110 protein-coding genes, 1 tRNA gene and 1 pseudogene (2 of these 112 running past the window's edge) are annotated in these 112,065 nt (G+C 64.2%); 29 read left to right on the forward strand and 83 right to left on the reverse strand.

Annotated elements, in window-relative coordinates; all coding sequences use genetic code 11:
* A protein-coding gene (locus tag A9J21_RS07690) for a hypothetical protein (protein ID WP_066733513.1) crosses the window boundary here: on the forward strand, positions 1 to 488 show its 3' portion. The gene continues 46 nt to the left of window position 1, outside the view; only the last 488 of its 534 coding nucleotides appear in the window; the start codon falls outside the window, past its left edge; it ends in the stop codon at positions 486 to 488.
* Here the strand turns inward: A9J21_RS07690 and A9J21_RS07695 are convergent.
* The 30 genes from A9J21_RS07695 to A9J21_RS07830 form a co-directional block, all read right to left on the reverse strand.
* Positions 466 to 840: a DUF2514 family protein gene (locus A9J21_RS07695; RefSeq protein WP_231906849.1), complete on the reverse strand. Its 375-nt coding sequence runs from the start codon at positions 838 to 840 to the stop codon at positions 466 to 468. The two genes, A9J21_RS07690 and A9J21_RS07695, sit on opposite strands and share 23 nt — an antisense overlap.
* A complete protein-coding gene (locus A9J21_RS32255) occupies positions 837 to 1,256 on the reverse strand; it encodes a hypothetical protein (protein ID WP_231906850.1) in 420 nt (139 codons plus the stop codon). The genes A9J21_RS07695 and A9J21_RS32255 overlap by 4 nt, the downstream gene beginning before the upstream one ends.
* Before the next feature lies 1 nt (position 1,257).
* Positions 1,258 to 1,614, reverse strand: coding sequence for a phage holin family protein (locus A9J21_RS07700; RefSeq protein WP_066733514.1), 357 nt, complete (start codon positions 1,612 to 1,614; stop codon positions 1,258 to 1,260).
* Positions 1,607 to 2,002 carry a putative holin gene (locus A9J21_RS07705; protein ID WP_082926293.1) on the reverse strand — a complete coding sequence of 132 codons (396 nt, stop codon included), beginning with the start codon at positions 2,000 to 2,002 and terminating at the stop codon, positions 1,607 to 1,609. Before A9J21_RS07705 ends, A9J21_RS07700 begins: the two co-directional genes overlap by 8 nt.
* Positions 2,003 to 2,064: 62 nt before the next feature.
* Positions 2,065 to 2,922 (reverse strand): phage tail assembly chaperone, encoded by an 858-nt coding sequence (locus tag A9J21_RS07710; protein WP_066733516.1) that lies wholly within the window; start codon positions 2,920 to 2,922, stop codon positions 2,065 to 2,067.
* Positions 2,923 to 2,934: 12 nt separating this feature from the next.
* Positions 2,935 to 3,762, reverse strand: coding sequence for a phage tail protein (locus A9J21_RS07715; RefSeq protein WP_066733518.1), 828 nt, complete (start codon positions 3,760 to 3,762; stop codon positions 2,935 to 2,937).
* A gap of 2 nt (positions 3,763 to 3,764) precedes the next feature.
* Positions 3,765 to 4,355, reverse strand: coding sequence for a DUF2612 domain-containing protein (locus tag A9J21_RS07720; RefSeq protein WP_066733520.1), 591 nt, complete (start codon positions 4,353 to 4,355; stop codon positions 3,765 to 3,767).
* Complete coding sequence (locus tag A9J21_RS07725; protein ID WP_066733522.1) at positions 4,346 to 5,809, reverse strand: hypothetical protein; 1,464 nt, start codon at positions 5,807 to 5,809, stop codon at positions 4,346 to 4,348. Before A9J21_RS07725 ends, A9J21_RS07720 begins: the two co-directional genes overlap by 10 nt.
* Before the next feature lie 8 nt (positions 5,810 to 5,817).
* Positions 5,818 to 6,183 carry a hypothetical protein gene (locus A9J21_RS07730; RefSeq protein WP_066733528.1) on the reverse strand — a complete coding sequence of 122 codons (366 nt, stop codon included), beginning with the start codon at positions 6,181 to 6,183 and terminating at the stop codon, positions 5,818 to 5,820.
* Entirely contained in the window at positions 6,180 to 6,866 is a 687-nt protein-coding gene (locus A9J21_RS07735; RefSeq protein ID WP_066733530.1) for a Gp138 family membrane-puncturing spike protein, read from the reverse strand. Before A9J21_RS07735 ends, A9J21_RS07730 begins: the two co-directional genes overlap by 4 nt.
* 1 nt (position 6,867) lies before the next feature.
* Positions 6,868 to 7,779, reverse strand: coding sequence for a phage protein (locus A9J21_RS07740; RefSeq protein WP_066733532.1), 912 nt, complete (start codon positions 7,777 to 7,779; stop codon positions 6,868 to 6,870).
* Positions 7,766 to 8,098: a phage baseplate plug protein gene (locus A9J21_RS07745; protein WP_066733534.1), complete on the reverse strand. Its 333-nt coding sequence runs from the start codon at positions 8,096 to 8,098 to the stop codon at positions 7,766 to 7,768. The genes A9J21_RS07740 and A9J21_RS07745 overlap by 14 nt, the downstream gene beginning before the upstream one ends.
* A gap of 3 nt (positions 8,099 to 8,101) precedes the next feature.
* Complete coding sequence (locus tag A9J21_RS07750; RefSeq protein WP_066733536.1) at positions 8,102 to 8,677, reverse strand: phage baseplate protein; 576 nt, start codon at positions 8,675 to 8,677, stop codon at positions 8,102 to 8,104.
* A gap of 19 nt (positions 8,678 to 8,696) precedes the next feature.
* The gene (locus A9J21_RS07755; protein ID WP_066733538.1) at positions 8,697 to 10,598 is read right to left on the reverse strand and encodes a tape measure protein; all 1,902 of its coding nucleotides are present in this window, start codon (positions 10,596 to 10,598) and stop codon (positions 8,697 to 8,699) included.
* The gene (locus tag A9J21_RS31905) at positions 10,595 to 10,747 is read right to left on the reverse strand and encodes a hypothetical protein (RefSeq protein ID WP_197497473.1); all 153 of its coding nucleotides are present in this window, start codon (positions 10,745 to 10,747) and stop codon (positions 10,595 to 10,597) included. The genes A9J21_RS07755 and A9J21_RS31905 overlap by 4 nt, the downstream gene beginning before the upstream one ends.
* Positions 10,747 to 11,223 (reverse strand): phage tail assembly chaperone, encoded by a 477-nt coding sequence (locus A9J21_RS07760; RefSeq protein ID WP_082926294.1) that lies wholly within the window; start codon positions 11,221 to 11,223, stop codon positions 10,747 to 10,749. Before A9J21_RS07760 ends, A9J21_RS31905 begins: the two co-directional genes overlap by 1 nt.
* Positions 11,224 to 11,234: 11 nt before the next feature.
* The gene (locus tag A9J21_RS07765) at positions 11,235 to 11,663 is read right to left on the reverse strand and encodes a phage structural protein (RefSeq protein ID WP_066733542.1); all 429 of its coding nucleotides are present in this window, start codon (positions 11,661 to 11,663) and stop codon (positions 11,235 to 11,237) included.
* A 12-nt stretch (positions 11,664 to 11,675) separates the two neighbouring features.
* Entirely contained in the window at positions 11,676 to 13,040 is a 1,365-nt protein-coding gene (locus A9J21_RS07770) for a DUF3383 family protein (RefSeq protein WP_066733544.1), read from the reverse strand.
* A gap of 60 nt (positions 13,041 to 13,100) precedes the next feature.
* Entirely contained in the window at positions 13,101 to 13,610 is a 510-nt protein-coding gene (locus tag A9J21_RS07775; RefSeq protein WP_066733546.1) for an LIC_12616 family protein, read from the reverse strand.
* Positions 13,607 to 13,969, reverse strand: a complete 363-nt coding sequence (locus A9J21_RS07780) for a hypothetical protein (protein ID WP_066733548.1) — start codon at positions 13,967 to 13,969, stop codon at positions 13,607 to 13,609. Before A9J21_RS07780 ends, A9J21_RS07775 begins: the two co-directional genes overlap by 4 nt.
* Positions 13,969 to 14,424, reverse strand: a complete 456-nt coding sequence (locus A9J21_RS07785) for a hypothetical protein (protein WP_066733549.1) — start codon at positions 14,422 to 14,424, stop codon at positions 13,969 to 13,971. Before A9J21_RS07785 ends, A9J21_RS07780 begins: the two co-directional genes overlap by 1 nt.
* The gene (locus A9J21_RS07790; protein WP_066733551.1) at positions 14,399 to 14,800 is read right to left on the reverse strand and encodes a DUF4054 domain-containing protein; all 402 of its coding nucleotides are present in this window, start codon (positions 14,798 to 14,800) and stop codon (positions 14,399 to 14,401) included. The genes A9J21_RS07785 and A9J21_RS07790 overlap by 26 nt, the downstream gene beginning before the upstream one ends.
* 2 nt (positions 14,801 to 14,802) lie before the next feature.
* Entirely contained in the window at positions 14,803 to 15,087 is a 285-nt protein-coding gene (locus tag A9J21_RS07795) for a HeH/LEM domain-containing protein (protein WP_066733553.1), read from the reverse strand.
* 1 nt (position 15,088) lies between these two features.
* Positions 15,089 to 15,979, reverse strand: a complete 891-nt coding sequence (locus A9J21_RS07800) for a DUF2184 domain-containing protein (protein WP_231906851.1) — start codon at positions 15,977 to 15,979, stop codon at positions 15,089 to 15,091.
* Positions 15,980 to 16,123: 144 nt separating this feature from the next.
* The gene (locus A9J21_RS07805) at positions 16,124 to 16,564 is read right to left on the reverse strand and encodes a hypothetical protein (RefSeq protein WP_231906852.1); all 441 of its coding nucleotides are present in this window, start codon (positions 16,562 to 16,564) and stop codon (positions 16,124 to 16,126) included.
* A 2-nt stretch (positions 16,565 to 16,566) separates the two neighbouring features.
* Entirely contained in the window at positions 16,567 to 17,637 is a 1,071-nt protein-coding gene (locus A9J21_RS07810) for a DUF2213 domain-containing protein (protein WP_066733557.1), read from the reverse strand.
* A gap of 19 nt (positions 17,638 to 17,656) precedes the next feature.
* On the reverse strand, positions 17,657 to 18,454 hold the full coding sequence (locus tag A9J21_RS07815; RefSeq protein WP_231906853.1) for a phage minor head protein: 798 nt from the start codon (positions 18,452 to 18,454) through the stop codon (positions 17,657 to 17,659).
* Positions 18,438 to 19,715 carry a DUF1073 domain-containing protein gene (locus A9J21_RS07820; protein WP_066733561.1) on the reverse strand — a complete coding sequence of 426 codons (1,278 nt, stop codon included), beginning with the start codon at positions 19,713 to 19,715 and terminating at the stop codon, positions 18,438 to 18,440. Before A9J21_RS07820 ends, A9J21_RS07815 begins: the two co-directional genes overlap by 17 nt.
* A gap of 9 nt (positions 19,716 to 19,724) precedes the next feature.
* A complete protein-coding gene (gene terL, locus A9J21_RS07825; RefSeq protein WP_066733563.1) occupies positions 19,725 to 21,116 on the reverse strand; it encodes a phage terminase large subunit in 1,392 nt (463 codons plus the stop codon).
* Positions 21,117 to 21,119: 3 nt separating this feature from the next.
* Positions 21,120 to 21,449 carry a hypothetical protein gene (locus A9J21_RS07830; RefSeq protein WP_156545735.1) on the reverse strand — a complete coding sequence of 110 codons (330 nt, stop codon included), beginning with the start codon at positions 21,447 to 21,449 and terminating at the stop codon, positions 21,120 to 21,122.
* Positions 21,450 to 21,617: 168 nt separating this feature from the next.
* On the opposite strand from A9J21_RS07830, the gene A9J21_RS07835 reads away from it, so the two are divergent.
* Entirely contained in the window at positions 21,618 to 22,118 is a 501-nt protein-coding gene (locus tag A9J21_RS07835; RefSeq protein ID WP_066733565.1) for a hypothetical protein, read from the forward strand.
* Here the strand turns inward: A9J21_RS07835 and A9J21_RS07840 are convergent.
* Entirely contained in the window at positions 22,099 to 23,439 is a 1,341-nt protein-coding gene (locus A9J21_RS07840) for a site-specific DNA-methyltransferase (protein ID WP_066733566.1), read from the reverse strand. The two genes, A9J21_RS07835 and A9J21_RS07840, sit on opposite strands and share 20 nt — an antisense overlap.
* Before the next feature lie 342 nt (positions 23,440 to 23,781).
* Between A9J21_RS07840 and A9J21_RS07845 the strand changes: the two genes are divergently transcribed.
* A complete protein-coding gene (locus tag A9J21_RS07845) occupies positions 23,782 to 24,099 on the forward strand; it encodes a hypothetical protein (RefSeq protein WP_066733567.1) in 318 nt (105 codons plus the stop codon).
* A gap of 41 nt (positions 24,100 to 24,140) precedes the next feature.
* On the opposite strand, the gene A9J21_RS07850 is transcribed toward A9J21_RS07845, so the two are convergent.
* Entirely contained in the window at positions 24,141 to 24,884 is a 744-nt protein-coding gene (locus tag A9J21_RS07850) for a hypothetical protein (protein ID WP_156545737.1), read from the reverse strand.
* Positions 24,885 to 24,888: 4 nt separating this feature from the next.
* Entirely contained in the window at positions 24,889 to 25,962 is a 1,074-nt protein-coding gene (locus A9J21_RS07855) for a DUF1376 domain-containing protein (RefSeq protein ID WP_082926295.1), read from the reverse strand.
* Positions 25,963 to 26,035: 73 nt separating this feature from the next.
* On the opposite strand from A9J21_RS07855, the gene A9J21_RS07860 reads away from it, so the two are divergent.
* Positions 26,036 to 26,680, forward strand: a complete 645-nt coding sequence (locus A9J21_RS07860) for a hypothetical protein (RefSeq protein ID WP_156545739.1) — start codon at positions 26,036 to 26,038, stop codon at positions 26,678 to 26,680.
* A 44-nt stretch (positions 26,681 to 26,724) separates the two neighbouring features.
* Here the strand turns inward: A9J21_RS07860 and A9J21_RS07865 are convergent, their stop codons facing one another.
* Together A9J21_RS07865 and A9J21_RS07870 are read right to left on the reverse strand one after the other, a co-directional pair.
* Positions 26,725 to 27,078, reverse strand: a complete 354-nt coding sequence (locus A9J21_RS07865; protein ID WP_066733575.1) for a hypothetical protein — start codon at positions 27,076 to 27,078, stop codon at positions 26,725 to 26,727.
* Positions 27,079 to 27,280: 202 nt separating this feature from the next.
* Positions 27,281 to 27,586: a helix-turn-helix transcriptional regulator gene (locus A9J21_RS07870; RefSeq protein WP_066733577.1), complete on the reverse strand. Its 306-nt coding sequence runs from the start codon at positions 27,584 to 27,586 to the stop codon at positions 27,281 to 27,283.
* Positions 27,587 to 27,835: 249 nt separating this feature from the next.
* Here A9J21_RS07870 and A9J21_RS07875 point away from each other — a divergent pair, with 249 nt between their 5' ends.
* Positions 27,836 to 28,288 (forward strand): hypothetical protein, encoded by a 453-nt coding sequence (locus tag A9J21_RS07875; protein WP_156545741.1) that lies wholly within the window; start codon positions 27,836 to 27,838, stop codon positions 28,286 to 28,288.
* Positions 28,289 to 28,304: 16 nt separating this feature from the next.
* On the opposite strand, the gene A9J21_RS07880 is transcribed toward A9J21_RS07875, so the two are convergent.
* Complete coding sequence (locus tag A9J21_RS07880; protein ID WP_066733584.1) at positions 28,305 to 28,586, reverse strand: YdaS family helix-turn-helix protein; 282 nt, start codon at positions 28,584 to 28,586, stop codon at positions 28,305 to 28,307.
* A gap of 85 nt (positions 28,587 to 28,671) precedes the next feature.
* Between A9J21_RS07880 and A9J21_RS07885 the strand changes: the two genes are divergently transcribed.
* The 6 genes and pseudogenes from A9J21_RS07885 to A9J21_RS32570 all read left to right on the forward strand — a co-directional run.
* Positions 28,672 to 29,151, forward strand: coding sequence for a helix-turn-helix domain-containing protein (locus tag A9J21_RS07885; RefSeq protein ID WP_066733586.1), 480 nt, complete (start codon positions 28,672 to 28,674; stop codon positions 29,149 to 29,151).
* A 222-nt stretch (positions 29,152 to 29,373) separates the two neighbouring features.
* On the forward strand, positions 29,374 to 29,652 hold the full coding sequence (locus A9J21_RS31435) for a hypothetical protein (protein ID WP_156545743.1): 279 nt from the start codon (positions 29,374 to 29,376) through the stop codon (positions 29,650 to 29,652).
* Between the two features lie 70 nt (positions 29,653 to 29,722).
* Positions 29,723 to 30,037, forward strand: a complete 315-nt coding sequence (locus A9J21_RS07890; protein WP_066733589.1) for a hypothetical protein — start codon at positions 29,723 to 29,725, stop codon at positions 30,035 to 30,037.
* 23 nt (positions 30,038 to 30,060) lie between these two features.
* A complete protein-coding gene (locus tag A9J21_RS31440; protein ID WP_156545745.1) occupies positions 30,061 to 30,216 on the forward strand; it encodes a hypothetical protein in 156 nt (51 codons plus the stop codon).
* Between the two features lie 121 nt (positions 30,217 to 30,337).
* Entirely contained in the window at positions 30,338 to 31,261 is a 924-nt protein-coding gene (locus A9J21_RS07895) for a YqaJ viral recombinase family protein (protein ID WP_066733590.1), read from the forward strand.
* A 101-nt stretch (positions 31,262 to 31,362) separates the two neighbouring features.
* Positions 31,363 to 32,445, forward strand: a pseudogene (locus A9J21_RS32570) (RecT family recombinase); the annotation flags it as partial.
* Positions 32,446 to 32,459: 14 nt separating this feature from the next.
* Here the strand turns inward: A9J21_RS32570 and A9J21_RS07905 are convergent.
* Complete coding sequence (locus tag A9J21_RS07905; RefSeq protein ID WP_066733592.1) at positions 32,460 to 33,074, reverse strand: hypothetical protein; 615 nt, start codon at positions 33,072 to 33,074, stop codon at positions 32,460 to 32,462.
* A gap of 32 nt (positions 33,075 to 33,106) precedes the next feature.
* Here A9J21_RS07905 and A9J21_RS07910 point away from each other — a divergent pair, with 32 nt between their 5' ends.
* Positions 33,107 to 34,891: a DNA cytosine methyltransferase gene (locus A9J21_RS07910; protein ID WP_066733599.1), complete on the forward strand. Its 1,785-nt coding sequence runs from the start codon at positions 33,107 to 33,109 to the stop codon at positions 34,889 to 34,891.
* A gap of 11 nt (positions 34,892 to 34,902) precedes the next feature.
* Here A9J21_RS07910 and A9J21_RS32655 read toward each other — a convergent pair whose 3' ends face one another.
* Together A9J21_RS32655 and A9J21_RS31445 are read right to left on the reverse strand one after the other, a co-directional pair.
* Positions 34,903 to 35,109 carry a DUF6680 family protein gene (locus A9J21_RS32655; protein ID WP_404851354.1) on the reverse strand — a complete coding sequence of 69 codons (207 nt, stop codon included), beginning with the start codon at positions 35,107 to 35,109 and terminating at the stop codon, positions 34,903 to 34,905.
* Between the two features lie 308 nt (positions 35,110 to 35,417).
* Complete coding sequence (locus A9J21_RS31445; protein ID WP_156545749.1) at positions 35,418 to 35,606, reverse strand: hypothetical protein; 189 nt, start codon at positions 35,604 to 35,606, stop codon at positions 35,418 to 35,420.
* A 124-nt stretch (positions 35,607 to 35,730) separates the two neighbouring features.
* On the opposite strand from A9J21_RS31445, the gene A9J21_RS07920 reads away from it, so the two are divergent.
* Entirely contained in the window at positions 35,731 to 35,943 is a 213-nt protein-coding gene (locus A9J21_RS07920; protein ID WP_066733604.1) for a DUF4224 domain-containing protein, read from the forward strand.
* Positions 35,940 to 36,989, forward strand: coding sequence for a tyrosine-type recombinase/integrase (locus A9J21_RS30810; RefSeq protein ID WP_082926298.1), 1,050 nt, complete (start codon positions 35,940 to 35,942; stop codon positions 36,987 to 36,989). The genes A9J21_RS07920 and A9J21_RS30810 overlap by 4 nt, the downstream gene beginning before the upstream one ends.
* A 22-nt stretch (positions 36,990 to 37,011) precedes the next feature.
* Here the strand turns inward: A9J21_RS30810 and A9J21_RS07930 are convergent, their stop codons facing one another.
* The 7 genes from A9J21_RS07930 to A9J21_RS07965 all read right to left on the reverse strand — a co-directional run bounded on the left by A9J21_RS07930 (position 37,012) and on the right by A9J21_RS07965 (position 44,230).
* Entirely contained in the window at positions 37,012 to 37,881 is an 870-nt protein-coding gene (locus tag A9J21_RS07930; RefSeq protein ID WP_082926299.1) for a TIR domain-containing protein, read from the reverse strand.
* Positions 37,882 to 38,031: 150 nt separating this feature from the next.
* Positions 38,032 to 38,107, reverse strand: a tRNA-His gene (locus A9J21_RS07935).
* A 124-nt stretch (positions 38,108 to 38,231) separates the two neighbouring features.
* Complete coding sequence (locus A9J21_RS07940; protein WP_066733608.1) at positions 38,232 to 38,492, reverse strand: hypothetical protein; 261 nt, start codon at positions 38,490 to 38,492, stop codon at positions 38,232 to 38,234.
* Between the two features lie 820 nt (positions 38,493 to 39,312).
* A complete protein-coding gene (gene dusA / locus A9J21_RS07945) occupies positions 39,313 to 40,317 on the reverse strand; it encodes a tRNA dihydrouridine(20/20a) synthase DusA (RefSeq protein WP_066733610.1) in 1,005 nt (334 codons plus the stop codon).
* 400 nt (positions 40,318 to 40,717) lie between these two features.
* Complete coding sequence (locus tag A9J21_RS07955; protein WP_066733616.1) at positions 40,718 to 41,281, reverse strand: NADPH-dependent FMN reductase; 564 nt, start codon at positions 41,279 to 41,281, stop codon at positions 40,718 to 40,720.
* 184 nt (positions 41,282 to 41,465) lie between these two features.
* A complete protein-coding gene (locus tag A9J21_RS07960; protein ID WP_066733619.1) occupies positions 41,466 to 42,545 on the reverse strand; it encodes an enoyl-CoA hydratase/isomerase family protein in 1,080 nt (359 codons plus the stop codon).
* A gap of 116 nt (positions 42,546 to 42,661) precedes the next feature.
* Positions 42,662 to 44,230 (reverse strand): methyl-accepting chemotaxis protein, encoded by a 1,569-nt coding sequence (locus A9J21_RS07965; protein ID WP_066733622.1) that lies wholly within the window; start codon positions 44,228 to 44,230, stop codon positions 42,662 to 42,664.
* A 221-nt stretch (positions 44,231 to 44,451) separates the two neighbouring features.
* On the opposite strand from A9J21_RS07965, the gene A9J21_RS07970 reads away from it, so the two are divergent.
* Complete coding sequence (locus A9J21_RS07970) at positions 44,452 to 45,381, forward strand: sterol desaturase family protein (RefSeq protein ID WP_066733890.1); 930 nt, start codon at positions 44,452 to 44,454, stop codon at positions 45,379 to 45,381.
* A gap of 63 nt (positions 45,382 to 45,444) precedes the next feature.
* On the opposite strand, the gene typA is transcribed toward A9J21_RS07970, so the two are convergent.
* Positions 45,445 to 47,265, reverse strand: a complete 1,821-nt coding sequence (typA, locus tag A9J21_RS07975) for a translational GTPase TypA (RefSeq protein WP_066733625.1) — start codon at positions 47,263 to 47,265, stop codon at positions 45,445 to 45,447.
* A gap of 195 nt (positions 47,266 to 47,460) precedes the next feature.
* On the opposite strand from typA, the gene A9J21_RS07980 reads away from it, so the two are divergent.
* The 4 genes from A9J21_RS07980 to A9J21_RS07995 all read left to right on the forward strand — a co-directional run bounded on the left by A9J21_RS07980 (position 47,461) and on the right by A9J21_RS07995 (position 52,587).
* Complete coding sequence (locus A9J21_RS07980) at positions 47,461 to 47,976, forward strand: MarR family winged helix-turn-helix transcriptional regulator (RefSeq protein ID WP_066733627.1); 516 nt, start codon at positions 47,461 to 47,463, stop codon at positions 47,974 to 47,976.
* 84 nt (positions 47,977 to 48,060) lie between these two features.
* Positions 48,061 to 49,593 carry an AdeC/AdeK/OprM family multidrug efflux complex outer membrane factor gene (locus A9J21_RS07985; protein WP_066733628.1) on the forward strand — a complete coding sequence of 511 codons (1,533 nt, stop codon included), beginning with the start codon at positions 48,061 to 48,063 and terminating at the stop codon, positions 49,591 to 49,593.
* Positions 49,594 to 49,676: 83 nt separating this feature from the next.
* Entirely contained in the window at positions 49,677 to 50,942 is a 1,266-nt protein-coding gene (locus A9J21_RS07990; protein ID WP_066733631.1) for an HlyD family efflux transporter periplasmic adaptor subunit, read from the forward strand.
* 37 nt (positions 50,943 to 50,979) lie between these two features.
* The gene (locus A9J21_RS07995) at positions 50,980 to 52,587 is read left to right on the forward strand and encodes a DHA2 family efflux MFS transporter permease subunit (RefSeq protein ID WP_066733632.1); all 1,608 of its coding nucleotides are present in this window, start codon (positions 50,980 to 50,982) and stop codon (positions 52,585 to 52,587) included.
* Positions 52,588 to 52,684: 97 nt separating this feature from the next.
* Here A9J21_RS07995 and truB read toward each other — a convergent pair whose 3' ends face one another.
* The 8 genes from truB to A9J21_RS08035 all read right to left on the reverse strand — a co-directional run bounded on the left by truB (position 52,685) and on the right by A9J21_RS08035 (position 63,726).
* A complete protein-coding gene (gene truB / locus A9J21_RS08000) occupies positions 52,685 to 53,626 on the reverse strand; it encodes a tRNA pseudouridine(55) synthase TruB (RefSeq protein WP_066733633.1) in 942 nt (313 codons plus the stop codon).
* A gap of 72 nt (positions 53,627 to 53,698) precedes the next feature.
* Entirely contained in the window at positions 53,699 to 54,070 is a 372-nt protein-coding gene (rbfA, locus tag A9J21_RS08005; protein ID WP_066733635.1) for a 30S ribosome-binding factor RbfA, read from the reverse strand.
* A gap of 68 nt (positions 54,071 to 54,138) precedes the next feature.
* Entirely contained in the window at positions 54,139 to 57,069 is a 2,931-nt protein-coding gene (infB, locus tag A9J21_RS08010) for a translation initiation factor IF-2 (RefSeq protein ID WP_066733636.1), read from the reverse strand.
* Between the two features lie 83 nt (positions 57,070 to 57,152).
* Positions 57,153 to 58,628 (reverse strand): transcription termination factor NusA, encoded by a 1,476-nt coding sequence (gene nusA, locus A9J21_RS08015; protein WP_066733638.1) that lies wholly within the window; start codon positions 58,626 to 58,628, stop codon positions 57,153 to 57,155.
* Positions 58,625 to 59,113: a ribosome maturation factor RimP gene (gene rimP / locus A9J21_RS08020; RefSeq protein WP_066733641.1), complete on the reverse strand. Its 489-nt coding sequence runs from the start codon at positions 59,111 to 59,113 to the stop codon at positions 58,625 to 58,627. Before rimP ends, nusA begins: the two co-directional genes overlap by 4 nt.
* A 331-nt stretch (positions 59,114 to 59,444) precedes the next feature.
* Positions 59,445 to 61,394, reverse strand: a complete 1,950-nt coding sequence (gene rluB, locus A9J21_RS08025) for a 23S rRNA pseudouridine(2605) synthase RluB (protein ID WP_066733643.1) — start codon at positions 61,392 to 61,394, stop codon at positions 59,445 to 59,447.
* A gap of 28 nt (positions 61,395 to 61,422) precedes the next feature.
* Entirely contained in the window at positions 61,423 to 62,406 is a 984-nt protein-coding gene (gene scpB, locus A9J21_RS08030) for an SMC-Scp complex subunit ScpB (protein ID WP_066733646.1), read from the reverse strand.
* A 552-nt stretch (positions 62,407 to 62,958) separates the two neighbouring features.
* On the reverse strand, positions 62,959 to 63,726 hold the full coding sequence (locus A9J21_RS08035; RefSeq protein WP_066733649.1) for a sulfite exporter TauE/SafE family protein: 768 nt from the start codon (positions 63,724 to 63,726) through the stop codon (positions 62,959 to 62,961).
* Positions 63,727 to 63,811: 85 nt separating this feature from the next.
* Here A9J21_RS08035 and fnr point away from each other — a divergent pair, with 85 nt between their 5' ends.
* Entirely contained in the window at positions 63,812 to 64,537 is a 726-nt protein-coding gene (fnr, locus tag A9J21_RS08040) for a fumarate/nitrate reduction transcriptional regulator Fnr (protein WP_066733651.1), read from the forward strand.
* 94 nt (positions 64,538 to 64,631) lie between these two features.
* Here the strand turns inward: fnr and A9J21_RS08045 are convergent, their stop codons facing one another.
* The 18 genes from A9J21_RS08045 to ugpB all read right to left on the reverse strand — a co-directional run bounded on the left by A9J21_RS08045 (position 64,632) and on the right by ugpB (position 85,344).
* Positions 64,632 to 64,877, reverse strand: a complete 246-nt coding sequence (locus tag A9J21_RS08045; protein ID WP_066733653.1) for a hypothetical protein — start codon at positions 64,875 to 64,877, stop codon at positions 64,632 to 64,634.
* The gene (locus tag A9J21_RS08050; protein ID WP_066733656.1) at positions 64,874 to 65,083 is read right to left on the reverse strand and encodes a hypothetical protein; all 210 of its coding nucleotides are present in this window, start codon (positions 65,081 to 65,083) and stop codon (positions 64,874 to 64,876) included. Before A9J21_RS08050 ends, A9J21_RS08045 begins: the two co-directional genes overlap by 4 nt.
* A 47-nt stretch (positions 65,084 to 65,130) precedes the next feature.
* Positions 65,131 to 66,621, reverse strand: coding sequence for a cytochrome c oxidase accessory protein CcoG (gene ccoG, locus A9J21_RS08055; protein WP_066733659.1), 1,491 nt, complete (start codon positions 66,619 to 66,621; stop codon positions 65,131 to 65,133).
* Between the two features lie 58 nt (positions 66,622 to 66,679).
* Positions 66,680 to 67,606 (reverse strand): cytochrome-c oxidase, cbb3-type subunit III, encoded by a 927-nt coding sequence (ccoP, locus tag A9J21_RS08060; protein WP_066733662.1) that lies wholly within the window; start codon positions 67,604 to 67,606, stop codon positions 66,680 to 66,682.
* Positions 67,607 to 67,611: 5 nt separating this feature from the next.
* The gene (locus A9J21_RS08065) at positions 67,612 to 67,770 is read right to left on the reverse strand and encodes a cytochrome oxidase (protein WP_066733664.1); all 159 of its coding nucleotides are present in this window, start codon (positions 67,768 to 67,770) and stop codon (positions 67,612 to 67,614) included.
* A 4-nt stretch (positions 67,771 to 67,774) separates the two neighbouring features.
* Positions 67,775 to 68,470, reverse strand: coding sequence for a cytochrome-c oxidase, cbb3-type subunit II (ccoO, locus tag A9J21_RS08070; RefSeq protein WP_066733666.1), 696 nt, complete (start codon positions 68,468 to 68,470; stop codon positions 67,775 to 67,777).
* Between the two features lie 19 nt (positions 68,471 to 68,489).
* On the reverse strand, positions 68,490 to 69,938 hold the full coding sequence (ccoN, locus tag A9J21_RS08075) for a cytochrome-c oxidase, cbb3-type subunit I (RefSeq protein WP_066733671.1): 1,449 nt from the start codon (positions 69,936 to 69,938) through the stop codon (positions 68,490 to 68,492).
* A gap of 169 nt (positions 69,939 to 70,107) precedes the next feature.
* Positions 70,108 to 70,275 (reverse strand): cbb3-type cytochrome oxidase assembly protein CcoS, encoded by a 168-nt coding sequence (gene ccoS, locus A9J21_RS08080; RefSeq protein WP_066733674.1) that lies wholly within the window; start codon positions 70,273 to 70,275, stop codon positions 70,108 to 70,110.
* Positions 70,275 to 72,902, reverse strand: a complete 2,628-nt coding sequence (locus A9J21_RS08085) for a heavy metal translocating P-type ATPase (protein WP_082926302.1) — start codon at positions 72,900 to 72,902, stop codon at positions 70,275 to 70,277. The genes ccoS and A9J21_RS08085 overlap by 1 nt, the downstream gene beginning before the upstream one ends.
* Positions 72,903 to 73,051: 149 nt before the next feature.
* Positions 73,052 to 74,149: a cell division protein ZapE gene (zapE, locus tag A9J21_RS08090; RefSeq protein WP_066733675.1), complete on the reverse strand. Its 1,098-nt coding sequence runs from the start codon at positions 74,147 to 74,149 to the stop codon at positions 73,052 to 73,054.
* A gap of 93 nt (positions 74,150 to 74,242) precedes the next feature.
* Entirely contained in the window at positions 74,243 to 75,667 is a 1,425-nt protein-coding gene (lpdA, locus tag A9J21_RS08095) for a dihydrolipoyl dehydrogenase (RefSeq protein ID WP_066733677.1), read from the reverse strand.
* 149 nt (positions 75,668 to 75,816) lie between these two features.
* Complete coding sequence (gene odhB, locus A9J21_RS08100) at positions 75,817 to 77,070, reverse strand: 2-oxoglutarate dehydrogenase complex dihydrolipoyllysine-residue succinyltransferase (protein ID WP_066733679.1); 1,254 nt, start codon at positions 77,068 to 77,070, stop codon at positions 75,817 to 75,819.
* A gap of 95 nt (positions 77,071 to 77,165) precedes the next feature.
* On the reverse strand, positions 77,166 to 80,018 hold the full coding sequence (locus A9J21_RS08105; protein WP_066733682.1) for a 2-oxoglutarate dehydrogenase E1 component: 2,853 nt from the start codon (positions 80,016 to 80,018) through the stop codon (positions 77,166 to 77,168).
* 295 nt (positions 80,019 to 80,313) lie between these two features.
* Positions 80,314 to 81,063: a glycerophosphodiester phosphodiesterase gene (ugpQ, locus tag A9J21_RS08110; protein ID WP_066733685.1), complete on the reverse strand. Its 750-nt coding sequence runs from the start codon at positions 81,061 to 81,063 to the stop codon at positions 80,314 to 80,316.
* Entirely contained in the window at positions 81,060 to 82,178 is a 1,119-nt protein-coding gene (locus A9J21_RS08115) for a sn-glycerol-3-phosphate import ATP-binding protein UgpC (protein WP_066733693.1), read from the reverse strand. The genes ugpQ and A9J21_RS08115 overlap by 4 nt, the downstream gene beginning before the upstream one ends.
* 9 nt (positions 82,179 to 82,187) lie before the next feature.
* Complete coding sequence (ugpE, locus tag A9J21_RS08120) at positions 82,188 to 83,036, reverse strand: sn-glycerol-3-phosphate ABC transporter permease UgpE (protein ID WP_066733700.1); 849 nt, start codon at positions 83,034 to 83,036, stop codon at positions 82,188 to 82,190.
* Between the two features lie 14 nt (positions 83,037 to 83,050).
* The gene (ugpA, locus tag A9J21_RS08125) at positions 83,051 to 83,932 is read right to left on the reverse strand and encodes a sn-glycerol-3-phosphate ABC transporter permease UgpA (RefSeq protein WP_066733703.1); all 882 of its coding nucleotides are present in this window, start codon (positions 83,930 to 83,932) and stop codon (positions 83,051 to 83,053) included.
* Between the two features lie 101 nt (positions 83,933 to 84,033).
* The gene (ugpB, locus tag A9J21_RS08130; RefSeq protein ID WP_066733706.1) at positions 84,034 to 85,344 is read right to left on the reverse strand and encodes a sn-glycerol-3-phosphate ABC transporter substrate-binding protein UgpB; all 1,311 of its coding nucleotides are present in this window, start codon (positions 85,342 to 85,344) and stop codon (positions 84,034 to 84,036) included.
* A gap of 205 nt (positions 85,345 to 85,549) precedes the next feature.
* Here ugpB and A9J21_RS08135 point away from each other — a divergent pair, with 205 nt between their 5' ends.
* On the forward strand, positions 85,550 to 86,356 hold the full coding sequence (locus A9J21_RS08135) for an HAD-IIB family hydrolase (RefSeq protein ID WP_066733707.1): 807 nt from the start codon (positions 85,550 to 85,552) through the stop codon (positions 86,354 to 86,356).
* 74 nt (positions 86,357 to 86,430) lie between these two features.
* Positions 86,431 to 86,751, forward strand: a complete 321-nt coding sequence (locus A9J21_RS08140) for a hypothetical protein (protein ID WP_066733901.1) — start codon at positions 86,431 to 86,433, stop codon at positions 86,749 to 86,751.
* 73 nt (positions 86,752 to 86,824) lie between these two features.
* Here A9J21_RS08140 and ntrC read toward each other — a convergent pair whose 3' ends face one another.
* The 4 genes from ntrC to A9J21_RS08160 all read right to left on the reverse strand — a co-directional run bounded on the left by ntrC (position 86,825) and on the right by A9J21_RS08160 (position 91,776).
* A complete protein-coding gene (ntrC, locus tag A9J21_RS08145; RefSeq protein WP_066733708.1) occupies positions 86,825 to 88,387 on the reverse strand; it encodes a nitrogen regulation protein NR(I) in 1,563 nt (520 codons plus the stop codon).
* Between the two features lie 88 nt (positions 88,388 to 88,475).
* Entirely contained in the window at positions 88,476 to 89,648 is a 1,173-nt protein-coding gene (glnL, locus tag A9J21_RS08150; RefSeq protein ID WP_066733715.1) for a nitrogen regulation protein NR(II), read from the reverse strand.
* 5 nt (positions 89,649 to 89,653) lie between these two features.
* Positions 89,654 to 90,223: a DUF4124 domain-containing protein gene (locus A9J21_RS08155; RefSeq protein WP_404851353.1), complete on the reverse strand. Its 570-nt coding sequence runs from the start codon at positions 90,221 to 90,223 to the stop codon at positions 89,654 to 89,656.
* 137 nt (positions 90,224 to 90,360) lie between these two features.
* On the reverse strand, positions 90,361 to 91,776 hold the full coding sequence (locus tag A9J21_RS08160; protein ID WP_066733717.1) for a 3-hydroxylaminophenol mutase: 1,416 nt from the start codon (positions 91,774 to 91,776) through the stop codon (positions 90,361 to 90,363).
* Positions 91,777 to 92,307: 531 nt separating this feature from the next.
* Here A9J21_RS08160 and A9J21_RS08165 point away from each other — a divergent pair.
* Positions 92,308 to 92,772 (forward strand): rhodanese-like domain-containing protein, encoded by a 465-nt coding sequence (locus tag A9J21_RS08165; protein ID WP_066733719.1) that lies wholly within the window; start codon positions 92,308 to 92,310, stop codon positions 92,770 to 92,772.
* A gap of 88 nt (positions 92,773 to 92,860) precedes the next feature.
* Here A9J21_RS08165 and A9J21_RS08170 read toward each other — a convergent pair whose 3' ends face one another.
* From A9J21_RS08170 to hrpA, 6 genes are all read right to left on the reverse strand, one after another.
* Entirely contained in the window at positions 92,861 to 93,661 is an 801-nt protein-coding gene (locus A9J21_RS08170; RefSeq protein WP_066733721.1) for a molybdopterin-binding protein, read from the reverse strand.
* 36 nt (positions 93,662 to 93,697) lie between these two features.
* The gene (locus tag A9J21_RS08175) at positions 93,698 to 94,579 is read right to left on the reverse strand and encodes an EI24 domain-containing protein (protein ID WP_066733725.1); all 882 of its coding nucleotides are present in this window, start codon (positions 94,577 to 94,579) and stop codon (positions 93,698 to 93,700) included.
* 69 nt (positions 94,580 to 94,648) lie between these two features.
* The gene (locus tag A9J21_RS08180) at positions 94,649 to 95,644 is read right to left on the reverse strand and encodes a sterol desaturase family protein (RefSeq protein WP_066733728.1); all 996 of its coding nucleotides are present in this window, start codon (positions 95,642 to 95,644) and stop codon (positions 94,649 to 94,651) included.
* Positions 95,644 to 96,501: a polysaccharide deacetylase family protein gene (locus A9J21_RS08185; protein WP_066733731.1), complete on the reverse strand. Its 858-nt coding sequence runs from the start codon at positions 96,499 to 96,501 to the stop codon at positions 95,644 to 95,646. The genes A9J21_RS08180 and A9J21_RS08185 overlap by 1 nt, the downstream gene beginning before the upstream one ends.
* A gap of 28 nt (positions 96,502 to 96,529) precedes the next feature.
* A complete protein-coding gene (locus A9J21_RS08190; RefSeq protein WP_066733734.1) occupies positions 96,530 to 97,516 on the reverse strand; it encodes a cytochrome D1 domain-containing protein in 987 nt (328 codons plus the stop codon).
* 151 nt (positions 97,517 to 97,667) lie between these two features.
* A complete protein-coding gene (gene hrpA / locus A9J21_RS08195; protein ID WP_082926304.1) occupies positions 97,668 to 101,900 on the reverse strand; it encodes an ATP-dependent RNA helicase HrpA in 4,233 nt (1,410 codons plus the stop codon).
* 104 nt (positions 101,901 to 102,004) lie between these two features.
* Here hrpA and argA point away from each other — a divergent pair, with 104 nt between their 5' ends.
* The 6 genes from argA to narH form a co-directional block, all read left to right on the forward strand.
* Positions 102,005 to 103,384 (forward strand): amino-acid N-acetyltransferase, encoded by a 1,380-nt coding sequence (gene argA / locus A9J21_RS08200; protein WP_404851355.1) that lies wholly within the window; start codon positions 102,005 to 102,007, stop codon positions 103,382 to 103,384.
* Between the two features lie 122 nt (positions 103,385 to 103,506).
* Entirely contained in the window at positions 103,507 to 103,782 is a 276-nt protein-coding gene (locus tag A9J21_RS08205; protein ID WP_066733742.1) for an oxidative damage protection protein, read from the forward strand.
* A gap of 295 nt (positions 103,783 to 104,077) precedes the next feature.
* Entirely contained in the window at positions 104,078 to 105,388 is a 1,311-nt protein-coding gene (locus tag A9J21_RS08210) for a nitrate/nitrite transporter (RefSeq protein ID WP_066733744.1), read from the forward strand.
* Between the two features lie 37 nt (positions 105,389 to 105,425).
* Entirely contained in the window at positions 105,426 to 106,811 is a 1,386-nt protein-coding gene (locus A9J21_RS08215; protein WP_066733745.1) for a NarK family nitrate/nitrite MFS transporter, read from the forward strand.
* A gap of 40 nt (positions 106,812 to 106,851) precedes the next feature.
* Positions 106,852 to 110,613 carry a nitrate reductase subunit alpha gene (locus A9J21_RS08220; RefSeq protein WP_066733747.1) on the forward strand — a complete coding sequence of 1,254 codons (3,762 nt, stop codon included), beginning with the start codon at positions 106,852 to 106,854 and terminating at the stop codon, positions 110,611 to 110,613.
* Positions 110,610 to 112,065, forward strand: the 5' portion of a protein-coding gene (gene narH, locus A9J21_RS08225) for a nitrate reductase subunit beta (RefSeq protein WP_066733750.1). The gene runs 95 nt beyond the window's last position; the window shows 1,456 of its 1,551 coding nt (coding positions 1-1,456); the start codon lies at positions 110,610 to 110,612; its stop codon lies beyond the right edge, outside the window. Before A9J21_RS08220 ends, narH begins: the two co-directional genes overlap by 4 nt.

The raw sequence follows: 112,065 nt of genomic DNA on the forward strand, positions 1-112,065 counted from the left end.
ACTTCTATGTGGCACTGGCCACCTCATTGACGATCCCTGACATCTGCGGATGGCTGTCTTCTCCGAACCTGCGAAGCGGTGAGAGATACAGGGCATGGTGCGAGACATACCTTACGCCCAAATACACCCACGATCTTCCAAATGGCCGAGAGGTGTTTTTATCCCCCGGAGATGCGTACGCGCTGCGGTGCGCTTATCTACACGAAGGCGCCGACGACGTATCGAGGCAGCGGGCAAGAGAGGCGCTGAATCGCTTTGCCTTCGTCGCAAGGGGTGCGCATTGTAATCTGTTCGAGATTAATGGTGAGGCAATCTTGAACTTGAACGTTCCGTTGTTCTGCACAGACATGGTCGAGAGCGCAGAACAGTGGCTCGAAGACGTGCGAGACAACCAGGCAGTCCAGGAACGCCTACGGGAATTTCTCAAGATCAGATCGGAGGAATTTGAGCTTGCGCCGGGAGTTTTCATGGACTTCCGTCCCGACTAGGCGTCAACTTGTCGTAGGTCCTTTCGCATGCCAACCCTGCTACCTTGAGCTGGTCGGCGTAGCCAGCCAGGATTCCCGAAGCGCGGTCAGACCTGCCGAGCACGTCGACGAGCACATCGAGGGGGTCGCCACCCGGCTTGTCCTGGCCGCCGCCGGCAGTGACGGAATCGTTGGCGGCTCGGGCGGCGGCAAGTAGCTGGTCGACACGCTTCCGCAGCCGGTCAGCAGCATCGCCAGCAGCCCGGGCATCAGCGCGAGCCGCGTCAGCATCTTTCTTGGAAACATTGGCAATCTCCATTTGCGCCGCCGTGCGGCGTTGTTCCTCGGCGCGCGCACGATCGACGGCTTTCACCTGGTCGACAGCGGCGGACAGCGCCGCCTTCGTGCGCTCAGCGGTGAAGGCGGCCTCGTCATGAATGGATTGCTGCCAGCGCCCCCCGCCGCCAGCACATCGTCTGTTTCCAGCGCGCGCCAGATGTTGTCTGGCGCGAACCCGACATTCCGCGCGGCGCACAGTCGTCCCAGCCACGGCCGGCTGGCCGGGTGCAGACAGACTCCCGTCACGCCGCCGCGCGACGCCCGGGTGCCGCGCTCGAACTGCCAGAAGCCGCGAGCCGGCCCGTTGCCCATCTGGCGGCGATGCATGAATTCCGATTCCTGCAGGCCGGTCGCCAGCAGCAGCACCCGGGCCTCGGGGGTGTCCATCGTCGACGGCAGCATGGCAAGCGCCGGATCGATGGCCAGCTTTACGATTACGTTCAGCTCCATCTCAGCCTCCCAGTCGCCGTGTCTGGCTGCGCTCCCGCGCGATACGCAGGGCCGCCAGGAACAGCGACACGTCGCCACGCGACGCCATCACGAGCCATAACAGCACCGCATTCGCCACCACCTCGGTGGGTTCGACCGGGGTCCAGTACCAGCCACCCCAGACGCGTAGCGCGATGGTCGCGTAGACGACCACCAGGACGTATCGCGCCAGGCGGGCGTGCCATGCCAGCGGCCCGCAGTCCGGACTGCGCGCGAGCACCAGGATCAGTCCGATCATCGTGGCCAGCGTCCCGTTGAGCACCAGCAGTGCCAAGTCGAGCGCACCGTGCGCATGGAAATATCCGAATACCTCAGTCATGACGGCCACCTCCAAAGATTCGATCGATCAACCGCTCGGCTGCGCCGCGCAGCAGCTTCGTCAGCGCGGCCTCCACCCAGTCCAGCAGCGCGCCCGCAATCACCAGCACTGACGCCGCGCAGATGAAGGCCACAAACCACGCCGGCGCCCACTCCACCGCTGAGCGCGCCGCCGGCGTGACGGCGTATCCGCCGATCAGCGAGATCAGGAAATAGGCGAGCTTCTTGAACCGGGATGGCTCTTTGCTTCGCAACAGGAACACCAGCGCACCGCAGACGACCCCGGACAACATGCCCAGATCGGGCTCGCCCCCCATCATCTGAAGTGCCGCAGTGCCGACGGCCCCAGTCAGGGCTGGGCTGCCTGCCGAGGAAACAAGCTCGGGCATGTACGTCCCCCAAAAAAGAACACGGCCACCAGAACGGCGGCCGTGTGTGCACGGTGTTGCTCCTAACCGATTGGCGGTTCGGGCCAATTGATGGCTGAGGGCCAGCCCGCGCAGGCCGGCAAGTCCCGCAGAGCTTTTCGATAGGCGGACCAGGCTGCCGGCACGGACTCACCCAACTCCAGTGCGCGGATCACGACGCCATCAGACCGGCGCAACAGCGCATCGCGCTTCCAGCGCGCACCGGTCGCCAGTGCTTCATTCGTGGGCGGCGGCTCCTCCACCACGGCGTCCTTCGGCGGTTCCTCGCCAATGCCTTCGATCACATGCTCGCTGCCGTCCGCGAGCCAGTAGCGTTGGCCGCGCAGATCGCGCACGCGCTGCCAGCCGTCGGTGTTGTCGCACCACCTTGGCGCCGCCCCTTCGCCGCACGCGGGCGGAGGGCACAGCGTCAGATGCTCGGGCAGTTCGGCCCCAATGATCGGTGGATGGGCCCGAATTCCGGTGCCCTTCTCATAGACAGTGGAACTACTGAAATCGGGAACGAGCATCCAGCCTTCGCCACCCCACTGCACCGCTTCAAACTCGCCGATCTCTGGCAGCGGTTGCGTGGTTGCGGAGGCGGGAATCGGTTCGCCGAACGCCAAGGGCGCTATTGGAAGCGCCGTCGCCTTGTCCAGCACGACGACAGTGCGGTTGTCCGGCACCAGTTCCCAGGCAGACTTGTCACCGCAGACGCGCCAGGCAAACTTTTGCGGCGCGTCATGCTCGGGAAAACTGTCGATGGTATTGGCAGGCATCGGATACATGCCGTCGCGGGGGCTACGGTATGCCTTGACAGGGCCCGCGTACTCGCCGGTCTGCGGATCAAACGCCGCCACCAGCTTGAAAGGGGCAGGCACCTCGCGGAATTCATCGCTCATATGACAAGCGTCCTAGTAGGCAATGCAGAACAGGAATTTCACACCCGCCGCCAGGTTGGCCTGGCCGCCGACACTGGCCACCCTCACGACGTGGGCATGGCCGCCGCCGCTTCGAACAATGGCAGCATGCCGATGGGCGCCGGCCGGGCTGGTCAAGCTTCGCGCATGCTGGGTCAGATCCAGAAAGGACGGGCCGTCCGACGCGCCCTGCCGGTCCTGGTGCGTCGCCGCGGGCGAATAGACATACTCGTGCTGATGCGGGTCGCATGCGTACACTTCGGCCGCATGATCGTGGACGCCTGCGCTATCGGTTGTCGCCGGGTGAAAATGGCTGATGACGGCCCCTGCCGACCGGTCACCGACCGTCGTCGCTGCGCCCGAGAGCACTGCATACCCATCCGGCACGTCGGGAACGTGGAACGTGGCAACGCCGTCGCCACCGTATGTCGTGCCGATGGCATTGAACAGTTCCGGGTACACCGCCGGGGAATAGGCCGCCCCGTTCATCGCAAGCGTCCCGTCGGGCGGGGCATCACCAGCCACAATGACGAGCTGACCGGGCCCATATCGCCTGACCCTGGAGAATGCCTGCGTCAGCGCATCGATCCGTTCGGCCCCAAGACCGAAGTCGTAGACGCGCGCCAACTCCTTCACCTGCCTGAACAGCCAGGCCGTGCGCTGGTCGATCAACTGCTGGACCCGATTGAACTGCTCCAGCAGCGGCGGCACTTCGCCGATATAGGCCCACCCTTCCCGATAGTCCTTGCGTGCGATCTGCTCTATCTCGCCGCCCGTGGCCCAGATCATTTCGAAGTCGTCGAAAAAATCCACTGCATCCATGCTCACAAGTTCCTCGAAAGAAAGCCGACGCCAAACCCGTAACAACGTTGATGTCTGAAGCCAAACGGCTTGCTACCACCGCCAGCCATCGACCGAATGCCGACCCCGGCCGCCTTCGGCACCAGGAGACGAACAGTGCCCGGCGCGAATGGACTCTGGCTTGGCAGGATATCCAGCCAGATCCGCAACTTCGCGTTGCCGGCGTTCTGCACGACGGCGCGCGTGGCACCGAGCACCGCCTTGAGCGCCGCCGAGATCTCAGGGATCGTCCCGTGGCCGTTATTGATGGCGATCTTCCAGCGCAGTTGGCTGCGGTAGCTGTCGTCGTTCATCCGCGCCGGATCGCTTGCGGCCCAGCGCTGTGGCAGCAGGGACCCGGATCGGTCCAGCACCACGACCGTACCGATCATGTCGAGTTGCGTTCCCACCGCCACATCCAGCCACCGCTCGGTGTGGAGTTGAAGCAGCGCAGCCTGCAGCAGGTTCGCCGGCGCCAGGAGACCGCATACCAGCGCCTCCAGCTTCGGCTTGCCGTGGAACTGGCCGAGCCAGTTGTCCCACGCGACCTCGTCATGCCGCTGCCTCAGGTCCATGCCAGCACCTCCACGCGCGACACGTCGAACCGCGCGCGCTCGAACGGGCTCACGATGATGTTGGCGTCCTGGTAGTCGCCTTCGGCCGGCACATACGCCGGATCGGCCGAATACGCGAGCCGGATCTCCGCGCGCGCGATGCCGGCTGTCTGGAACACGCCGGCGTAGAGGCGCTGCAGCACCACGTCCTCGCCGATGCCGAGTTGATTCCCGATGGCCACGATCCCCTTCTTGACCGTGTTGTAGCCATCGCCGGGAAACCTCTCCTCCTCCGGGTCCTGCGTCCTGACTTTGACCCGCACCCATGTGTAGAGGCGGTGCGAGCGATCGAAACGGATTTGCTGGGGCACGCCGTCGTCGTCCGTCACGACCACCGACCTGTCGCCATGGGTATCGACGCCGCCCGCCACCGTGCGGAAGATCTGCTCGCCGATGTCGTCTTCCACACCGCCATCGATCACGACGTGGATGCTGTGTGGCGGCCGGTCAAACGCGTCGGGCAAGTCATCGTCGTTCTGGTAGACGCGGATCGCCAGCGCCCCGGCAATGCGTTCCTTCAGATTGCTCTGCAGCGCCGGCAGCGTGGCCGCGCCCAGTCGGTAGATGCCCCGCTGGTAGCTGGACCGCACTTCTGCGTCGTTTTCGGCCAAGTGTCCGACAGCGCCCGGCTGCAGGTTCGCGACAGCCGTCCAGCCGGGCACCTGCGTAACCATCTCGGTGAGGTCGCCGATGCGCGTAAGCTGCGTCTCACAGTCCACGCTTTCCGCCAGGACGGGGCTGCCCACACGCGCGTAGTCCAGATTGGCGCTCACGGCAACGGCGAAAGCCTGCCGTCCATCCGACACCACGCGCACGGTCTGCTCGTCCGATTCGACGTTGAAGCCGCATGGCAGCAGCGCATGCGCCAGGCCGCTGACCACCCTGGCGGCGTTGTCCCCCGTCCGGGCGTGGTAGCTGTAGGGCGCGCCGTCGAGCGTGACGGTATAGTCCACGCCCGTCTGCATCAGCCCAACGGCCAACGCGACATCGGCGACGGCGTCCACGGAGATCGTGACGTCCCGGTTGGTCTGCCAGATCCTCTGCGTGATCCGATGCCTGATCTGGGCGCCGGCTCGAACGGCAGTGCCCGGCACACCGTACGCCACAACGTGGCAGCGGTTTGGCACGTCCGGGAGTCGCCGCGCGCCGGAAAAGGCAATGGCATGATCGAGCGACAGGCCCGAGGCCGTGGGCGGATACATCGCGTAATAGACGCCTTCGGCCAGCTCCCACAACGCCGCCTCGCGATCCGCGAACGTATCGACCAGCAGCCCGGTCAGCGAGTCGGGCCGCGTTTCGATGTTTCCAGCAAAACCCGCTTTGCGCAGACGACCGACGAAGCTTTCCACGATGGCCTGCCGGATTTCGGGCAGGCGCATGCGAACGAAGCCGTCCTTCGTTACCCCGTATTCCATAGATTTCCTCAAGCGCGCAAGAATTCCCGGCGCGCCACGAGCCCGTGATCGGTATCGGCGGCAAAGTCCACCTCCAGCGAACGTCGCTCCCGGTCGATCCGGAAATCGATTCGACGCACCGTACGCACGCCAGGCACATCGGCGATGCGCGCACGGAAAATCGCCTCCAGTGCGGCCCGATTCGGGTTCTTGACCAGGACAGCCTCGAAGTACGGCACACCGAACGTCGTGTCGAGAAACCACTCGCCCAGCAGCGCGCGCAGTGTCACCCGGATCTGCTGGCCGATTCGCCCGGCGCCGTCCACGAGCCAGCAATCGCCGTTGTGCGACAGATCCAGGTCGTGCCCATCGTCCAGCGCGAGATCAAGCGTCATGGCAGGGGTCCCGAGGTGTCGCCGCCACGGCTGTCGTGGTGCCGGTGGCCGTCGTCGACAACGTTGTCGGAGTGAATGGTCCCGCCACCGTGGTGGATGTCGCCTGCGATCCGCGTGCCGGCGCTGCCGCCCTTGCCCGCCATGCCAGCGCCGTAAGTAAACAGCCCCTCAACCGACACATCCTTCTCGAAGACGGCCGGCATGGTCACCCGAAACTCGCCGGGGCCACCGAGGATGGCGTCGCCTGCCGGTGTCAGCTTCAACGCGCACCGGCCGTACTGGACGCTGACGTTCTCCGTATCGGCTCTGCCGGCGCCCGGACGCACCACCGGCGTGGCAAACGCGTCCGACAGGTCGAACTGCCGGGGGTCATCCGGGGCGCTGTCGGCGCCGGCCAGCCAATTTTCCAGCGCGCGCTCGGAGAACGACAGCTTCACCGGATCGCCTTGCCGCAGCGGCACCGAGATCAGCGCCTGCCGCCCGGCCACGTCGCCCGCTGGCCAGCACACCGGCACCTGTACGATCTGCGGCGGCGCGAGCGCCGTGCCATTTGCCAACTGCTTGGGCAACGCAGGCCGCACCACCGCGCACGCACCGTCGTACGACACGATCACGCCGGGCAGGCACGTGTGTACCTCTGCCAACTCGGTGGCGATCAGCTGGCGCAACTCTGTCACATTCATGTCAGCGATTCCCTGTCGGTGGCGCGGCGCGGTCTACCAGTTGCAGTTCTGTCATCCAGTCGCCGTCGTCCGAGTCGCCCGTGTGCTTCACCGCATCGGCCCGGAACAAGCCTTCCGCCGTACGGCTTTCCAGCTTCACCAGATCCCCGGGGTTGATCTGCGGGAGCAGCAATGAACGCACCCGCCAGCCGTCGCGCTGCTGGGCCGCGCTGACCAGTTGCTGGCGCTTTCCGGTTTGTTCGTCCCGAACGCGCGCTTTCTCGCGCGCGCCGTGCCGGGTGCGCTCCGGCGCGCCAATCAGCCCGGTGTCCGCCGCCAGCACCACAGCCTGGCGCCTCGATGTGCCACGCCTTGGCACGATCTGCAGCGTCTGGTTCTGGATCGACCACTCCAGCCCCGCCCCCTGCACCACCTTGTGCAGCGCCTGCCGCGCCGGCCCGTAGTAGGCAAAGCCGTTCTGCCACATCCGGTCTGGTACACCGTCGGCCATCACCAGCGGCAGGCCCATCTGCTGTGCTATGTCGCGGACGATGCGATGCGCGGACGCGCCCGCGCCATACCCGATCGACACGGCCGTATCACGGACCTCGACATAGCCATCGCGCAGCTCCAGTTCGGTGACGACGTCGGGCCCGTCACGGAACGTCCACGCGTCAGTGACCGCGCCAGCGGCCAGCAAGAGCGGCCCACCCTCTTCGACGTAGCCGGCATGGAGCGTGCAATGCACGTCGGGCACTTCGATGCCGCGCCGGGTGTCCGGCCGGAGGTTGTAAATGCGGAGCCGATGCTGGTTGGTCTGCTCGCTGGCGTCCTTGTCGATATCGAAGGTCAAGCGCAGCGGCGGGAGGATCTCGATGCCGCGCTGGCCCGGCTTCCCGATCAATAGGCGATACGTTCGGTCAAAGCGCGCCATTCGCCAGCTCCGAAGCCTCCACGTAGATCAGCGCCACGTCGCCGGCCGGCAGCGCCTCCCTCCCGACAGCATCGCGCCGGTCGGGCACCAGCGCCACCAGCTCCCCGGGCGGCACGGACAGGTGCCGGAAGCGGGCCAGCAGCGGCGTGTCGGGTACAACGGCCACGCCAGCGACGATCAGCTCGTTGTAGGCGTTCTCGATCGCCAGCGACCACAGTTCAGCCTCGCTGTTCCAGGACAGTCGGAGGAAACACGTCATGCCGTCCAGCTCGACTTCGATCAGGCTGTCGTTGGCGTCGCTCACGGGAAGGGTCAGCATAGATTACGACCTGCCCAGCAGGCGTCTCAGGTCGCTCGCTTGTTTCTCGGTCGGCACGGCAGGAGCGACCTTGCCCGCATTCGTTTTCGTGCCCCCTGCCTTGCCGCGCGCCTTGCTGTTCGCCGCTGCCACCTTCTCCGGCGGAATGTCCACGGACCTCAGCTTGACCTTGCGGATCTTGCGCAACTCGCAGGCGATATCGAAGAAGTCCCCTTGCGTATCGCGGCTGATCTTGCAGGACTCCATCACCATGTCGGTGTAGGTGTCCAGGCCCGTAACCACGACCACGGGCAGGCGGTCCCGGTGGATCGCGCGCAGCGCATCCTTCGCCGCAACCAGCTTGCTGCGGCCCGAGGCGCCGCTATAGAGCGTGGTGGTGGATGCCGTCACCCAGCCCGACAGCGAAAGTCTCTCGTTCTCCGGCCGAATGTGATCCGAGACCGGCGCGCCCTCTTCCACCGCATAAGCTGTCGTCTGGCTGGACAACTCGGTGGTCTCGGACAACAGGGCATCGAGCGTAATGGCGCCCACCGTCGAGCGCCCACCCATGCCTGATACAACTAGCGAAACATCGCTCATGATTCACTCCGTTTGTTGGTCAGGCCGCCGCTTCCACGCCAGGTGGCAACGGCGCTCGACCACCTCGGCTCGCCCGGTCCATGCCACGCTGAGTCGCCGCGGCTACTGCGGCCGGCTCCGCGTTGGCGGCGTTGACCGTCACGTGGTTCGTCTGGTTGACCGTGGTGCCGCCGGCAGCGCCATGCGACTGGCGCTGGATCGTGCCCGGCGACGTAATGGGTGTGCCGCCTGCAACCCAGCTCGCTGCGCGCCGCATCCAGTTCGGTATCCGGACGCCGGCGATTCGCTCGCCAATCCAATCCGAAATAGCCTTGCCAATGCCCTTGATCCAGTTCAGCGCCTGGTCGTAGAAGCTTTTCATCGACGCTTTGGCCGAATCCCACACTTCGCCAGCCCACGCCTTGATATCTTCCCAATGCTTGTAGATGTAGACACCGAGTGCGATCACCGCCGCTATGGCGGCGGCGATCAGCACTGCCGGCCAGCCGACGATGGCAGCCAGCCCCGCGACGAGCATGGCGGCGCCACGCACGAGCCAGAAAATGCCTTTCCCAATACCGAAGATCAGGCGAAACACGGCGAACAGCGGTTTCGCCAAGCCGACAACCAGGGTGGCTACGGTGCCCCATTTCGCCAGCCACGGCGCAAGCTGTTCCCCCGCTCCGCCGAGCGCATCCTTGATCGCGTCGACCGCCTGCCGGATCCGTTCAAACGTGTCGTGCCACTGTTCGGCCGGCCCCAGCAGGTCGCCTATGACCGAATCCCCGCCCTGCAGCCAGACCCAGATGTCCTGACCGATCAGGTAAATGCTGGCAAGCAGCGCCGCCATGCGGAGGAAGGGCCAGAGCGCAGCCATCGAAATCGTGCGCAACCGGATCATGGCGGCCTGCAGCAGCCTGGTCGCCGTCGTCGCAGCGAGGATGCGCCGGCGCATCACCACCAGGCCGGTGGACGCGCCGATTAGCACGACCAGCTTCAGCACCTCGGCGAGGTTACGGGCAAGCCACTCCACGGCCGTCGAGAAGCGGCGCGCGGCGCCGGTGGCGCGGTTCAGCGCGGCGATCTGCCGGCCGACGGCATTCTTGAGCACGACCATGGCGCCGCCAAACGTCTTCGGCATCCTTTCGAACTCGGCGTTGATCTTGTTTGCCTGGCGCAGTAAGCCTGCGGCCAATTCCCGGCTCGTCAACCTGCCCGCCTTGCCGAGGTCGCGCAGTTCGCCGACGGTCACGCCGAAGGCATCCGCAATTGCCAGCGCGAGGCGCGGCGCCTGCTCGATGATCGAATTCAGCTCATCGCCGCGTAGGGAGCCGGCCCCAAGCGCCTGCCCCAGCTGCAGCAGCGCGGCCTGCTGAGATCCGGCGTCGCCGCCGCCAATGGTCATCGCCTTGCCGATGATCTCGGTCAGGCCCAGGGAATCTGTCAGCTGCAGGCCGAGCGGGCCGGCGTTGCGTTGCACCTTCTGGAACAGATCGCCGGTGGCCGCGTAAGCCTGACGCGTGCGCTGGGCGATGGCGTAGATCTCCTTCAACGCAGCCTTCCGCTCCGCCACGCTGTCGGTGCTCAGTGCGACGCGCCCTTCGACGCCCGCCCATTCGTCGGCAATTCTGGTCGCAGACATGACCGACATGCCGGCAACTATCGTGCGCACGAGCCCGGCGATCTGCGTGTAGCCCTGCCGCATCTCGCGCGCCGTCTCTACACCACGCCGCTGCGCCCGGTTGAGCGCTTGCTGACCTGACAGCACGTCCCGCAACCCCTGCCTGGCACCCTGCGCGAATCCTGCCCCAAACTCCGTGACGGTGCGCGCAGCAGCGCGGGCCCTTGCTGCAACCTGCCGGGCCGCTGCCTGGTACTTGCGAAGATCCGAGTTGTCGACCTTGTACCGAAGGACGGTGACCAGTTCGCGAATGGCATTCATCTCGACTGTGCCTTCTTGTATGCCGCCGCCTCTGCCGCTTCCTCGGCATCGAGCAACGCATTGAGTTTCAACAGGTCCACCAGATCAGCCACGCCGCCCTTCACCTCGGTCAGCGATACCTTGCCGCGGTGAATCGGCCGCCAGATCATCAGTTCGGTTTCGAAGTCATCCCGGAACCTGCCGACAGCCTGGCCCTCAGTTTTTGGGCCCCGCCAAAACGGTCGGCCCAGCGCAGCAAAAAATCCGCGAAGTTGATCCTGATGACGTGGTACATCAGTTCAAGAATGTCGCCAGGGTCGCGGAAAGCGACCAGACGCGTCGCCGCGTCAAGCGCCGTGTCACGCCCATTGATCGTCACGGAGATGTGCTTCTCATCCAGCAGGCGCTCGGCCCACTGCATGATCGTCTTGCCATCCAGCTTCTCCGACAGCGCGCGAAATGCCTGGACCAATCCATCGTCACCGGTGATGCCCGCCTCCACCGCGCCGGCAGTGACAGGATCGTCGGTCGCCTGCAGAAGATGGCCGGCCGCTGGCAGAATCTCGCGCTGCAGATCGAAGAACATTGGCAGCGCCCGAAACGGATCGAACTTCTGGACGTGAAACTCGACGTCGCCGATCCTCATGCTTTGTCGCATTACGTGTTTCCTCCCACAAAATACGTGCCGCCGCCTGTCTCGATGATCCATTCGCGCTCGCCCACTTCCTTGCCGAACTCCGAGGTGGGCAACTTGACGACCCACGCCTCGGAGGCGTGGAGCACAGATCGGCCCCGAAGGTCCGCTACAGCCACGGGGAAGAGGCCGTTGCCGCCGCTCAGGCGGTCTGCCTGAAGCAGCGAAGACAGCAGGTCGTTGCTGCGGCTCGTCTGCAGCAGCTTGATCGTGACACGGCAACGGCGGTCGCTCGACATGGCGCGCGCGACCTCCCCGTCGGCTCCCGCCTTCGATGTCACGCCGTCGCCCAGTTCCTCGATGCCGATGAAACTGTCTTCCGCAAAGCCTGACAGCGTGGCCGCCCCGACCGTGACATTGATGCGGGCGGGATCATAGGTGTGTGTGGTCATGCCTGGTTCCGGTTACAGGGAATAGGTCAGGTTGCCCTTGATGTTGACGGCGTGGATGGCCCCGGCCAGGCGTGCCGTGAAACCAACGTCGTACAACATCCGGCTGGCCTTGTCGTTGAACGGCACGCTTGCCGCGCGCGGGGCCACAATCGTGTACGAGGGAATGGTCCGCCCATCCTCGTCGACCTCTGCAGGCGCGATGCCTCCACGCGTGACGCCAAGGTCCAGCGCCTGCCGCATTGCAGTGGTGATGACCTCGATGCCGGAGTCCGTGAAGGGCACCTTGCCCTGACGGTTGCGCAGGTTCACCAGCGCCGACATGACATTGACCTTGATCGCTTCGGCCAGCCAGTCGCGGAAGCGAATCACGTCGATCCATTCGCCAGATGCGACTTTTCCGCCCTGTGTGATAGCGAAGTTGCGGAACGGCTCGAACGTGTTGACGTTTTTGAACTGTGCCCCACTGGATTCACCCTCCGTGAGGTTGTCTGTCGTGATGCCAGCGAGCTTGACGTCTGCCCATGTCTCCGACCCCGGGTAGAACGTGAACCGGTTTGCCGAGACGGCGGCCTCCAGCCATTCTTCCGCCGCCCGAGCGTGGTACCAGATATGCGTCCGGAAGTACTGCTTCGCTGCAAGCCGGGAAGCGAGATCCTCATACGTACTGGCGTCGAGGGTGCCCCGCGACGCCAGGGCAGCGCCGAAGAGCTTCCCGTTGGACTCGGCCCATTCCGCCGCAGCAAGGATGTCGGCTTCCGCACGGCTCGCGATACAGATGCCATACCATGAGTCGGCTTCGCGTTTGCACTCGGAAAGCGCCCATGTCACCAGTTCTCGGCTGGCCGGCTCGGCAATGGTCATGTTCCGACTGACCTGCACCACGAACGGCGTACCTTCGACCTTTGCGACGATGCTCAGCTCCGGCCCCACCGTCACTGCGGTGAGCGGCGCCTTCGTTGCCGTGACAGCAGCTGCCAGCGCCTGCGCGATGGCTTCCGGCGTATCGCCTGCCTTGCCCTCGACCGCCACGGTTTCGATCCACTGTTCCTCGCGCGCAACAAACCAATGTAGCGTGATGCTGTAGGACGCTTCCCTCGCTTCGCGAATGGTCACAGAAACCTCGTCGACATGCTGACGACCGATGAAACACCGGGATAGTGTCGGAATCTGCTTGAACACGTCCCGGACTGCTTTGTACACCGGGCTCCTCTCGGAAATGCCCAGATCCAGCAGTTGGTCGGCTTCAGTCACCGCCATCACGCGCGGCAACGCCGCCGCATGCGGGCCCAGCACCAGCAGATCCGAAAAAGACTGCTCCTTGATTGCCGTCGTGTTCAGACTGATCTGAACGTTGACGATTCGATCGATGTTCGCCATGCATGGCTCCGAGAATGACAAAGGCCGCTCAGAGGCGGCCTTCTCATGAATTGTGTTTGACTATCCGCCGTTGACCGCAATCTCCGGAGCGCCGGCGCGGCCTCCCCTCATCTCGCCCCTCGCCCCAATCCGCTCGATCACGCCGACTTCATCGGTCAGGGCAACGGCGTACCGGATACCCAGTTCGACTATGGCGCGGGGCTCATAGGTCGTCCCGCCGCGCAAGACAGGTATCGACCTGATTTCCCCCACATCGAACACGGCGAGACGCAGCGCTTCCGACTTTGCCATCCCGTCGGCCATACCGAGACGAAGCACCAGGCAATCCAGCGCATGGAAGCTGCCCTTGCCGAAGCACTGCAGTTCCACTCCGGCGTCACGATGCGCCGACACGACCTGCAAACCAGCTTCGTCCACGTCGCCGCGGCACACGGGAAACGGACGCGCATTCCCGATCCGAAGCTGTATGTAGGGCTTATCCGGGCGAGGTCCGCTCTCGTCTGCGAAGATGACCGGAACGTTGCCTGCCACGGCCAGCAACAGCTCGCGTATTGCGTTGTCCGGCGTCACGCCTCGACCTCCAGCACCGCCAGGTATCGGTAGTGCGGGATGACCCCGGACTGCCACGGGTTCATCGCCACAACCAGGTAATCGCCCGGGCGGGGCCCACCCCGCCAGACAATCAAGTCACCGTTCAGGCGATCCGCACCTGCCACATTCAGCATCGCGTCCGTGTAGATGCGCACCATGGCGTCGATGCGCCGACCTTCGGACAGGGCCTGCATCCCGTCATAGTCAGCGCGATGGGCTGGCTGCACAGACGCCAGTACGGTGACCAGCGGTGCTTCGGCGCCATCGAGCCAGCGCCCCGCTTGCCACCGGCCCGCGGCGCGGCGTCGGATCTGCACTGGTTTCCGGAAGCTGCTCATCAGATCCTCTCGTACCGGATCGCGCGGACGAAGTTGGCATGATCGATCAGCGGCGTATCGCTGCCCTTCCTCTCGATCGTTCCCGGTTTGTTCGGGACTGCCCATGCCTTGGACTGCTGGACATGAGCCCTCTGGTTCTTCTCGACGAACTGGCCCAGCTGCTCCAGCGCAGTCGCCGGATTTGCGCCGTCGGACACCGCGCCCGCTTGACGCTCCATCGCCATGCCAATCACCTTCACGTTCTTCTCGAAGAAATCGCGGAAGGCAGGCCTTGCCGGAGCATGTTCGGTACCGAACTCGTTGAAGATGGCTGCGTCGAGGATGTCGACGCCGCTGGCCGGATCTTTGCCAGCGTTTGACTGGATGCCGACCTTCACGCCGCGCCGTGCCAACGCCGACTGCCTTTTGACGAACTTCGCCAGGCCACGGTCAACGATCTTGACATCGGCACCCATGGGACACCTTCGCTGCGACAATCGCGCCAAAGCCGCACAGCGCCGCAAGCTGCTCATACCGGGCGCGGAAGCCCATCGGATCAGCGATGCTGCCGTTTCCTCCGCCGTCATGTGTGTACGAACGCGCCAGATCGCCCTCCTTCTCGCTGGCAATGCCGGCCGGCACCACGCCGATGGCTTGCACGGTAGCCGTCTGCTGCTGCCGGCCGTAGAGCAGCCACGCCGCGTACCAGACCTGGGCTTCGTCCTGTTTAACCTCAGGCAGGCACCACGGTCGATAGCTGGCAGCAAGGGCCAGCGCGGCTTCCTGGTCAGCGTCCGGCGCGCCGGCTACGGCCGGCGCCAGAAAGCCCAACAGTTTCAGGGTCGCGGCCATTGCTACTGCGCCTTCGTCTGGTCGTACAGCGCCTGCAGTTCAGACTTGCGAGCGTTTTCGGGGAAGTCGATCCCGCGCGCCATCAGGGCTTCTTTCAGCTCGACGACGGTTTCGGGCACAACGCCGTCGGGATCATCCCCCGTTGGCGCTCCGAGCAGAACGCCGCGCGCCAACAGCCGCTGCACGCCGCTGTGTTCTGGATCTACCTCGCCGACGCCGAGAGGCGGGATGATGACAGCGCCACCGATGGAAACGACGCACGCCGCCGTGTTCTTCACTTTAATCATTTCAGAACTCTGCTTTGGAAAGGGCCAACGGGTAATACACGGTCACGCCGGCGGTACGTGCCAGGCACGGCACAACCAACTCGAGATTTCGGGCCTGCGCGGGAAGCTGGTTGAATGGCATGGGGTTCTCCATGCTCAGGTTGTCCTCGCTGTACTCGTACATCAGCGTCAGCGGAGCGCCGCTTACATTCTGCAGTTCCGGTGCTTCTTCGATCTTCAGGCCCGGATGCTTTTTCTGGAAGAATTCCCCCACCGTCTTGCCTTGGGAGTCGGAAACCCGCCGCGAGAACAGCAGCGAGTGCTCGATGCTCGGCAATGCCCAGAGCGTGGGTGTATGCACGCCACGGGACTGCAGCCGGACGGTGTTGTAGAGCGCGTCGGCGTCTTCCAGCATCTCGTCGCCGGTGCGATTGTGATTCGCCCAGTCGCCGTGAGGCAGCACCGTGAAGCCGATGTTGGGATGCGTGATCAGCCCGTAAAGTCCGAAAGCCGGGTCGCCGATCATCGCAATCTGGTTTTGCTTTACCTCGATGGCACGGCGCGCCGCATTGGCCTTCCGGGTCGGCAGATTGGCGCCCAGTTGCAGACTTGAGCGCAGCTCGGCGATGTTGTAGCCGTAGCTGTCGCCGATATCCTTGATGCGGACGGTCTTCTCCTCGCCCTTCACATCGGCGCGCGGCAGATCGTCGGCATAGTTGGCGACAATCTTGGCCATACCGACCTGGTCATAGATGCGATAGGTAAAGGTCTCCGCCCATTCGGGCACCTCGGAGGATTGGGGAACGAGCCGCAGGCCGTTCATAGGCGGCAGCTTGCGGTCATAGGTGCGGGACTTCACGTAGTCCAGCTGGCGAGCCGCGAAGATCGATTCGTCCTGGCGCAGTCCGCCCATCTGCGGAGCGAATTCCCGCACCGCAGCCAGATCGGCTTCGTCGTAGTGAACGTGTGGCATGGTTTCCTCTTGGAAATGAAATCGGCCCGCACAAGGCGGGCCGTGATTCCGGATTGCTTCGGGTAGCGTCGGGCGCCGCAGGCGTCAGGCCGCAAATGGGTGATGCAACTCGATCAGCGCGATTTCGACGCCGGTGGCGAGCGTCACCCTGCCGCTACGAAAAACCGCGTTCGGCAGGGCCAGCTCGCCATCGTCGGACACCATGCCGGTTGTCGAGAAGCGCACCGGTCGCCCCGGTGTGACGCCACCGCCCGCCGCCACGACGGCCCAGCCAGCGCCACGGCGCAGCACCGACGCACAGTCGGTCTTCCTGTACCGATTGACGTCGAAGGGGATAGTGTGGGTATGGAGGCTGAGCCCCGTGATCCGGGTGCCTGCGCCCGGCACTACCGCGCCTTCCGCGCTTTCGCCACAAATCAGCCCGAAACCGAGGTCCGCTCCAACGGGAAACGACTCCACCAGGTCATCGCGAGAATCCCCCTTCATGCCCGGGTAGGCTCGGTCCATCAGGTCCGAATACATCATGGTTACTGGCCTCCGTTGATGTTACCGATCATGCGTGCCCGCGCTGCAGCTGCCGATGCGCCGCCTCGGTCGTTGCCCTTGTCGGCGCCGTTCTCGCGAGGCTGTTCCCGCATGTCCAGACGCTGCTGGCCGATCGAATCGGTGCGTGCGACAGCTTCCTGACGGGCCAGGTCGTACGCTACCTCGACGTAGGCATCGGACTTGCCCGCGACGTCGAACCCGTCGCCGCGCACCGCGCGGATCACGGCTACCCGGATATCCTTGTCGGCCATATCCTGCTTGACCTCGACACCGCTGGCCTTGGCATCGGCTTCCAGCTTTAGGCGCGATGCCGCGGCGGCCTGCCCGTCCTTGCGAGCCTGCTCGACTTTGCCCGTCGCCTCGTCGGCGCGCGCCTTCTCGCTATCGGCCCGCGCTTCGGCGGCGTCAGCCCGCTTCATCTGCTCGCCTACCTGGCCGCGCAACTTTTCCAGTTCCTGGGCAACCTCGGGCGCGGCGTCGTAGGACAGGCCCGAGTCAAGCCGTACTTTGACAGTTGTCATCGTGCTTTCCTCTTCATCGATCAAATCGGCATCCGCCGCATCCAGATTCAGCCGCGCATTGCCCGCACGGCCGGCGCGCACCAGCGCCAGGTGGTTGTAGCGAATCCGGCGCTGCACCGCGTCATAGCGCCGTCCGTTCCATTCGCCAGGTGTCTCGTCCAGTTCCAGCGTATAGCCGGTAGAAAGCTCCTTCTTGCCGGCCGCGATGGGGGCCGTGTCATGCACCACGATATCGCCACGCGTGTCGTCGCCGTCCTGACGTCCCTCGGACAGCACCACTCCGACCGTGTGATGCTTGGCATTGCGGGCATTCACCAGGCCGGGGTGCCCATCGGTGATCGGCTTTGCCTTCAGGCTGGCCAACGTCTCCGGATGGAACACCTCTTCGGGCGGTCGCAGCTCGTATCGCGTTGTACCGTCGGTCTGGCGGTACGGGAACACGCCCACACGCGTCAGAATCGGCGAGTCGAGCAGGAAGCCCTCCGCCGTCGACGTCGCCTTCAGCGGCGTCGTGTCAAATCGCATTTCCATGGCTTGCCCTGGTGGAACATCAGTGGACAATCAACGCGTCGAGATCATCGAGCGACGGCAATACTGGCTCCGCCCAGCATCGGCAGCGGATCGGGTGACCGGGGTGGCCGTCCCCGGGAGGCTTGTCCCAGTCGAACGTCCGGCCTTCCCGCTCTACATGCGCGTCGCGCTCTCTCTGGTCCATGGCGCCACGCCAGCGATACTGACCGATGCCGACGTTCTGCTGTCGGTATCGGGTCAACTGGCCGTTCAGCTTCCCGATCTGGTCCTGCGCGATCAGCTCGGCGCGCTTTCTCGGAAGCCCGTAGGTGTCGCGAATCTCCCGGGTGACGGTGCGCAACGTCCTGCCCTGCTGCACGGCGGCCACCACCCTGCCTTCCAGCAGCTCAAGGTAGTGGGGTGCGATGGATTGAATCAGCCGAAGATTCTCGGCTTCCCAAACACGGCACAGCGCATCCAGCCCCGGCTCCGCCCGGAAGATATCGACGCCGTACGCCGCCCGCAGCACCGCGTGAAATTGCTGCCCGTTGAACGCGCGGACCTGCTCGCCGAAGATGCCGATGACCCGACGCAAGCGCGCCGCGTCCACCGTGGCAGCAGCGACGGCGGCGATCACGGCTTCATGCAGTGCGGTGTGCCAGGCGCCAGCGGCCGGACCATCTTCCGCATCGGCACGGATACCGGCCAAGGTCGGCATGACGATCCGCTCGATGGCCTCGGCGCTGCGCCGCGCGCAAGCGTCGACAAACCGCGCGTACTCCCGTGCAATGCCATTCGGGAACAGCCATTTGCGTGGACGTCTAGGTTTCCGCGGCATACTGCGCCGCCGCCCTGGCGTCTGCAGCGTTCGTATCGAGCCCATACATGCCTTTGGCCTTCAGGTGATCGGTGGCCTCCTGTTCGCTCAGAATGCCGCGATCGACCAGGCTGCCCAGCGCGTCGGCCTCGGAGGCCTCGGCGTCGGCCTGAGTCTTGCGCACGTCCGCCGCTTCCCTATCGGTCGGCGTTTCGAGCGCGGGCCAGACAATCGACCACTGGTCCGGCGCCTTGCCCGCAAGCTTCTTCTGGGCAGCTATCAAGGCGACAAGTCGCTCCAGGGCTGGCGCCGCCTTGTTCTGCCGCAGCCCTTCCACCAGGTCGTGAAGCGTCTCGAAATCCGCCTCGCCGGTCGCGTTCTGTCCAGCAGGCGAACGCCCGAAGAGCAGCGTCACCGGGATTCCCGTCTCTGCCGACAGCGCGATCTGGAACTCGTTGACGATCTCGCGAACACCGGCGACGTTGGTGTCTTCGATGCGGTACTCGTCCTCCGCATCGACGGCGACGGTGTTGCGTATGCCACGCACCGCATCCACCAGTCCAACCCGCTTCTGAACGACATCCTCCATCCTTGCCTGGATCAGCGCGGCCAGTCCTTTCATGCCATACACGGCCTGCTGTTTTCGCTCGAGTATGCCCAGCGCCAGCCGCAGAGACCGCTGGTAGTCCAGAATGGTCTGGTAAGGCCTGGCCGCCATGCTGCGCCCCGCCCATGGCACGCCCTTCAGCGCGGCAACGCGCCGTGGCAGCGGATCACCAGGTACCGGGATCAGCCGCGTTTCGTGAACGTAGAACTCTGCACTGGCGGCACCAGTGGCCTGCGTGCGCACCCGATACAACTCCGGCAGCCCAAAGTTCGCCTTGGTCGGGTCGCCATAACGCTGCTCCGTGGCCGAAATATCGTCCAGATCGAAAACCCTCAGTTCCTCGATCTGATCCAATGCCAAAGTGTTCAATGGCGATCGCAGCAGTCCGCCATCGTTGGCAACCACCACAATTCCCGCCCCGCCGGTCAGGCGCGCCCAGCGCAGCGCGTCTCCGATGGCAGGCAATACTCCGAGCCGGTCGAACTCGTTAGCCATGACCTGATCATTGTCGCCGTCAATCCGTATGCCGCGGGACACCGCCTTGTCCGCAGGCAGATCTACCACGCGCGCGAACAGCCCTCCGCTGGCATACAGTTCGGCATTGGCCTGCGGAAAATGCACCAGACCTGGCCGAATGCCGCCCAGCATCGCGGATTCATAGCCGTCGATTCTCATGTCTTTCCATCAGCTTGCCAGCGCCCTCGCACGCGCGATGTCATCGCCCATCGCGTTGAAGGCGCGGGACAGGCCATCGATTTGGTCATCGAAGGCGCCATGCGGAAACATGCGCATTTCGCCGATCAGCGCGTCGTTCCACGCCGCCTTGAGCATCCTTACATTGCCAACATTGACCTGCGCGGCAAAAGGTGCCGCGCGGGTTGCCTTGTCGCCGCTCTCGGTGGTGAAGGTGAACGGCACGCCGAATAGCTTCTTGGCCAGGTAAGCCGCCTGAGCCTTCCCGGCCTGCCCAGGATCCTGCGGGATCGACTGCATGACGCGCGCGCCATCCCGCCTGGCTGTCCCGACAAGCAGCCGTTCCACGTCCTCGGGGCCACCGCGCTCCCGCTGCATGTCTGCTATCCACAATGCTCCGTCCGGACTCCGTCCGAGCAGTGGGCCGGCGGTCCAGTCGCCAGCATCCTTGGTGGCGGCCAGATCCCAGCCCCGGATCAGTTCGAGCCCAGCCGGCAGCGCATCGACAATCTCGATGCGACTCGGCTTGAAGATCCCGCCGTCGCGCGGCGCCGGACTTTGCATGTACTGGCCGGCGAACACGTAGGCATTGGTCGCTTCCATCCGTGCCAGTTCGGTCGCGCTATGCTTTTCCAGCCAGAGCGGGCTGCCATCCGGGTTGCGCGCCGGGATACAGACGTGCTCCCAGCTTTCGCCGTTCCCGCCGCCCAGCAGCCACCCGGCAAGATCCCGCTCGTGCAGGCGCTGCATGATCAGGATGATCGGCGTGTCTGGAGTGTTCGTCCGGGATTCGAGCGTGTTCTGGAACCAGTCGATCACGCCTTCCCGCACCGTCTCGCTTTCTGCCTCGTCGGGCTTGTGCGGGTCATCGATGATGATGGCGCCTCCAAAGCCCTCGCGGTGCTTGCCAGCCCCGAACCCGGTAATGGACCCGCCAGAGCCAGTGGCATACATCACACCACCGGCGGTGGTCTTCCAGTCGTCCTTCGCCGATGACGAGGCATCCAGTTCCACATTGGGAAAAATCTCCCGGTAGGCAGGCACGTTCAGCATCTCGCGCGTGCCGGCGGAATTCTTCGCCGCCAGCTTCGCGCTGTATGACGTGTGGATGAACTCGGCGTCGGGATACTGGCCCAGCGTCCACGAAACGAAGTTCGGAACCGCCAGCTCGGTTTTGGAGTATCGCGGCGCCACGTTGATGATCAGCCGGCGACATTCACCGCGGAACACCCGCGTCAAGGCATCGCAAATCGTCTTATGCTGCGGCCCGCGCTTCCATTGGAAGCGACGCCGCTGGTAGAACATCCATCGGGTGTAGAAATAGAGGTCCTGGCGCGCCAGCTGCGCAGCGGCGAAACGCTCTTGCGCCGTGAACTCCCGCATCCATCAGACCTCATCGAGCAACTGCCGCGCGATATCGCGAAACTCGTCGGCAGACATGGCAACGCTCTGGATGGGCGCGCCATCCTTGCCCGTCACCTCGATCTTCTGCGCTTCCTTCCACCCGGCCTGACACTTCATCCAGAACATGCTGGCGATGACCGCGTCGCGGCCCTTCCCCATGGCGTGCTGGAACAGGTTCTGCGCCACCATGGCGTTGGCGAGCGCCTTGGCTTCCCTCAGCTCCGCCCGGAACGCCGCGCGCAGTGTCTTCGGATCCAGCGGCCGCCCGGTCTGCGGATTCTTGATCTTGGCCGCGATCATGTCCTGCGGCATGCCGCAGGCAGACATGGCGGCGACGGTGATGCGCTGCTTGTCGGTGGGGATGAAGGGTTTTCGGCCTGGCGTCCTTTCCGCGTCCTCCCTGTGTATCCCTCTTTCAGAAGGGTCCAGATTTGCCCATGCTCACCGATATGAAGGTGAGCATTGCAACCGTTACGGAAAATGAGCGCACACGAAACAGACATCCAGATTATTGCACCGGACTCTTCTCAGGAGCTTGCCAGGGCCGAGGCGTTTCAGATCTACTCCGCGTTAGCTCTCCAGCATTGGACATGGGTGCTGGAGGCATTGCGACAACTCGTGCTACTCGGTGGAGGCGGGCTGACCGGCACAGTCGCCCTCGCCGCAGGCGGAATGTTCGGTACGCACGGGTACTTTGCTGGTCTCGCCGTGGTGTTTTATGCTAGCAGCACGGTCCTTGCCTATACCGCTATCACCACAGGCTCGGATCGACTCCGGAACCTCCTAGATGAGCAGGGAGCTCTCCTCGACCGGAACACCGATCGCGCGCACAACATCGGAAAGGCACCCAAGTTGGTCGTCGTCGAACGCGTGCGCCTCGTTGCCACACTGCTATTCCTTGGCGCCTTCGTCGCTATGACGCTGGGTACGATGGGCTCATTGATGGGCTACGACATCATCGTCAAGCTGTTCCCTGCCTGAGCCAGGCCTTCACGGCCGCTAAAGAACGAGCGAGCACGCCGTTGGCGATCTCGTCCGTCACTCGAGGGACACCGGCGGCAGGTAAGGTAGTCACAATTCTTGCCGAGTCGCCAGCGAATTCCTCCCACCGCCGGATCACCACATCGCAATAGCGAGGGTCCAACTCCACCGCAACACACCGCCGGCCACGCTGCTCGCACGCTATCAGCGTTGAGCCGGATCCGGCAAACGGATCCAGCACCAGATCGCCAGCCTTCGAACTGTTGGTCAGCAGGTACTCCAGCATCTCCACCGGCTTCATGGTCGGATGGTCGTCATTCTTGGTCGGCCGATCGAAATTCCACACCGTCGACTGACTCCTGTCGCCGTGCCACACATGCGCCGCTCCCGGCTTCCAGCCGTACAACACCGGCTCATGCTGCCAGTGATAGTCCTGGCGCCCCAGCACAAACGACTGCTTCACCCAGACACAGCACTGGGCGAGCTTCAGTCCTGCCGCCTCGAAGGCCTGACGGAACGCGACGCCTTCCGTGTCGGCATGGAAAACATACACGCCGGCGCCCGGCCTGCATGCCGCAGCGATGTTCCTGAAGGCCGCTCCTAGAAATCCAGCGAACTCCCCGCTCGCCAGCGCATCATTGGCGATGCGCAGCCGCTTGGCTGTCCTGCCCTCATAGGCGACGTTGTATGGCGGGTCCGTGATGACCAGGTCGGCATGCGCGCCGGCCAGCAACCGGCTGAATGCGGATGGGTCCGTCGAATCTCCGCAGAGCAACCGGTGCTCTCCCAGTTGCCAGATGTCGCCGGGCTTGCAGGTCGGTTCCGCTGGTGGCTCAGGAACGGCGTCGGGGTCGGTCAAGCCAGCGTCCAGGCGGCCGGGTCTCAGTCCGGCCAGCTCGTCGGCATCAAACCCTAGGAGGTTGATGTCGAAGCCGAGGTCGGCCAGTGCGTCGATTTCCTGTGAAAGAAGGTCCTCGTCCCAGTTTGCTGACTCCGCCAAGCGGTTGTCCGCGATGATGTAAGCGCGACGCTGGGCGACAGTCCAACCCGTGCAATCGAGCACGGGCACGGTGCCAGGCGGGATGATTTCGCCGTCAGGCAGGCGTATCGACTCGCCGCCCTCATAGATGCGTTTCGCCGCTTCAACACGAGCGTGGCCAGCGACGATGCCGCGGGCATCAGCCAGTACGGGCAGCGTCCAACCGAATTGCCTGAGGCTCTCCGCAATCTCGGCGATCTGGTCGGCCGTGTGTCGGCGAGCGTTTCGCTCGTAGGGCACCAGCGCGTGCACCAGACGAAATGTCGCCGCAAGTTGCGTCATAGGTTATCGGGGATAGCGAGGATCGGCCGGTGGTTGTGCCCTGGTAGCAACTGATCAGCTTCCATCTTTCTGCGCTCCCAACGTCTGTGGGGTTCAAGGCCCAGGCAAATGACCGATAAAACGCCGTGCAGCAAAAAGCCAGCGCCTGCGCACCATGATGCACTGACAGGACCCTGCGCTCGCCCACCCTTCGCAGCAGTCGGCGAGCGCGCCGTTCTAGAGGCGGAAACGCAAAAAGCCCGCTTGCGCGGGCTTCTTCAGGTGCAATTACTGCGATTCTGGCGTTAATTTAGGTCGATTGTCACAGCGCGTCAAGCTGAAATCTCAAACAAGGATCACACTATGCCAAAGGTCACGCTCGAACTGGGCTTCCCGATCGAATTCTCGAAGGTCGACTCCACGCTCACCATCCCGGGAAAAGGGGAACTCGTCATCAGCAAAGGCTCCGTAGAGTGGCTACCATCCGGCAACTCAGTCAACGGTCGCAGCTTCACTTATGCTCAGTTCGCCAAGGCGCTCGGAGCTGGCGGAACGCCCTTCAAATTTCAACGAATTACCCAAACCATCGAGAAGACGGTGGCGTTCAAAACCGACCCCAACGGCGCAAAGACAAAGCAAGTAGCTGCCAAGGCGATCAGGAAGAAGACCAAGACGACCTAATCGGGTGCTCGCGCGCGGCCTCTTGTAGCCGCGATTGTCCTTCACACGGGGGCGCGCGTTATTGCGCGCCCGGCCGCCGACCTGGCCCGACTGCCCTCATACTGCAGGTCATCCTCTGGCGACACCACCGCGTGCTCCTGAAACACCGCCCCCAACCGTTCAACCGCCCTCGCCTCCAGCGCCGCGCAATGCGACGCGATCCACTTCGCCGCGCGCTGGACCTTGCCTCGGTTCAGGCCCCATCTGTCCCCGATGTCGCGCACCGACATGCCATCCTTCTTGGTCTTTCTCGACGCGTAGTGCCGTGCGATGAGGTGGAAGACCGGTTCATAGGCATGGATTCCACACACCTCGCGGGCAAACCCGGTCAGGATCCGCACGCCTTCGAGCTTTTCGGGACCAATGCCATAGCGCGCCAGCACGGCGCCCAGTTCGGGGCGTGGCAACCGCGTGCGCACCGCGCTGGTCACCATCGCACACTGGCCGCGCACCTCCAGCATCTCCAGGCCACCAAAGTCGATTGACCCGGCACCCCGTTCGCCGCGCAGCTGCTGCAGCCACGACTGCTGCCTGGCATTGAGAAGCGGCACGCTTTCCATCGCGCGCATCAACGCGCGACGCATCTGCCCTTCTTCCATGGCCGGCTGCGAGAGGATCAGGAACGAGACATGCAATGCCTGCTCGGTGTACGAAAAGATCCCAGTTTCGGATTGGCTCGCGTCTGTTCTCAGCATTTTTATACTCGGGAAGAATGGGCCAGAATCGCCCGGAAAGTCTTGCAGCACCGGGCTAAGGACCAGCTGAGCGCATCGGGAAAAATCCGCCCCGCGCGTTCCAGATCCACGGGCCGTCGCCGGCCGCCTCGAAGACGCGGGCCTTGAAGTACGGGAATGGCTCGTCCTCGCCCTGGTGCACATCGAGCGTGGCACCGTGCGCGGTGATGCCCGATGCCGTGTCCCACCAGTCCCCGGCGCCACCCGCTGCGACCACCGATGGTGCGGCGTGGGCAGCGAGGATATCGGCCAGGATGACGTCGACCAGCCCGACGTTCAGTGGCTGTGCCGATTGTTCACGCCGTCGGCGATCGGCGGCTTTCACGATGGCCTGTCGCACATCTGCCATCGTGGCGCCCTCCTCCGCCCACCGTAGCAACCGGGCGTCCACCGGGCGGCAAGCGATGCCATGCCCCGCCAATGCTTCGGCGAAAGTCGCGGCGGCAGCTGGCGGCGACCCCGCTGCATCTGGCCCCTCGCGACCACTGCCGGTGGCGATGCCGCCGTTGCTTGGGTTTACATATCCCTGTCCCTCTCCCTGTCCCTTGGATGGCATTTCCCGGGGGACATTCGAGGGACACGGCGGCGATGTCCCCGGGGACAACCCCCTCTTGTCCCCTTGCGTGGGATCGGCATAGTCGGGGGACACGAAGTCATCGACCGAGGGACACAGGATGGATGTCCCGTGCCGCTGGTTATGTTTCTTGATCCTGGCGCATTCGGTCCTGTACCGCTGCAACTGCTTGGCCGACCACGCCTCTCGCGCCTTCTCCGCAACCACGGGGTGATAGAGGCGCCCATCGCCGCATTTGATCCAGCCGCGCAGCGCGCCGGGTCGGATCCGCAGCCATTCCTTGACCACGCGACCGAAGCCCGCCAACTGGGACAGCACGCGATCATCGTCAGGCAGCGACGCCGCCGGCAACTGATGCCACGACGCGCACCACAGCAGCACGGCGGCCCAGCAGGCTTCTGGCGACTCGAGCGCGGCCAGGTCGCTGTCGCGCAGGCGCACAACATCCAGCGGCATGAACTGGAAACTGCGGAGGTCGCAGTCGGGCGGTGTGAGGGGGTCAGGTGTTGCAGTCATTCACTTGCCGGGCGCCGGCCCAGACCGGCCGGATCGCTGTGCTAGGATCGCCGCCAAAATCAGGGAGATAAGAATGATTGATTGGCGCATTGGGGTCCGGATTCTCATCAGCATCGCTGCCGTCCTGCTTATTGCCGTCTTTGGCGCCACCTCCGGGAAATTTGCCGAATACGACCGCAATGCGATGGCGTCGTGGCTTCAGGCAATTGGCTCCATTGGCGCCATCCTTGGCGCAATATGGGTGGTCAGATATCAAGGCGATCTTGCACTGCGCGCGCGGCGCCAGGCATTCCTTGCTGTAGCTGAGGCAGCCAAAACCCGCGCCGACGATTTCGCCGCGCTTCTGGAAGGCAAGGACGCCCGACAATCGATGACCGTGCACTTTCACCAGTCGATTATTGATGGTTTGGTCGGTGCCCTCTCGGCCATGCCGGTCCACGAACTCAATTCGCGGGAGAGCGTGATTGCTATGCTGACCATCCGTGACCAAGTTGTGTTTCTCGGGAACTCGATCCGAACTCTCGTCGACGGTGCCTGGAAGCACCCCGAGATGCGCCCGGTGCTGGAGGAGGCTCGGGATGGTCATCCTGGTGAACCCAAAGACCTCCGCCCTCTCGGTGAAATGGTTCGTGAATTCGAACGCGTGCTCGCCGACAACGCCTTGAATCACGTGAACCTCATACGGGAGAACTATGATGTGCTCGTTCGCGAGGCCTGAATCGACACTAACTACCGGTAGGTCGAACGGCTGGATCCGGCCCGTCATAGTGTCCACCCCGCCCCGCGCGGCGCCATGCGCAGCTCCGCCGCCCGGCGCAATCCGCCCTCCCAACCAGTCAGCACACCGCGCCCCACAATCCGGTTCGTGTGAAACGTCTCGCGCGTGGCCACGAAATATTGGGCCATCCCGCCCATCACGAAAGCGCATGCAAGATGCCCGTCGCTTGCCAGGTCCTTGAGAATCTTCCGAGCGACCGGAACCTTGATTCCGAACCGGGAAGCAACCGCCGGTTCGTTCAGGCGATCGCCAGGATTCGCCCGAAAATGTTCAAGGATCTGCTGCGCCAGTTTCTGTTGCCGTTCGACGGTCGGACGTGTGCCCTTTCGCTCAAGCATTGAAAGCCTCCAGACAATAGGAAAGTTCGGGGGCGCTTGTTCGGTCTCAGGCGCACTCGACGTGCGCGGCCCGCCACGGGGCCATTGTGGGAAAAACGGGGCCAGCGGCCCGGCATGATGTGGATTCTCGTGAAACGCAGCGCCACTTCGCGCGGCATTCCAGCCGGCGCGGAAGTCGGCCAGGTCGAATAAACGTCGCATATCAGCCGCATCCCTTTCCGCACTGCCCCATGCTCATGCGGGCACATCGGCAGTTCGAGCCGATGACGTTGCCTTGCGCCAGGTAATCCATGTACTCGGCAGTCGTGACGACCAACCCCAACGCATGCAGTACTGCCGCCAGCTTGGTAATGACGATGCCAGTGTCGCCGTTCTTCACCTTGTTTGGCATTGACTCGCTCCAACCAGTGGCGTCGCAAAGCTTGGCCTGGAGCCTGGGATCGCTGCACGCCTCGCGTAGCTTCGCCAGGATGATGTCGTCGCCGGCCAGGGAAACTGGGTTGTTCATGACTGTTCCGAAGCGTTCTTTACGTTGGGAATGCAGCCGAACACGCGAGGCCGTACGCTGCAGGGGTGATGCAGGCGCGCCTGCCCCGCCGTCACCCGTGCATGGAGACGGAGCCCGAGCCTTCCGCCTGCGCAACACAAGCGGGCCGGCGCGAATAGCAAAAAGCTGGTTCTTACGATGCGGGATTCAGACGATAGCTGTCGTGGTACCAGTGCAGTCTCCGATCTTCCTTTGCCCAATGGAGGCCACATGACTGAGTTGACGGTTGTTCCAGAACGATCTCGGCACATCGAACGCATGGCGCGCGGCAAGCGCTGGGGCGTATCTGCAGTCCTTAACCTCCTGCCGGCCGGGCTCGCGTACATCTGGATCGAACTTGGGTCATTCGTGGCAGGCGCGCTGTTCCTCGCCGCTACTGCTATCGGCTTTTCCGGCTCGCTTGTGCTTCTCGCGCTGACAGCGGGCACTTCGCGGCTGTGGGGTGCCGCGCCGCTTATCGATTGCGCGCTGTTCCGACCGTCCCCGCTTCTTGCCCTGGCACACGTGCTGGCCTTGGCGATCTGGGCATGGACGCTCGCCGCGCATTCGCGGCCGTACGCCGCGTTGGCATTCGGCTCGATGGCGGTAGCGTGGGCGCTGATATGGCTGATTCCAGTTTCATGGAAGCCTCCGGCGGATAATGCCAGCGGCGCCCAGCGATAGCGGCGGTCACGGAAGATCAAGTGGCCTCCTTCGTTGGTTTCGACCCCGCAGAATGAGCCCGCATACCGCTCTCGCGCAGGTATCGCCAGCGATCGGCAAGATCTGGACGCAACCGCTCGCAGGTGACGCCGGTCGCCCTCTCGATCAACGGGCAGTACTCCGCCGGGATGCCCAGCGGGCTGTTCAGCCATTTCTGAACGTGTGCCTGCTTCTTCGCGCAGAGCGCGGCGAGCTTTGACTGAGAGCCCGCGATCCGCGCCGCCTCGAGCAGCGCATCATGCGATTGGTTCTTTTCCATGCGCCCAATATATAACCATGGTTATCACGAAGTCAATAACCATGGTTCTTTGACGGGATACAACCATGGTTATATCGTGACGTCCATGAACACATTGGCCGAACGACTACGATTTGCTCGCACCGAGAGGGGCCTCTCGCAAGCTGCGCTTGCCGAAATGGTGGGCTTGTCGCAACCGATGATTCGAAAGATCGAGCTGGGCTCGGAGACATCGAAGGTCGTTGAGTTGGCCGTGGCACTGCGCGTTCGTCCCGAGTGGCTCGCCACAGGCGAAGGCGAGATGGAAAAAGGGCCACGCGTCTTCATTTCCCACTCGAGCAACGACAAGGAACTGATCAGTGCGCTCCAACGACTGCTGCAAGCGGCATCGACATTGGATGCCGAGAAGATTCATGGCGTCGCAAATATGATCGAGGCCATGCGGGGTACAGGTTCTACCGATACCCCCTCGGTTGCGGCACCGAGCCAGGTCGCCATCCGTACGATTCATCCGAATGGTGAGATTGAGGAAACATCGTTTGATGTTCCACCACCAGCTAGACGCAAAAGCGCACCCAGCAAGTAAAACCGCCAGCCCGGCGGTTTTTTTTCACCCCAAAGATTCGGAAAAGTTCGAAACTGCGGCAGACCGTCGCAGCTCTCTCATACCAGTGAAGAAGGCTCGCGAAAAATGAACTACGTGTGCATGCTCCACGCTCCACCATTGCAGGCTTGTCTTGATCGGCCAACGAAACCAATGCCGGCGCACAGCTCGGGGGCTCAGCCTACCCGCCCCTGACAGCCCGCCGTGGGAAAGGTCGTCCGTGTTGACGCGTCCCGTTGGAAAAACCATAAAGGCAAAGACGCCTGCTCAGAAAAGGGACCACCCTCACCTGCCGACGCCGCCGGGCGCGCTTCTTCCTGCTCGCCTGAAAAGCATGGCCTGCTGGCCGCGCAGCTGCTGCCCGACGGCCGACTGCAACTCCTGGTCGAAGGGTACTTTCTGACCGACCCCGTCGCAGCGATGGCCGCAGCCATCCAGCTTGCCGACTACGCCCGATCCCTTCACGAGCGCACTGAAAAATAACCCTGGTTATTGACACATAAATAACCATGGTTATATCCTGCGTCCATCGACCCACCCCGATGGATGCGACATGGACCACCACCAAGCAGCAGACCTGATCGCCGCCGACCTGCAGGTTGGCGCTGTCGAACCGTATTGCTCGGGCGAGCAAGCGCTTGAATACCTCGGCGCGATCCTGGCGGCGGGCAACACCCGCCGTCTGCCGAACGAATCCCCGGCGCAACAGTTGTCACGCGCCCATGAGCTGATGGGGGCACGGGCTCATGCGGTCTTTGACGACTTGATCCATGGCAACGCTCAACGCGTTTCCGAGGAAGAGAACGCCGCCGCACGACATGCCCGTTCCGATGCGAAGGAAAGGCTGACGGAGCGAGGCGCGGCATGAGCGCCAGCAACGGGAGGCCAGGTATGCGGCAACGTCCTGCCCTGCGCCGCGCTATCGCGCAACTGATCGTCCTTTGGCTGGCTACCACCGCCGGGCTCGGCGTGGTGTTCCTTGTCTATGCCGCCGCCACCGACGAGCCGGTGCGCGCCCATCCCACCTCGTATCGGAGGTCGGCATGAACCACTTCATCACCTGGGAGGCATGGGTTCGCGCTCAGCGCGCCGCTGGCTTCCGCCTTACCGGCCGCTGGCTCGCCAGCGGGGAACCTGAACTCGTTCGTATCCACTGAGGAATGCAAGCATGAACGCACGCAACGAATGGCTGCAGCGGCGAATGTCCGGCATAGGAGGGTCTGATGCCGCCGCCGCGCTCGGCCTCTCCCGCTTCAAGACCCAGTATCAGCTTTACCTTGAAAAGCGCGGCGAACTGGCCGCCGAGGACCTGGACGACGTCGAGCGCATCCGGTTCGGTAACTTGATGGAAGAAATCATTGCGCGCGAGTATGCGCGGCGAAATGGGATCAAGGTCCGTCGGCGCAACCAGATCATCGCGCACCCGAGATTCCCATGGATGCTCGCCAACGTGGACCGCCTGGTCGAAGGTCAACGCGTGGGCCTCGAATGCAAGAACGTCGATGCGATGGCCTTCCGGTTCGGCGAATGGGGCGAGCCTGGCACCGACGAGGTGCCGGAGGAGTATCTACTGCAGTGCCACCACTACATGGTGGTGCTGGACTATCCCGAATGGCACCTCGCCGCGTGCGTGGGCGGCAACAAGCTGAAGACGTTCATCATCGGCCGCGATCCCGAGCTTGAATCCTTGCTGATCGAGCAGGAATTGGCCTTCTGGCAACGCGTCAAGAGCGGCGAGCCGCCCGACCCGGACTACGAGCATCGCACGACAGGCGCCCTTCTCAAGCGCCTGCATCACACAGTTGGCGAAGGTGAGGTCGATCTCTCCGCGCTCGACCACTGGCATCGCGTCCGCGTGGACGCCAAGCAGGCCGTCGCCCGTTACGAAGCCGCCATCGCCGCAGCAGACAACCGCTTGCTCGAATCCATGGGCGACGCCGCCATCGGCAAGCTGCCTGACGGGACGTTCTACCGGCGCAAGGAAATCACCCGAAAGGGTTACGTGGTCGAGCCGGCGACATATATCGACTTTCGCCATGCCAAACCCACGAAGAGCAAGAAGACCGACACCACCGACCAGGACGCCGCATGACTGACCTCCAGACCGCCCTTCCCTCACCCGCGCAGCCGACCGTGCCGGATCTCAACGCCGCAGCGATGATCGTCGACGCCGCCACGATCGAATCGATCGACCGCGTGGCCCGCGTCATGATGACCGGCCGCTCGACCGTACCAAAACACCTGCAGGGCAACCAGGGCGATTGCTTCGCCGTCGTCATGCAATCGATGCAATGGGGCATGAACCCGTTCTCGGTCGCGCAGAAAACCCATCTGGTGAACGGCACGCTGGGCTACGAGGCGCAACTCGTCAACGCCGTCATCACGAACCGCGCGCCGATCAAGTCCCGGCTCCACTTCGAGTGGTTCGGAGACTGGGATCGCATCGCGGGTCGCTTCAAGGAAGTGCCGGCCCGCAACAATCCCGACGAGAAGCGCATCGTCCGCGACTGGCTGATCGAGGATGAAAAGGGGCTCGGCGTCCGGGTCTGGGCCACCTTCCGGGACGAAGACCAACCGCGCGAGCTGCGACTGCTGCTGTCGCAAGCCGGCGTCCGCAACTCGCCGCTCTGGGGGCAGGACCCAAAGCAGCAGCTCGCCTATCTCGCCGTCAAGCGATGGGCAAGGCTGTACTGCCCCGACGTGATCCTTGGCGTCTACACGGCCGACGAACTGGAATCGCCCCTGCCACAGCCGGAACGCGACATGGGCAAGGTCGAGGACGTCAGACAGCCGGACTCGACCACCGCCAGTCGCGCGAGCCGGGTCAAGGACAAGCTGCAGTCGCGGGGCGGCCAGGTGACCGACGTTCCTTCGCAGACTGCTTCGGCATCGGCTCCGGCCCCAGCCCCGGCTCTTGACGAAGTGCTAGGCGCGATCGGCGCGGCGACGAACAGCGCCGAATTGTCGGCAGCTGGACAGCTGGCCAGCCAGATGCCCGACGGTCCCGACAAGGAGCGGGCGCGCAAGGCCTATGACGAGAAACTGAAAGCGGGCAAAGCTGCCGCGGCGGGCTCACAGGCCAATGCAACAGCGTCCGCTTCCGTGCCCACCAAGGACGGCGATGTCCTCACCTACGCGCAGGTCATGGATGCATTGCATCAGGCAACAACCGTGGATGCGCTCAATCTTGCTGCTGACCTGATTCGGTATGTGCCCGATGAAGGCCAGCAGGAGGAGTTGCGGGTGGAGTTTGAGGGGTTGAGGGGGTGCCAGTGATGTCGCTCCAGACCTCAATCATCTGTTTCGCTGAGCTTAATGAATTTGCCCCCGCTCTCTTTCGCCGAGCCGAGAAACATCTTGGCGACACTCACGCCGTTCCAGTCACCTGGCTGAGGCCGATCCGATACATCCACGGCCATCAGTCGCTGAAATGCGCCGTGGGCATGGATCAGGTCCTGCCGCATTTTCACGAGCATTTCGACATGCGCGGGCGTGGGCAGCCCGAGCAAAGAGATGCCGTTGATGTCTCCCAAAACGGCTTCGAACTCTGGGCGTCCGTATGCACCCCATTCCAACTGAAGCCAGGGGATCTGCAGCTCGGTCTCGATCTTATCCAGCTTTTCGATCCACGTTATGCAGTAACGGCACGCAGCCTGGACAACGGCTGCAACCATCTCAGCCTTGTCACGCGCTTCGAGCTTTCGCAAACGGATAGCTTGGTCGAATGCAGCGTTGGCTTGCCGCTGGCCAACCTTGAATGCGCCAATGATCGCGCCGATCGAACCCAGAGCTTGAACCCAAGACGCGATCTCAGCCGAGTTGTGAGGGCGGTAGTGAAGAAAAACGGCGCTCCCAACCGCTATCGCAATCGCCGTACCCGGTATTACCCAACCATCCCTTTTCATATTGACCCCGTTTTTTTGCGGGGCATCCTAGCATGATCCGCCGCGAATACAACAGCTTCGGCATGTGCGCTGGTCTGGGTGGTGGCGCCAAGGGCTTCAAGAAAGCCGTCTCCCGCGTTGGCAACATGATCGGCACCTGGAAGTGCATCGGCGGCATCGACGTCGATCCGGCCGCTGCGCGCGACTTCGAGACATTGGTGGGCGTACCGTGCACGGTGATGGATCTCATGACCCGCGCGCAGTACACAGCCTTTCATGGTGCTGCCCCCCCGGCGGGCTGGCGCGAGGCCACGCCGAACGACATCGTACGCGCCGCTGGCCACCAGCACCCGCACTGCGTCTTCATCTCCAGCCCGTGCAAGGGCGCGTCCGGCCTGCTGCCCGAGACCCTGAGCCGCACGCCCAAGTACCAGGCCCTGAACGAGCTGACGCTGCGCTGTGTCTGGCTGATGTGCGAAGCGTGGAAGGATGACCCGGTCGAACTGATCGTCTTCGAGAACGTGCCCCGTCTGGCCACGCGCGGCCGGCACCTGCTGGACCAGATCGGCCAGATACTGCGGCACTACGGCTACGCCGTGAACGAGACGACGCACGACTGCGGCGTAATCGGCGGCCTGGCTCAAAGCCGGAAACGCTTCCTCCTGGTCGCGCGCCATACCGCGAAGGTGCCGGCCTTCCTGTACGAACCGCCCGTGCGCCGCCTGCAGGGCGTTGGTACCGTACTCGGCCGCATGCCGCTGCCTGGCGACACGGTCGGCGGCCCGATGCATCGCGTGCCGGCGCTTCAGTGGAAGACGTGGGTGCGCCTGGCTTTCGTGGAGGCCGGCAGCGACTGGCGCAGCCTGAACAAGCTGGCGGTGCAGGACGGCTACCTCAGCGATTACCTGATCCTGCCCGAGCGCCGCGGGGGCCATCTGGGTGTGGTGGACTGGTGCGAACCTGCCGGCGCCGTGGCGGGGGAGTCGCTGCCGACGAACGGCGCGTTCTCTGTGGCGGATCCGCGCGGCCCGGCCGAGGCGGCCCAGTACCAGCAGTACGGCGTGCTGCGCTGGGGCGAACCGTCCGGCGCCATCATCGGCGTGAAGTCGCCGGGCCAGGGCACGTTCAGCGTGGCGGACCCGCGCCACGCCGGGCCAGCCAAGCACAACAATGAGTATCGGATCGTCCCTTGGACCAACGCCGCGGGCGCGGTCACCAGCGCGCACGGCACTGGCCAGTGCGTGGCCGACCCGCGCCGCGACGGCCCGACGTTCGGCAAGTACGCCGTCACGCCTTGGAACGATGCCACGGGCACCGTGATCGCCGGCAGCACCACCGGTCAGGGCGCGTTTGCTGTCGCCGATCCCCGCCCCGGCATCCGGCGCGAGCGTGGCGACAACTACCTGACCGGCGGCCACTACGGCGTCGTCGGCTGGGATCAACCCAGCGGCGCGGTATCAGCAGCTGCCAGCCACGACAACGGCCGTTGGTCAGTGGCCGATCCCCGCCTTCCGGCAGCCAATGAAAAGCTGGTGGCGATCATCCGCGCGCTTGACGGCACATGGCACCGCCCATTCACCACACTGGAACTGGCCGCCCTGCAGTCGCTGATCGAGCCTGAGGAATATCTGGAACTGCACGGCCTGAGCGATCAGGCCTGGCGCGAGCGCATCGGTAATGCGGTGCCGCCGGATGCTGCGCAGGCCATCGCTGAGGTCATGGGTACCACGTTGATGCTGGCTGAGACGGGGGAGACGTTCATGCTGTCGGCGACGCCGGTGTGGGTAAGGTCGGTGGCGGTGGCGCTGACGGTGGCGCAGCAGAGCGAGGCCGCATGAAGTGCCCTGAACTATTGCGCAGGCGGTTGGCGCTGCGACTCAACCTGGGCGACATGAAGCGGGCGCTGCCCTTGAAAGACTTCCGTTGCAGCAGCCAGCAGCGCACCTTGCCGCTCTTCCAACTGTCCATGAGCAATCGGCGAATACCAACTCTTCCGAAGCTGTACTCGGTCGAATTCGTATCCCAGATCGGCTGCCATCGCGGCGAGCAGATTGATGAAAAGCTCTTCTCGGCGCGTGGCAAGCCCTTCGGCGTTTGGACGGCGGCCGCGCGCGCACGGAAGTGGTTTGGCTCAACCCGGCATGCTCGGTCGCACTCGATCGACAGCGTGCCCAGATGGAACTGATCGCGTGATTGTGACCCGCCCCCGCCCCACTAAAGCCTTGGTCATCCGCCAGCCGTGAGCCGGGCTAATCGTCAACGGCCACAAGAACATCGAGAACCGGACAAGGATGTCATGTCATCGTGGAATGGCCCGGCTGACCGCCGCCGTGCGGCACGCAGAACGGGAACTGGCATGAAACCTCAACCGTTGCCTTTCTCAAACCAGTCGGTGTTGAGCGGCCTCATTGATCCGCCATCAAGGGTTCTTCGCCGCCGAAGCGTGAAATACGCCAGTGCGCACCCTATGACGCCGAGCGCCAGGCCGACGGCGATTCCGGCGACACAGGCTGCCGTATCACATGTCGCTTCGGATTTTGTCTCTTGGTCCATTTCGGTCTCCCTGGGACTACTCGTTGAACTACGTTGTCCGCCCTCAGTATCGGCGGCCACTACGAATGATCCAAGCAGCTGCGCACAAATTCTCGAATTGACCAAGAAGCACTGGGAGCACAGTATGGCAACCCTGACGAACGAAGAACTTAAAGACATCACTGGCGGCCTGGTGCAAGGAGCGGCGCAACGCCGCTGGATTCGCAAGCAACTGGGCTTCGAGCCGCCGATGAAGGTGGATGGCCACCCCATGATCACCTGGGAGCAGGTCAACCGCGGCAAAGTGGGCAGTTCCGCCAGGCCGACGACGGGCCCCCGCTGGAGCGTGGCAGCATGAACCGTCCCCGCAAGGTGAAGGAAGGCAAGGGCCTTCTGGATCGCATGGAGGCGCGCCCGCGCAAGGACGGGCTGGTAACGTACCGGTACCGCCCGATGGGGGCCAAGCCAATCAATCTCGGGACGGACCGTCTGAAGGCCATCCAGCGCGTCCTGGACATGCTTGGCATGGGCGACAACATCGGGATGATCGGCAGGCTGTGGGAGCAGTACCGGGAGACGAGCGACTGGCGGAAGCTCTCGGACGGCACCAGGACCGACTACACCCAGTGCAGCACGCCCCTCCTGAAGGTCTTTTCCGAGACGAAGGCCAGCGAGATCCGGGCGACGGACGTGGCCCGATACCTGCGCGTCGAGCGCAAGGATGCCCCGGTGCGCGCGAACCGCGAGGTCGCTTTGCTCTCCAACCTGATCAACCTTGCTATCGAGCGAGGCGAAGCGGAGGCAAACCCGTGCCGGCAGGTTCGGCGGAACACAGAGCAGCCTCGCTCCAGGGCGCCGGATCCGGCCGCGCTGGCGGCATTCCTGCAATGGTTGTCACGGCAAGGACCGCAGCGGCGCATCATTGGCTTGGCAGCTGAGTACGCGGCCGTCGCAGGCAGCCGGAAAGTAGAGTTCTTGGACATCGTCCGCCCGCAGGTCGACCGAAAGGCGATGGTGATCCGCACCAAACGTGCCAAGCAGCGCGGTACCAAGCGAGGCGAGATCATCGAGGAGGTCGAAATCACGCCCAAGCTTCTGGACCTCCTGGACCGGATTGACGCCCTGCATCTAGCGCAGGATCGGGGAGGCTGCTTGTACCTGTTCCCGAACCGGCACGACAGCCACTACACGGCTGCCGGCTTCAAGGCGATGTGGGGAAAGATCATGAATGCGGCGCTGGCCGAAAAGGTGATCGTGGACCGCTTCACGTTCCATGACCTGCGGGCCTACTACGCGACGACGCATAAGGCTGAGCGAGGTACTCTTCCCGACCTGCACGCGAATCCAGCAATTACTGCACGAGTGTATGACCGTAACAAAGTTGTCAAGCGCAGCGCACTCTAAGAGAGTCACTGCGCCGAGTCACTCAACTCTGCGTTGCCTCATCGGGAGGGGGAGACAACAAACTTGCGGTCTGCGCCTTGACCGATTCACTCATATATTTCATGTCGCTGATCATGTCACCCATGCCCACCGGTATGGAATTGGCCATGACACTTTCAGCGAATTTGGCTACCTCCGGGGGCAGCCCAAAAATCTTTGCTAGGGCCTCCACCTCAAGTCTGCGGGCGCCATTCATTTCCATTGCGTGCGACACGAGCTGCTCGAATTTCGGCAGGAAGGAGTCCATGTGCTCATCCCGCTTCGCAGAAGCCTCTAGGCGCACGTTTTCGCGCCGCAACTGCTCGCGTGAATTACTCAGAACTTCCTCGAGGATGTCCTCAACACCACGCTTGACAGCCTTATCCGCCGGCTCAATTTCGGGAACTTCCTTGAGCTTCGATTCGAGCATTGGCCACCACACAGCAAAGATCTCTTCAAGATCGATCGCGCTGAGGGCTGAGCTACCGAGCACACTGTTGAGATTTTGCAGAATTCGAAGTACGCCGCCACGGTCCAAGGTGAGGGCTTGGAACTGCGCCAATGGGCCGGTCAATTGGCCCGGCGTCATGTCATATAGCAAAGGACAAACAAATGGCTGCTCTAGGGTCTTTGACAACGCACCGGCTTCGAAAACGAGCCACGGATTGGATTGGTTTTCGGGCGTGACGCATAGAATGCCAACCTTTGCATCCGCGAGTTGACCCGAAACATCGATCAGCCAACGCGACCCTGCGGCAATGTCCTCATCGGACATCCACGGCTTTAGCGATTGGATCACACGAGGCAACCAACCCCTGAGAGTTTCCGCGACAAACCTGCTGCGCGGACCTGACCAGCTAAGAAAGACTTTCATCTATCGCGCCCCTTCTCAAAGTTGGTCTAAACCAAGCGGCCGAACGCATCATATTCCCACGGTGGGAATATTGAGAGAACTATGACACCAATCAGATCCACATGGCAAAACAGCCGCTTGAGTAAGCGGCTGTTTCGTAAGGGAATTCTTTGGGGTGGCTGATGGGACTCGAACCCACGACGACAGGAATCACAATCCTGGACTCTACCAACTGAGCTACAGCCACCGTAGAGATTTTTCGCTGACCGACGTGTCGATCAGCGAAGAACAAGACTATACAAGGATTCTCGATCGATGGCTAGTATCCCGCACAAAAAAATTTAAGTTCGCGGATGGGCTGCTTCGTGACTTCATCGCGGGCCCACCCACTTGGCTTCCAGAAGCACTGCTTCCTTGATGGCGGCGATGGTATCCGCCTCGCTAGGAAAAAGTCCAAGCAAGCGCTTCGACTTGCCGTTCAGGACATCTCGCTGCAGCGCCTTGCCTGCGTCGATGGATGTGCCTGGGTGCCAGCAATAGCGCGCAGTCCATTTGCCGTCCTGCAGTTGCTCGGCCACCCAGATCACCCGGTAGTCCTCGAAGACTTCACCGAATGGTTCTTCTGCTTCCATTTCATTTCCTTCAGGGCCCGCTTCCGCTTCCCTGGCGCTCGACAATCCCCGTTGCGCCAATTGGATCGGCCAGCCCGCCTGCTTTTCCCCCACTTGAAACCGTAACGATAAAGATACGGTTCGCGTTCCACGCCGACTGTCGCGGCATTTTTGGCGCATCGTAACATGACCTAGCCGCCGCACGGCAGCTGGATGGCTTAACAATAGCCACAGTTTCCACTATCGGCATATCCGCCAAAAAGCGGAGCCCCTGCCCCACCAATGCAGGGTTCTGCCGGAAATAATGCTGTTGGATACTCTTCCCCGAGGGACATTGACCCCCTCGACATTCCCGACAGGCGATCACTCCCGACGAGCATCGCCTGCTTTTTTTTCGGCGCCCGCAACGCGCTTCTGCTCAAGCCGGTCAGCGGAAAGCAATGGACGAAAAAAAAGAGCCCGCTCACGAGCGGACTCTTAAATTAGCGATCTCAATGCCCTGAAGGCATGTTCAATGTAGTCCTCGAAGACGCAGTGCACTATCCGGGCAAACCCACGGGTACTGTGGCAGCAACGAGACGGCAAAGAAAAAAAGCCCGCACACGGCGGGCTCAAAAATCAGTTGAAGAAAGCCCTGTATTCGAGGGCAGGCACAGTGTAAGAACTTGCCGCAGAACTGGCGAATTAGGGGAATCCCTTTGCGCATGCGGGTTTCCAGCCACCCAACCGCCGCAAACCCCCTTGGGGCATACATTTGCCGCGTCCTGCATAGAACGATCGTTCGGAATTAGAGTTTTTCCTCCAGCCCGTCTCGCGTACGGTCGTCACGCATGCCGGGCCTTCAGGCGGCCTCGAGCAGATCCGGACGCAGATGCGAGCGCGCTTCCTCGAACAGCACATCCACATCGGCGCGGGTACGGGCGGCGTTCATGCGGCGCGCATCAGACAGCACCCGGCGCCAGCCGCGTCCGCCATAGACGCCGCGATGGAGGCCCAGCATGTGACGGGTGGCAGACCCCATATAACCGCCCTGCTCCACCAGTTGGCCGATATAGGCCTGCATGATCAGCTCCACGTCCTCACGCGATGGAACCGGCGTCTCGGCGCCGTAGAAACGGCTGTCCATCTCCGAGAGGATATAAGGATCGTGGTAAGCCTGGCGGCCGATCATTACCCCGTCCACGTGGCGCAAATGCTCCTCCATTTCGCCGTACGAAACAATGCCGCCATTAATTAGGATTTCCAGGTTCGGGAATTCCTTTTTCAGTTGATAGGCGACTTCATAACGCAACGGCGGAATTTCGCGATTTTCCTTTGGGCTCAGGCCTTTCAGGATGGCATTCCGGGCGTGAACGATAAAGGTTTCACAGCCCGCCTCGGCAATGGTGCCAACAAAATCGCGCACAAAATCATAATGCTCGACTGTATCGATGCCGATCCGATGCTTTACCGTCACCGGCACCGACACCACGTCGCGCATGGCCTTGACGCAATCGGCAACCAGTTGCGGCTCGGCCATCAGGCATGCACCGAACGCCCCGCGCTGCACGCGCTCGGAGGGGCAACCGCAGTTAAGGTTGATTTCCTTGTAGCCCCACTGCTCGCCCAGCTTGGCCGCCTGTGCGAGATCGGCAGGCTCGCTACCGCCCAGTTGCAACGCCACCGGCTGCTCGACGGCGTCGAAATCCAGATGCCGCGCCACATCACCATGCAGCAACGCGCCCGTCGTCACCATCTCGGTATAAAGCCAGGTGTGCTGGCTCAGCGAGCGATGAAACGTGCGGCAGTGGCGATCGGTCCAGTCCATCATCGGGGCAACCGAGATGCGGCGCGGATTTGCAGTCATGGGTATGGCTTCGAGGGAACGTCCGGTACGGCGTTCAGGGCCGCGGACTGAGGAAGACCCGCAAGTATACGCGAGATACCGGCCTTGAGCAGGGTCGCGAATGGGGCACATCGACTGGGCGGGATTCTGCCAGAAAAACGTCAGTAAAAAGCGGCGCCCGCAGGCGCCGCTTTTCATGTTGGGCGACATGCACTCAGTGCATGAACAGCCAGATCAGGATCAGGACGAAGGCCGGTACGCCGAGCAGCCACGCGAGAATGTAGGGCATGATGTTTCCTCCTTGTCTATGTCTGCGAACATGGCTTCACTATAGAAAGGAGGGGGCGCCGGCGGTGTCGGGTCCCGCCCGCTTTGCCTTGTAGGACGGGGCTTACCGGCATTTGAAGCGGCCGGGTCTCCGTCAGCGGGCAGCGGCGTTGCGGTCGATCCAGGCGGCAAAGGTCGTCAGGTACTTGCTCAGGAAGCCCCGGGTCGAATCGTTGCTGATACCGCCCTGTTCGTCGAACAGCTTGTCCACCGCGCTGATGTACGCCTCCGGCTGCTGCAGCACCGGAATATTCAGGAACACCAGCGACTGGCGCAGATGATGGTTGGCGCCAAACCCGCCGATATTGCCCGGCGATGCGCTGATCACGCCGCCCGGCTTGCCGTCCCATGCGCTTTGCCCATAAGGGCGCGACCCCACGTCAATGGCGTTTTTCAGCACACCCGGCACGGAACGGTTGTATTCGGGGGTGACGAACAGAACCGCATCGGCTCGGCGGATCCGGTCGCGGAAGGCAACCCACTCCGATGGCGGATTGGCATCGTCGTCCTGGTTGTAATGGGACAGCTGGCGGATCTCGACGATATCGAGCTTTAGCTGCGGCGGCGCAAGCGCGGCCAGGGCCTTGGCCAGTTTCAGGTTCAGGGATTCCTTGCGCAGGCTTCCCACCAGTACGGCGACATCACGAGGATTGCTCATTACGGTTCCTTTCACTGTTCACACACGATCGAAGTGAAGCGAAGGCCGGCCCCGGCTGCGGGGCCAGTCCTGCCGACACTCTACTCGACTTGCATGACGACTGCCCGCCACCGCTGCCGCCCACGCCATCAGCGCTTTGGCGCGAATGGCGCAGTTGTCGCAGTTGTCGCAATTGGCGAAACGACTATCCCAGCGACGCCAGCGGATGCTCCTCGCGCCGCCATTTGCTATCGAAGAACGCACGCACGCGACCGGGCGTCACTTCATCCAGCCGGGCCGGATTCCATTTCGGCTCGTGGTCCTTGTCGATGACCAGTGCGCGGATGCCTTCGATACCGTCGCCGTGACGGAACACGTCGTACATCATGTCGAGTTCCATGCGCAGTTCGTCCTCCAGAGACATCGTGCGCGCGCGGCGGATCTGTTCCAGCGTGACGCAGAGCATCAGCGGCGACCGGCTGCGCAGCGTGGCGGCGGTCTGTGCCGCCCAGTCGCCGGCCGTATCGCTGATGGCGGTGAGAATGTCCTGCGCCGTCGCACCGGCAAACAGCGTATCGATGGCTTCGGCATGCTGCGCCAGCTGGCTGGCCTGCGGCGCGCACGCGGTTGCGTGCTGATCCGTGAAGGTGGCGATATGCGCCAGCACTGCGTCGGCGCTGTCGAACGCATGCGCCTGAAGCGATGCCGCCAGTTCCGCCATCACATTGGCCGGCAGATAGGCATCGGCAAGCTTCGCGTACAGCGCATCGGCGGCATGAATCACCACGCCGGTCAGGCCCAGGTACTCGCCGATGTGTCCCGGCGTGCGCGCCAGGAACCAGCCGCCACCCACGTCCGGGAACAGGCCGATGTTCGTTTCCGGCATGGCCATCTTGGTGCGGTCGGTGACAATGCGCAGCCGCGCACCCTGCGAGATGCCCATGCCGCCGCCCATCACCACGCCGTCCATCAGGGCGATGTAGGGCTTGCTGTAGCGGTGGATCAGATGATTGAGCGCGTACTCCTCGACAAAGAACTGGTCGAGCAGCGGGTCGTTGGCGTGGTACGCCTGATGGAACCAGCGGATGTCACCGCCCGCGCAGAACGCCTTGCCGCCCGCGCCGGCCACCACCACCGCGTGCACGGCAGCGTCAGACTCCCACTGCTGCAGCGCGGCCGTGATCGCGCGAATCATGTCGAGCGACAATGCGTTCAGGGCCTGCGGGCGGGTCAGCGTCAGATAGGCTACGCCGCCCTGCACCGCTGTTGATACAAACTCCGTCATTTCTGTCTCCGTTCCAGTAGGCGGCAATTTTACGCCACCTACCTTGCCCGGATTCGATGACGACGCCGTTTCAGAATCGGCTCATCGTCTGTCAGACAAGCCGCCGGCCTCGCCGATCAGGCCAGCCGGAAGGCCGACATCAGGCCTGTCAGGCGCTGCGCCTGGTCTTCGAGCGACCCGGCGGCGGCGGCGGCTTCCTCCACCAGCGCCGCGTTCTGCTGCGTCATGCCGTCCATATGCGAGACCGCCACGTTCACCTGCTCGATGCCGCGCGACTGCTCGTCCGACGCCGCGCTGATGCCGCCGACGATATCGCTCACACGCCGCACCGCGTTGACGATGTCCTGCATCGCGCGCTCCGCATCGTCCACCAGCGACGTGCCTTCGCGCACATTCGACACCGAGGTGCCAATCAGCGTGCGGATTTCCTTCGACGCCGCCGCGCAGCGCTGCGACAAATCGCGCACATCGCCGGCCACCACCGCGAAGCCACGTCCGTGCTCGCCCGCACGCGCGGCCTCCACGGCCGCATTCAGCGCCAGGATATTGGTCTGGAAGGCAATTTTCTCGATCACCTCGATGATGTCCACCACCTTGTTGGCCCCGGTGTCGATCTGCTGCATCGTGCTTTGCACGCGCGACACGGCCTGGCTGCCGGTCTCCGCCAACCGGCGGGCATCCACGGCCAGCGTGCTGGCCTCGCGGGCGCTGTCCGCGTTGTGGCGCACGGTGCTGGTCAGTTCCTCCATGCTCGAAGCGGTCTCTTCGAGCGAGGCGGCCTGCTGCTCGGTACGCTGCGACAGGTTGGCGTTGCCGCTGGCAATCTGCTGGCTGGCCGCAGCAATCGAATCGGCGCCGCTGCGCACCTCGCCCACCATCTCGGCCAGGCGCCCCTGCATGCGGCCAAGCATGCCGAGCATGCGGCTGGTTTCGCTTTTTGCATGCTCGTCGGCCGTTGCATCGCCATCTCGCATAGCCGAAATACTAAGATCGCCGTCAGCCATACGCGCGAAGCGGCCAATGGCAATATCCAGCGGATCCACGATCGACGCACGCAGCCGCCAGGCCACCACGGTGCTGAACACCAGGCCAAGCCCCAGCACGGCAATGGACACGGTTAGCAGCCGGTCGTAGCGATGTTGCGAATTTTCGTAGACGGCCTTGGCGCTTTCCACCTGCAGGCGACCCAGTTCCGTATTGACGGCGGTGAACTGGATATCGAGTTTCGGAATCGTCTCCATGACGGCCTTCATCATTGCGTCGCGATTGCCGGCGTCAAGGGCGGCAATCATCGGCCTCACGCCTTCCTGGAACAGGGCGCGGCGTTTCTCCGACACATTCTCGGTGGCGCGAGTCTGCTCGTCGGTGCGCGGAATCGCCAGATACGACTGCCAGGCGGCATCGGACTGGCGCGCAAAGTCCTGCGCCGTGGCCGCACGAGCCTTGGCATCGGCGGCTTCGGTCGCAAAGGCTGCCTGGTCCAGCAGCACACGCACCAGCAACTGATTCGAACGCGCTTCGGCCAGATGGGTGGCGGCCGACAATTGCTGCTGGTAGATCTGGCGCGTGGCGTCATTGCTACGCGACATGCCGATCCAACCAACGGCACCGACAATCAACAGCAATAGGTTTGTGACAATCGTCAGGAGCCACAAACGGGCGCCAATCGTAGTGTTGCGAAACATGGGGCAGATCTCTCCGTGTTAGGAACGCGGCCACTCCTCCATGGCCGTCGCCCCAATGACGGCATTGCCGAGGCCGACTTGATTGCCTTGCGGTGATAGTCAGTCCTTCATTTTTGTGATGGACCGCAAGACGTTAAGCAGGCGCCACTTGACGAGCGTATGGAGGAAATCCTCAGTGCGAATCTGGCGGAAATATGCACACTTGCGCCATGACAACGCCCATGACATCCAGCGTCCCCGCCACCCAGGGTTTCGACCCCGGCCTGATCCTGATGGCCTTTGCCCCGGTCTTCGTGCTGACGATTGGCTGGGAAGCCTGGTACTGGTCGAAGCGCGACCGCTCGATCTACAGCTGGCGCGACACGCTGTCGAATGCCACGCTGGCGCTGATGCACCAGGCATCGGACGCCTTCTTTCTCTGGCTGATGATCCGTACGGTCTACACGTGGTGCTACGCGCATGGCCTGCGCGCCGTGCCGGAGACATGGTGGTCGTTTGCGCTGCTGTTGCTGCTGCAGGACTTTCTTTATTACTGGTTCCATCGCGCGAGCCATCGGGTGCGCTGGATGTGGGCATCGCACGTGGCCCATCACTCGTCGGAAGGCATGAATTTCTCGACAGCGTTCCGGCAGAGCCTGACCTACCCGGTCTCGGGCATGTGGATTTTCTGGATTCCGCTGGCCTTCATCGGATTTTCGCCAGACTGGGTGATCCTGGCCGTGGGGCTCAACCTGGCGTTCCAGTTCTTCGTCCATACGCGGCTGGGGCAGCGCTGGCCGATCATTGAAAAGCTCGTCAATACGCCGAGCGTGCACCGCGTGCATCACGCCAGGAATCCGCAGTACATCGACCGCAACTATGCTGGCGTGCTGACCGTCTGGGACCACATGTTCGGCACGTTCGTGCCCGAGCAGGAGGCGCCGCAATATGGCATCACGCGCCAGGTCCGCACGCACAATCCGCTGACGCTGACGTTCCACGAATGGCGCGACATGCTCGCCGATGTCTGGCGCGAGCGGGATCTGCGCTACCTCTGGAAGCCGCCGGAGTGGCGCAGTGAACGTGCCGCTGCCGCAGATCCGGGCACGGCCGTGCTCTCGCCGCCCCCCTCTCCCGCAGGCGGGGCCGCAGAGCAAACCAGCGGCACATAAAAAAACCGCGCCACATGGGCGCGGTTTTCGCTTCCGGCCGGCCAGCAGGCCGGGCACCGGAAATCAGCTTGCGTCGCGCGAAGCACGCTTGCGCTCGTGCTCCTTCAGGTGACGCTTGCGCAGGCGGATGCTCTTCGGCGTGATTTCCACCAGTTCGTCGTCGGCGATGAATTCCACCGCGTACTCCAGCGACATCTGGATCGGCGGCACCAGGCGCACCGCTTCGTCGGTACCCGACGCGCGCACGTTGGTCAGCTGCTTGCCCTTGATCGGGTTCACGACCAGGTCGTTGTCGCGGCTGTGGATGCCGATGATCATGCCTTCGTACAGTGCGTCGCCCGGCTTCACGAACATGCGGCCGCGGTCCTGCAGCTTCCACAGTGCGTAGGCCACGGCATCGCCGTCGTCCTGCGAAATCAGCACGCCGTTATGGCGCTCGCCCAGGCCGCCTTCGCGCACCGGTGCGTAGTCGTCGAAGATGTGGCTGATCAGGCCGGTACCACGCGTCAGCGTCAGGAATTCACCCTGGAAGCCGATCAGGCCACGTGCCGGAATGCGGTATTCCAGACGGGTACGGCCCTTGCCGTCCGAAGCCATGTCCAGCAGTTCGCCCTTGCGGCGGCCCAGCTCTTCCATGACCGAACCCTGGTGGCCGTCTTCGACGTCCACGGTCAGCAGTTCGTACGGCTCGTTGCGGACACCGTCGATTTCCTTGAACACCACGCGCGGACGCGACACGGCCAGCTCGTAGCCTTCGCGGCGCATGTTTTCCAGCAGGATGGTCAGGTGCAGTTCGCCACGGCCCGACACTTCGAAGATGGTGTCGTCGCCGGTATCGGCCACGCGCAGCGCCACGTTCGACTTCAGTTCGCGGTCCAGGCGCTCGCGCAGCTGGCGGCTGGTCACGAACTTGCCTTCACGGCCGGCCAGCGGCGACGTGTTGACGCAGAAATTCATCGTCAGCGTCGGCTCGTCCACCTTCAGCATCGGCAGCGCGTCCTGGGCTTCCGGTGCGCACACGGTGCAGCCGATGCCCAGTTCCTCGATACCGTTGATCAGCACGATGTCGCCGGCTTCCGCCTCTGACACGATTTCGCGCTCCAGGCCGCTGAACTTCAGCACCTGGTTGATACGGCCCTTGATCGGGTTGCCTTCCGGACCAAACTTGACCACCACGTCCTGCAGCGGCTTGGCGCGGCCACGCGAGATGCGGCCCACGCCAATCTTGCCGACGTAGCTCGAGTAGTCCAGCGAAATGATCTGCATCTGCAGCGGACCGTTCGGGTCGTCGTTACGCACCGGCACCTTGTCCAGCACGGTTTCGAACAGCGGCTTCATGTCGCCGTCGCGCACGTCTTCGGTCAGACCAGCGTAGCCGTTCAGGCCCGATGCGTAGATCACCGAGAAATCCAGCTGGTCGTCGTTGGCGCCCAGCTTGTCGAACAGGTCGAAAGTCTGGTTGATCACCCAGTCCGGACGGGCGCCCGGGCGGTCGATCTTGTTGATCACGACGATGGGCTTCAGGCCCAGGGCCAGTGCCTTGCGCGTCACGAAACGCGTTTGCGGCATCGGGCCTTCCACGGCGTCCACCAGCAGGAGCACGCCGTCGACCATCGACAGCACGCGCTCCACTTCGCCGCCGAAGTCGGCGTGGCCCGGGGTATCAACGATGTTGATGTGCGTGCCGTTGTACTCGACGGCACAGTTCTTCGCGAGGATGGTGATCCCGCGTTCCTTTTCCAGGTCGTTCGAGTCCATCACCCGTTCGGCGATTTGCTGGTTGTCGCGGAAGGTGCCTGCCTGGCGCAGGAGTTGGTCGACCAGGGTGGTCTTGCCATGATCGACGTGAGCGATGATGGCGATATTACGGATGGCGCGGGTCATTCGGCGTCCCCTGAAGGCGGAGCTATCGGAAAAAATTAACCCGACATTCTAGCATGTTGCAGCGCAGAACACTCTATCGCTGTTCAGCATAGATCAAGAGACGCCATTGCGTTTTCCGCAATAACGAATTTCGGTACTTGAACATCACTTGTTACATGCTTATATTTGCCCAGGCAAAGATTGTAGCGACAAGAGATGACGTACCCGACACCCCTCGATCCGTCCGAAGACCTGTTCGACCCCGCCGACTATGAAATCGGCAAGAGCGTAGGCTATCTGCTGACACGCGCGAAAAATACGCTGTCGCAAGGCGTGGAGCAGGAAGTCAGCAGCCTGGACATGACGCACGCGCAGGCCAGCTGCCTGATGATGCTGGCCAAAGGCGAGGCCACCACGGTAACCGACCTGGCCCGCAACCTGAACACCGATGCCGGATCGGTCACGCGACTGCTGAGCCGCATGGAAAAGCGCGGCCTCATTGCGCGCACGCGCCGTGACGACGACCGCCGCGTGGTAGACCTGTCCATCACCCCTGCCGGCATCGCCATGGTCGAGAAGCTGCCGGCCGTATTCTGCAATGTCATGCGCCGCCATTTCGAAGGCTTCAGCCATGACGAGATCGAGGTGCTGCGCGGCATGCTGCTGCGGATCATCGCCAACAACCGCAGCGCAGACCCTGCCGGCTGCCCGTTCGAGCGCAACACGGGATAGGCCATCGACGATACCGAAGAAGAATTCCAAATCGTCAGATACGCCATTCCTGAAATCGCCAGACAGCGTCACAGTTCACACCCTATGACCACCGCTCACTTCCTTCCCCACCGTGCCAGCCGCACGGGCCAGCTTCGCCGCACGGGCACGCTTGCGTTGACCGTGCTGGCAGCTGCCGTGCTGGCCGGATGCGCCGCGCTGGGCAATTCGCACAGCACGCAGACGATGACCGAGGCCAGCACGCTGGCGTCGCCGCAAACCTTTGCCGGCGAACACGGCCAGTGGCCGTCGCAGGACTGGGTCGACCAGTTCCGTGACCCGCAGCTGCGTGTGCTGGTGGACGAGGCCATCCAGGGCAACCCGAACCTGCAGGTGGCATTTGGCCGCCTGGAAGCCTCGCGGGCGATGGCCGACGCCACCCGCTCCGCGCTCTACCCCGGTGTGGACTTCGAAGGCAGCCTGGTACGCCAGCGCTTTTCGGAAACGGACCTGTTCACGGGTACGCCGCTGGCAGGGTCCTGGCAGAACCAGTCGCGCCTGCAGCTGGGCCTGAACTGGGATCTCGACTTCTGGGGCAAGAACCGCGACGCGCTGGAAGCTGCGCTGTCCGATGACCGCGCGATGGAAGCCGAAACCCAGGCCGCGCGTCTGATGCTGACCACGTCGGTCGCCCGCGGCTACAACCGCCTGGCCGCGCTGTACGCGCAGCGCGACGTGGCCGAACGCGCCATCGCCCAGCGCCGCGACCTGACCGACCTGTCGCGCCAGCGCCTGGCCGCCGGCCTCGACACCCAGGTGGAAACCACCCAGGCACGCGGCACCGTGGCCGCCGCCCAGACCGACCTGCAGCGCGTGGACGAGGAAATCGCCCTGGCGCGCAACCAGATCGCCGCGCTGCTGGGCAAGGGGCCCGACCGGGGCCTGCAGATCGCCCGGCCGACGCTGCTGGCCAACGCCACGCCACAACTGCCCGACGACCTGACCATCGGCCTGATTGGCCGCCGTCCGGACATCGTGGCCGCGCGCTGGCGCGTGGAAGCCTCGTCCAAGGACATCACCGTGGCGAAGAAGGAATTCCTGCCCGACGTGAAGCTGACCGCCTTTGCCGGCGTGGCCTCGCTCGATCCGTCGAACCTGCTGATGAGCATGAGCCGCACGTTTGGCGTGGGGCCATCGGTGACGCTGCCGATCTTCCAGGGCGGCCGCCTGCGCGCCAACCTCAAGGGCAAGTATGCGCAGTACGACATCGCCGCGGCCAGCTACAACCAGACGTTGGTTGACGCACTGCGCGAGACCGCCGACACCGTGACCAGCATCCGCAGCGTGGACCAGCAGATCCAGACCCAGCGCGAGGCACTGGACCTGGCCGAGCATGCCTACTCGCTATCCACCACGCGCTACAAGGCGGGCCTGGGCACGCAACTGACGGTGCTCAATGCCGAAAGCAACGTATTGCAGCAGCGCCGGCTGGCCACCGACCTGCAGGCGCGCAGGCTGGACCTGCAGATGAGCCTGATGAAGGCGCTGGGCGGTGGCTATCAGGAAGAAGCAGCCGCCCCGGGCGGCAATCCCGACACAGGCAAGCCCGCAGGCACGACCCAGGCCACCCAAGGCTGATGGCACCGGCTCCCGGCACCAGCCGATAGCACCGGCCGACACAAGACACGACGTCACATCGCAGAGATTCGAGAGATCCAATCATGAGCACCAACCAGCAAGCAGCCCCCGCGGGCGACAACAACGGCAAGCGCAAGCGCCTGCTCGTTTCCCTGACCGCCGCGGTCGTGGTGGCCGGCATCGGCTATGGCCTGTACTGGGGCCTTTACGCCCGCCATTTCGAGAACACCGACGACGCCTACGTGGCCGGCAACGTGGTGCAGGTCACGCCGCTGGTGGGTGGCACCGTGGTGTCGATTGCCGCCGACGATACGCAACTGGTGACCGCCGGCCAGCCGCTGATCCAGCTCGATCGCGCCGACACGCAGGTCGCCATGGAGCAGGCCGAAGCCCAGCTTGCCCAGGCCGTGCGCGAAGTGCGCACGCTGTATGTGAACAATGGTTCGCTGTCGGCGCAGGTGGCACTGCGCGACGCCGACGTGGCAAAGGCCCGCGACGACCTGCGCCGCCGCCAGGCCATTGCCGGCTCGGGCGCCGTGTCGAGCGAGGAAATCGCCCACGCCCAGACCGCGCTGAAGGCCGCGGAGTCGGCGCTGGTTGCCGCCCGTGAGCAATTGGCATCGAACCAGGTGCTGACGGACCAGACCACGGTGGAAAAGCACCCGAACGTGCAGCGCGCCGCTGCCAGCCTGCGCTCGGCCTATCTGGCGTTTGCGCGCTCGACCATGCCGGCGCCGGTCACCGGCTACGTCGCCAAGCGGTCGGTGCAGGTGGGCCAGCGCGTGGCGCCCGGCACGCCCCTGATGGCCGTGGTGCCGCTGGACCAGGTCTGGGTCGACGCGAACTTCAAGGAAGTGCAGATCACCCACATGCGGATCGGCCAGCCGGTTGAGCTGGAAGCCGACGTCTATGGCTCGAAGGTCAAGTACACGGGCCATGTGGAAGGCTTCTCGGCCGGCACCGGTGCCGCGTTCTCGCTGTTGCCTGCGCAGAACGCCACCGGCAACTGGATCAAGGTGGTGCAGCGCCTGCCGGTGCGGATCGCCCTGGATCCGCAGCAGCTCAAGGACCACCCGCTGCGCGTGGGCCTGTCGATGAACGTCACGGTCGATGTGCGCAAGGAAGAAGGCGCGTCGCTGGTCAGCGCCAAGTCCGCCAAGCCGTTGCAGACCGATGTCTATGACAAGGTGGCGCAGGACGCCGACGCGCTGATCGCCCGCATTATCGCGGTCAACAACGGCGGTCGCGTGCCGGCTCCGGGTGCGGCAAATCCTGCCGGCGCGGCCAGCGCGGCAAGTGCCGCGGCGGCCAATGCGGCCCGTGCGGCGGCCAAGCCCGCCCGTACCTGATCGATCCGAATTGACCCGCTTGACTGGCTGATTGCCCATGGCTAATTCCACCACCGCAACGCCGGACGCCGGCGCGGCACCGGCCCCGAAGCCGGCGCCCGCCCGCCCCGCCGCGCATCCGCCGCTTACGGGCGGCAAGCTGATCCTGGGCACCATCGCGCTGTCGCTCGCCACGTTCATGAACGTGCTCGATTCGTCGATTGCCAACGTGTCGATCCCGGCCATCTCGGGCGATCTCGGCGTATCGCCGAACCAGGGCACCTGGGTCATCACGTCGTTCGCCGTCGCCAACGCGATCTCGGTGCCGCTCACAGGCTGGCTGACCACGCGCTTTGGCGCGGTGCGCCTGTTCGTGCTGTCGATCCTGCTGTTCGTGGTGTCGTCGTGGCTGTGCGGCGTGGCGCCGAACCTGGAAACGCTGCTGGCCGCCCGCGTGCTGCAAGGCGCCGTGGCCGGCCCGATGATTCCGCTGTCGCAGGCGCTGCTGCTGGCAAGCTATCCGCCCGCCAGGAGTTCGATGGCCCTGGCGCTATGGGGCATGACCACGCTGGTGGCGCCCATCATGGGGCCGCTGCTGGGCGGCTGGATCTCGGACAACATGACCTGGCCGTGGATCTTCTACATCAACGTGCCGATCGGGATCGTGACGGCCTGGGTGACGTGGTCGATCTATCGCGACCGTGAAACGCCCACCAAGATGCTGCCGATCGACCGCATCGGCCTGGCGCTGCTGGTGATCTGGGTTGGATCGATGCAGCTGATGCTGGACAAGGGCAAGGAACTGGACTGGTTCCATTCCGGCGTGATCGTGGCGCTGGGCGTGACCGCCGTGGTCGGCTTCCTGTTCTTCCTGGCCTGGGAGCTTTACGAAAAGCATCCGATCGTCGACATCCACCTGTTCAAGGGCCGCAACTTCGCGGCCGGGGTGGTGGCGATCTCGGTGGCTTACGGCCTGTTCTTCGGCAACCTCGTGATCCTGCCGCTGTGGCTGCAGACCATCGTCGGCTACACCGCCACCGATGCCGGCCTGGTAACGGCGCCCGTGGGTATTTTCGCCATCATCCTGTCACCGATCATTGGCCGTGCGCTGCCGAAGGTCGATGCGCGCTGGGTGGCGACCACGGCGTTCATCACCTTCGGCGCGGTCAGCTTCATGCGGGCTGGCTTCACCACCGGCGTGGACACGCGCGCACTGGTGATTCCGACGCTGATCCAGGGCGCGGCCATGGCGATGTTCTTTATCCCGCTGACGTCGATCATCCTGTCGGGCCAGCCGCCCGAGAAGATCCCGGCGGCCTCGGGCCTGTCGAACTTCGTGCGGATCACGTTCGGTGCCATCGGCGCGTCGATCTCGACCACGGTCTGGGAAAACCGCTCGGCGCTGCATCACGCGCAACTGGTGGAACAGATCAACCCGTACAACCCGGCGTACCAGGCCCAGCTCGACCACCTGATGGAAATGGGCATGTCGAAGATGCAGGCCATCGGGCTGATCGAACGCAACATCTCGCTGCAGGCGTCGATGCTGGGCGCCAACGACATCTTCTGGATCTCGGGCGTGCTGTTCTTCGCGCTGATCGGCTTTGTGTGGCTGACCAAGCGCGCCAAGGGCGGCGGCGGCGCCGACGCGGCCGGCGCACACTGACCGGCCGGCATTGTGCATGAGGCATGAAAAAAGGGCATCGATCCATATATCGATGCCCTTTTGCTTTGGACGCTTTCTTGAGAGCCGCCGGTAAAACTCAGAGTTTTACGAGCCGCTCCGGCCGCAAGGCCCCGTCCCGCATCCGCGCCACACCAAGCAGCCTGCCATCGTCGCCATAGACACGCGTCAGCGCGCCCTCTTCCGCCACCAGCCCCTCGGGCAGATCGCGGCGCGCGATGCGCTGGCCCTGCACGAAACGGCCAGCCGACGCGGCATCGAGTTGCACGGGCGCGCAGCGCTGCAGCAACGCATCCACCGGCGCCAGCAGCGTAGGCCGCACGTCGTCGGGGTGTGCATCAATCTGCTCCAGCGTGACCGCGCCCTCCAGCGTCAGATCGCCCACGCCAGTACGCCGCAGCCCCGTCAGGTGAGCGCCGCAACCAAGCGCTTCGCCAATATCTTCGGCCAGCGTGCGGATATACGTGCCCTTGCTGCAGGTCACGCGCATCGTAAAACGACTATTTTCCAGGTCAACATCGAGCAGCGTGATCGCGTGGATGGTCACCTGGCGTGCCGCGCGTTCAACCGTCTGCCCTGCCCGCGCATATTCGTAGAGCGGCTTGCCGTCCTTCTTCAGCGCCGAGTACATCGGGGGCACCTGTTCGATTTCGCCCGTGAAACGCACGATCGCTGCGTCAAGCGCCGCGCGGTCGCAGGTCACCGGCCGTTCGCTGACGATATCGCCCTCCGCGTCGCCGGTGGTCGTGGTGGCGCCCAGGCGCACTGCGGCTTCGTAGGTCTTGTCGGCGTCGAGCAGGTCCTGCGAGAACTTGGTGGCCTCGCCAAAGCACAGCGGCAACAGGCCGGTCGCCAGCGGATCGAGCGTACCGGTATGGCCGGCCTTGTTCGCGCGCAGCAGGCGCTTGGCGCGCACCAGCGCATCGTTGGACGACAGGCCCAGCGGCTTGTCGAGCAGCAGCACGCCATGCACGTCACGACGCGGCAGCCGGGGCGGACGGTTGGCTTGGGAATCGGTCATTGCGGGGAAGATGTTTGCGGCGCCGGCCCGCAGGCCGGCTCGCGAGAAAACGGCACGAACAAGGCCGGAGCCTTATTCGTCGTCCTTGGCGCGCGTCGAGTTGGCTTCGTTGATCAGCTTCGACATCTCGATCGCATGCTCCACCGACGTGTCGTGATGGAAGTGCAGCGTCGGCACGGTATGGATATGCAGACGCTTGAACAGCAGCGAATGCAGGTAGCCCGCCTTTTCCTTGAGGATGCCGGCCGCCACCTCGGGCTCGGCACCAAGCACCGTGAAATACACCTTGGCATGCGCGTAGTCGGGCGTCAGCGACACCGACTGCAGCGTTACCAGCCCCAGGCGCGGATCGCGGAGCTCGCGCTGGATCATCTCGGCCAGTTCCTTCTGGATCTGGTCGGACAAGCGCAAATTACGGGAAGAGATATTGCCTTTCTTGGCCATGCAAAACTTTTTGCTTTACCGATGATGTGAAAACGGCAGGCCGGAGCCTGCCGTCTTTGCGTATCGCCTTACAGCGTACGCGCCACCTCGGTGATTTCGTACACCTCGAGCTGGTCGCCTTCCTGAACATCGTTGAAGTTCTTGATCGACAAACCGCACTCGAAGCCCTGCTTGACTTCCTTGACGTCGTCCTTGAACCGCTTGAGCGAGTCCAGTTCGCCGTCGTGGATCACCACGTTGTTGCGCAGCACACGGACCAGCGACGTACGCTTGACCAGGCCGTCGGTGACCATACAGCCGGCCACGGCGCCAACCTTCGGCACGCGGAAGACCTGACGGACTTCCACCTGACCGATCGTCGTCTCGCGCTTTTCCGGCGCCAGCATGCCCGACATCGCCGCCTTGATCTCGTCCACAGCATCGTAAATGATGTTGTAGTAGCGGATGTCGATGCCGTTGTGCTCGGCCAGCTTGCGCGCACCGGAATCAGCACGCACGTTGAAGCCGATGATCACAGCCTTCGAAGCGGTAGCCAGGTTGACGTCCGATTCCGAGATGCCGCCCACGCCACCGTGCACGATCTGCACGCGCACTTCGGCGGTCGACAGCTTCTGCAGCGACTGCACCAGCGCTTCCTGCGAACCCTGCACGTCGGCCTTCACGATCAGCGGCAGCGTCTGGACTTCGCCTTCGGCCATCTGCTCCAGCATCGTTTCCAGCTTGGCCGCCTGCTGCTTGGCCAGCTTCACGTCGCGGAACTTGCCCTGACGGAACAGGGCGATTTCACGCGCCTTGCGCTCGTCCGGCAGCACCAGCACTTCCTCACCAGCGGCGGGCACTTCCGACAGACCCTGGATTTCCACCGGGATCGACGGACCAGCTTCCTTCGCCGGCTTGCCGTTTTCGTCCAGCATGGCGCGCACGCGGCCATAGGCACTGCCGGCCAGCACGACGTCGCCGCGCTTGAGCGTACCGCTGCTCACCAGGATCGTGGCGATCGGGCCCTTGCCCTTGTCGAGCTGGGCTTCCACGACCAGACCCTTGGCGGGTGCGTCCACCGGAGCACGCAGTTCCAGCACTTCAGCCTGCAGCAGCACGTTCTCGAGCAGGTCGTCGATGCCCTGGCCAGACTTGGCCGACACCGGCACGAACGGCGAATCGCCGCCGTACTCTTCAGGCAACACCTGCTCGGCCACCAGTTCCTGCTTGACGCGATCCGGGTTGGCTTCGGGCTTGTCAACCTTGGTGATTGCCACCACGATGGGCACGCCGGCAGCCTTGGCGTGCGCAATCGCTTCCTTGGTCTGCGGCATCACGCCGTCGTCGGCCGCCACCACCAGGATGACGATATCGGTGGCCTTGGCACCACGGGCACGCATGGCCGTGAAGGCCTCGTGACCCGGGGTGTCCAGGAACGTGATCACGCCACGGTCGGTTTCCACGTGGTACGCACCAATATGCTGCGTAATGCCACCGGCTTCGCCCGCGGCAACCTTGGTGCGGCGGATGTAGTCCAGCAGCGAGGTCTTGCCGTGGTCGACGTGACCCATCACGGTCACCACCGGCGGGCGCGGCAGCAGTTCGGCGTCGGTCTGCTCTTCGCCTTCCGTCACCAGCAGCAGCGCTTCCGGATCGTCCAGCTTGGCGGCGTACGCCTTGTGGCCCATTTCTTCCACCACGATCATGGCGGTTTCCTGGTCCAGCACCTGGTTGATCGTCACCATCTGGCCGAGCTTCATCATCTGCTTGATGACCTCGGATGCCTTGACGGCCATCTTGTGGGCCAGATCGGCCACCGAGACGGTCTCGGGCACGTGCACTTCGCGCACCACCGGTTCGGTCGGCGCCTGGAAGTTGCTGCGGCCATCGTCACCATGCTGCTTGCCGCCACGGCCACGCGGGCCACTGCGCCAGCCGCCGGTGCCGCCCGACGAATCGCCGCGCGTCTTCAGGCCACCGCCCTTGCCCTTTCCGCGGGCTTCGTCCTGCCAGCTGCCCTTGCCCTTGCCACCCTTCTTGTCGGCGGTGGCAGTGGTCGTCGTGGCGGCCGGCGCGGCGGCGGTCTTCTTCTCGTCCTTCTTGACTTCGGTGCCAGCCGGCTTCACCGGCTTGTGCAGCGTGCCGGTCTGCTCGGCCTTCTTTTCCTCGGCCTTGCGCTCCGACGGTGCCTTCAGCACACGGGGCGGCGCATTCAGCATTTGCTGGATGGCACGGGCTTCGGCTTCGGCAGCCTCGCGACGGCGGCGCGCGGCGGCGTCCTGCTCGGCGCGGGCCTTGTCGGCAGCTGCCTTGGCGCTGTCCTGCTCGGCGCGCGCCTTGTCGGCGGCAGCCTTGGCCTCGTCGGCATTCTTTTGCGCCTGGGCGCGTTCGGTTGCCAGACGTGCCTTGTCTTCTTCAGCCTTCTTGCGCGCGGTTTCCTCGGCGGCGTCGGAGGCGGCCTGGGCGGCAGCGGCTTCTTCAGCCGCCTTCTGCGCCAGCAGTTCGGTCTGGCGGCGCTGCTCGGCCTCCAGGGCTTCCTGCTTGGCGCGGCGCTCGGCTTCCTCGCGCTCGGCGGCCTCGCGGGCAGCCTGGGCTTCGGCTTCCTGACGTGCCAGGGCCTCGGCCTGCTCGCGGCGCTGTTCCTCGTCGCGGCGTGCCTGTTCGGCTGCGGCTTCGGCCGCCTGGTTGTCGGCACCGTCGTCGTGCGATTCGACTTCGTCGCGCTTGATCAGCACGCGCTTCTTGCGCACCTCGACCTGCACCGTGCGGGTCTTGCCGGTGGAGTCGGATTGACGGATCTCGGACGTTTCGCGCTTGGTCAACGTGATTTTCTTGCGTGCGCTGTCATCGGTCTGACCATGCGACCGCTTCAGATAATCCAGCAGTCGGGTCTTGTCCGATTCGGTAATGATGTCTTCAGGCGTCGCCTTGCCCACCCCAGCTGCCTGCAATTGTTCCAGCAGTGCAGCAGGGCTGCGGCTCAGTTCTGCGGCCAGTTGGGCAACTGTTGTGCTTGCCATTCAAACCCTTTCAATGCTCGGTTTCTACGTCGGGACAATTCGTGTGCGGAAAGCGCGTCCGGGTGTCACCCCGGACGTGTCCCTCAGTTAAACCAATGTTCCCGTGCTTTCATGATCAGCGCCTTGGCTTCATCCTCGCCAACGCCGGCCATCTCGACCAGCTCGTCCACGGCCAGTTCGGCCAGGTCGTCACGCGTATGGATATTGCCTTCGGCCAATTTGCCGATCAGCTCGGGGGTCAGGCCGTCGAGCGAACGCAGATCCTGCGACACCTCTTCCACCTTTTCTTCCCGGGCCAGTTCCATCGTCAGCAGCGCATCGCGTGCGCGGTTGCGCAGCTCGTTGACGGTGTCCTCGTCGAAGGCCTCGATTTCCATCATTTCGCTGATGGGCACGTAGGCCACTTCTTCCAGCGTGGAGAAGCCTTCCTCGATCAGGATGTCCGCCACTTCCTCGTCCACGTCCAGCTTGGCCATGAACAACTTGCGGACCACTTCGCTTTCCTCGGCCTGCTTCTGCGCCGATTCTTCCTGCGTCATGATGTTGATCTGCCAGCCGGTCAGCTCCGACGCCAGGCGTACGTTCTGACCGCTGCGACCAATGGAGACGGCGAGATTTTCCTCGTCGACCACCACATCCATGCAGTGCTTCTCTTCGTCGACCACGATCGACTGCACCTGTGCCGGTGCCAGCGCGCCGATCACGAACTGCGCCGGGTCTTCCGACCACAGTACGATGTCCACGGCCTCGCCGCCAATCTCGTTACGCACTGCCGTGACGCGCGTGCCACGCACGCCCACGCAGGTGCCGATCGGATCGATGCGCTTGTCATGCGCCACCACGGCGATCTTGGCGCGCACACCCGGATCGCGGGCAGCCGCCTTGATTTCCAGCAGGCCCTGTTCCATCTCGGGCACTTCGTTCTCGAAGAGCTTGATCAGGAACTCGGGCGCGGTGCGCGACAGTTCGATCTGCGGGCCACGCGCGGCGCGGTCCACATTCAGGATGTACGCGCGCACGCGGTCGCCGGTGCGCAGGTTTTCCTTCGGAATGATCTGATCGCGGGCCAGCAGCGCTTCCACGCGGCCGGACTCGACGATCAGGCCCTTCTTGTCGGCACGCTTGACCGTGCCGGTCATGATCTTCTCGCCGCGATCCAGGTAGTCATTCAGGATCTGTTCGCGCTCGGCGTCGCGGATACGCTGCAGGATCACCTGCTTGGCGGCCTGCGCGCCGATACGGCCGAACTCCACCGACTCGATCTGCTCTTCGATGAAATCGTCCAGCTGGATGTCGGCGCTCTGATCGCGGGCTTCGAACAGCAGGATCTGCTTGTCCGGTTCCTGCAGGCCCTGTTCGTCGGGGACGACAAGCCAGCGGCGGAACGTTTCGTGCTCGCCGGATTCACGGTCGATATGGACGCGGATATCCACGTCTTCCTCGAAACGCTTCTTGGTCGCCGAGGCCAGCGCGGCCTCCAGCGCACCAAAGACCACATCCTTGTCGACGTTCTTCTCGCGCGCTAGCGCATCGACGAGCAACAGAACTTCGCGGCTCATTGCTTGTTCCCTTTTCTTTGATTTCCCTTGAAGTCGATCACAGGCACCAGACGGGCCTTGTCGACATCGGATATGGCGAATTCCAGCAGCGCCGGGCCATCCTTGCCCTCGAATTCCAGGCCGATCTTCTCGGCCCCGGCCTCGCCTGCGGGTTCGCGCAGGATGCCGACGAAATTCTTCTGGCCGTTGACCGGCAGGCGCAGCGTGACTCGGGCTTCCTCACCGGCGAAGCGGGCAAAGTCGGCCAGCTTCTTGAGGGGGCGGTCCAGGCCGGGCGACGACACTTCGAGGCGCTCGTAGTCGACGTTCTCGACCATCAGCACGTGCGTAAGCTGACGGCTGACCTTCTCGCAATCCTCAATGACGATGCCGGTTTCAGGCTGATCGATATAGACACGCAGAAGTCCGGCCGGGGCACGCTCAAGCTCAACCAACTCGTAGCCCATGCCGTTAAGGGTGGTTTCGATCAAATCTGCCAGATGCACTGTATTCCCGAGTAGTGGCTTTCAATACCTTGGCAGACACCGGACAACACAACGTTCTGAAATCGAGGTTCCGAAACGACCTGTAAGCCCTGCCTGCCCATCATCCCCATGAAACCGGATGCATCGTGTGACGCATTCCAGCCGCAAGCACAAACGGGCGAACCAAAAAAAAATGGGCGCAATGCCCATCATTCGCCCATCCTCGCCGAGGATGATACTTTTGAATAGACTTTGATTATACGCGGATTATGCCTAAAAGGCAAAAGCCAACTGGGATCCGCGCCGGAATGGGACCAATTGCCGGACTTTCCCGGCATCGGCCCTTTCCGTATCAGCGTTGACCGCCCCGGCCACCGCCACGGGGCCGGCGATTGCCGCCACCGCCGCCAGCGCCGCCACCGGCCTTCGCAGCCTTCGGCATCACATTGCCGTTGACGTCGCCGCCGCCGCCCCGACGCTGACGATTTCCGCCAGCGTTCCCGGCATTCCCGGCGTTGCCACCCATGCCGCCCATGCCACCGCGGCCGCCACGGCCGCCGCCAGCACCCTTGCCGCCAGCAGCGCCACGCATGCCGCCCGCGCCGCGCATACCGCCGGCGCCACCCAGGCCGCCGCCGCTGAATTTCGTCGTGTGCGACGTCAGCGGCGCCGGGCCAGACGGGATATAACCCATCGAGGTCTGCATCGGGTCGGGTTGGCCACGGCCGCCGGCATTGCCACCGCCGCGATTGCCAGCCGGCTTTTCAAAGCGGGGCAGTCCATCCATGCCGGTGTGCATCGGCATGCCGGCAATAGCGGCTTCGGTGCGCGCCTTGCGGCCGCCCACCTTGGTGGCGCCCTTGCTGCCGCCCTGGTCACTCTTGGCCGGCGCCTTCAGGCCAATATTGGCCATCAGGTTGCGCACATCGGTAGCTTCCAGCTCTTGCCAGCGGCCGCGCTTGAGACCGCGCGGCAACAGGAACTGGCCGTAGCGGGTACGGATCAGGCGCGAAACGGTCAGGCCGACGGCTTCGAACATCCGGCGCACTTCGCGATTCCGGCCTTCGGTCAGCGCCACGTGATACCACTGGTTCACGCCCTCGCCACCGCCATCGGCGATACGCAGGAAGTTGGCCTCGCCATCATCGAGCTGGATGCCGTGCAGCAGCGCCTGACGATCGGCTTCCGCCAGCTCGCCCAGGGTACGCACCGCATACTCGCGCTCCACGCCATAGCGCGGATGCATGAAGCGGTTGGCGATGTCGCCAGACGTGGTGAAGATCAGCAGGCCTTCGGTATTGAAGTCCAGACGCCCCACCGCCACCCACTTGCCGTTCTTGATGCGCGGCAGGCTGTCGAACACGGTCGGACGGCCTTCCGGATCAGACTGGCTGACGATTTCGCCGGACGGCTTGTGATACAGCAGCACGCGCGGCGGCTTGGTCGATACCTTGCGATGAATCAGCTTGCCGTTCACGCGAACCTGGTCGGCCGGCAGGATACGCTGGCCGATATGGGCAGGCAGGCCGTTGACGGACACCCGACCCTGCAGGATCAGCTCTTCCATCTCGCGGCGCGAACCCAGACCGCCTTCGGCCAGCACCTTGTGCAGCTTCGGCGCATCGTCATCCGATGTCAGCTCGCGCACCGGCTTGGCCTTGGTGCGCGGCACGACCGTATCTTCCTCGTCGAACTGCTCGGAAATCACGAACCGGAACAGGTCTTCGGAGCCTGCAGCACTCTTTGCCGCGCCGCCCTTGCCGCTGGCCTGCCTGGCCGGCTTGTCGCCCTGGCGTTGCTCGCCTCGCTGCTCACCCTGACGCTGTTCGCCACGGGCACCCTGCTTGCCGCCACCCGCCTGATTCTTGCGCTGGCCGTTGCGGTTGCGCTTGCCAGCCTGCTCGGCTGCCGGCTTGTTGTCGCCGTCAACCAATGCGGCCTTGCGCTGCGGCTGCTGGCGGCGCTTGCGCTGACCAGCCTGGGCCTGCGCCTCGCCGCCGTCGGCGTGCTGCGCTGCCGGCACACCGGCGTCGGCGGTGGGCGCCGGCTTGCGGCGACCACGGCCACGCGGCGCGGCGGGCTGGGCGGTGTCGCCAGCCTCGGCCGGTGCCGGCGCATCGCCTTCCGCGCGACCCGCGTCCCGATCCTGCGCGGCCTGGCGGCGCGAAGCCACCAGATTGCGCAAACCGCGGCGGAGCCCCTTGCGGCGCGGCGCGCCGTCGGCGTCATTTCCCGTATCGGGGGCGCCGGTGTCACCCGGCACGTCCGGCTGGCGGACGTCTTGCTCAGCGGAATCAGACAAAGTATTCACTATCGATGTTGCATGTTGTTCAGTTGGACACACGCTCGTCGTCGTCCTCGGTCGGGAATGGCGTCTCGCCATTCAGGTCCGCAGGCTCGGCGGGCGCCGCTTTGGTCGCCCCGGTGTCCATGTGGAAGCCGTTGGCATGAGCCACCGGCGCGTCGTCCTGCCCGTCGTCTTCAGGCATCCGGGCGGCGCTGATTTCGTCTTCGGAGGCTTCGCCGTCGGCGACTTCCTCGCTGGGGGTTGTGCCCCCTTCTTCATGCTGCGCCGATTCCGTGTCGGCGCGCGCTTCCGGCCTGGCGTTTTCGTCGGCTTCGGCCAGACCAGCCGTTTCGGTGGCTTCAGCCGCCTCCACCGTCGCGGGCGCTGCCCCGGTCTCTGCGGGCACGGCGGCCGATTCCGCAAACGCTTCTTCGTCGCCAGCCGGCGGGTTGGCCGTGGCGATTTCTTCAAAATCGATGGCCTGCTGCTCCAGCAGCGCGGCTTGCGCCTGCGCCTGAGCATCTTCCAGCGGCGGCAGTTCGTCCAGCGAACGCAAGCCAAGGTCATCCAGGAACGCCTTGGTCGTTGCATACAGCGCCGGGCGTCCCGGCACGTCGCGGTGGCCGATGACTTCGATCCAGCTGCGGTCCTCGAGTTTCTTGACCACTTCCGTGCTGACCGTCACGCCCCGGATTTCCTCGATATCGCCACGGGTGACAGGCTGGCGATACGCAATGATCGCCAGGGTTTCCATGACGGCGCGCGAGTACTTCGGCGGCTTTTCGGGATTCAGCCGGTCAAGGAACTCCCGCATCTCGGGGCGACTCTGGAAACGCCAGCCGCTGGCCAGCGCCACGAGTTCCACCCCGCGCGGCTGCCAGTCCTGCCGCAGTTCCTCGAGCAGCACCCGGATCGTGTCGGCGCCGACATCGTCGGCAAACAACCGTCGCAGATCGCCAACGCGCAGCGGTTCCTGCGCACAGATCAGCGCGGTCTCGAGGACGATCTTCGCCTCTTGGGTATTCATGTGATTGCGTGCAGCCTGTCTTTGCACCTGCTCCCGGACGAATCCCGGAGCACTGGAGATTGCAGATACAGCGAGGCCGAAGCCACCGCCATTTCATCGCGCAGCCAGCTCGCCCGCCTAATGCAGCGCAGCCGTGCGCACCTCGTTCTTTTGCATCGAATTGCCGGGTCGATCCGGCAGGAGATCGTCCGGCGCTGGCCAGTTTCACCAGTCAACGGACCTCTTGCGTCGCGCCTTCTCCCTTCGGGGCGGACATTCGCCAGGGCCACCGGATGGCCAAGACGGCAAGAAACAAGACGATATCGGCTCAGGCAACCCCGCCCTGACCGGCGCCATCTTCCCAACCGCAGCCGGCCTTTTAACCAGATCTTTTGAACCGGATGGACTGTGGAGACGTTTCCGACGCACCTGGGTGGCCAGAAACCCTGGGCACGCTCCCCAGATCAGGGATGCGGCCCCAGCGGCGCCCCGAGCATGGTGCGGCGCGATACCGTGGTTCTGGGGATTGTATGGCATTCCCGGTCCCGCCCGCAACCCGCCGCTGTGGCCGATTCAGAACACCACGCAAAAGCCGTGTTGGGCCAGGGTATCCGGCAGCCATATTGCCCGGGCCACGCCCAGCACGCCAAATCCGATCACCACCAGCCCTGACGCCACGCGAACCGCGGGCTTGCGGGAGAGTTGCCGCAGGTACCCCGACAACCCCGAGATCACCAGCAGGTTCGGCAGCGTACCCAGGCCGAACGCCCCCATCACCAACGCGCCCGACACCGCGTTGCCAGCCAGCAGCGCCAGTGCAAGTGCCCCATAGACCATCCCGCACGGCACCAGCCCCCATGCCAGGCCCATCCCGTACCGACGCAACAGTGGTGCCGCGCGCGGCGTGCTGCGCAGCCGCATCGGCAATCGTCCGGCCATCGCGCGTGCGCGCTGAACCACGTGCACTGCGGCCAGCGACGCCAGACGCTCGATCCAGTCGGATCGCATTACGCGCCCGCGCAACAGCCACAGCCCCGTGATCACCAGCATCATGCTGCCCGCCGCGTAGAGCCAGCGCTGCAGTGGCAGATAATCCTGCCGCCACACCGTCGCGCCCACCGCCCCCATCACCGCGCCAAGCAGCATGTATGTCGTAATGCGCCCCGCATGCATGATGCACAGCGCAGTCCACCATTGGCGCGTGGAACGGTGCAAGACAATTGCCACATCCCGCGGGTGTTTCTGCTCCGCGGCAATAGCAATTCCTCCACACATGGCAGCGCAATGCATACCACCGAGCAAAGCCATCAGAAAAACGCTTAAAAGCACACCAAATGGCAACTGTTCCTCGCTTCTGCGTCACATGACGCTGTAAAATGCCTGCATCGCGCCCTCGCTGCAAGCGCATTCATAACGAGCACTTCAATTGTTGACTTCCATCCCCGTCACCGAGATGTCGCCCCGTTGCTCCACATGTGCCATGGGCCAGCTTTGCCTGCCCGTGGGCATGTCGCAACAAGACCTGGCGAAGATGGACACGCTCGTGCAGGAACGCGTGCGTGTCCACAAGGGCGAAACGCTTTACCGCATGGGCGAGCCGCTCAACGCGGTGTACGCCATTCGCTTCGGCACACTGAAGACGCACGTCACCATGGAAGACGGGCGCACCCAGATCACGGGCTTTCACCTGCCCGGTGAAGTCATTGGCCTCGACGGCCTCAGCGAGATGCAGCACGCTTCCGACGCCACTGCGCTGGAAGACACCGAAGTCTGCGTCGTGCGCTATGACGACCTGCAATCGCTCTCGAGCACCCTGCCCTCCCTGCAAGGCCAGTTTCTGCGCCTGATGAGCAAGGAAATTTCGCAGGACCAGGTCATGCTGATCACGCTGGGCTCGATGCGCGCCGAAGAACGCCTGGCCGCTTTTCTCGTGAACATGTCCGAGCGCCTTTCGGCACGCGGTTATTCGTCCACCGAGTTCGTTCTGCGCATGAGTCGCGAAGAAATCGGCAGCTACCTGGGCCTGAAGCTCGAGACCGTCAGCCGCCTGTTCTCGCGCTTTGCCGAAGCAGGCCTGATTCAGATTCGTCAGCGACATGTGAAGCTTGTTGATATGGCAGGTATCAAGCAGGTGTACAGCCGGTCCTGCTAAGGCAGGCCGACCCCGTACGGGACATCACGACAAAGGCCGCGCCGGAAAATTTCCGGCGCGGCCTTTGTCTTTTGCAGTGCAAGTTCTGCATTGCCTACTCGAGTTCATCGGTGTCGCTGAGCTTCACCGGCATCGTGTACAGCGTGAGGCCGCTGGACAACGCGCAGAACAGCCACGCCACCAGAAACCCCACGGTGTAGATCGCCTGCCGTGACGCTTCGACCGGGTGCCCGAAGAAATTCAGATCTCCGGGATCTACCACCGAGAACACCACCGCCGTAGCCGCACCACCCATCAGAAACGCCGGCCATAGCACCCACATCAGCCAGCGCAGTCTCATGGGCGCCTCGCAGTCTGTTCAGCGCGATCGGCGCTGGCCTTCTCGACGACCAGTCCATGGCGGGTGGCGTCGGTCACCGGCACATCGGCATGGGTGTTCGCCAGCCAGATCGTGATACCGCAACCGACCATCGCCAGCAGCGGACCACTCATCAGAATCCAGGGCCATGGTTCCCTGTACCAGGGCTTTGCGGGGTGTTGGGTCATTGCGCTCTCCTATTGGCATTCGTCCCGGCTCACCATCGGTGACAGCATCACAGATCGCGAGGAACGATAAAACTCGTGCTTTGCCGGATATCCACCTTGCGCTCGGCTTCGGTCTCGGCGGTGACCGTCACCTCGATCTTGTGCGTGCCCTGCTTCGCATCGTCGATCGGGACGCGAATGCGGATAGGCAACAGGCGGTTCGAGGTGGGCGACAGCGATTCCGCGCCGTGGTCGTACTCCACGATCAGGCCCTTCAGTTCGTCGCTCTGTGCCTGCACATGGAACTTCATTGGTGCCTCGGTCGCATTGATCAGCTGCAGCCGGTACACGTTCTCGATCCAGCGGCCTTCCACTTCGCGCCCCAGCGCGCCACGATCACGGATGATGTCGACCTTGAGCGGCGTACGCATGGCCAGGGATGCAACAAAGCCAGCCGTCAGCGCCAGCCAGATGGCCGTGTAGACAATCGTGCGCGGACGCAGCAGGCGCTTGCGGGCATCCGATGCCGTCAGCTTCTTGCGCATCGCGTTTTCCGATGTGTACCGGATCAGCCCGCGCGGATACTCCATCTTGTCCATGACCTGGTCGCAGGCATCGATACACGCGCCGCAGCCGATGCACTCGTACTGCAGCCCGTCACGGATATCGATGCCAGTCGGGCATACCTGCACGCAGATGCTGCAGTTCACGCAATCGCCCAGGCCAGCCGCGTGGTGATCGACCTTGCGCGACCGGCTGCCGCGCGGTTCGCCACGGCCCACATCGTAGGTCACGACATAGGTATCGCGATCCACCATCACGCTCTGGAAGCGCGCATACGGGCACATGTATTTGCACACCTGCTCGCGCATGAACCCGGCGTTGCCCCACGTGGCAAACGCATAGAACAGCATCCAGAACGCCTGCCATGGGCCCAGCGTCCAGTGCAGGACCTCGCCGCCCAGTTCACGGATCGGAGCGAAGTAGCCGATGAACGTAAAGCCCGTCCACAGCGCGATCAGGATCCACAGCGAGTGCTTGGTCGCCTTGATACGAATCTTGCGCAGGCTCCAGGGATCGCCGTCCAGCCGGATGCGGGCAATGCGATCGCCTTCGACACGACGCTCGATCCACATGAAGATCTCGGTGTAGACCGTCTGTGGACACGCGTAGCCGCAAAACAGCCGTCCTGCGATGGCCGTGAACAGGAACAGCGCCAGCGCCGAGATGACCAGCAGCACCGCCAGGTAGATGACGTCCTGGGGCCACAGCACCAGTCCGAAGATATAGAACTTGCGGGCACCGAGATCGAACAGCACGGCCTGACGGTCGTTCCATTGCAGCCACGGGGTACCGTAGTAGACCAGTTGCGTGAGGATGACCAGCCAGACCCGCCAGCTAGAGAAGGCACCCGTGACCGAGCGCGGGTAGATCTTGCGCCGTACTTCGTAAAGCGCCTCCTCGGTGGCGTCGGCCGCCGGCTTGGGTGGGGGTGCGGGCCGCCAGGCGGCCTCGCTTGATTCGCGGGTAGTGGGGGGAGATTCCAGGGGCGCGCTCATTGTTCAGCCCTCATGCTCCCGGCCGGACGGCGTGCCGCCCGGACCGGAGAGCGGTTTGTCATTGCCCTGTAGGTGCGGCATTCGTGCTGGTGTTCGACAGACCCCATACGTACGCGGTCAGCATACGGATGCGCTCGGGCGTCAGGATTTCCTCATGGGCCGGCATATGGCCGTTGTGCCCCTTCAGGATGGCCTCGACGATCACGCCTTCCGAACTGCCGTACAGCCAGACGTTGTCGGACAGGTTCGGCGCGCCAAGCGCCTGGTTGCCCTTGCCGCTTGCGCCATGGCATGCCGCGCAGGTCGACTTGAACGTGCTTTCGCCGCGCGACGCCCGGATCGGATCGTATGTGAGCCCCGACAGCGACCGCACATACTGCGCCGTATCGCCGGCCAGCTTGGCATCGATCGTGCCACCAAACGGCGGCATCACGCCGTTACGCCCCTTCGTGATCGTCTGCTGGATCGTTTCGGGGTCCCCGCCATAGAGCCAGTCGTTGTCGGTCAAGTTCGGGAAGCCGCGGCTGCCGCGGGCGTCCGAGCCATGGCACTGGGCACAATAGTTCAGGAACAGGCGCTGGCCGATCTCACGTGCATCGGGGTCCGCCGACACCTGCTTGACGTCCATCTTCAGGTACTTGGCATAGATCTCGTGCTGCATCTTCTCGGCGGCTTCCCGATGCGCGGCAAGTTCGCCCTGTGTCGAGAACTTCAGCACGCCGGCGTATGTGCCAAGGCCCGGATAGAGCACCAGGTAACCCACGCTGAACACGCAGGCCAGCAGGAACATCCACATCCACCAGCGCGGCAGCGGATTGTTCAGCTCGCGCAGGTCGTCATCCCAGACATGCCCGGTGTCGTCGGTGGTGCTGATGCCCTTCGGCATCTTCCGTTGTGAAAACAGCAGCCACACGCACCACGCGATACCAATGAGCGCGATGGCCGCGATGTAGTAGCCCCAGAAATCGGAAATGAAATCGCTCATGGTTACTAGTTCCGGCTTGGATTGTTATGTTCGTCCGGCAAGGCAAACGGCAGCATCGCCGATTCCTCGTTGGCCGCCTTGCGGCCCGCCGACCAGGCCCACCAGCAGATCGCCAGGAACGTCAGCAGCGACAGGACAGTGGCGATGGAAGTCACGATGACCATGGCGTTACTCCTTCGCGGGTGCGGCGCTCTCGGCCGCAGGTGCCGCAGCGGCAGGCGCTGGGGCCGTGTCCAGGCGGACGTTGCGACGGTTCAGGCCCAGACCCTGCAGGTACGCGACCATGGCGTCCTCCTCGGTCTTGCCCACCAGTTCTTCCGGTGCACCCGCAATCTCGGCGTCGGTATAGGGCACGCCCAGGCGCTTCAGCGCGCGCATGCGGTCCTGGACCGAGTCGGTCGGCAGCGGCGTTTTCTCGAGCCACGGATACGACGGCATCACCGATTCGGGCACCACGTCACGCGGATTGCGCAGATGGATGCGCTGCCAGTCGTCGGAATAGCGGCCGCCCACGCGAGCCAGATCGGGACCCGTACGCTTGGAGCCCCACAGGAACGGGTGGTCGTACACCGACTCGCCAGCCGTGGAGAAATGGCCATAGCGCTCGGTTTCGGCCTGCAGCGTGCGCACCTGTTGCGAGTGGCACCCCACGCAGCCTTCACGGATATAGATATCTCGCCCCATCAGCCGCAGCGGCGAGTACGGCGTGATGCCCGGATCGGGCTGGGTGGTGGAGTGCTGGAAGAACAGCGGCACGATCTGCACCAGGCCGGCAATGCTGACCACGATGATGGTAGCGATGATCAGCCAGCCGACGTTCTTTTCCAGCGTCTCGTGCCTGAAAAATCCTTGATTCTGAGACATTGTTTGCGTCCTCGGCGTGTCAGTGGGCGGAAGCCGGCAGGCTGGCCGGAATCGGCGCATCCACGGTCGGCTTGCCGGCGATGGTGCGGAACACGTTGTAGGCCATGATGAACATGCCGCCCAGGAAGCACAGGCCACCCGCCAGACGGATCAGGTAGAACGGATACTTGGCCTTGACCGCTTCCACGAACGCGTACGTCAGCGTGCCGTCCGGCTGCGTGGCACGCCACATCAGGCCTTCCATCACACCGGCGATCCACATCGAGGCGATATAGAGCACCACGCCGATCGTGGCGACCCAGAAGTGCAGCTCGATCAGGCGCGTGCTGTACATCTGCTTTTCACCGAACAGGCGCGGGATGAGGTAGTACAGCGAGCCGATCGAGATCATCGCGACCCAGCCGAGCGCGCCAGAATGTACGTGGCCGATCGTCCAGTCCGTGTAGTGCGACAGCGCATTCACGGTCTTGATCGACATCATCGATCCCTCGAAGGTAGCCATGCCGTAGAACGACAGCGCCACCACCAGGAACTTGAGGATCGGATCGGTACGCAGCTTGTGCCACGCACCCGACATGGTCATGATGCCGTTGATCATGCCGCCCCACGACGGCGCGAGCAGGATCAGCGAGAACACCATGCCCAGCGACTGCGCCCAGTCAGGCAGCGCGGTGTATTGCAGATGGTGGGGACCGGCCCACATGTAGGTGAAGTTCAGCGCCCAGAAGTGGACGATCGACAGCCGGTAGGAATAGATCGGACGCTCGGCCTGCTTCGGAATGAAGTAGTACATCATCCCCAGGAAGCTGGTGGTCAGGAAGAAGCCCACCGCGTTATGGCCGTACCACCACTGGATCATGGCGTCCTGCACGCCCGCATAGGCGGAATACGACTTCCACATCGATGCCGGCATCTCGATGTTGTTGACGATATGCAGGATGGCGATGGTCAGGATGTAAGCGCCGAAAAACCAGTTGGCAACGTAGATGTGCCGGGTCTTGCGCTTGACAATCGTGCCGAAAAAGACGATGGCGTAGGCCACCCAGACCAGCGTGATCAGGATGTCGATCGGCCATTCGAGCTCGGCATACTCCTTCGAGCTCGTGATGCCCATCGGCAGCGTGATCGCGGCAGCCACGATGACGATTTGCCAGCCCCAGAACGTGAACGCCGCGAGCGGCCCGCAGAACAGGCGCGCCTGGCAGGTGCGCTGCACCACGTAGTACGACGTGGCGAACAGCGCGCTGCCGCCAAACGCGAAGATCACCGCGTTGGTGTGCAGCGGACGCAGTCGGCCGAACGACAGCCACGGCGTGTTGAAATTCAGATCCGGCCAGATCAGTTGCGCCGCAAGCAGAACGCCTACGGCCATGCCGACAATGCCCCAGACAACGGTCATGACGGCAAACTGCCGCACTACACCGTAGTTGAAGGTGTCGACGCGTGGAGACGCGGTGGTGACAGCCATTCAGACCCCCAAGCTAAGTAAGAATAAACCTATTGACTGTGTGACTTTAGAAAAACAGCGCGGTCGTCGCGTTGACTTCAATCAATCCTTGCGCACCACACACGAACTGTTTTCGCCGGGTAATGTCTGTGCACCGGTCCTGCACCTGCACGCACCTGCCCGCTTCGCCCTATCGGGCGCGCTCGGGCCCCTGCGGCTTGTCGTTATCAAGCAGGATGGCTTGCGCGGGCCGATCCAGGTCGTCGTACTGACCCGCATGCAACGCCCACCACAAGACCCCTGCGATCAATGCCACCAGCACCAGGCTCATCGGCACCAGCAGATATAGCGTTTCCATCAGGACTCCCCTTCCCGCGCTTCCGGCGCCGCGGCCTTGACGCGCAGCAGCCGCCACGCGTTAGCCACCACCAGCAGCGATGACACCGACATGCCTATGCCTGCCATCCAGGCCGTGACATGGCCCGTTGCGGCCAGCGGGATGGCAATCACGTTGTAGGCAAAGGCCCACCCCAGGTTCTGCCGCACCACGCGGCGGGCGCGGCGCGCGGCGCCGATGGCAGTTGCAATCTCTGCGACGCCGCCGTGCGTCAGTACCGCATCGGCTCCCGCCTGCGCCAGCGGCGCCCCGCTGCCGATGGCGATCGACACCTGCGCCTGTGCCAGTACCGGGGCGTCGTTGATGCCATCGCCCACCGCCAGCACCACTGCGCCACGCTGCTGCAATGCGGCCACGTACTCGCGCTTGCCTTCGGGCGTCACGGCGCCGTGCGCCGTATCCATGCCGAAACGATCCGCCCACCAGCGCACGGCTGCCGCGCTGTCGCCCGACACCAGATGGCAGCGCACACCCTGCGCGCCAAGTGCGCGCAGCAGCGCGCGGGTCTGGGCACGCTCGACATCGGCCAGCTGGAAACAAGCAAGCAGGCCTGTGTCGTCCCCCAGCCAGACTTCCGTGGCGCCCGGGTGGCGCTCGTGCCCCCGTGCATCGGGTTCTGTCCCGGATGACAAGGCAGCCACGTATTCGCGGCGCCCAAGGCGAAGCCGACGACCATCCACCAGGGCTTCGAGTCCTTGCCCCGGTACATTGCGCAGGTCGCTTACCGTGGGATGACCCATGCCGGCGTCGTCACAGGCTTCCGTCAACGCCCGGGCGATCGGATGCTCGCCGCCGCGTTCCATGGCGGCCGCCAGCCGTCGGCAGGCCTGCGCATCGGCCGCGCCGAATGTCTGTGTGGAGACCAGGGCAAAGCACCCTTCCGTCAGCGTGCCCGTCTTGTCGAGCACCACGTCGGTGACACGCGCCAGGGCTTCGAGCGCATGTGCACGCGTCAGCAACATGCCGCGCCGCGACAACGCGGCGCCCGCCGCCGCCAGCGCGGCCGGCGTGGCCAGCGACAGCGCACACGGACAACTCACCACCAGCACCGCCACCGTCACCAGCAGCGCACGCGACGGATCGATCCATACCGCCCAGACCGCCCCGGTCACCACCGCCATGACCAGCAGGGTGCCGACGAACCAGCCGGCGACGCGATCGGCCACTTGCGCCAGCCGGGGCTTGTCCGCCAGCGCGCGATCGAGTACCGCCACGATCTCCGCCAGCCGCGTCTGCGCACCGATACGGTCGATACGGACTTCAAGCGGACTGGCCGCGTTGAAACAGCCCGCCAACACGGTGTCGCCCACCGCGCGCTTTACCGGGCGCGCCTCGCCCGTCAGCATCGATTCATCGAGTTCGCTCGCGCCGGCCAGCACCACGCCGTCCGCGGGCACGATCTCGCCGGCCTTGACCCGGATGCGGTCGCCCGGCTGCAGTCGGGCAACCGGGATACGCTCGCCCGCGCCACCGGCCTGTGCCAGCCGCTCGCAGGTGGCCGGCAGCTGCCGCGCCAGCATTTCCGCGCCGCTGCGCGATGCCTGGCGCACCCGCAGTTCCAGGTAGCGCGCCAGCAACAGGAACGCGACGAACATCGTCACGGAATCGAAATACACCTCGCCCACGCCGCGCGCGGTGGCGACGGCACTGGCCAGGAAGCCTGCCGCCACGCCAATGGCGACCGGCACGTCCATGCCCATGTGGCGGTGCCGCAGGGACCGCCAGGCGCCGGCAAAGATCGGCCAGGCGGAATAGAGAACGACCGGAACGGTCAAGGCAAAGCTGGCCCAGCGCATGAGCTGCAGCTGGCCGGGATCGATCGTGGCTTCGTGCGTATAGAGCGGCCACGCGTACATCATCACCTGCATCATGCCGAGCATCGCCACGGCCATCCGCATCAGCAGGCTGCGGCGTTCGCGGCGATCCTGCTGGTCGGAGCGCGACACTTCGAACGGCCATGCCGCGTAACCGATATCGGCCAGGCTGGACAACAGGTCGGCAACGCCTTGCGAGGCATCGCGCCAACGCACGATCACGCGGCGCGTCGCCACATTGGCAACCACCGACTCCACCCCTTCCAACTGCCCCAGATGCTGCTCGATCAACCACGCGCAGGCGGCACAACGGATGTTTTCCGGCGCCAGCGTCACCTCGGAGCGGCCGTCGCCGGCCGGACGCACGAACTGGCTGCGCAATTCCGGGGTGTCATAGGCAGCCCAGACCGGCTCGGCTTCGCGCCGGGCTTCAGCGTCGATCGGACGCGCAAAGCGTGTGACATCGCCGTAGAGATGCCCGAAGCCGGCGGCGTGCAGCGTCTGCGCCAGGGTCTGGCAGCCGCCGCAGCAAAAAGTGCGTGACTGGCCGTCGATCTGGGCGACAAACGGCGCGGCGGCCTTCAGTGGCTGCCCGCAATGGAAGCAATCGGTGGATGAAACGGGAGGAAGCGTGGAAGAAAGCGCGGAGGAAGCTGGCGAAGACGCCAATGCCCGCCCGGCAGAAGGGGCGTCGGAGGGGTCGGCAAATGCACTGGCAGATGCACTGGCAGATGCCAGACTTGGCGCGAGGGGGGCGGTAGTTGGAGACGGCATGGCGCGCTTTTATTACCCAGTGGATACTAGGTACCTTGCGCGCGCCCTTCCTTGATACAAATCAAACTTGGGGGAACGACCTCAGAATCGGCCCTTGCAGGTGTCCGGCAAACAACGGTGGCTTGCAGGGCGCCTCGATTTCAGGCTGATCAGGTCAGGGAGGTGTCCATCACCCGGCGTTCCGATTCCAGGTACTCGCGCGACTGCATCTCGATGATGCGCGACACGGTGCGGTGAAACTCGTTAGCCATCTGCCCTTCGGTATACAGCTCGTCGGCCGGCACCTCGGCAGAAATCAGCAGCTTGACCTTGTGGTCGTAGAACACGTCGATCAGCCAGGTGAAACGGCGCGCCTCCGACGACATGCGCGGCGTCATCTTTGGCACGTCCGAGAGGATCACCGTGTGGAATTGCGAGGCAATTTCCAGATAGTCGTTCTGCGAACGTGGTCCGCCGCACAGGGTGGCGAAATCGAACCAGACCACACCGTTGGCCTTGCGCAGCGCCTTGATCTCGCGATGCTCGATATGGAGAATCGGCGATTCGTCGGCAGTACCGGCAATCGACACGAACGCATCGCGCAGCGCGGCGCTTGCCTCGCGGCCCAGCGGCGTGTGGTACGCCTGCACCTGCTCCAGCGCCCGCTTCCGGTAGTCGATACCGGCGTCGACGTTCAGCACGTCCAGTTTCGTCTGCAGCAGCTGGATGGCCGGCAACACGCGGTCGCGATGCAGGCCGTCCGGGTACAGCAGGTCAGGACGATAGTTCGACGTCATCACGAACTGCACGCCGTTGTCGAACAGCTGTTGCAGCAGGCGGTGCAGGATCATCGCGTCGGCCACGTCGCTGACGTGGAACTCGTCGAAGCAGATCAGGCGAAAGCGGCGCGCGATGCGCCTGGCGAGTTCGTCGAGCGGGTCGGGACGGCCCCGCAGCTCCTCAAGCTCGCGATGCACCTCGCGCATGAATTCATGGAAATGCAGCCGGGTCTTGCGCACCACGGGCACGCAGGAATAGAAGCTGTCCATCAGGAACGACTTGCCGCGCCCCACCCCGCCCCACAGGTATACGCCCTTGGGCACATCCGGGTGCACCAACAGCTTCTTCAGCGCGTTGTTGCGGCGGCTCTTGTACGCCACCCACTCGTCGTAGCACTGCTGCAGCCGCGCCACGGCGCGCAGTTGCGCCTCGTCGGACTGATAGCCGCGCTGCTTGAGTTCGTGTTCGTAAAACTCGGTGACGTTCATGTCGGGGCCTGGGAAATACCGGGGTGCTTCAAGCGAAAACGGCGCGCCGCAGGAATCGCGGCGCGCCGGTGCTCACCAGGAGGTGAACGGGTATTACATGTTCAGCTGACGCTTGTCGACGGCCAGCGCGGCTTCGCGCATGACTTCCGACATCGACGGGTGCGGGTGGCAGACGCGACCGATGTCTTCGCTTGCCGCCTTGAACTCCATGGCCACCACGGCTTCGGCGATCAGGTCCGAAGCATTGGCTGCCACGATGTGCACACCCAGGATCTCGTCGGTCTTGGCATCGGCCAGCATCTTCACGAAGCCATCCGAAGCACCCATGCCCAGCGCACGGCCGTTGGCCATGAACGGGAACTGGCCCGACTTGTACTCGCGGCCTTCGGCCTTGAGCTGCTGCTCGGTCTTGCCGACCCACGCGATTTCCGGGAACGTGTAGATGACCCAGGGAACCGTGTTGAAGTCGATGTGCGGCTTCTGGCCGACGATGCGCTCGGCCACGGCCACGCCTTCGTCTTCGGCCTTGTGCGCCAGCATCGGGCCACGCACCACGTCGCCGATTGCCCAGATGCCCGGCACCTTGGTCTGGCAGTGGTCGTCAACCTCGATGAAGCCACGCTGATCCACGCCCAGGCCAACGGCCTCCAGGCCCAGGTTGTCGGTGTTCGGCACGCGGCCGACCGACACGATCAGGCGATCCACTTCCAGCGTCTGGTCCTTGCCGTCCTTGTCGGTGTAGGCAACGGTGACGTTGTCCTTGCCGGTCTTGACTTCATTGACCTTGACGCTCAGGTTGAACTTCAGGCCTTGCTTGGTCAGCAGCTTCTGGGCTTCCTTGGCCACGCCTTCGTCGGCAGCGCCCAGGAATGCGGGCAGCGCTTCCAGCACGGTCACGTCGGCGCCCAGACGGCGCCATACCGAACCCAGTTCCAGACCGATCACGCCGGCGCCGATCACGCCCAGCTTCTTCGGCACCGACTCAAACTTCAGCGCGCCTTCGTTGTCGCTGATCAGCTTGTTGTCGACAGTGATACCGGGCAGGTGACGGGCCTTCGAGCCCGTGGCGATGATGACCTGCTTGGCGGTCAGCGTTTCGCCGTTCACTTCGACCTGGAAGCCTTCGGCTGCCTTGCCGGCGAACTTGCCGTAGCCCTTGACCAGCGTGATCTTGTTCTTGCGGAACAGGAACTCGATGCCCTTGGTCATCTTGCCGACGATGTCGTCCTTGCGCTTGAGCATCTTGGCCACGTCGACCTTGATGTCGCCCACGGTAATGCCGTGGTCAGCCAGGTGATGCGAGGCGTTCTCGAACTCTTCCGAGGAAGCCAGCAGCGCCTTGGACGGAATGCAACCCACGTTCAGGCAGGTGCCGCCCAGACGGGCTTCGCCCTTGGGATCGTCATAGGCGTTGCCTTCCAGGCAAGCCACGTTCAGGCCCAGCTGGGCAGCACGAATGGCGGCGATGTAGCCGCCGGGGCCGGCGCCGATCACCAGCACGTCGAATTGTTTGCTCATGGGAAATATCTCTTTGGCACGTCATGCCCGCGCCAATGTGGCAGGCATCCGGCGGCATCGCGCGGGCGATGCGCTCGCCGGGTCCCCGCACCGGAGTGCGGGGACGACGACAAACGAAAGACGGAGTGTCTGTCTGGGGACAGGACCGATTACAGGTCCAGCAGCAGGCGGGCCGGATCTTCCAGCGCTTCCTTCATGGCCACCAGACCCAGCACGGCTTCGCGGCCGTCGATGATACGGTGGTCATAGGACATGGCCAGGTAGTTCATCGGACGGATCACGATCTGACCGTCTTCCACCACGGCGCGGTCCTTGGTGGCGTGAACGCCCAGGATGGCCGATTGCGGCGGGTTGATAATCGGGGTCGACAGCATCGAACCGAACGTACCGCCGTTCGAGATCGAGAACGTACCGCCGGTCAGGTCTTCCAGCGACAGCTTGCCGTCACGGGCCTTGGCACCGAACTCGGCAATCTTCTTCTCGATGTCGGCCAGGCTCATCTGGTCGGCGTTGCGCAGGATCGGCACCACCAGGCCACGCGGCGAGCCAACGGCGATACCGATGTCGAAGTAGCCGTGGTAGACGATGTCGTTGCCGTCAACCGAAGCGTTGATGATCGGGTACTTCTTCAGCGCGTGGACGGCGGCCTTCACGAAGAACGACATGAAGCCCAGCTTCACGCCGTGTTCCTTCTCGAAGCGATCCTTGTACTTGTTACGCAGATCCATGACCGGCTTCATGTTCACTTCGTTGAACGTGGTCAGGATGGCGTTGGTCGATTGCGACTGCACCAGGCGCTCGGCGATACGGGCGCGCAGGCGGCTCATCGGCACGCGCTCTTCCGGGCGGTCGCCCAGCGCGGCGAAGTCGACCTGGGCCGACACTTGCGGCAGGGCCGGCTTGGCAGCGGCCGGAGCCGGAGCAGCCTTGGCGGCCGGTGCCGGGGCCGAACCAGCGGCCAGCACGTCGCCCTTGGTGATGCGGCCGTCCTTGCCGGTGCCGGCAACTTGCGAGGCCGACAGGCCGCCTTCGGCCATCAGCTTGGCAGCCGACGGCATGGCGATGGCGCCAGCAGCAGCGGGAGCGGCGGCCGGGGCAGCGGCCGGAGCGGCAGCTGCAGGAGCCGGGGCGGCAGCAGCCGGAGCGGCGGCGCCAGCGGTGGCTTCCGTGTCGATCTTGGCGATGATTTCATCGGCCACAACGGTGTCGCCGTCGTTCTTGACGATCTGCGACAGCACGCCAGCCGACGGGGCCGGCACTTCCAGCACAACCTTGTCCGTTTCGATTTCGATCAGGATTTCGTCCTGAGCAACGGCTTCGCCCGGCTTCTTCTTCCAGTTCAGCATGGTCGCTTCGGCGACCGATTCAGACAGTTGCGGAACCTTGACGTCAACAATAGCCATGGTTTGTTAAATCCTCGATGTATGCGATGTGTTTCGTTTCAGGCAGGCAGTCCCGCAGCGCGCATCCCTGTGCGCCGCCGCGGGGTACCAACGAATTACTTGGTCAGAACAAAGCCCTTGAGCTTGGAGAACGCGGCTTCCAGCAGCGCCTTCTGTTGCTCGTTGTGCTTTGCGTAGTAGCCCACCGCCGGCGAAGCCGAGGCGGGACGACCGGCATAACCGAGCTTCTGGCCTTCCGTCATGTTTTCCATGATGTAGTGCTGGACGAAGAACCAGGCACCCTGGTTCTGCGGCTCGTCCTGGCACCACACGATTTCGGTCGCGCCGGGGTACTTCTTGAGTTCTGCGGCAACGGCCTTGTGCGGGAACGGGTACAGCTGTTCCAGACGGATGATCGCGGTGTCGCCCGCCTCGCGTTCCTTGCGGGTGTTGACCAGGTCGTAGTAGACCTTGCCCGAGCACATGATCACGCGCTTGACCTTGCTGGCGTTCAGTTCCTCGTGATCGGGGATCACGGTCTCGAAATGGCCCTTGGCCAGATCGGACAGCGGCGACACGGCGTCCTTGCTGCGCAGCAGCGACTTCGGCGTCATGATCACCAGCGGCTTGCGGAACAGACGGATCATCTGGCGACGCAGCAGGTGGAAGATCTGGGCCGGCGTGGTCGGCTGAACCACTTGCATGTTGTGGTCTGCGCAGAGCTGCAGGAAACGCTCGATACGGGCCGAGCTGTGTTCCGGACCCTGGCCTTCGTAGCCGTGCGGCAGCATCATCGTCAGGCCCGAGGCGCGGCCCCACTTCACTTCGCCCGACGAGATGAACTGGTCGATCACCACCTGGGCGCCGTTGACGAAGTCGCCGAACTGGGCTTCCCAGATCACCAGCGCGTTCGGTTCGGCGGTCGAGTAGCCGTATTCGAAGCCGAGCACGGCCTCTTCCGACAGCACCGAGTCGATCACCGTGAACGGTGCCTGGTTGTCCGACACGTTCTGCAGCGGCACGTACGAGCCGGCATCCCAGCGCTCGCGGCCCTGGTCATGCAGCACGGCGTGACGGTGCGTGAACGTACCGCGGCCGGCATCCTGGCCGGTGATACGCACCGGGTAGCCCGAAGCGACCAGCGAGGCGAAGGCCAGGTGTTCACCCATGCCCCAGTCCAGCATCTGCTCGCCCTTGCCCATGTTGGAACGGTCCTTGATGACCTTGTCCACCAGCGGGTGCAGCTTGAGCTGTTCCGGAATCGTGGTGATGCGCTCGGCCAGACGCTTCAGTTCCGTCATCGGAACGGCGGTGTCGGCGGCATCGGTCCACTTGCGGTTCAGGAACGGCATCCAGTCCACGGCGAACTTGTTCTTGAAGTTCGACAGGACCGGGTCGACCGTGTGCTTGCCGGCGTCCATGGCGGCACGATAGCCCTTGACCAGCTCGTCGCCGAACTCGCCGGCGGTCAGGTTCTGGGCCACCAGCTTGTCGGCGTACAGCTTGCGCGTACCCGCGTGCTGGCCGATCTTCTTGTACATCAGCGGCTGCGTCATGGCAGGAGTGTCCTGCTCGTTGTGACCCAGCTTGCGGAAGCAGATGATGTCGACCACGACGTCCTTGTTGAATTCCATGCGGAAGTCAACGGCCAGTTGCATGGCGTACACCACGGCTTCGGGATCGTCGCCGTTCACGTGCAGCACCGGGGCCTCGATCATCTTGACCACGTCCGTGCAATACAGCGTCGAACGCGCATCGCGCGGGTCCGAGGTGGTGAAGCCGATCTGGTTGTTGATGACGATGTGCATCGTGCCGCCCGTGCCGTAGCCGCGGGTCTGCGCGAGGTTCAGCGTTTCCATCACCACGCCCTGGCCGGCAAAGGCCGCGTCGCCGTGCACCTGCACCGGCAGCACTTCCTTGTGGCCCGCGTCGCCACGGCGTTCCTGGCGCGCCTTCGACGAGCCTTCCACCACCGGGTTGACGATTTCCAGGTGCGACGGGTTGAACGCGAGCGACAGGTGAACCGGGCCGCCTTCGGTCGAGACATCGCTCGAGAAGCCCTTGTGGTACTTCACGTCACCGGCCGGCAGGTCGTCGACGTGCTTGCCTTCGAATTCGGCGAACAGGTCGGCGGGCATCTTGCCCAGCGTGTTGACCAGCACGTTCAGACGGCCACGGTGGGCCATGCCGATCACGATTTCCTGCACGCCCTTGGAACCGGCGTGCTGGATCAGTTCGTCCATCGCGGCGATGAAGCTTTCGCCGCCTTCCAGCGAGAAGCGCTTCTGGCCGACATACTTGGTGTGGAGGAAGCGCTCCAGGCCTTCGGCCGCGGTCAGGCGGTCGAGGATGTGCTTCTTCTTCTCCAGCGTGAACACGGGCTTGGAACGCGTGGTTTCCAGGCGTTCCTGCCACCAGCGCTTCTGCGCCTGGTCGCTCACGTACATGAACTCGGCGCCGATGGTGCCGCAGTACGTCTCACGGAGGTTGTTGAGCAGCTCGCGCAGGCTCATCGACTCCTTGCCGAAATACGTGTTGCTGGCATTGAAGACGATGTCGAGGTCGGCCTCGGAGAAACCGTAGAACGCCGGATCCAGGTCAGGCAGGGGCGGACGCTCCTGACGCTTGAGCGGATCGAGGTCGGCCCAGTGCGAACCGATGTTGCGGTATGCGGCGATCAGCTGCGTGGCAGCGACGCGCTTGCGGCCCATGTCGGAATCGGCCGAGGCAACAATGGTCTTGATGGGGCCAGCCTTGGCGCGCTCGGCGAACGAGGCGACGATCGGGGCGTGGGGGATATCGCGGGCGTTGGAACCGTCCACAGCCGGGACATTCTGCATCGCGTCGAAATACGCGCGCCAGTTGTCGGGAACCGAGCTGGGATTCTGGAGATAGGCCTCGTACAGCTCTTCCACATAGGGGGCGTTGCCGCCGAAGAGGTACGAATTGCTTTGATACTGCTGCATCATGGGGCGCTCACTATTCTCCGGGTATGCCGGAGTTAAGCGGGTTCATCAACCTTCCGCGACACGGCCTGACCGGTTAGCGGATTGCAAACAACTCTTGGGGGTCCTGCGGTTACCACCTTGAACGAACGGCACCCGGGGGTGCCGTCTGTCCCGGTCTCGCCGCCTGACCCGAAAGGGCAAGTTGTGCGGGAAGGACCTAAGTCTTCACTCGCAGAGCATAGCATGTAATCCCCCAGACAGTGGGGACTTTTCGTGATGCAAAATCGAGACAGTTTGTCCAGGAACGCTACGGCTGCTATGACTGCGGTTCGATCTGGTCGACCGCATCGGTAATCAGGCCATCGAGCCCCCAGGACAGCAGGTCCTGCGCCCGCGACGGGTCGTTGACCGTGTAGCACAGCACCTTGAAGCCCGCAGCATGGGCGTCGGCAATGACCCTGGCGTCGAGTTCGCGATGATTCGAGTCCAGCGCCACGCAATCCAGGCGCCGCAGGCGGTCGAGCCAGTCGGGCGGAAGCTTGTCCAGCAGCAAGGCGCGCGGCAGGTTCGGCGCGGCGAGCCGCGCCGCTTCGAGCGCGACCTCGGAAAACGACGACAGCAGCGGCGGCACGGCCGCACCCTCCCACAATGAAAGTGCGTCAAAAGCCACGGCTGCGCCAGTGCGGTATTCGGCACCCGGTACCGGCTTGATCTCGATATTGACCAGGAAGCCGTTGGCCTGCGTATAGCGGGCGATGGCCGCCAGCGTCGGCACCGGCTCGCCGGCGAATGCCGGGCTGTGCCAGGTGCCGGCGTCCAGCAAGGCGATCTCGCCAAGCGTCAGCGCGTCGACGCGCCCGCGGCCCGAGGTCGTGCGGTCCAGCGTGGCATCGTGCATCAGCACGGGCTTGCCGTCGCCGGACAGCTTCACGTCGAACTCGAACATCCGGTAGCCGAACGACGCGCCATGACGAAAGGCCGCCAGCGTGTTCTCGGGCGCCAGCTTGCCGGCACCACGGTGCGCGATATGCCGCGGATACGGCCAGTTCGTCCGGATATCGCTCATGCCAGGACCTCGATCCGCTTGCCGTGCTGCATGTCGAAGAAGTGCAGGTGATCGGCCGATGCGGTGATCGGCAGCTTGTCGCCGGCGCGCACGGGCATATGGCTGTCCAGCCGCACCACGATTGGCTGGCCGCCCAGCGTGCCGTAGGCAAACGAGTCGGCGCCCAGCGCCTCCACCACGCGCACGTCTACCTCGGCAATCGCCTCGTGCGTGGCGCACGGCTCGATGTGCTCGGGACGCAGCCCCATCAGCGCCTGCTCCGGCAGGTGCAGGCCCATCGGCAGATGGCCCAGCGTGGCCGCGCCGGCCTGACCTTCCTTCGGCAGGACCCGCATCTGCGCCTCGCCGCCCTGGGCGCCCTGCCCCGCGCCATTGCGCGCCACCGGCACCAGGTTCATCGGCGGCGAGCCAATGAAGCTGGCCACGAACGTGCTGGCCGGGCGCGAATACACTTCCAGCGGCGTGCCGATCTGTTCGACGCGTCCGCCGTTGAGCACCATCATGCGGTCGGCCAGCGTCATGGCCTCCACCTGGTCATGGGTCACGTACAGGCTGGTGGTCTTCAGACGGCGGTGCAGGTCCTTCAGTTCCAGGCGCATCTGCACGCGCAGCTTGGCATCGAGGTTCGACAGCGGTTCGTCGAACAGGAACACGGCCGGTTCGCGCACGATGGCACGGCCCATGGCCACGCGCTGGCGCTGGCCGCCCGACAGCGCGCGCGGCTTGCGTTCCAGCAGCGGCGCCAGCTCCAGGATGCCGGCCGCGTGCTTGACGCGCTGTTCGATCTCGGCCTTCGACATGCCACGGATCTTGAGCCCGTACGCCATGTTGTCGTAGACGCTCATATGCGGATACAGCGCGTAGTTCTGGAACACCATCGCGATGTCGCGCTCGGCCGGTTCCAGGTCGTTCACGACCTTGTCGCCGATATGCACCTCGCCACCGGTGATCGTTTCCAGCCCCGCCACCATGCGCAGCAGCGTGGACTTGCCACAGCCGGACGGGCCGACGATCACGATGAACTCGCCGTCGGCGATTTCCATATCGATGCCATGCACCACCTGGGTGCCGCCGGCGTAGGTCTTCTGTACGTTGCGAAGAGACAGCTTTGCCATGGTCTGACCTTATTTTTCCGTTTCCACCAGGCCCTTGACGAACCAGCGTTGCATCAGCACGACCACCACGGCCGGCGGAATCATCGCCAGCATCACCGTGGCCATCACCAGGTTCCAGTCGGTGGCCGCATCGCCCGAGCGGGAGATCATCTGCGTCACGCCCACCACCACGGGCGTCATCGATTTCTGCGTGGTGATCAGCAGCGGCCACAGGTACTGGTTCCACCCGTAGATAAACTGGATCACGAACAGCGCCGCGATGCTGGTGCGCGACAGCGGCAGCACCACATCCCAGAAGAAGCGCAGCGGGCCGGCGCCGTCGATGCGGGCTGCCTCGGCCAGTTCGTCCGGAATGGTCAGGAAGAACTGGCGGAACAGGAACGTGGCCGTGGCCGACGCGATGATCGGAATCGTCAGCCCGAGGTAGCTATCCAGCAGGCCCAGGTCCGACACCACCTTGTAGGTCGGCAGGATCCGCACTTCCACCGGCAGCATCAGCGTGATGAAGATCATCCAGAAGAACACCTTGCGCAGCGGAAAGCGGAAATAGACCACCGCGAAGGCCGAGATGATCGAGATCGCGATCTTGCCCAGCGCAATGCCCAGCGCCATGATCAGGCTGTTCTTCATCATCGTGGACACCGGCGACGCCGATTCGCCCACGCCCTGGAACAGCACCGTGCGATAGTTTTCGATCAGGTGGCCGCCCGGGATCAGCGTCATCGGGGCGTCCAGCACCTGTTCGGCCGTCAGCGTCGACGCCACGAAAGTCAGGTACACCGGAAACGCCACGACGACGATGCCCAGGATCAGCACCACGTGGGTAATGAAGTCCAGTACAGGACGACGCTCTACCATTGCCTATCCTCCTGTCAGTATTGGACCTTGCGTTCCACAAAGCGGAACTGCACCACGGTCAACGCGATCACGATCACCATCAGCACCACGGACTGCGCGGCCGAGCCGCCGATGTCCATGCCGCGGAAGCCATCGTGGAACACCTTGTAGACGAGCGTATTCGTGGAATTGAACGGGCCGCCGTGCGTCACCGCATCGATGATCGCGAACGTGTCGAAGAACGCGTAGACCACGTTGATCACCAGCAGGAAGAACGTCGTTGGCGACAGCAGCGGGAACACGATCGACCAGAAACGCTTCCACGGCCCGGCGCCATCGATGGCCGCCGCCTCGATCAGCGACCTGGGAATGCTCTGCAGCCCGGCCAGGAAGAACAGGAAGTTGTAGCTGATCTGCTTCCACGCGGCCGCCAGCACCACCAGGGCCAGCGCCTGGTTGCTGTCGAGCAGGTAGTTCCAGTCCACCCCGATCTTGCGCAGCGCGAATGACACCACGCCCAGCGTCGGGTTGAACATGAACATCCAGAGCACGCCCGCCACGGCCGGCGCCACGGCGTACGGCCAGATCAGCAGCGTCTTGTAACCGGTGGCGGCACGCACCACGCGGTCGGCAAAGTACGCCAGCAACAGCGCCACCGACAGGCCCACCACGGTCACGCCGATGGCAAATACGCCTGTCACCTGAAACGATTCGATGTAGTTCGGATCGTTCCAGAGTGTGACAAAGTTGTCGGCGCCAACGAAATCGAGATTGATGCCGAAGGCATCCTGCTGCAGCATCGACTGCCACAGCGCCTGCCCGGCCGGCAGGAAGAAGAAAACCAGCGTGATGACGATCTGCGGCAGCACCAGCAGATACGGCAGCCACGGCGACCGGAATACGACGCGTTTTTCCATGGGATGGATTCCGCCCTGAGACTGAACGACTGAACGACTGAACAAACGTCAAGCGGGCGACGGTTGTGCCGCCGCCCGCTCGGGTCCCGCACCGGCCGGAGTTATTCCCGCGCGGTCTTCTGGAAGCGTTCCAGCTGTTCGTTACCGCGTGCCACGGCCGCGTCCAGCGCCGCCTTTGGCTCCTTCTTGCCCGCCCACACGGATTCCAGTTCCTCGTCGACGATCGTGCGGATCTGCACCAGATTGCCCAGGCGCACGCCGCGCGACTTGTCGGTGGTCTTCACGACCATCTGCTCGACCGACACATCGGCGCCCGGATTCTTGTCGTAATAACCCGATTTCTTGGTCAGCTCATAGGCAGCCATCGTCAGCGGCAGATAGCCAGTGGCCTGGTGCCAGTCGGACTGGATCTCGGGCTGCGACAGGAACGTGAAGAACTTGGCTACGCCCTTGTATTCTTCGGCCTTCTTGCCGCCCATCACCCACAGCGAAGCGCCACCGATGATCGTGTTCTGCGGGGCGCCCTGCACGTCCGCGTAGTACGGGAGCTGCGACACGCCGAACTGGAACTTGGCGTTTTTACGAATGTTTGCCAGCGACGCCGACGAGCCCGTGAACATCGCGCATTCGCCGTTGTAGAACTTGGCCTGCGACTCCGACTTGCGGCCGCCGTAGCTGAAATAGCCTTTCTTGACCATTTCCTGCAGGTTGGTGATGTGCTTCACGTGCAGCGGGCTGTTGAACACCAGACGCGCGTCGGTGCCGCCAAAGCCGTTGTTCTTGGTCGCGAACAGCGTGTTGTGCCAGGCCGAGAAGCTTTCCAGGTGCACCCAGCTCTGCCAGTCGGTGGTGTAGGCGCAGCTGCTGCCGGCCGCCTTGAGCTTGGCCGAATACTGCATCACCTCGGGCCAGGTCTTCGGCGGGGCCGACAGGCCAGCTTTCTTGAAGGCGTCCTTGTTGTAATAGAAGACGGTGGTCGAGCTGTTGAACGGGAACGACAGCATCTCGCCCTTTGACGAGGTGTAGTAACCCGCCACGGCCGGGATATAGGCCTTCTGGTCGAACTTCTCGCCCGCTTCCTTCATGACGACGGACACCGGCTTGATGGCGCCCTTGGCACTCATCATCGTGGCGGTGCCTACCTCGAACACCTGCAGGATGGCCGGGGCGCCGCCCGCGCGGAACGCGGCGATACCGGCGGCCATCGTCTCGTCGTAGTTGCCCTTGTTCACGGGCACGATCTTGTAGTCAGACTGGCTGGCGTTGAACTTGTTGGCGATCTCGTTCACCTTGTCGTTCAGCGCGCCCTGCATGGCGTGCCACCACTGGATCTCTACGGCTGCGTGGGCCGTGCCGGCCAGGGCCAGGCTGGCCACTGCGGCGAATTTCAACGCGAAGCGCGGGAAGGACATTGGCATTTCTCCTGAGGCCGTTCGGTGCGACAGTTTTTTTGAAAAAGCGACCGACTGTATGCATTTTTTGTGACAGGCATGTTACGCCGCTCCGTTGTCATCGAACACCGGGCAAACCCGCCCTTGCGCAAGAGAATGTTGCAGCATATTGACGACAGACAATTGCCCCGCCAGGCTCCGGCCGCCACGGCTACAATCCCCCGCCATGACCGTACCGACCTCCTTTTCCGCCCTGCCCGACAGCGCGCTGCGCCGTGTCCGCGGCATCCTGACCGACATCGACGGCACCCTGACCACCGATGGCCGCCTGCCCGCCGCCACCTACGTCGCGCTCGACCGGCTCAAACGGGCCGGACTGCACGTGGTCCCGGTGACGGGGCGCTGCATCGCATGGGCGGAAATCCTGACACGCCTGTGGCCTGTCGACGCGATCATCGGTGAAAATGGTGCGTTCTACTCACATCTCGTCGACAACAAGCTCATCACCCGCTTTCTCGACGATGCCGCCACCCGCGAGGCCAACCTGTTCCGGATTCATGCGCTGGGCCAGGAAATCCTGCGCGAAGTGCCGGGCTGCGCGCTGGCGTCGGACCAGGCATGGCACGCGGCCGACCTGGCCATCGACCACGCCGAAGACGTCTCGCCGCTGCCCCAGACCGCCGTCGACCGCATCGTAGCCATCATGCGCGGCGCCGGCATGACCGCCACCGTCAGCTCGATCCACGTCAACGGCTGGTTCGGCCACCACGACAAGCTGTCGATGAGCCGGCTCTGTGTAGAGGAATTACTCGGGGACGACATCGACGTCCAGCGCGATGAGTGGCTGTTCATCGGCGATTCGGCCAACGACGTGGCGATGTTCGGCCATTTCCCCCTGTCGGTGGGCGTGGCGAACGTACGCGACATTCTGGACAAACTGCCAGTGAAACCCGCCTACATCACCGATGCGGCCGGTGGAGAAGGTTTTGCGGAAATGGCGGAAAGGGTCTTGAAGCTGAAACAGTTGGCATAACGCACGCTGTCCGTCGTGCTTCAATGAGACATGTACAGGGGCGCGCATGCGCCCCGCCTATTGTGGAGCCGACGGTGAAAGCAAGCTTCGCCGCAACCCTTGCCACACTCCTCGCCGCGCTCGCCATCACGGCATGCGCCACCGACCCGCCCGCCGAGCCTCCGCAGACGCTGGTGGGAGAGATTCAGATCCGGGGCAGCGACCCGTTTCCGACAATCATGCTGGAAACGGACGAGTTTGACTTCTGGGAACTGCGCGGCATGACGATTCCCCAGGCCCGCAAGCTGGCTGGCAAGCGGGTATCGGCGCGAGGCAGGGTCCTGCTGGCGCCCGGGCCCGACGTCTGGCTTCCCGCGTTCAGGGTGGACGAGGCGCCCGAACCCGTCAGCCCATAGACAGGCTCCGCATTGAAAAAGGGAGGCCCGACAGGGCCTCCCTTCACGCTTGCGCGGGGCTTGCAACCGGATCTCAGTCGAACCCAAGCTCCTGGAGCTTCCGCGTAATCGTATTCCGGCCAATTCCGAGCCGGGTGGCTGCTTCCACGCGACGCCCGCGCGTGACGCCGAGCGCGGCTTCCAGCACGGCCTTCTCGAAGCGGCGCGTCAATGCATCCATGACTTCCTGCTGCCCGGATTCCAGCATCGACTTCGCCTCGCCGGCCAACAGGCTTTCCCAGCTTTGCGTGACGGCCGGTGCGGCATAGGCAGGCGCCATGGCCGGCGACGTCGCCACCATCGGCGGACGCGTGGCTACCAGGGTGTCGCCATCGCTGCCAGGCGCGCCCATGCTGTAGTCGGACGTCTCCAGCGCATCGTAGTCGCCTGCCGGCCGCATTTCGGCGGCCATCGGGCGCGACGCCGACAGGCTTTCGCCGTGTCCGGCATCGATCATCTCGCGCGGCAGATCCTTGACCTCGATGGTCTGCGCCGGCGCCATCACGGTCAGCCAGTTGCACAGGTTTTCGAGCTGGCGGACGTTGCCTGGGAACGGCAACGTGCTGACATAGGTCAACGCGTCGTCCGACATGCGCTTGGGCTCGACACCCAGTTCCTTGGCACTCTTCTGCAGGAAATGGCGCGCCAGCAGCGTGATGTCCTCGGGCCGCTCGCGCAGCGGCGGCAACCGCAGCCGGATCACGTTCAGCCGGTGGAACAAGTCCTCACGGAACAGCCCTTCCTTGACGCGGGTTTCCAGGTTCTGGTGGGTCGCGGCGATGACCCGCACGTTCGCGCGCAGCGGATTGTGGCCGCCCACGCGATAGAAATTGCCGTCCGACAGCACGCGCAGCAAGCGCGTCTGCAGATCGAATGGCATGTCGCCGATTTCGTCGAGGAACAGCGTGCCGCCCTCGGCCTGCTCGAAGCGGCCGCGGCGCATGGTCTGCGCGCCCGTGAACGCGCCGCGCTCATGGCCGAACAATTCCGACTCCAGCAGGTCCTTCGGGATCGCCGCCGTATTCAGTGCGATGAACGGGCCGTTGGCGCGCGGGCTGTGCTTGTGCAACGCACGCGCCACCAGTTCCTTGCCGGTACCAGACTCGCCGGTGATCATCACGGTCACATTCGACTGCGACAGCCGGCCAATGGCGCGGAACACGTCCTGCATGGCCGGCGCCTGGCCCAGGATCTCGGGCGCGTCGACTAGCCGATCGTCCATTTCCTCCTCGCGCAGGCTTTCCTCCAGCGCGCGGCGGATCAGTTCGACAGCCTTGTCGACATCGAACGGCTTGGCCAGGTATTCGAAGGCGCCGCCCTGGAAGGCGGCCACGGCGCTGTCCAGGTCCGAGTACGCGGTCATCACGATGACCGGCAGCCCGGGGTGGCGCGCCTTGATCGCCTGCAACAGGTCCAGCCCCGACCCGCCAGGCATGCGGATATCGGAAATCAGGACTTGCGGCTCGTCCTCTTCCAACGCCGCGAGCACGTCGCGCACATTGGTAAAACTGCGGGAGAGCAGGCTTTCACGGGCAAGGGCCTTTTCCAGGACCCAGCGGATTGATTGATCGTCGTCGACTATCCAGATCGGCTTCATGTGCGTCGCTTGTCTGCTCGGTGTCATGTGGTCTCCCGTATGACCCGCTGGATCGCCGCGCCGGACGCGTCGATGTTTGGATCGACGGTCAGTGCAGCGGCAGCAGGATACGGAAGTCGGTACAGCCCGGCCGGCTCTCGCATTCGATCAAGCCCTCGTGCTGCTGCACGAAGGTTTGAGCGAGTGTGAGACCGAGACCGCTACCGCCATCCCTCCCCGACACCAGCGGATAGAAGATGCGTTCGCGAATGTCCTCGGGGATGCCCGGGCCGTTGTCTATCACATGCAAGTCCAATGCCAGCTTGTACAAACGCTTGGCAATCGTGACCTGGCGGGCCACCCGGGTCCGCAAGACGATCTGCGCGTCGCCCCCGGCGATGCGCTCGTGCAACGCCTGCGCCGCGTTGTGGACGATGTTCAGCACGGCCTGGATCAGCTGCTCCATGTCGCCGCGCAGTTCCGGCAGGCTGGCATCGTAGTCGCGCACGATATCGAGCCCGTTCGGGAATTCGGCCAGTACCACCGAGCGCACACGCTCCAGCACCTCGTGGATATTGAGTTCGGAGACGATGTGCGGGTGCCGGTGCGGCTCCAGCAGCCGGTCCACCAGCGTCTGCAGGCGGTCCGACTCCTTGATGATGACCTGCGTGTACTCGCGCAGCGCACGCTCGGGCAGCTCGAACTCCAGCAGCTGCGCCGCCCCGCGGATGCCGCCCAGCGGGTTCTTGATCTCGTGCGCCAGATTGCGGATCAGTTCCTTGTTGGCCGATGTCAGGTCGATCAGGCGCTCCTCGCGGTCGCTGCGCACCTTCTGCTCGTTGAGCAGGATCTCGACCAGCACCGTGCTCGAAAAGCCTTCGATGCCACCCACCACCACGTGGGCATGCAGCGGCTCCTGCAGCGGCGGGCGCAGCACCAGGTCCTGCCGGCGCACATCCACCTGCCGGGCCATGACCGACTCGATCATCGCGTCGAGTTCTTCCGACGCCCCGAACAGGTCGGGCAGCGTCAGTTCCACCATGGCCTTGCGCGACATGGCAAAGCTGGCCTCGGCGGCCGGGTTGGCGTAGACCACCTGCAGCCCCGGCTGGCGCACCAGCAGCACCGGATTCGCCACCACATCCAGGCCGGGATGAAATGCGACGTCGCCCAATGGCACGATATCGGCATCGCGCGCTACCAGGGCTTCAGTATCGGCCACGCCCGGCTTGCGGTCGGCCCCGGTAACCTTGCGCGAAACTCCGCGAATCAGGCGACGCATCGGTTTCAATCCTTCAGATTCGACAGTTCCCGCCGCAGCGATGCCACATTGGCTTCACTGCGAGCAACGTCATCGCGCAACCGTGCGGTGCGATCCAGATATTTTTGATAGTTGCGCTCGTTGCCCTGGCGCTCGGGCTCGCCGTTGTTGTACTCGGCGCGCAGCCCGGCCAGCTTGGATTCCTCGGACTGCAGCTCCTGCTCCAGCACCGCCCGGCGCTCGCCGTCGCGGGTCCGCTGGGTTGCGCTGTCCACGCGCGGGAAGGCCGCGGGCGACGTGGCAGCCGGCTTGGCGGCCGATGTCACGGCGCCGCTGCTGCGCCCGCCGGGCACCGTCACCACATCGGGCAGGTTGAGCTTCTTGCAGTCCTTGCCACCGCTGCTGCCGTTGCGGTACTCGGGCACGCCGTTGGCGCCCTTGCACATGTACACATCCGACGACTGCGCCGCGGCGGGCGCGGCCCAGACGGCCAGCGCCACGGCAGCCATCGTCACCAGAATGGGGAAACCCACACGCATTTGGTGCGGCAGCGCGCCGCCGGCCATGCTGAAGACCTTGTTCGAAATGGCGTTCATGAACATCGACATGAAGGTTGGGAAAAGGAGCCCCATTCTAGCGAGCAACGTCGCTGCAAAACAAAAAGGGACAGCCGAAGCCGCCCCTTCCTGGTGCAAGTGTTGCCCGGTCACAACCTGGCAACCCACTTATCGCTTTACAGCGAGTAGTACATGTCGAACTCGATCGGGTGAGTGGTCATGCGGAAACGCGTGACTTCTTCCATCTTGAGTTCGATGTACGCATCGATCATCGAGTTCGAGAACACACCGCCGCGGGTCAGGAACTCGCGATCGTTGTCCAGGTACTCCAGCGACTGGTCGAGGCTCGAGCAGACGGTCGGGATCTTTGCGTCTTCTTCCGGCGGCAGGTCGTACAGGTTCTTGTCGGCAGCTTCGCCCGGGTGGATCTTGTTCATCACGCCGTCCAGGCCGGCCATCAGCAGTGCCGAGAAGCCCAGGTACGGGTTCATCAGCGGATCCGGGAAACGCGTTTCGATACGGCGGCCCTTCGGGTTCGCAACGTACGGAATACGGATCGAGGCCGAGCGGTTGCGGGCCGAGTAGGCCAGCTTCACCGGGGCTTCGAAGCCCGGCACCAGGCGCTTGTACGAGTTCGTGCCCGGGTTCGTGATGGCGTTCAGGGCGCGGGCGTGCTTGATGATGCCGCCGATGTAGTACAGCGCGAATTCCGACAGGCCGGCGTAGCCGTTGCCTGCGAACAGGTTCTGGCCGTCCTTCCATACGGACTGGTGAACGTGCATGCCCGAACCGTTGTCGCCCACGACCGGCTTCGGCATGAACGTGGCGGTCTTGCCGTAGGTGTGCGCGACGTTCTGGATCACGTACTTCTGCAGCTGCGTCCAGTCGGCGCGTTGCACCAGCGTGCTGAAGCGCGTGCCGATTTCGTTCTGGCCCTGGCCAGCCACTTCGTGGTGGTGCACTTCAACCGGAATGCCCAGCGATTCCAGAATCAGGCACATTTCCGAACGCATGTCCTGGAACGTGTCGATCGGGGCAACCGGGAAGTAGCCGCCCTTCTTGCCCGGACGGTGGCCGCTGTTGCCGTGCTCGAATTCCTTGCCCGACGACCACGGAGCTTCTTCCGACTGGATCTTCACCGAGCAGCCCTGCATGTCGATGTTCCAGGTCACGCCGTCGAAGATGAAGAATTCGGGTTCCGGACCGAAGAAGGCGGTGTCGCCCAGGCCGGTGCTCTTCAGGTAGGCCTCGGCGCGCTTGGCGATCGAGCGCGGGTCGCGGTCATAGCCCTTGCCGTCCGACGGTTCGATCACGTCGCAGGTCAGGACCAGGGTCGGTTCTTCATAGAACGGGTCGATGTAGGCGGTACCCGAGTCCGGCATCAGCAGCATGTCCGAGGCTTCGATACCCTTCCAGCCCGCGATGGACGAACCGTCAAAGGCGTGGCCGCTTTCGAACTTGTCTTCGTCGAAGTGCGACGTCGGAACCGAAACGTGCTGTTCCTTGCCCTTGGTATCCGTGAAGCGGAAATCGACGAACTTGACGTCGTTTTCCTTCACGAGCTTCATCACATCTGCAACGCTCTGCGCCATGCCTATCTCCTGGAAATTCGAGGCTGTGTCTGAGAAAGCCATTGTTGGTGCGACCTCCGGACCTGCCGATCTGGCCGCCCCAAAAGGGACGAAGGATGTTAGCAGAAAGCGTGCCAACGCCGGTCCCAAGCGGGGCGCCAATCGCACAGACTTCCCGAAAAACGTGCATCTGCCTGTCAGACCGCACCGCCACGGGGGATGCGGATTGCATGCAATCCCGGCTGCCGGCCTGCACCCGCCTCGCTTTACCGATACGGATCATCAGGCCCGACACCCATGAAACACCATTCTGGTGCATGATTCAAGCTACAGCACCGATTCAGTGCCAAACACGGTGAGACGCACTTGTTTGGCACCAAAACAGCGCACCGGGATTGCCGCCATTTTTCGGGCCGCTCGCAACGGCCGGGCGCTAGAATAGCGCCGATTGGGGCTGACTCCCAGCAAAGATTGGGCTTTGTTGCCAACACACCGGCAAGCCGTCCGATTGCGCCCGTTTTGACCGCTTTCTTATTGACTCCGTCACACAGAATGACTACCCGAGACACCCTCCTCCAGGCCGCCCACGCACGTCAGCAACAGGGGCAGCTCGCCTACTACGGCGCCCTCACCCCGCAGGAAGCCTACGCGCTGCTGCAGGCCGATCCCAAGGCCGTGCTGGTCGACGTGCGCACCCAGGCCGAGCTTGACTGGGTGGGCGGCGTGGCGCTGCCTGACGAACAGTTCGTGCACGTCGAATGGTCGACCTACCCGGGTGGCACCCAGAACCCGGATTTCGTGGCCGAACTGAAGGCTCGTGTGCCGCAGGATGCACCGGTGCTGTTCCTGTGCCGCAGCGCCGCACGCTCCAAGCACGCCGCGCGCGTGGCGACCGAGGCCGGCTACACGCTGGCCATGGATGTGCTGGAAGGATTCGAGGGCGCGCGCGACGACGACCACCACCGCAAGACCGTGGAAGGCTGGTGCTTCCGCGGCCTGCCGTGGCACGGCGCCTGAGTCCGCCCCTCGGCACGCCCGGCAAACAAAAAGCGCATCACAATCGTGATGCGCTTTTTTTCGCCTTGCGGCGCTCGGCCGCTCCGCCCTACTGCTCGACGATCTCGAACCCCATCGCCCGCACGCCCTCGATCAGCATCGCATAGGCGGGCGCCACCAGGTCGGCCGATCCCTTCACGCCCAGGTCGATATGGCGGCGCGCCAGGCGGTCGCCACGGGTGACGTCGCCCACCGACGGCAGGCTGAACACGCGGATGCCCGGGAACGTGGCCTCCACCTGCTCCATCAGCGGCGTCAGCGTCGACTCCGGCGCCTCGAACACATAGAACGCGCGCGACTGCTCCGCGTCGAGGTGGAACAGGTGCGTGTAGTAGTGGTCGAGCACCCACTCCATCATCGGCCACGCCATTACCGGGAAGCCGGGCATGAAGTGGTGGTCGGCCACCGAAAAGCCCGGAATGCGGTTGTAGCTGTTCGGGATGATGCGCGCGCCCACCGGGAACTCGCCCATCTTGAACCGGTGCTGGTTCTCGGGTGTATTCAGGTCGGCCTTGACCGGGTCGCCATTGGCCGTCTCGGCGATGCGCAGCGCGATCTGTTCGCGTGCGTCCGGATGCAGCGCCAGATCCACGCCCAGCGCCGCCGCCGCGCACTGGCGCGTATGGTCGTCCGGCGTGGCGCCGATGCCGCCGGTGCAGAACACGACATCCGGCCCGGCGAACGTACGCCGCAACGTGGCGGTAATGCGACCGCGTTCGTCGCCCACATACTCGGCCCAGTCCAGCGCGAGGCCGCGCTCGCCCAGCAGCTCGATCGCGCGGCGCATGTGCTTGTCCTCGCGCCGTCCGGAAAGGATCTCGTCGCCGATGACAATCAAACCGAAACCCATGATGCCCCTCTTGGTTGAAGACTCAGGATGGAAGACTTACGACTGGCCGATCTGGCGCACGTCCGACGGCGCCAGGTCGATCACGTCGCCCGGCAGCGGCGACGCCGATGGCGGCGCGGCTGCGGCCCGTTCGGCACGCAGGTCCGCCAGCGCACGCAGGCAGAAGTGACCGAACCACAGCGCCGAGAAGATGAAGATCAGCACATAGAGCCAGAGCGTGCCGGCCAGCACGACCGGAAACAGGAAGATGATGACAGCCGACCAAACCCACAGCAAGGTGGGCGCGGACCCCAGCAGGCCCACCACCACGCCGATGGTCAGCAGCGGAATGCGATGGCGCTTCATCAGCGTCTTGCGCTCCTCGGCCGTGGCGTGCTCGGAAAGCGCGTCGTACGTCATCACGCGGTAGGTCAGCCAGCCCCACAGCACAGGCGGAATCAGCGCGAAGAACGGCGGAATCAGCCACAGCGGCAGCGTGACCAGCACCAGCAGCAGGAACACGACAGTATTGCCCAGCGCCTGGAACACGCTGCCGGCGATGCTGCCGCCGTGCGCCTTCTGCAGGTCCGGATAGGCGCGCTCCAGGTGTTTCACCACGGCCGGCACCGAAAACAGGCTGATGAAGATCAGCATCGAAGCGATGACCAGCGGAATCGCCAGCGTGAGCACGAAAAGCGGCGCCACCACGCTGCGCAGCGACTGCAGGCCCGCCCAGTCGAGCACGGAATAGATCCAGCTCGTGAACATCGAGCCTTCCAGCAGCGCGCGGGCGGTGCCCATGATCGGGTCCCAGCCCCACCAGATCAGGCCGCCCCACAGGGCCGTGGCCAGGACGAACGGAATGACGGTCAGCATCAGCATGCGCGGATGCAGCTGGCTGACCACGGCGCGCCCAAACGCGCGAAGGATATCGTTCATGCAGCGATCTGCGAAAAAGAGTGTTCAGGAAAGCCACCAGAGCCTAGCACAGCCCAGGGGGCGTTCCCATCACCCCAGACGCAAAAGCCGCTTGATGCCCAGCCATTGCTGGGACAGGAAGCCGGCGCCATAGTTGCGCCCGCGCCCCGTGGGCGGCGGCAGCTGGTCGCGAATGCCGGTGGGATAGTAGACGTCGGTGAAGACGGCCGTGCGGAACAGCATGTCCCACCACGGGAAGATCACGCCGTAGTTGCAGCCACCCAGCCGCACCGGCCTGCCATCGCTGCCGGCGCGCTCGTGCCCGAGCCCCACGGCATGGTGGGTGCGATGAAAGCGCGGCGAGATCAGCAGCCGTTCGCCCAGCCAGCCGAAGTTCAGCTTCAGGTTGGCGTGCTGCAGGCTCTGCAGCAGTTGCGACAGCGCCACCAGCAGCACGTACTGCGACGGCTCCACGCCCACGGCCAGCGCCGCCGTGGCGAAGACGGCATCGCGCAGGATATCGTCCAGCAGGTGGTTACGGTTGTCGCTCCACAGCGTCATCTGCTGCTGGCTGTGATGCACCGCGTGCAGGCTCCACCACCAGCGGTAGGTGTGCGACAGCCGGTGGTACCAGTAGTCGAGCAGGTCGAACAGCAGCAGGTAGACGAAGAAGCTGACCAGCGGCACCGACGTCACGCCCGGCCACCAGTCTTCGACGTTGATGCGCTGCCAGCCCAGCAGGCGCAGGTGGCCTTCCAGCCCGTCCATCAGCGGCGCCAGCAGGAAGAACATGGCGAGCCGGAACACACCCAGGCGGTGGAACACCGTATAGAACATGTCGGTCCGGATGGCGCGGCGGTCGGTCACCGCTTCCACAGGGCGCAGCTTTTCGAGCGGGCCCAGGATGAGCACCATCACGGCGATCTGCACCACGCCCACCAGCAACCATTCGGTGCCGGTAAAGGCGTCCTCCGCATAGCCGCCAAAACCGAGGTTGTAGACCACGGGCAGGATCACGTCCTGGAATACCGTGGCCTCGATCTGGCCGACCCAGAGATTGAGCCAGTTAGTAAAGGCGTCCCACATTACCGTTTCGACCCGGAATTTGGTTGCGCACCGGCTTCCACCGCGCCGTGCTGCGCGATCCAATTCTTGTATAGCGGATGTTCGCGCAAGGTGGCAAAGCAGAACCCCTTCTGCTCCAACCCCGTCAGCAGCGGTTCGAGAACGGCAGGCGCCCACGGGTCCTTGCGCGACCAGATGCCCAGGTGGGCCATCGTGATATCGCCGTCGCGCAGGTCACGCAGCGCCTTGTCCAGCAGCGCCCGGTTCGGGAATGTCTCCGACGACAGTTCGTCGCCCAGGAACCCGGCCGGTGCCCAGCCCACATGCCTGAATCCGCACTGCTCGGCCCAGGCCAGCGTCTGCGGCGCGGTGCGGCCGCCCGGGGCGCGCCACAGCGGCACCATCGGCTGGCCCGTCATCGACTGGAATGCCTGGGCGCTGCGGCGCAGCTCGGTGCAGAACGACGCTGCGTCCATCACCACGTCATGGCCGCCCTGCGCGCCGAACTGCGGACGCATGGTGACCTTGCCGCCCTTCACGCTGCGCAGGTACACGTGGTCGAACGTATGAGTGCCAAACGCGTGGCCGTCCGCGGCCAGCGACTTCCAGTACGGCGCCCACGTCGGGTCCAGGGAATTGTCCTTGTTGACGGTCGGTTCGCTCGCCAGGAAGAACGTGGCGCGGATATGGTGCCGGCGCAGCGTGCGGGCAATCAGCTCCGCCTGGCTCATGCTGCCGGTATCGAAGGTCAGGTACAGCGTACCGGCGCGGCAGGCGCCAGCCTGCGGGCCCGCGTCTGCGGCCAGCGCCATGCCGGCAACCGGCCCCAGCACCGACGCCGCCGCCAGCGCGGCAACGCGCGAAATCATCCGGCGCATGTTGTCCTCAGCCCTGTCGTAACCGGTATCAATACAACGGCGCGCGCGTCTTGAAGTAGATGCCGTGCGGCGACTTGCCCACGCGGATCGTCTTCACCATCTTGCGGCTCGCCACATCGATCAGCCCCACCGAGCGCGCCCAGCGGAACGTCACCCACAGCGTCTTGCCATCGGCGGTCAGTTCCATGTCGTCGGGGCCGGGCAGCAGGCCCGTGATATCGCCCACCTTCGACAGCGTCTGCTGATCGATGATGCTGATCGATCCCTGCACGCGGTTGGTCAGGAACAGGTGGCGCTTGTCGCCCACGGCACGGAAATTGTGCGCGCCCTTGCCGGTCTGGATCTGCTTGACCACGGTGCGCGTGCGCCAATCGATCACGGCCACGTAGTCCGCACCGGTCATGCCCACCAGCAGGTACTTCTGGTCAGGCGTGACCCAGACACCGGCCGGCGCCGAACCCGCTTCCATCACCCACATCACGTTGAGCGTGGTCAGGTCGATGGCGGCGATCTGGTTGGAATCCTGCAGCGTGATGAATGCGATCTTGCTGTCGGCGGTAAAGGCGATATGGCTGGGCGTCTTCGCCAGCGGGAACTGCTTGGCGATCTTGAGCTGATGGCCGTCCCAGCGGTAGACATCCACGCGATCGAGCCGGTTGCCGGTGGCAATGAACCACTTCTGGTCGGGCGAGAACCCCACCTGGTACGGATCGTCGATCCCCGGCACGCGCTGCTGCACCTTGCCGGTCACCGGGTCCAGGAAGACCAGGTCGTTGCCCACCGCGTTGGCAACGATCAGCGATTTCTCGTCGGGCGTGGCAATCAGGTGGTGCGGCTCCTTGCCGATCGGGAACGTCTCCAGAACCTTCTGGGTGTCCTTGTCGATCAGCGTGACGCTGGCATCACCAGAGTTCAGGATCGTCACCACTTCCGCGCGCACGGGCGCGGAGACCATTGCCAAGGCCAGGGCGCCGACCGATACCACCCCAGCCACAACACGACGCAATGCAAGCATAAGACCGCCATTTCTACACGAATCGCGCATTCTAACGTTTCGTCTGACGGTTGCGATGACGAGCAGACCGGATTCTTAAGCGTAACTTACATTTGGATACATGTGAGCGGCGCTTTCCATCGCTGCCGCCCGTATTGCAGCGCTTTACCGGTCAGCGCTGAATCGATTCCCAGACCTTCTGCAGCCGCTTGACCGACATCGGCTGTGGCGTGCGCAGTTCCTGGGCGAACAACGCCACGCGCAGCTCTTCCAGCATCCAGCGGAATTCGTCCAGCCGCGCGTCGGCCGCCCCCCGGCCCTGGGTCCGCAGTTGCTTCTCGGCCCGCTGCCATTGCTGCACCAGCGGCGACATTTCCTGGATACGTTGACTGTCGCGGCCCGGATCGCCCTTGAGCTTGTCCACCCGCATCACCATGCCCTTCAGGTAGCGCGGATAGTGGACCAACTGCGTGTATGGCGTATCGATCACAAATGACTTGTTCATCAGCCGGCCCAGCTGTGCCTCCAGATCCTGGTAGGCCGACCCGAACGGCTTGGCCTGCAGCAACTTGCGCGGCAGCGATGCGAATTCGGCCAGGATGGTGCCGACCAGCCGCGCAATTTCCTGCGCCAGCAGCGACAGCCGCGCCCGGCCCTCTTCCTTGCGCGCGCTGAATTCGGCGTCGTTGCGCGGCAGGGGTGCCTGCAGGCAGGCCCGCTCCAGCGCCATCAGCACGATCTGGTTGCGCAGTTCTTCCTGCGTGCCCAGCGTCATGTACTGCATCGCCATCTGCTGCAGGTTCGGGATGTTCTTCTCGATGAACTTGACCTGTTCGCGCAGTTGCAGCGCAAACAGCCGGCGCAGGCCCGCATGGTGGACGCGCGCCGCTTCCTGCGGATCGTCGAACACCTCCACGTCGCAATGGTCGCCACGGTCCACCAGCGCCGGGTAGCCAAACAGCGTCTGGTTACCCTTGCGGATTTCCAGCAGCTCCGGCAATTCGCCAAACGACCACGACGTCAGGTTCTCGTACTGCCCGGCCTCGGCGGCTGGCACATCGCGCGCGGCAATGCTCTGGAACGACTGCTGCGCCTGCCCGCCCAGCTCCGCGCGCAACTGGGCCAGGTTGCGGCCCATGTCCAGCTGGCGACCGTGCTCGTCGATCACCTTGAAGTTCATCGTGTGGTGCGCCGGCAGCGTTTCCAGCTTGAAATCGGCGCGCCGGATCATCGTGCCGGTCTGCTCGCGCACGTCGGCAATCAACACGTCGAGCAGGTCGCCTTCGCCAAAGGGCTGGCGGTCGACAAACCCGGCCGCGTAGTCGGGCAGCGGCACGCAATGGCGACGCAGCTTCTGCGGCAGCGACTTCAGCAGCAGATGCACCTTCTCCTTGATCATGCCCGGCACCAGCCATTCGGCGCGCTCGGGCCTGACCTGGTTCAGCGCGTACAGCGGCACGGTCAGTGTCACGCCGTCGCGGTGGCTGCCCGGCTCGAAGTGGTACGACAGCCCCATGTCGACGCCGGCAACCGGCAGGATCTTCGGGAACAGGTCGGTCGTGATGCCGGCCGCCTCGTGCCGCATCAGTTCGTCGCGGTTCAGGTACAGCAGCTTGCGGTCCCTGGCCGATTCGGCCTGGTACCACTTCTCGAAGGCCACCTGGTTGTGGATGTCCGCCGGGATGGCCTTGTCGTAGAACGCGTAGATCAGCACATCGTCCACCAGCACGTCCTGCCGGCGCGACTTGTGCTCCAGGTTCTCGATCTCGCGCACCAGCCGCTGGTTGTGGGCGAAGAACGGCAGCCGGGTGTCGAACTCGCCCTCCACCAGCGCGCTGCGGATAAACAGCTCGCGCGCCTCGACCGGATTCATCGGGCCAAAATCCACGCGGCGGTGCTGGTAGACCGGCAGGCCGTACAGCGTGCCGCGCTCCAGCGCCAGCACCTGGCCGGCCTTTTTCTCCCAGTGCGGCTCGCTCCAGCTCACCTTGAGCAGGTGGCGGCCCACCTGCTCCACCCATTCGGGCTCCACGCGGGCCAGCGTGCGCGCGTACAGGCGGCTGGTTTCCACCAGTTCGGCGGCAATGATCCAGCGGCCCACCTTGCGCGCGATCAGCGATCCCGGCCACAGGTGGAACTTGATGCCGCGCGCGCCCAGGTATTCGCGCCCCTTGCCATCGGCCTCGTCGAGCTTCAGGCCCACGTTGCCCAGCAGGCCCGTCAGCAGCGCCTTGTGCAGCTGCTCGAAGGTCGGCTCGGTCTCGTTCAGGCGCCAACCCTGCTCGCTGACCGTGGTGTGCAGCTGCGAGTGCACATCACGCCATTCGCGCAGGCGCACATGCGACAGGAAGTTGCTGCGGCACTGGTCCTGCAGCTGGCGGTTGGTCTTCTTGTGCGCAACGGCTTCCTCGAACCACTTCCACAGCTTGACCCAGCCCAGGAACTCGGACTTCTCGTCCATGAACTTGCGATGGGCCTGGTCGGCGGCTTCCTGGGCTTCCTGCGGACGCTCGCGCGGGTCCTGCACCGACAGTGCACTGGCGATGATCAGCACTTCCTTCAGGCAGTGGTGGTCGCGGGCGGCCAGGATCATCCGGGCCACGCGCGGATCCAACGGCAGTTTCGCCAGTTGGCGGCCGGTGCCGGTCAGCTGGTTGCCCTCGTCGAGCGCGCCCAGTTCCTGCAGCAGCTGGTAGCCATCGGCCACGGCCCGGCCCAGCGGGGGCTCGATAAACGGGAAGGCCTCGATATCGGTCAGGCGCAGCGCCTTCATGCGCAGGATGACCGCCGCCAGCGACGAGCGCAGGATTTCCGGATCGGTAAAGCGCGGCCGGCCCAGGAAATCGCTTTCCTCGTACAGCCGGATACACACGCCATCGGCCACCCGGCCGCAACGGCCGGCGCGCTGGTTGGCAGCCGCCTGCGAGATCGACTCGATCTGCAGCTGTTCCACCTTGTTGCGATACGAATAGCGCTTCACGCGCGCCAGGCCGGTATCCACCACGTAGCGGATACCTGGCACCGTCAGCGACGTTTCGGCCACGTTGGTCGCCAGCACGATGCGGCGGGCGTTGGACGGCCGGAACACGCGCTCCTGCTCCTGCACGGACAGCCGCGCGAACAGCGGCAGGATCTCGGTGTGCGGCGGATGATGCTTGCGCAGCGCCTCGGCGGCCTCGCGGATCTCGCGCTCGCCGGGCAGGAAGACGAGTACATCGCCCTGGCCCAGCCGGCACAGTTCGTCCACGGCATCGACGATGCCGTCGTACAGATCCCGCTCCTTCGCCTTTTCCGAGCGCGGCGCGGGCATCTGCCCGGGCGCCGGCTTGTCTTCCTGGATCGGCCGGTAGCGCACTTCCACCGGATACAACCGGCCGCTGACCTCGATCACGGGCGCCGGTTTGCCATCGCGCGCGAAATGCTCGGCAAAGCGCTTCGCATCGATGGTGGCCGACGTGATGATCACCTTCAGGTCCGGCCGCTTCGGCAGGATCTGGCGCAGGTAGCCGATCAGGAAATCGATGTTGAGGCTGCGCTCGTGCGCCTCGTCGATGATGATCGTGTCGTACGCGCGCAGCAGCGGGTCGTTCTGCGTCTCGGCCAGCAGGATACCGTCGGTCATCAGCTTGACCGACGCGCCGGCCGACATGGCGTCGTTGAACCGCACCTGGTAGCCCACGTGCTCGCCCACCGGCGTGCCCAGTTCCTGCGCGATGCGCTTGGCCGTGGACGTGGCGGCAATCCGGCGCGGCTGCGTATGGCCGATCAGGCCGCCGCCGGGCTTGCCCTCGCGGGCCGGGCCGCGCCCGATGGACAGCGCGATCTTGGGCAGCTGCGTGGTCTTGCCCGAGCCGGTTTCGCCGGAGACGATCACCACCTGGTTGGCCAGCAGCGCCTGCGCGATCTCGTCGCGGCGCGCCGATACCGGCAGGGCCTCGGGGAACGTGATCTCGGGCAGCGGGTTGGCAAGCCGCACCGGCTGGGGCGGGCGCGGGGGGCGCTGGGCGCCTTCCGGCCGGGGCGGACGCTGGCTGCCTTCCGGGCGCGCCTGGCGCTGCCCGCCCTCAGGGCGCGGCGGCCGGGGCGGGCCGTCCGGGCGCGGGGGCCGCTGGCCGCCTGCCTGCTGCGACCCGGGCTGGCCGCCATCGGGACGCGGCGAACGCGCAGCGCCTTCAGGGCGCGGCGGCCGGGGCTGACGCGGCTGGGGAGGCGACTGCGGCGGCTTTTGCCCCTGCGATGCCTTTTGCGGCGGTTGCTGTGCCGGTCTTTGCGCCGGTTTTGGCGCAGGTTCCTGCGGCCGAGCACCACCGCCCGCTTCACGTGAAGCGGGGTTCTGGCTGGCCTGGGAGGAGGTAGCCTCGGCGGGGTTGGCCGTGGCGGGCTTGGCGGGGCGTTGTGCTGACATTGGCCGGGATTATAATCCGCCGCATGAACGCCAGAACCGACTCCCCGCAGCAGGACCCCGATCCTGCCGCCTCGCCCTCGCCCCTCGATCCGTCCACCGTCCCGATGACCACTGCCGAGCCCGCCACGCCCATTCCGTCGGCCACGGCCGGCGCCGATCTGGCCGAGGCCAGCGGCCCCGACCAGCAGCAGTTCGTCGACTGGCTGCGCGCGGTTGCCCCGTACATTCACACGTTCCGCGGCAAGACCTTCGTGATCGCCTTCAGCGGCGAACTGGTCAAGGCCGGCGTGCTCAACGCGCTGGTCAACGACGTGGCGCTGCTGCACGCCATGGGTATGCAGTTGGTGCTGGTATTCGGTTCGCGCCCGCAGGTGGAAGAGCAGCTGGGGCTGCGCAACGTGCAGTCGCAGTTTGCCGATGGCGTACGGATCACCGACAACGCCGCGCTCGAATGCGCCAAGGAAGCCGCCGGCGAACTGCGCCTGGACATCGAGGCGGCCTTCAGCCAGGGCCTGCCGAATACCCCGATGGCCGGCGCCCAGCTTTCGGTGGTGTCGGGCAACTTCATCACGGCGCGGCCCGTGGGTATCGTCAACGGCGTGGACTACCAGCACACGGGGCTGGTACGCAAGATCGACGACGAATCAATGCGCATGTCGCTGTCGCACGGCAAGGTCGTGCTGCTGTCGCCACTGGGCTTCTCCCCCACCGGCCAGGCGTTCAACCTGTCGATGGAAGACGTGGCCAGTGCCACGGCCAGCGCGCTCAAGGCCGACAAGCTGATTTTCATCACCGAGGTGCCGGGCGTGCCCGACCCCGTGGGCAAGCTGATGAAGGAAATGTCGCTGCGCACCGCCGTGGAACGGCTGCAGAACAACCACCTGCCGCCCGACGTGGCCTATTACCTGGAACACCTGGTCAAGGCGCTCCGGGGCGGCGTGCCGCGCGCCCACCTGATCCCGTTCGACATGGACGGCTCGGTGCTGCTGGAACTGTTCCTGCACGATGGCGTGGGCACCATGGTGTCCGATACCGATTTGGAAAGCCTGCGCGAGGCCACGCTCGACGACGTGGGCGGCATCCTGCAACTGATCGCGCCGCTGGAGGCCGACGGCACGCTCGTGCCGCGCGGACGTCACCTGATCGAGCGCGATATCGACAAGTTCTCGGTGATCGAGCACGACAACGTGCTGTTCGGCTGTGCGGCGCTGTACGCATTCCCGCGCGAGAACATGGGCGAGATGGCCTGCCTGACCGTGTCGGCCGAGGCCCAGGGCACCGGCGACGGCGAGCGCCTGCTCAAGCGGATCGAACGCCGCGCCCGCACGCTGGGCCTGGACCGGCTGTTCGTGCTCACCACGCGCACCGAGCACTGGTTCCTGAAGCGCGGTTTCGTGCACGCCACCGTGGACGACCTGCCGGAAGACAAGCGCAAGCTGTACAACTGGCAGCGCAAGTCGATGGTGCTGATGAAGAAGCTGTAACCCCACAACACCCATAAACGTCCGCCGCAAAGACAACAGCCGCCGCAGGGGCATGGTCCACCGGCCCCGCCCCGCCGGCCCAGCTTGGCTACAATGGCGGCCACACGAAAAAGGAGTCCCTCATGGCCCGCATGGTCCATTGCGTCAAACTGAACAAGGAAGCCGAAGGCCTCGACTTCCCGCCGCTGCCGGGCGACCTCGGCAAGAAGATCTGGCAAAGCGTGTCGAAGGAAGCCTGGGCTGGCTGGCTCAAGCACCAGACCATGCTGATCAACGAAAACCGCCTGAACATGGCCGACGTCCGCGCGCGCCAGTACCTGCTCAAGCAGACCGAGAAGTATTTCTTCGGCGAAGGTGCCGACCAGGCCGCCGGCTACGTGCCGCCGCCGTCGGCCTGATACCGTCGGAAAGCCAGGACAAGGCGGGTGCTTCGGCACCCGCTTTTGCTTTGTGCATCCGAATTGACCCAAATCATGATCATGTCGCGGCGAGCCTATTTGCCGCCACACCGGCCATCCGTGCCATAGCTGCCGTAACCGTTGCCCCGCGCGGCTTTCCGGCATGCATATGCCGAAAGAACTAGTACGTACGGCATAGCTCTGCCCGCTCCCGGCTCTTCGGCCGGCGAATGTTCCGCGTAGACCCGCAGGCCTACTCTGGCATCACTCTCCAAAGTGACTCCGGAACCCGGCCATGGCCACCGCAACCTACTCCGCCCACCCCCCAGAATCCGTGCCGCCTGGCGCCTGGACCACGCTCTGGTCCAGCACATTCGCGTTCACCATCTGCTTTGCCGTCTGGATGATGTTCGCGGTGCTCGGCATCCCGCTCAAGAACGAACTCGGTCTCAACGACACGGAATTCGGCCTGCTGGCCGCCACCCCCGTGCTCAGCGGATCGCTGATCCGCGTGCCGCTGGGCATCTGGACCGACCGCTACGGCGGCCGCATGGTGTTCTTCGTGCTGATGCTGCTGACGGTCATCCCGATCTGGCTGATTTCCTATGTCCACACGCTCTGGCAGTTGCTGGTACTGGGCCTGTTCGTCGGGCTGGCCGGCGGGTCGTTCTCGGTGGGCACGCCGTATGTGGCGCGCTGGTTCCCGCGTTCGCGCCAGGGGCTGGCAATGGGCATCTTCGGGGCCGGCAACTCGGGTGCCGCGCTCACCAAGTTCGTGGCTCCGGCGTTGATCCTGGCCGCCGGTACCTGGGAAATCGTACCGAAGGTCTACTCGGTGGCGATGCTGGTCACGGCCATCGTCTTCTTCCTGTTCTCGCGCAGCAACCCGGCACACCGGTCGACGTCGGCCACGAGCTTCCGCGCCCAGCTGGCCGTGATGCGCGACCCGCGCGTGTGGCGCTACTCGCAGTACTACTCGGTGGTGTTCGGCGGCTACGTGGGCCTGTCGCTGTGGATGACCAAGTACTACATCGGCGAGTACGGCTTCGACATCAAGACCGCCGCCTTCCTGGCCGCCTGCTTCTCGCTGCCCGGCGGTGTGCTGCGCGCCATCGGCGGCTGGATCTCCGACCGCTACGGCGCCCATCGCACCACGTGGTGGGTGATGTGGGTCAGCTGGGTGGGCTTCTTCCTGCTCAGCTACCCGAAGACCGACTTCGTGATCCACACGGTCACCGGCCCGCAGAGCTTCCATATCGCCCTGACCCCCACCGTGTTCACGATCCTGATGTTCGTGGTGGGCATCGCCTTCGCCATCGGCAAGGCCTCGGTCTTCAAGTTCATCTCGAACGACTTCACCCACAACATCGGCGCGGTGTCCGGCGTGGTGGGCCTGGCTGGCGGCCTGGGCGGCTTCATCCTGCCGATCCTGTTTGGCGCGCTGGCGGACCTGACCGGCATCCGCAGCAGCTGTTTCATGCTGATGTACGGCACGGTCTGCGTAAGCCTGGTCTGGATGCACTACAGCCATCGCGCGGAGCAACTGCGTGCGCGGCCGCGGCCGGAGGCGTCCGCCGCCCTGGACAAGCCCGCGCAGGCCGCCTGATCCGCGCTTTCCCACCGATTTCCTTCTCTCGCACATCATGACCAGTACCGTACTGACCCGCTGGGAGCCCGAGAACGCCACGTTCTGGCGCGACCGGGGCGAACGCATTGCCTATCGCAACCTCTGGATCTCGATCCCGGCCCTGATGCTGGCATTCGTGGTCTGGATGCTCTGGAGCGTGGTGGCGGTCAACCTTGACCGTGCCGGCTTCCAGTTCACCAAGAACCAGCTGTTCTGGCTGACCGCGCTGCCGGCCCTGTCCGGCGCCACGCTGCGCATCTTCTATTCGTTCCTGGTGCCGGTGTTCGGCGGCCGCCGCTTCACGGCCATCTCCACCGCGCTGCTGCTGATTCCGGCGCTGGGCATGGGCTTTGCGCTGCGCGATCCGTCCACCAGCTACCCGACGCTGCTGGTGCTGGCCCTGCTGTGCGGCCTGGGCGGCGCCAACTTCAGTTCGTCGATGGCCAATATCAGCTTCTTCTTCCCGAAGGCGAAGAAGGGCCTGGCCACCGGCCTGAATGCCGGCATCGGCAACCTGGGCGTGTCCGTGGTGCAGTTCGTCACGCCGCTGGTGGTGTCGGTGGCCGTGTTCGGCGCACTCGGCGGCGAACCGCAGAGCTATCAGGCCAACGGCGCCGCGCAGAGCCTGTGGCTGCAGAACGCGGGCTTTATCTGGGTGCCGTTCATCGTGGTGGCAGCGCTGGCTGCGTGGTTCGGCATGAACGACATCGCCGATGCCCGCGCGTCGTTCGCGGAACAGGCCGTGATCTTCCAGCGCAAGCACAACTGGCTGATGTGCTGGCTCTATATCGGCACGTTCGGGTCGTTCATCGGCTTCTCGGCTGGCCTGGCGCTGCTGACCAAGTCGCAGTTCCCGGGCATCAACCCCACTGCCTATGCCTTCCTGGGCCCGCTGGTCGGCGCGCTGACCCGCCCCGTTGGCGGCTGGATCTCGGACAAGCTCGGCGGTGCGCGCGTCACGCTCTGGACCTTCGTCGGCATGATCGGCGCCGTCTGCGCCGTGCTGGCCGCCCTGCCCCATGACGGCCAGGCCGGCAGCTTCCAGGCATTCCTCATTGCGTTCATCGTGCTGTTCGCCCTGACCGGCGTGGGCAACGGCTCCACGTTCCGCATGATCCCGGTGATCTTCCTGACCGAGCGTCAACGCGACGCAGCCGGCAAGGGCGATGCCGCGCAGAAGCAGGCCCTGCAGGACGCCGGCAAGGAATCGGCCGCCGTGCTGGGCTTCTCGGGCGCGATCGGTGCCTATGGCGGTTTCTTTATTCCCAAGAGCTTCGGCACGTCGCTGGAACTGACCGGCTCGCCCGATGCCGCGCTCTACGGTTTCATCGCCTTCTATCTAAGTTGTGTACTCGTGACCTGGTGGTACTACGCACGCCGTAACGCCCCCATGCCCTGCTGAGGCGGGCATCACCCACAAAAGCAAGCGGAGAACATAAGAAATGTCTCATTTTCTGGATCGACTGAAGTTCCTGTCGCGCGTGAAGTCCACCTACGCGGACGGGCATGGTGCGGTGGTCAACGAAGACCGCAAGTGGGAAAACAGCTATCGCAGCCGCTGGCAGCACGACAAGATCGTGCGCTCGACGCACGGCGTGAACTGCACCGGCTCGTGCTCGTGGAAGGTGTATGTCAAGAATGGCCTGATCACCTGGGAAACCCAGCAGACCGACTACCCGCGCACGCGCCCCGACCTGCCCAACCACGAACCGCGTGGCTGCCCGCGCGGCGCGTCGTACAGCTGGTACGTCTATTCGGCGCAGCGCGTGAAATATCCGATGATCCGCGGCCGCCTGATGGAGATGTGGCGCGAGGCCCGCAAGACCATGGACCCGATCGCCGCCTGGGCATCGATCAGCCAGGACCCCGAAAAGGCCGCGCGCTACAAGAGCGTGCGCGGCCAGGGCGGCTTTGTGCGCGCGGACTGGAATACCGCCACTGAAATCATCGCCGCCGCCAATGCCTTCACGGTCAAGGAATACGGCCCGGATCGGGTGATCGGATTTTCGCCAATTCCGGCCATGTCGATGGTCTCGTACGCGGCCGGCGCGCGCTACCTGAGCCTGATCGGCGGCGCCTGCCTGTCGTTCTACGACTGGTACTGCGACCTGCCGCCGGCCAGCCCGCAAATCTGGGGCGAGCAGACCGACGTGCCCGAGTCGGCCGACTGGTACAACAGCACCTACCTGATGGTCTGGGGCTCGAACGTTCCACAGACCCGCACGCCCGACGCACACTTCTATACGGAAGTCCGCTACAAGGGCACCAAGACCGTGGCCGTGTCGTCGGATTTCGGCGAAATGGTCAAGTTCGGCGATATCTGGCTGGCGCCCAAGCAAGGCACCGATGCCGCGCTGGCGATGGCCATGGGCCACGTGGTACTCAAGGAATTCCACGCCACCGGCAAGTCATCGTATTTCCGCGATTACGTGAAGCAGTACACCGACATGCCGATGCTGGTGCTGCTGCGCGACCAGAACGGCACGCTGGTACCCGACCACTTCCTGCGCGCGTCCCATCTGGACGGCAACCTGGACCAGGCCAACCATCCGGAATGGAAGACGCTGGTGATCGACCAGGCCACCGGCGAGATCGTGGCGCCGAACGGCTCCATCGGCTTCCGCTGGGGCGAGGCCGCCCATGACAACGGCGCCAGGGTGGGCCGCTGGAACCTGGAAATGAAGGACGGCGGCAGCGGCCGCGAGATCGACCCGCGCCTGTCGCTGATCGGCCATGAAGACGAAGTGGCCGAAGTGGGCTTCCCCTACTTCGGCGGCGAACACGATGCGCTGCTGCGCCGTCGCGTACCGGTGCGCCGGCTGACGCTGGCCGACGGCACCGTGGTGCAGGTGGCCACCGTCTACGACCTGCAGATGGCGAACTACGGCGTCGACCAGGGCCTGGGCGGCCCGAACGTGGCGGTATCGTTCGACGACGACGTGCCCTACACGCCGGCCTGGCAGGAAAAGCACACGTCGGTGCCGCGTCATCTGGTGATCCAGGTGGCGCGCGAGTTCGCCGACAACGCCGACCGCACCCACGGCAAGAGCATGGTGATCGTCGGCGCGGCGCTGAACCACTGGTACCACAACGACATGATCTACCGCGGCATCATCAACCTGCTGATGATGTGCGGCTGCGTGGGCCAGAGCGGCGGCGGCTGGGCCCACTACGTCGGCCAGGAAAAGCTGCGTCCGCAGTTCGGCTGGGCGCCGCTGGCGTTTGGCTCCGACTGGTCGCGCCCGCCGCGCCATATGAACGGCACGTCGTTCTTCTACAACCACACAAGCCAGTGGCGCCACGAGAAGCTTGGCGTCGACGAGATCCTGGCGCCCACGGCCGACCACAAGCGCTACGACAACCTGTCGCTGCTGGACCTGAACGCCAAGTCCGAACGCATGGGATGGCTGCCGTCGGCGCCGCAACTCGGCCGCAACCCGCTGGACGTGGTGGCCGATGCCCGCGCGGCCGGCAAGGACCCTGTTGCCCACACCGTGGAACAGCTGAAGTCCGGCGCGCTGCAGTTTGCCTGCGACGATCCGGACAACCCGGCCAACTTCCCGCGCAACATGTTCGTGTGGCGCTCGAATATCCTGGGCAGCTCGGGCAAGGGCCACGAATACTTCCTCAAGTACCTGCTCGGCACGCAAAACGCCGTGTTCGGCGACGAGAATGACGCCATCAAGCCAAGCGAGGTCAAGGTGCGTCCGGCCGCCGAGGGCAAGCTCGACCTGCTGACGGTGCTCGATTTCCGCATGAGCACCACCTGCCTGTACGGCGACATCGTGCTGCCCACCGCCACCTGGTATGAAAAGGACGACCTGAACACGTCGGACATGCACCCCTTCATCCACCCGCTGTCCGAAGCCGTGCAGCCGCTGTGGGAAAGCAAGACCGACTGGGAAATCTACAAGGCCATCGCGAAGAAGTTCACCGAGATTGCCGGCCCGTACCTGGGCACGCGCGAAGACCTGGTCTGCACCCCGCTGCTGCACGACACCCCGGGCGAACTGGGCCAGCCGTTCGAGCCGAAGGACTGGAAGCACGGCGAGTGCGACCTGATCCCGGGCAAGACGGCGCCGTCGATGACCGTGGTGGAACGCAACTACGCGGACATCTACAAGAAGTTCACGTCGATCGGGCCGCTGCTGGACAAGATGGGCAACGGCGGCAAGGGCATCAACTGGGACACGAAGCATGAAGTCCACGAGATCGGCCACCTGAGCAAGACCGTGACCGAGCCCGGCGTCAGCTACGGCCGCCCGCGGCTGGAGACCGCCATCGACGCGGCCGAGATGATCCTGACCTTCGCGCCCGAGACCAACGGCCATGTGGCCGTGAAGGCGTGGGACGCACTGTCCAAGATCACCGGGCGCGACCATACGCACCTGGCCGCGGGCCGCGAGCACGACAAGATCCGCTTCCGCGACGTGCAGGCCCAGCCGCGCAAGATCATCTCCGCGCCCACATGGTCGGGCCTGGAATCGGAGGAAGTCAGCTACAACGCCGGCTACACCAACGTCCACGAACTGATTCCATGGCGCACGCTGACCGGCCGCCAGCAGTTCTACCAGGACCACCGCTGGATGCTGGACTTTGGCGAAGGCGCGTGCGTCTACAAGCCGGCCATCGACACCAAGACCGTGGGCCCGATGCTGGGCCGCAAGCCGAACGGCAATCCGGAACTGGTGCTGAACTGGATCACGCCGCACCAGAAGTGGGGCATCCACTCCACCTACTCGGACAACCTGCGCATGCTCACGCTGTCGCGCGGCGGCCCGCACGTCTGGATCTCGGAAGCCGAGGCCAAGGCCAACGGCATCCGCGATAACGACTGGGTGGAAGTGTTCAACGTCAACGGCACGCTGACCGCCCGGGTGGTGGTGTCGCAGCGCGTGCCACAAGGCATGTGCCTGATGTATCACGCACAGGAAAAAATCGTCAATGTGCCAGGTGCGGAAACCAGCGACATGCGCGGCGGCATCCACAACTCGGTCACGCGCGCCGTGACCAAGCCCACGCACATGATCGGCGGCTACGCGCAACTGGCGTATGGCTTCAACTACTACGGCACGGTTGGCAGCAATCGCGATGAATTCGTGATCCTTCGCAAGATGAACAAGGTGGACTGGCTGGAAGGTCCGCGCAAAGAAGAACCCACCCCCACAAACAAGGCAGAAAAGACTGAAGGAGCATGGCAATGAAGATCCGCGCTCAAGTGGCCATGGTGCTCAACCTCGACAAGTGCATCGGCTGCCATACCTGCTCCGTGACCTGCAAGAACGTCTGGACCAGCCGCGAAGGTGTCGAGTACGCATGGTTCAACAACGTCGAGACCAAGCCCGGCATCGGTTTTCCGAAGGAATGGGAGAACCAGGACAAGTGGAATGGCGGCTGGAAGCGCAATGCCGACGGCAGCCTGACCCCGCGCCAGGGCGGCAAGGGCAAGATCCTGTCGAACATGTTCGCCAACCCGAACCTGCCGCAGATCGACGAGTACTACGAGCCGTTCACGTACGACTACGAGCACCTGCAGAAGGCCCCGCTGGTGGAAACCCCGCCCACGGCACGCCCCGTCTCGGCCATCACCGGCAAGAAGATGGAGAAGATCGAATGGGGCCCGAACTGGGAAGACGACCTGGGCGGTGAATTCGATTCGCGCAGCCGCGACAAGCTGTTCGACGAGATCCAGAAGGACATGTACTCGACCTTCGAGAACACGTTCATGATGTACCTGCCGCGCCTGTGCGAGCACTGCCTGAACCCCACCTGCGTGGCATCGTGCCCGTCGGGGTCGGTCTACAAGCGCGAGGAAGACGGCATCGTGCTGGTCGACCAGGACAAGTGCCGCGGCTGGCGCATGTGCATCTCCGGCTGTCCCTACAAGAAGATCTATTTCAACTGGCAGAGCGGCAAGGCCGAAAAATGCGTGTTCTGCTATCCGCGCATCGAGGCCGGCCAGCCGACGGTGTGCTCCGAAACCTGCGTGGGCCGCATCCGCTACCTGGGCGTGATGCTGTACGACGCCGACCGCATCGAACAGGCCGCCTCGGTGGCCGACGAGCGCGACCTGTACCAGTCGCAGCTGGACATCTTCCTGGACCCCAACGACCCGGCCATACAGGCCGAGGCGCTGCGCCAGGGCATTGCCCAGAGCTGGATCGACGCCGCGCGCAAGTCGCCGGTCTACAAGATGGCCGTCGAATGGAAGGTGGCATTCCCGCTGCACCCGGAATACCGCACGCTGCCGATGGTCTGGTACATCCCGCCGCTCTCCCCGATCCAGTCGGCCGCCGAGGCCGGGTTCATGGGCATGAACGGCGTGATCCCCGACGTCAAGAGCCTGCGCATTCCCGTGAAGTACCTGGCGAACCTGCTGACCGCCGGCGACGTCATCCCGGTGCTTGGCGCACTGGAAAAAATGCTGGCCATGCGCGCCTACAAGCGCGGCCAGACCGTGGATGGCATCGAGGACCTGGCCGTGCTGGAACAGGTGGGCCTGACACCCGCCCAGGTCGAGGACATGTACCAGACCATGGCTATCGCCAACTACGAGGACCGCTTCGTCGTGCCGTCTTCGCACAAGGAAATGTCCGAGGACAGCTTTGACGAGAAAGGCAGTTGCGGCTTCAGCTTCGGCAACGGCTGCTCGGGCG

The organism is Cupriavidus sp. D384, from assembly GCF_001652915.1.
Classification (GTDB): domain Bacteria; phylum Pseudomonadota; class Gammaproteobacteria; order Burkholderiales; family Burkholderiaceae; genus Cupriavidus.

What these genes read in the sequence shown, in the direction of transcription:
- A9J21_RS08220 (WP_066733747.1), top strand. Translation starts at nt 106,852, where the DNA reads ATGTCTCATTTTCTGGATCGACTGAAGTTCCTGTCGCGCGTGAAGTCC.
- argA (WP_404851355.1), top strand. Translation starts at nt 102,005, where the DNA reads ATGACCACTGCCGAGCCCGCCACGCCCATTCCGTCGGCCACGGCCGGC.
- A9J21_RS07995 (WP_066733632.1), top strand. Translation starts at nt 50,980, where the DNA reads ATGGCTAATTCCACCACCGCAACGCCGGACGCCGGCGCGGCACCGGCC.
- A9J21_RS08170 (WP_066733721.1), bottom strand. Translation starts at nt 93,661, where the DNA reads ATGGGTTTCGGTTTGATTGTCATCGGCGACGAGATCCTTTCCGGACGG.
- ccoS (WP_066733674.1), bottom strand. Translation starts at nt 70,275, where the DNA reads ATGGAAACGCTATATCTGCTGGTGCCGATGAGCCTGGTGCTGGTGGCA.
- A9J21_RS07875 (WP_156545741.1), top strand. Translation starts at nt 27,836, where the DNA reads ATGACTGAGTTGACGGTTGTTCCAGAACGATCTCGGCACATCGAACGC.
- A9J21_RS07910 (WP_066733599.1), top strand. Translation starts at nt 33,107, where the DNA reads ATGATCCGCCGCGAATACAACAGCTTCGGCATGTGCGCTGGTCTGGGT.
- A9J21_RS07725 (WP_066733522.1), bottom strand. Translation starts at nt 5,809, where the DNA reads ATGGAATACGGGGTAACGAAGGACGGCTTCGTTCGCATGCGCCTGCCC.
- lpdA (WP_066733677.1), bottom strand. Translation starts at nt 75,667, where the DNA reads ATGAGCAAACAATTCGACGTGCTGGTGATCGGCGCCGGCCCCGGCGGC.
- A9J21_RS07860 (WP_156545739.1), top strand. Translation starts at nt 26,036, where the DNA reads ATGATTGATTGGCGCATTGGGGTCCGGATTCTCATCAGCATCGCTGCC.
- A9J21_RS07895 (WP_066733590.1), top strand. Translation starts at nt 30,338, where the DNA reads ATGAACGCACGCAACGAATGGCTGCAGCGGCGAATGTCCGGCATAGGA.
- A9J21_RS08160 (WP_066733717.1), bottom strand. Translation starts at nt 91,776, where the DNA reads ATGGCGCAGAGCGTTGCAGATGTGATGAAGCTCGTGAAGGAAAACGAC.
- A9J21_RS07795 (WP_066733553.1), bottom strand. Translation starts at nt 15,087, where the DNA reads ATGATTAAAGTGAAGAACACGGCGGCGTGCGTCGTTTCCATCGGTGGC.
- A9J21_RS07810 (WP_066733557.1), bottom strand. Translation starts at nt 17,637, where the DNA reads ATGGAAATGCGATTTGACACGACGCCGCTGAAGGCGACGTCGACGGCG.
- A9J21_RS07840 (WP_066733566.1), bottom strand. Translation starts at nt 23,439, where the DNA reads ATGACGCAACTTGCGGCGACATTTCGTCTGGTGCACGCGCTGGTGCCC.
- truB (WP_066733633.1), bottom strand. Translation starts at nt 53,626, where the DNA reads ATGACCGATTCCCAAGCCAACCGTCCGCCCCGGCTGCCGCGTCGTGAC.
- A9J21_RS07885 (WP_066733586.1), top strand. Translation starts at nt 28,672, where the DNA reads ATGAACACATTGGCCGAACGACTACGATTTGCTCGCACCGAGAGGGGC.
- A9J21_RS07720 (WP_066733520.1), bottom strand. Translation starts at nt 4,355, where the DNA reads ATGGACCTGAGGCAGCGGCATGACGAGGTCGCGTGGGACAACTGGCTC.
- A9J21_RS07815 (WP_231906853.1), bottom strand. Translation starts at nt 18,454, where the DNA reads ATGCCGCGGAAACCTAGACGTCCACGCAAATGGCTGTTCCCGAATGGC.
- ccoG (WP_066733659.1), bottom strand. Translation starts at nt 66,621, where the DNA reads ATGAGCGCGCCCCTGGAATCTCCCCCCACTACCCGCGAATCAAGCGAG.
- scpB (WP_066733646.1), bottom strand. Translation starts at nt 62,406, where the DNA reads ATGAATACCCAAGAGGCGAAGATCGTCCTCGAGACCGCGCTGATCTGT.
- A9J21_RS31445 (WP_156545749.1), bottom strand. Translation starts at nt 35,606, where the DNA reads ATGGACCAAGAGACAAAATCCGAAGCGACATGTGATACGGCAGCCTGT.
- ccoO (WP_066733666.1), bottom strand. Translation starts at nt 68,470, where the DNA reads ATGTCTCAGAATCAAGGATTTTTCAGGCACGAGACGCTGGAAAAGAAC.
- A9J21_RS08210 (WP_066733744.1), top strand. Translation starts at nt 104,078, where the DNA reads ATGGCCACCGCAACCTACTCCGCCCACCCCCCAGAATCCGTGCCGCCT.
- hrpA (WP_082926304.1), bottom strand. Translation starts at nt 101,900, where the DNA reads ATGTCAGCACAACGCCCCGCCAAGCCCGCCACGGCCAACCCCGCCGAG.
- A9J21_RS07835 (WP_066733565.1), top strand. Translation starts at nt 21,618, where the DNA reads ATGAGCGCACACGAAACAGACATCCAGATTATTGCACCGGACTCTTCT.
- A9J21_RS08175 (WP_066733725.1), bottom strand. Translation starts at nt 94,579, where the DNA reads ATGAACGATATCCTTCGCGCGTTTGGGCGCGCCGTGGTCAGCCAGCTG.
- typA (WP_066733625.1), bottom strand. Translation starts at nt 47,265, where the DNA reads ATGACCCGCGCCATCCGTAATATCGCCATCATCGCTCACGTCGATCAT.
- A9J21_RS08045 (WP_066733653.1), bottom strand. Translation starts at nt 64,877, where the DNA reads ATGAGACTGCGCTGGCTGATGTGGGTGCTATGGCCGGCGTTTCTGATG.
- A9J21_RS08115 (WP_066733693.1), bottom strand. Translation starts at nt 82,178, where the DNA reads ATGGCAAAGCTGTCTCTTCGCAACGTACAGAAGACCTACGCCGGCGGC.
- ugpQ (WP_066733685.1), bottom strand. Translation starts at nt 81,063, where the DNA reads ATGAGCGATATCCGGACGAACTGGCCGTATCCGCGGCATATCGCGCAC.
- A9J21_RS08065 (WP_066733664.1), bottom strand. Translation starts at nt 67,770, where the DNA reads ATGGTCATCGTGACTTCCATCGCCACTGTCCTGTCGCTGCTGACGTTC.
- A9J21_RS32255 (WP_231906850.1), bottom strand. Translation starts at nt 1,256, where the DNA reads ATGGAGCTGAACGTAATCGTAAAGCTGGCCATCGATCCGGCGCTTGCC.
- A9J21_RS07700 (WP_066733514.1), bottom strand. Translation starts at nt 1,614, where the DNA reads ATGACTGAGGTATTCGGATATTTCCATGCGCACGGTGCGCTCGACTTG.
- A9J21_RS07865 (WP_066733575.1), bottom strand. Translation starts at nt 27,078, where the DNA reads ATGCTTGAGCGAAAGGGCACACGTCCGACCGTCGAACGGCAACAGAAA.
- dusA (WP_066733610.1), bottom strand. Translation starts at nt 40,317, where the DNA reads ATGACTGCAAATCCGCGCCGCATCTCGGTTGCCCCGATGATGGACTGG.
- A9J21_RS07750 (WP_066733536.1), bottom strand. Translation starts at nt 8,677, where the DNA reads ATGAGCGATGTTTCGCTAGTTGTATCAGGCATGGGTGGGCGCTCGACG.
- A9J21_RS07820 (WP_066733561.1), bottom strand. Translation starts at nt 19,715, where the DNA reads ATGAGAATCGACGGCTATGAATCCGCGATGCTGGGCGGCATTCGGCCA.
- A9J21_RS07890 (WP_066733589.1), top strand. Translation starts at nt 29,723, where the DNA reads ATGGACCACCACCAAGCAGCAGACCTGATCGCCGCCGACCTGCAGGTT.
- A9J21_RS07985 (WP_066733628.1), top strand. Translation starts at nt 48,061, where the DNA reads ATGACCACCGCTCACTTCCTTCCCCACCGTGCCAGCCGCACGGGCCAG.
- A9J21_RS30810 (WP_082926298.1), top strand. Translation starts at nt 35,940, where the DNA reads ATGAACCGTCCCCGCAAGGTGAAGGAAGGCAAGGGCCTTCTGGATCGC.
- A9J21_RS08205 (WP_066733742.1), top strand. Translation starts at nt 103,507, where the DNA reads ATGGCCCGCATGGTCCATTGCGTCAAACTGAACAAGGAAGCCGAAGGC.
- ccoN (WP_066733671.1), bottom strand. Translation starts at nt 69,938, where the DNA reads ATGGCTGTCACCACCGCGTCTCCACGCGTCGACACCTTCAACTACGGT.
- A9J21_RS08180 (WP_066733728.1), bottom strand. Translation starts at nt 95,644, where the DNA reads ATGTGGGACGCCTTTACTAACTGGCTCAATCTCTGGGTCGGCCAGATC.
- A9J21_RS07770 (WP_066733544.1), bottom strand. Translation starts at nt 13,040, where the DNA reads ATGGCGAACATCGATCGAATCGTCAACGTTCAGATCAGTCTGAACACG.
- A9J21_RS07765 (WP_066733542.1), bottom strand. Translation starts at nt 11,663, where the DNA reads ATGACCACACACACCTATGATCCCGCCCGCATCAATGTCACGGTCGGG.
- A9J21_RS07715 (WP_066733518.1), bottom strand. Translation starts at nt 3,762, where the DNA reads ATGGATGCAGTGGATTTTTTCGACGACTTCGAAATGATCTGGGCCACG.
- A9J21_RS07740 (WP_066733532.1), bottom strand. Translation starts at nt 7,779, where the DNA reads ATGGCGCGCTTTGACCGAACGTATCGCCTATTGATCGGGAAGCCGGGC.
- A9J21_RS07760 (WP_082926294.1), bottom strand. Translation starts at nt 11,223, where the DNA reads ATGAGGATCGGCGACGTCGAGTTTCACGTCCAGAAGTTCGATCCGTTT.
- rbfA (WP_066733635.1), bottom strand. Translation starts at nt 54,070, where the DNA reads ATGGCCAAGAAAGGCAATATCTCTTCCCGTAATTTGCGCTTGTCCGAC.
- A9J21_RS07780 (WP_066733548.1), bottom strand. Translation starts at nt 13,969, where the DNA reads ATGAGCAGCTTCCGGAAACCAGTGCAGATCCGACGCCGCGCCGCGGGC.
- ugpE (WP_066733700.1), bottom strand. Translation starts at nt 83,036, where the DNA reads ATGGTAGAGCGTCGTCCTGTACTGGACTTCATTACCCACGTGGTGCTG.
- A9J21_RS07980 (WP_066733627.1), top strand. Translation starts at nt 47,461, where the DNA reads ATGACGTACCCGACACCCCTCGATCCGTCCGAAGACCTGTTCGACCCC.
- A9J21_RS07960 (WP_066733619.1), bottom strand. Translation starts at nt 42,545, where the DNA reads ATGACGGAGTTTGTATCAACAGCGGTGCAGGGCGGCGTAGCCTATCTG.
- A9J21_RS07800 (WP_231906851.1), bottom strand. Translation starts at nt 15,979, where the DNA reads ATGGGCGGACTGCGCCAGGACGAATCGATCTTCGCGGCTCGCCAGCTG.
- A9J21_RS08165 (WP_066733719.1), top strand. Translation starts at nt 92,308, where the DNA reads ATGACTACCCGAGACACCCTCCTCCAGGCCGCCCACGCACGTCAGCAA.
- A9J21_RS31905 (WP_197497473.1), bottom strand. Translation starts at nt 10,747, where the DNA reads ATGATCTGGCGGCCGATTCACCGCGGCAAGGTATCGCTGACCGAGGTG.
- A9J21_RS07785 (WP_066733549.1), bottom strand. Translation starts at nt 14,424, where the DNA reads ATGGGTGCCGATGTCAAGATCGTTGACCGTGGCCTGGCGAAGTTCGTC.
- A9J21_RS07880 (WP_066733584.1), bottom strand. Translation starts at nt 28,586, where the DNA reads ATGGAAAAGAACCAATCGCATGATGCGCTGCTCGAGGCGGCGCGGATC.
- A9J21_RS07705 (WP_082926293.1), bottom strand. Translation starts at nt 2,002, where the DNA reads ATGCCCGAGCTTGTTTCCTCGGCAGGCAGCCCAGCCCTGACTGGGGCC.
- ugpA (WP_066733703.1), bottom strand. Translation starts at nt 83,932, where the DNA reads ATGGAAAAACGCGTCGTATTCCGGTCGCCGTGGCTGCCGTATCTGCTG.
- A9J21_RS07940 (WP_066733608.1), bottom strand. Translation starts at nt 38,492, where the DNA reads ATGGAAGCAGAAGAACCATTCGGTGAAGTCTTCGAGGACTACCGGGTG.
- A9J21_RS07830 (WP_156545735.1), bottom strand. Translation starts at nt 21,449, where the DNA reads ATGCCGCAGGACATGATCGCGGCCAAGATCAAGAATCCGCAGACCGGG.
- A9J21_RS07730 (WP_066733528.1), bottom strand. Translation starts at nt 6,183, where the DNA reads ATGACGCTTGATCTCGCGCTGGACGATGGGCACGACCTGGATCTGTCG.
- A9J21_RS07805 (WP_231906852.1), bottom strand. Translation starts at nt 16,564, where the DNA reads ATGATGTATTCGGACCTGATGGACCGAGCCTACCCGGGCATGAAGGGG.
- A9J21_RS08050 (WP_066733656.1), bottom strand. Translation starts at nt 65,083, where the DNA reads ATGACCCAACACCCCGCAAAGCCCTGGTACAGGGAACCATGGCCCTGG.
- A9J21_RS07990 (WP_066733631.1), top strand. Translation starts at nt 49,677, where the DNA reads ATGAGCACCAACCAGCAAGCAGCCCCCGCGGGCGACAACAACGGCAAG.
- A9J21_RS07745 (WP_066733534.1), bottom strand. Translation starts at nt 8,098, where the DNA reads ATGCTGACCCTTCCCGTGAGCGACGCCAACGACAGCCTGATCGAAGTC.
- A9J21_RS08190 (WP_066733734.1), bottom strand. Translation starts at nt 97,516, where the DNA reads ATGCTTGCATTGCGTCGTGTTGTGGCTGGGGTGGTATCGGTCGGCGCC.
- odhB (WP_066733679.1), bottom strand. Translation starts at nt 77,070, where the DNA reads ATGGCTATTGTTGACGTCAAGGTTCCGCAACTGTCTGAATCGGTCGCC.
- terL (WP_066733563.1), bottom strand. Translation starts at nt 21,116, where the DNA reads ATGCGGGAGTTCACGGCGCAAGAGCGTTTCGCCGCTGCGCAGCTGGCG.
- A9J21_RS07710 (WP_066733516.1), bottom strand. Translation starts at nt 2,922, where the DNA reads ATGAGCGATGAATTCCGCGAGGTGCCTGCCCCTTTCAAGCTGGTGGCG.
- A9J21_RS07970 (WP_066733890.1), top strand. Translation starts at nt 44,452, where the DNA reads ATGACATCCAGCGTCCCCGCCACCCAGGGTTTCGACCCCGGCCTGATC.
- A9J21_RS07845 (WP_066733567.1), top strand. Translation starts at nt 23,782, where the DNA reads ATGCCAAAGGTCACGCTCGAACTGGGCTTCCCGATCGAATTCTCGAAG.
- A9J21_RS07965 (WP_066733622.1), bottom strand. Translation starts at nt 44,230, where the DNA reads ATGTTTCGCAACACTACGATTGGCGCCCGTTTGTGGCTCCTGACGATT.
- zapE (WP_066733675.1), bottom strand. Translation starts at nt 74,149, where the DNA reads ATGAACGTCACCGAGTTTTACGAACACGAACTCAAGCAGCGCGGCTAT.
- ntrC (WP_066733708.1), bottom strand. Translation starts at nt 88,387, where the DNA reads ATGAAGCCGATCTGGATAGTCGACGACGATCAATCAATCCGCTGGGTC.
- A9J21_RS07905 (WP_066733592.1), bottom strand. Translation starts at nt 33,074, where the DNA reads ATGAAAAGGGATGGTTGGGTAATACCGGGTACGGCGATTGCGATAGCG.
- A9J21_RS07790 (WP_066733551.1), bottom strand. Translation starts at nt 14,800, where the DNA reads ATGGCCGCGACCCTGAAACTGTTGGGCTTTCTGGCGCCGGCCGTAGCC.
- A9J21_RS08155 (WP_404851353.1), bottom strand. Translation starts at nt 90,223, where the DNA reads ATGAACGCCATTTCGAACAAGGTCTTCAGCATGGCCGGCGGCGCGCTG.
- nusA (WP_066733638.1), bottom strand. Translation starts at nt 58,628, where the DNA reads ATGAGCCGCGAAGTTCTGTTGCTCGTCGATGCGCTAGCGCGCGAGAAG.
- A9J21_RS08085 (WP_082926302.1), bottom strand. Translation starts at nt 72,902, where the DNA reads ATGCCGTCTCCAACTACCGCCCCCCTCGCGCCAAGTCTGGCATCTGCC.
- A9J21_RS07855 (WP_082926295.1), bottom strand. Translation starts at nt 25,962, where the DNA reads ATGACTGCAACACCTGACCCCCTCACACCGCCCGACTGCGACCTCCGC.
- A9J21_RS07955 (WP_066733616.1), bottom strand. Translation starts at nt 41,281, where the DNA reads ATGAGCAATCCTCGTGATGTCGCCGTACTGGTGGGAAGCCTGCGCAAG.
- A9J21_RS08185 (WP_066733731.1), bottom strand. Translation starts at nt 96,501, where the DNA reads ATGCGCCGGATGATTTCGCGCGTTGCCGCGCTGGCGGCGGCGTCGGTG.
- A9J21_RS07755 (WP_066733538.1), bottom strand. Translation starts at nt 10,598, where the DNA reads ATGAATGCCATTCGCGAACTGGTCACCGTCCTTCGGTACAAGGTCGAC.
- A9J21_RS08215 (WP_066733745.1), top strand. Translation starts at nt 105,426, where the DNA reads ATGACCAGTACCGTACTGACCCGCTGGGAGCCCGAGAACGCCACGTTC.
- glnL (WP_066733715.1), bottom strand. Translation starts at nt 89,648, where the DNA reads ATGCGTCGCCTGATTCGCGGAGTTTCGCGCAAGGTTACCGGGGCCGAC.
- A9J21_RS08105 (WP_066733682.1), bottom strand. Translation starts at nt 80,018, where the DNA reads ATGATGCAGCAGTATCAAAGCAATTCGTACCTCTTCGGCGGCAACGCC.
- A9J21_RS31440 (WP_156545745.1), top strand. Translation starts at nt 30,061, where the DNA reads ATGCGGCAACGTCCTGCCCTGCGCCGCGCTATCGCGCAACTGATCGTC.
- infB (WP_066733636.1), bottom strand. Translation starts at nt 57,069, where the DNA reads ATGGCAAGCACAACAGTTGCCCAACTGGCCGCAGAACTGAGCCGCAGC.
- A9J21_RS07870 (WP_066733577.1), bottom strand. Translation starts at nt 27,586, where the DNA reads ATGAACAACCCAGTTTCCCTGGCCGGCGACGACATCATCCTGGCGAAG.
- A9J21_RS07920 (WP_066733604.1), top strand. Translation starts at nt 35,731, where the DNA reads ATGGCAACCCTGACGAACGAAGAACTTAAAGACATCACTGGCGGCCTG.
- A9J21_RS07735 (WP_066733530.1), bottom strand. Translation starts at nt 6,866, where the DNA reads ATGAATGTGACAGAGTTGCGCCAGCTGATCGCCACCGAGTTGGCAGAG.
- A9J21_RS07930 (WP_082926299.1), bottom strand. Translation starts at nt 37,881, where the DNA reads ATGAAAGTCTTTCTTAGCTGGTCAGGTCCGCGCAGCAGGTTTGTCGCG.
- A9J21_RS08135 (WP_066733707.1), top strand. Translation starts at nt 85,550, where the DNA reads ATGACCGTACCGACCTCCTTTTCCGCCCTGCCCGACAGCGCGCTGCGC.
- ccoP (WP_066733662.1), bottom strand. Translation starts at nt 67,606, where the DNA reads ATGAGCGATTTCATTTCCGATTTCTGGGGCTACTACATCGCGGCCATC.
- ugpB (WP_066733706.1), bottom strand. Translation starts at nt 85,344, where the DNA reads ATGTCCTTCCCGCGCTTCGCGTTGAAATTCGCCGCAGTGGCCAGCCTG.